Annotated in this window: 102 protein-coding genes and 1 tRNA gene (1 of these 103 running past the window's edge); 58 read left to right on the top strand and 45 right to left on the bottom strand. The window is 65.5% G+C overall.

What is annotated here, in order from left to right; genetic code table 11:
* Positions 1-420 carry the 5' portion of a helix-turn-helix domain-containing protein gene (locus ASC68_RS27340; RefSeq protein WP_082528528.1) on the bottom strand. The gene continues 30 nt to the left of window position 1, outside the view, so 420 of the gene's 450 nt are visible here — the first part of the coding sequence; its start codon is at positions 418-420; its stop codon lies beyond the left edge, outside the window.
* A gap of 332 nt (positions 421-752) precedes the next feature.
* On the opposite strand from ASC68_RS27340, the gene ASC68_RS27335 reads away from it, so the two are divergent.
* From ASC68_RS27335 to ASC68_RS27300, 8 genes are all read left to right on the top strand, one after another.
* Entirely contained in the window at positions 753-3407 is a 2655-nt protein-coding gene (locus ASC68_RS27335; RefSeq protein ID WP_082528527.1) for a GH116 family glycosyl-hydrolase, read from the top strand.
* A 27-nt stretch (positions 3408-3434) separates the two neighbouring features.
* Complete coding sequence (locus tag ASC68_RS27330) at positions 3435-4709, top strand: sugar ABC transporter substrate-binding protein (RefSeq protein ID WP_055887478.1); 1275 nt, start codon at positions 3435-3437, stop codon at positions 4707-4709.
* A gap of 56 nt (positions 4710-4765) precedes the next feature.
* Positions 4766-5650: a sugar ABC transporter permease gene (locus ASC68_RS27325; protein WP_055887474.1), complete on the top strand. Its 885-nt coding sequence runs from the start codon at positions 4766-4768 to the stop codon at positions 5648-5650.
* A gap of 2 nt (positions 5651-5652) precedes the next feature.
* Entirely contained in the window at positions 5653-6528 is an 876-nt protein-coding gene (locus ASC68_RS27320; protein WP_055887471.1) for a carbohydrate ABC transporter permease, read from the top strand.
* Positions 6529-6540: 12 nt separating this feature from the next.
* Positions 6541-7434 (top strand): AraC family transcriptional regulator, encoded by an 894-nt coding sequence (locus tag ASC68_RS27315; protein WP_055887469.1) that lies wholly within the window; start codon positions 6541-6543, stop codon positions 7432-7434.
* Between the two features lies 1 nt (position 7435).
* A complete protein-coding gene (gene ugpC / locus ASC68_RS27310) occupies positions 7436-8518 on the top strand; it encodes a sn-glycerol-3-phosphate ABC transporter ATP-binding protein UgpC (RefSeq protein WP_055887467.1) in 1083 nt (360 codons plus the stop codon).
* 32 nt (positions 8519-8550) lie between these two features.
* Positions 8551-9822 carry an L-fuconate dehydratase gene (locus tag ASC68_RS27305; RefSeq protein WP_055887463.1) on the top strand — a complete coding sequence of 424 codons (1272 nt, stop codon included), beginning with the start codon at positions 8551-8553 and terminating at the stop codon, positions 9820-9822.
* Between the two features lie 621 nt (positions 9823-10443).
* Positions 10444-11439, top strand: coding sequence for a carbon-nitrogen hydrolase family protein (locus ASC68_RS27300; protein WP_055887460.1), 996 nt, complete (start codon positions 10444-10446; stop codon positions 11437-11439).
* 54 nt (positions 11440-11493) lie between these two features.
* Here the strand turns inward: ASC68_RS27300 and ASC68_RS27295 are convergent, their stop codons facing one another.
* Entirely contained in the window at positions 11494-12909 is a 1416-nt protein-coding gene (locus ASC68_RS27295) for a saccharopine dehydrogenase C-terminal domain-containing protein (protein WP_055887457.1), read from the bottom strand.
* Between the two features lie 149 nt (positions 12910-13058).
* Between ASC68_RS27295 and ASC68_RS27290 the strand changes: the two genes are divergently transcribed.
* Positions 13059-13367: a hypothetical protein gene (locus ASC68_RS27290; protein WP_056002424.1), complete on the top strand. Its 309-nt coding sequence runs from the start codon at positions 13059-13061 to the stop codon at positions 13365-13367.
* A 42-nt stretch (positions 13368-13409) separates the two neighbouring features.
* Here ASC68_RS27290 and ASC68_RS27285 read toward each other — a convergent pair whose 3' ends face one another.
* A complete protein-coding gene (locus ASC68_RS27285; protein WP_055887451.1) occupies positions 13410-13655 on the bottom strand; it encodes a hypothetical protein in 246 nt (81 codons plus the stop codon).
* A 468-nt stretch (positions 13656-14123) separates the two neighbouring features.
* On the opposite strand from ASC68_RS27285, the gene ASC68_RS27280 reads away from it, so the two are divergent.
* From ASC68_RS27280 to ASC68_RS27270, 3 genes are read left to right on the top strand one after another with little or no spacing between them, the layout of a single operon-like run.
* Positions 14124-14579: a PepSY domain-containing protein gene (locus ASC68_RS27280; protein WP_055887448.1), complete on the top strand. Its 456-nt coding sequence runs from the start codon at positions 14124-14126 to the stop codon at positions 14577-14579.
* On the top strand, positions 14579-15244 hold the full coding sequence (locus ASC68_RS27275) for a response regulator transcription factor (RefSeq protein ID WP_055887444.1): 666 nt from the start codon (positions 14579-14581) through the stop codon (positions 15242-15244). Before ASC68_RS27280 ends, ASC68_RS27275 begins: the two co-directional genes overlap by 1 nt.
* Positions 15241-16599 (top strand): HAMP domain-containing sensor histidine kinase, encoded by a 1359-nt coding sequence (locus tag ASC68_RS27270; protein ID WP_055887440.1) that lies wholly within the window; start codon positions 15241-15243, stop codon positions 16597-16599. Before ASC68_RS27275 ends, ASC68_RS27270 begins: the two co-directional genes overlap by 4 nt.
* Before the next feature lie 49 nt (positions 16600-16648).
* Here ASC68_RS27270 and ASC68_RS27265 read toward each other — a convergent pair whose 3' ends face one another.
* From ASC68_RS27265 to ASC68_RS27245, 5 genes are all read right to left on the bottom strand, one after another.
* Positions 16649-17068: a DUF1236 domain-containing protein gene (locus ASC68_RS27265; RefSeq protein WP_055887437.1), complete on the bottom strand. Its 420-nt coding sequence runs from the start codon at positions 17066-17068 to the stop codon at positions 16649-16651.
* Positions 17069-17196: 128 nt separating this feature from the next.
* The gene (locus ASC68_RS27260) at positions 17197-17475 is read right to left on the bottom strand and encodes a DUF4242 domain-containing protein (RefSeq protein ID WP_055887434.1); all 279 of its coding nucleotides are present in this window, start codon (positions 17473-17475) and stop codon (positions 17197-17199) included.
* Between the two features lie 12 nt (positions 17476-17487).
* Positions 17488-18042 (bottom strand): hypothetical protein, encoded by a 555-nt coding sequence (locus tag ASC68_RS27255; RefSeq protein ID WP_055887431.1) that lies wholly within the window; start codon positions 18040-18042, stop codon positions 17488-17490.
* Between the two features lie 91 nt (positions 18043-18133).
* Positions 18134-18430: a nickel-binding protein gene (locus ASC68_RS27250; protein WP_055887428.1), complete on the bottom strand. Its 297-nt coding sequence runs from the start codon at positions 18428-18430 to the stop codon at positions 18134-18136.
* Between the two features lie 106 nt (positions 18431-18536).
* A complete protein-coding gene (locus tag ASC68_RS27245; protein ID WP_055887425.1) occupies positions 18537-20300 on the bottom strand; it encodes a winged helix-turn-helix domain-containing protein in 1764 nt (587 codons plus the stop codon).
* Positions 20301-20505: 205 nt separating this feature from the next.
* Between ASC68_RS27245 and ASC68_RS27240 the strand changes: the two genes are divergently transcribed.
* The gene (locus ASC68_RS27240) at positions 20506-21894 is read left to right on the top strand and encodes a hypothetical protein (protein ID WP_197421425.1); all 1389 of its coding nucleotides are present in this window, start codon (positions 20506-20508) and stop codon (positions 21892-21894) included.
* On the opposite strand, the gene ASC68_RS27235 is transcribed toward ASC68_RS27240, so the two are convergent.
* Together ASC68_RS27235 and ASC68_RS29065 are read right to left on the bottom strand one after the other, a co-directional pair.
* The gene (locus ASC68_RS27235; protein ID WP_055887421.1) at positions 21891-22601 is read right to left on the bottom strand and encodes a response regulator transcription factor; all 711 of its coding nucleotides are present in this window, start codon (positions 22599-22601) and stop codon (positions 21891-21893) included. The two genes, ASC68_RS27240 and ASC68_RS27235, sit on opposite strands and share 4 nt — an antisense overlap.
* Positions 22594-23592, bottom strand: a complete 999-nt coding sequence (locus tag ASC68_RS29065; protein WP_197421424.1) for a hypothetical protein — start codon at positions 23590-23592, stop codon at positions 22594-22596. Before ASC68_RS29065 ends, ASC68_RS27235 begins: the two co-directional genes overlap by 8 nt.
* 426 nt (positions 23593-24018) lie before the next feature.
* On the opposite strand from ASC68_RS29065, the gene ASC68_RS27225 reads away from it, so the two are divergent.
* From ASC68_RS27225 to ASC68_RS27210, 4 genes are all read left to right on the top strand, one after another.
* Positions 24019-24894, top strand: coding sequence for a VCBS domain-containing protein (locus ASC68_RS27225; protein ID WP_197421423.1), 876 nt, complete (start codon positions 24019-24021; stop codon positions 24892-24894).
* Positions 24895-25465: 571 nt separating this feature from the next.
* Positions 25466-27586, top strand: a 2121-nt coding sequence (locus tag ASC68_RS27220; protein ID WP_210170545.1) for a VCBS domain-containing protein, incomplete at its 5' end; no start/stop codon positions are given.
* A 106-nt stretch (positions 27587-27692) separates the two neighbouring features.
* On the top strand, positions 27693-29393 hold the full coding sequence (locus ASC68_RS27215) for a type I secretion system permease/ATPase (protein ID WP_055887408.1): 1701 nt from the start codon (positions 27693-27695) through the stop codon (positions 29391-29393).
* The gene (locus ASC68_RS27210; protein WP_055887405.1) at positions 29390-30724 is read left to right on the top strand and encodes an HlyD family type I secretion periplasmic adaptor subunit; all 1335 of its coding nucleotides are present in this window, start codon (positions 29390-29392) and stop codon (positions 30722-30724) included. Before ASC68_RS27215 ends, ASC68_RS27210 begins: the two co-directional genes overlap by 4 nt.
* 39 nt (positions 30725-30763) lie before the next feature.
* On the opposite strand, the gene dgoD is transcribed toward ASC68_RS27210, so the two are convergent.
* The 3 genes from dgoD to ASC68_RS27195 all read right to left on the bottom strand — a co-directional run bounded on the left by dgoD (position 30764) and on the right by ASC68_RS27195 (position 34068).
* On the bottom strand, positions 30764-31939 hold the full coding sequence (gene dgoD, locus ASC68_RS27205; protein WP_055887403.1) for a galactonate dehydratase: 1176 nt from the start codon (positions 31937-31939) through the stop codon (positions 30764-30766).
* 223 nt (positions 31940-32162) lie between these two features.
* Positions 32163-33311: a mandelate racemase/muconate lactonizing enzyme family protein gene (locus ASC68_RS27200; protein WP_055887400.1), complete on the bottom strand. Its 1149-nt coding sequence runs from the start codon at positions 33309-33311 to the stop codon at positions 32163-32165.
* 55 nt (positions 33312-33366) lie between these two features.
* Positions 33367-34068 (bottom strand): GntR family transcriptional regulator, encoded by a 702-nt coding sequence (locus ASC68_RS27195; protein ID WP_055887397.1) that lies wholly within the window; start codon positions 34066-34068, stop codon positions 33367-33369.
* 201 nt (positions 34069-34269) lie between these two features.
* On the opposite strand from ASC68_RS27195, the gene ASC68_RS27190 reads away from it, so the two are divergent.
* From ASC68_RS27190 to ASC68_RS27180, 3 genes are all read left to right on the top strand, one after another.
* Positions 34270-35751 (top strand): sugar ABC transporter substrate-binding protein, encoded by a 1482-nt coding sequence (locus ASC68_RS27190; RefSeq protein WP_055887395.1) that lies wholly within the window; start codon positions 34270-34272, stop codon positions 35749-35751.
* Positions 35752-35862: 111 nt separating this feature from the next.
* A complete protein-coding gene (locus tag ASC68_RS27185; RefSeq protein WP_055887392.1) occupies positions 35863-36549 on the top strand; it encodes a Type 1 glutamine amidotransferase-like domain-containing protein in 687 nt (228 codons plus the stop codon).
* Between the two features lie 409 nt (positions 36550-36958).
* Positions 36959-37633, top strand: coding sequence for a L,D-transpeptidase (locus tag ASC68_RS27180; protein WP_055887994.1), 675 nt, complete (start codon positions 36959-36961; stop codon positions 37631-37633).
* A gap of 105 nt (positions 37634-37738) precedes the next feature.
* Here ASC68_RS27180 and ASC68_RS27175 read toward each other — a convergent pair whose 3' ends face one another.
* From ASC68_RS27175 to ASC68_RS27140, 8 genes are all read right to left on the bottom strand, one after another.
* Complete coding sequence (locus tag ASC68_RS27175) at positions 37739-39841, bottom strand: beta-galactosidase (protein WP_055887389.1); 2103 nt, start codon at positions 39839-39841, stop codon at positions 37739-37741.
* A 78-nt stretch (positions 39842-39919) separates the two neighbouring features.
* Positions 39920-40795 carry a 2-hydroxy-3-oxopropionate reductase gene (locus ASC68_RS27170; protein ID WP_055887385.1) on the bottom strand — a complete coding sequence of 292 codons (876 nt, stop codon included), beginning with the start codon at positions 40793-40795 and terminating at the stop codon, positions 39920-39922.
* A complete protein-coding gene (otnI, locus tag ASC68_RS27165; protein WP_055887382.1) occupies positions 40795-41577 on the bottom strand; it encodes a 2-oxo-tetronate isomerase in 783 nt (260 codons plus the stop codon). Before otnI ends, ASC68_RS27170 begins: the two co-directional genes overlap by 1 nt.
* Complete coding sequence (locus ASC68_RS27160) at positions 41574-43292, bottom strand: ABC transporter ATP-binding protein (protein WP_055887379.1); 1719 nt, start codon at positions 43290-43292, stop codon at positions 41574-41576. The genes otnI and ASC68_RS27160 overlap by 4 nt, the downstream gene beginning before the upstream one ends.
* Before the next feature lie 10 nt (positions 43293-43302).
* Complete coding sequence (locus ASC68_RS27155) at positions 43303-44430, bottom strand: ABC transporter permease (protein ID WP_248310617.1); 1128 nt, start codon at positions 44428-44430, stop codon at positions 43303-43305.
* Between the two features lie 47 nt (positions 44431-44477).
* Entirely contained in the window at positions 44478-45464 is a 987-nt protein-coding gene (locus ASC68_RS27150) for an ABC transporter permease (RefSeq protein ID WP_055887373.1), read from the bottom strand.
* A gap of 9 nt (positions 45465-45473) precedes the next feature.
* On the bottom strand, positions 45474-47582 hold the full coding sequence (locus tag ASC68_RS27145; RefSeq protein WP_055887370.1) for an alpha-amylase family protein: 2109 nt from the start codon (positions 47580-47582) through the stop codon (positions 45474-45476).
* Between the two features lie 83 nt (positions 47583-47665).
* Positions 47666-49603, bottom strand: coding sequence for an ABC transporter substrate-binding protein (locus tag ASC68_RS27140; RefSeq protein ID WP_055887366.1), 1938 nt, complete (start codon positions 49601-49603; stop codon positions 47666-47668).
* 228 nt (positions 49604-49831) lie between these two features.
* On the opposite strand from ASC68_RS27140, the gene ASC68_RS27135 reads away from it, so the two are divergent.
* The 4 genes from ASC68_RS27135 (at position 49832) to ASC68_RS27120 (ending at position 52518) form a co-directional block, all read left to right on the top strand.
* Positions 49832-50821, top strand: a complete 990-nt coding sequence (locus ASC68_RS27135; RefSeq protein ID WP_244488533.1) for a LacI family DNA-binding transcriptional regulator — start codon at positions 49832-49834, stop codon at positions 50819-50821.
* 50 nt (positions 50822-50871) lie between these two features.
* Positions 50872-51180, top strand: coding sequence for a hypothetical protein (locus ASC68_RS27130; protein WP_156384746.1), 309 nt, complete (start codon positions 50872-50874; stop codon positions 51178-51180).
* A 302-nt stretch (positions 51181-51482) separates the two neighbouring features.
* Positions 51483-52088, top strand: coding sequence for a nucleotidyl transferase AbiEii/AbiGii toxin family protein (locus tag ASC68_RS27125; RefSeq protein ID WP_055887986.1), 606 nt, complete (start codon positions 51483-51485; stop codon positions 52086-52088).
* Positions 52066-52518 carry a hypothetical protein gene (locus ASC68_RS27120; protein ID WP_055887359.1) on the top strand — a complete coding sequence of 151 codons (453 nt, stop codon included), beginning with the start codon at positions 52066-52068 and terminating at the stop codon, positions 52516-52518. Before ASC68_RS27125 ends, ASC68_RS27120 begins: the two co-directional genes overlap by 23 nt.
* On the opposite strand, the gene ASC68_RS27115 is transcribed toward ASC68_RS27120, so the two are convergent.
* From ASC68_RS27115 to ASC68_RS27075, 9 genes are all read right to left on the bottom strand, one after another.
* Complete coding sequence (locus tag ASC68_RS27115) at positions 52467-53699, bottom strand: amidohydrolase family protein (protein ID WP_055887355.1); 1233 nt, start codon at positions 53697-53699, stop codon at positions 52467-52469. The two genes, ASC68_RS27120 and ASC68_RS27115, sit on opposite strands and share 52 nt — an antisense overlap.
* A 13-nt stretch (positions 53700-53712) precedes the next feature.
* Complete coding sequence (locus tag ASC68_RS27110) at positions 53713-54678, bottom strand: oligopeptide/dipeptide ABC transporter ATP-binding protein (protein WP_055887351.1); 966 nt, start codon at positions 54676-54678, stop codon at positions 53713-53715.
* A complete protein-coding gene (locus tag ASC68_RS27105) occupies positions 54671-55636 on the bottom strand; it encodes an ABC transporter ATP-binding protein (protein ID WP_248310616.1) in 966 nt (321 codons plus the stop codon). Before ASC68_RS27105 ends, ASC68_RS27110 begins: the two co-directional genes overlap by 8 nt.
* 39 nt (positions 55637-55675) lie before the next feature.
* A complete protein-coding gene (locus tag ASC68_RS27100) occupies positions 55676-56623 on the bottom strand; it encodes a succinylglutamate desuccinylase/aspartoacylase family protein (protein WP_055887347.1) in 948 nt (315 codons plus the stop codon).
* Positions 56624-56641: 18 nt separating this feature from the next.
* Positions 56642-57484 (bottom strand): ABC transporter permease, encoded by an 843-nt coding sequence (locus ASC68_RS27095; RefSeq protein ID WP_055887343.1) that lies wholly within the window; start codon positions 57482-57484, stop codon positions 56642-56644.
* Positions 57485-57488: 4 nt separating this feature from the next.
* A complete protein-coding gene (locus tag ASC68_RS27090; protein ID WP_055887340.1) occupies positions 57489-58469 on the bottom strand; it encodes an ABC transporter permease in 981 nt (326 codons plus the stop codon).
* Positions 58470-58649: 180 nt separating this feature from the next.
* Entirely contained in the window at positions 58650-59822 is a 1173-nt protein-coding gene (locus ASC68_RS27085; protein ID WP_055887337.1) for a Xaa-Pro peptidase family protein, read from the bottom strand.
* A 277-nt stretch (positions 59823-60099) separates the two neighbouring features.
* Positions 60100-61635 (bottom strand): ABC transporter substrate-binding protein, encoded by a 1536-nt coding sequence (locus ASC68_RS27080; protein ID WP_055887333.1) that lies wholly within the window; start codon positions 61633-61635, stop codon positions 60100-60102.
* 95 nt (positions 61636-61730) lie between these two features.
* Positions 61731-62771, bottom strand: a complete 1041-nt coding sequence (locus tag ASC68_RS27075) for a GntR family transcriptional regulator (protein WP_055887330.1) — start codon at positions 62769-62771, stop codon at positions 61731-61733.
* Between the two features lie 251 nt (positions 62772-63022).
* On the opposite strand from ASC68_RS27075, the gene ASC68_RS27070 reads away from it, so the two are divergent.
* Together ASC68_RS27070 and ASC68_RS27065 are read left to right on the top strand one after the other, a co-directional pair.
* Positions 63023-64195 carry a hypothetical protein gene (locus ASC68_RS27070; protein ID WP_244488532.1) on the top strand — a complete coding sequence of 391 codons (1173 nt, stop codon included), beginning with the start codon at positions 63023-63025 and terminating at the stop codon, positions 64193-64195.
* Positions 64195-64695 carry a hypothetical protein gene (locus ASC68_RS27065; RefSeq protein ID WP_055887327.1) on the top strand — a complete coding sequence of 167 codons (501 nt, stop codon included), beginning with the start codon at positions 64195-64197 and terminating at the stop codon, positions 64693-64695. The genes ASC68_RS27070 and ASC68_RS27065 overlap by 1 nt, the downstream gene beginning before the upstream one ends.
* A gap of 201 nt (positions 64696-64896) precedes the next feature.
* Here ASC68_RS27065 and ASC68_RS27060 read toward each other — a convergent pair whose 3' ends face one another.
* Both ASC68_RS27060 and ASC68_RS27055 read right to left on the bottom strand, forming a co-directional pair.
* Complete coding sequence (locus ASC68_RS27060) at positions 64897-67194, bottom strand: Tex family protein (protein ID WP_055887325.1); 2298 nt, start codon at positions 67192-67194, stop codon at positions 64897-64899.
* A gap of 149 nt (positions 67195-67343) precedes the next feature.
* The gene (locus tag ASC68_RS27055; RefSeq protein ID WP_055887323.1) at positions 67344-69335 is read right to left on the bottom strand and encodes a family 43 glycosylhydrolase; all 1992 of its coding nucleotides are present in this window, start codon (positions 69333-69335) and stop codon (positions 67344-67346) included.
* A 312-nt stretch (positions 69336-69647) separates the two neighbouring features.
* Here ASC68_RS27055 and ASC68_RS27050 point away from each other — a divergent pair, with 312 nt between their 5' ends.
* The 6 genes from ASC68_RS27050 to ASC68_RS27025 all read left to right on the top strand — a co-directional run bounded on the left by ASC68_RS27050 (position 69648) and on the right by ASC68_RS27025 (position 76501).
* Entirely contained in the window at positions 69648-70172 is a 525-nt protein-coding gene (locus ASC68_RS27050) for a hypothetical protein (protein WP_156387472.1), read from the top strand.
* A gap of 393 nt (positions 70173-70565) precedes the next feature.
* Positions 70566-72488: an ABC transporter substrate-binding protein gene (locus ASC68_RS27045; RefSeq protein ID WP_055887317.1), complete on the top strand. Its 1923-nt coding sequence runs from the start codon at positions 70566-70568 to the stop codon at positions 72486-72488.
* A 203-nt stretch (positions 72489-72691) separates the two neighbouring features.
* Positions 72692-73696, top strand: coding sequence for an ABC transporter permease (locus ASC68_RS27040; protein ID WP_055887314.1), 1005 nt, complete (start codon positions 72692-72694; stop codon positions 73694-73696).
* A 6-nt stretch (positions 73697-73702) separates the two neighbouring features.
* Positions 73703-74560: an ABC transporter permease gene (locus tag ASC68_RS27035; RefSeq protein WP_055887312.1), complete on the top strand. Its 858-nt coding sequence runs from the start codon at positions 73703-73705 to the stop codon at positions 74558-74560.
* 4 nt (positions 74561-74564) lie between these two features.
* Positions 74565-75593, top strand: a complete 1029-nt coding sequence (locus tag ASC68_RS27030) for an ABC transporter ATP-binding protein (RefSeq protein WP_055887310.1) — start codon at positions 74565-74567, stop codon at positions 75591-75593.
* The gene (locus ASC68_RS27025; RefSeq protein ID WP_055887307.1) at positions 75590-76501 is read left to right on the top strand and encodes an ABC transporter ATP-binding protein; all 912 of its coding nucleotides are present in this window, start codon (positions 75590-75592) and stop codon (positions 76499-76501) included. Before ASC68_RS27030 ends, ASC68_RS27025 begins: the two co-directional genes overlap by 4 nt.
* Positions 76502-76522: 21 nt before the next feature.
* On the opposite strand, the gene ASC68_RS27020 is transcribed toward ASC68_RS27025, so the two are convergent.
* Positions 76523-77224: a GntR family transcriptional regulator gene (locus ASC68_RS27020; RefSeq protein WP_055887303.1), complete on the bottom strand. Its 702-nt coding sequence runs from the start codon at positions 77222-77224 to the stop codon at positions 76523-76525.
* A gap of 103 nt (positions 77225-77327) precedes the next feature.
* Positions 77328-78338, bottom strand: a complete 1011-nt coding sequence (locus tag ASC68_RS27015; RefSeq protein WP_156387471.1) for a LacI family DNA-binding transcriptional regulator — start codon at positions 78336-78338, stop codon at positions 77328-77330.
* Between the two features lie 121 nt (positions 78339-78459).
* Here ASC68_RS27015 and ASC68_RS27010 point away from each other — a divergent pair, with 121 nt between their 5' ends.
* The 5 genes from ASC68_RS27010 (at position 78460) to ASC68_RS26990 (ending at position 83753) form a co-directional block, all read left to right on the top strand.
* Positions 78460-79428, top strand: coding sequence for a glycoside hydrolase family 68 protein (locus tag ASC68_RS27010; RefSeq protein ID WP_055887295.1), 969 nt, complete (start codon positions 78460-78462; stop codon positions 79426-79428).
* Entirely contained in the window at positions 79425-80594 is a 1170-nt protein-coding gene (locus tag ASC68_RS27005; protein ID WP_055887292.1) for a serine hydrolase domain-containing protein, read from the top strand. Before ASC68_RS27010 ends, ASC68_RS27005 begins: the two co-directional genes overlap by 4 nt.
* Before the next feature lie 95 nt (positions 80595-80689).
* The gene (locus tag ASC68_RS27000) at positions 80690-81988 is read left to right on the top strand and encodes an extracellular solute-binding protein (protein ID WP_197421422.1); all 1299 of its coding nucleotides are present in this window, start codon (positions 80690-80692) and stop codon (positions 81986-81988) included.
* A gap of 2 nt (positions 81989-81990) precedes the next feature.
* Positions 81991-82932, top strand: coding sequence for a sugar ABC transporter permease (locus ASC68_RS26995; protein WP_248310612.1), 942 nt, complete (start codon positions 81991-81993; stop codon positions 82930-82932).
* Entirely contained in the window at positions 82929-83753 is an 825-nt protein-coding gene (locus ASC68_RS26990) for a carbohydrate ABC transporter permease (RefSeq protein WP_055887286.1), read from the top strand. Before ASC68_RS26995 ends, ASC68_RS26990 begins: the two co-directional genes overlap by 4 nt.
* Positions 83754-83782: 29 nt before the next feature.
* Here the strand turns inward: ASC68_RS26990 and ASC68_RS26985 are convergent, their stop codons facing one another.
* Positions 83783-84817, bottom strand: a complete 1035-nt coding sequence (locus tag ASC68_RS26985) for a LacI family DNA-binding transcriptional regulator (RefSeq protein WP_055887283.1) — start codon at positions 84815-84817, stop codon at positions 83783-83785.
* Positions 84818-84974: 157 nt separating this feature from the next.
* Between ASC68_RS26985 and ASC68_RS26980 the strand changes: the two genes are divergently transcribed.
* The 5 genes from ASC68_RS26980 (at position 84975) to ASC68_RS26960 (ending at position 89920) form a co-directional block, all read left to right on the top strand.
* Positions 84975-86015: a Gfo/Idh/MocA family oxidoreductase gene (locus ASC68_RS26980; RefSeq protein ID WP_055887279.1), complete on the top strand. Its 1041-nt coding sequence runs from the start codon at positions 84975-84977 to the stop codon at positions 86013-86015.
* Entirely contained in the window at positions 86012-86953 is a 942-nt protein-coding gene (locus tag ASC68_RS26975; protein ID WP_055887275.1) for a sugar phosphate isomerase/epimerase, read from the top strand. The genes ASC68_RS26980 and ASC68_RS26975 overlap by 4 nt, the downstream gene beginning before the upstream one ends.
* 64 nt (positions 86954-87017) lie before the next feature.
* On the top strand, positions 87018-88019 hold the full coding sequence (locus ASC68_RS26970) for a substrate-binding domain-containing protein (protein ID WP_055887272.1): 1002 nt from the start codon (positions 87018-87020) through the stop codon (positions 88017-88019).
* 66 nt (positions 88020-88085) lie between these two features.
* Positions 88086-88868, top strand: a complete 783-nt coding sequence (locus tag ASC68_RS26965; RefSeq protein ID WP_082528523.1) for an ATP-binding cassette domain-containing protein — start codon at positions 88086-88088, stop codon at positions 88866-88868.
* On the top strand, positions 88865-89920 hold the full coding sequence (locus tag ASC68_RS26960) for an ABC transporter permease (RefSeq protein ID WP_055887265.1): 1056 nt from the start codon (positions 88865-88867) through the stop codon (positions 89918-89920). Before ASC68_RS26965 ends, ASC68_RS26960 begins: the two co-directional genes overlap by 4 nt.
* A gap of 62 nt (positions 89921-89982) precedes the next feature.
* Here the strand turns inward: ASC68_RS26960 and ASC68_RS26955 are convergent, their stop codons facing one another.
* The 5 genes from ASC68_RS26955 to ASC68_RS26935 all read right to left on the bottom strand — a co-directional run bounded on the left by ASC68_RS26955 (position 89983) and on the right by ASC68_RS26935 (position 95028).
* The gene (locus ASC68_RS26955; protein WP_055887262.1) at positions 89983-90927 is read right to left on the bottom strand and encodes a nucleoside hydrolase; all 945 of its coding nucleotides are present in this window, start codon (positions 90925-90927) and stop codon (positions 89983-89985) included.
* Between the two features lie 116 nt (positions 90928-91043).
* On the bottom strand, positions 91044-91958 hold the full coding sequence (locus tag ASC68_RS26950) for a LysR family transcriptional regulator (RefSeq protein WP_055887259.1): 915 nt from the start codon (positions 91956-91958) through the stop codon (positions 91044-91046).
* Between the two features lie 89 nt (positions 91959-92047).
* Positions 92048-93136: a sn-glycerol-3-phosphate ABC transporter ATP-binding protein UgpC gene (gene ugpC, locus ASC68_RS26945; RefSeq protein WP_055887257.1), complete on the bottom strand. Its 1089-nt coding sequence runs from the start codon at positions 93134-93136 to the stop codon at positions 92048-92050.
* A 21-nt stretch (positions 93137-93157) separates the two neighbouring features.
* Positions 93158-93802: a ThuA domain-containing protein gene (locus tag ASC68_RS26940; protein ID WP_055887254.1), complete on the bottom strand. Its 645-nt coding sequence runs from the start codon at positions 93800-93802 to the stop codon at positions 93158-93160.
* Between the two features lie 17 nt (positions 93803-93819).
* Complete coding sequence (locus tag ASC68_RS26935; RefSeq protein WP_055887251.1) at positions 93820-95028, bottom strand: ROK family transcriptional regulator; 1209 nt, start codon at positions 95026-95028, stop codon at positions 93820-93822.
* Between the two features lie 295 nt (positions 95029-95323).
* Between ASC68_RS26935 and ASC68_RS26930 the strand changes: the two genes are divergently transcribed.
* The 4 genes from ASC68_RS26930 to ASC68_RS26915 all read left to right on the top strand — a co-directional run bounded on the left by ASC68_RS26930 (position 95324) and on the right by ASC68_RS26915 (position 99075).
* Positions 95324-96583, top strand: coding sequence for an extracellular solute-binding protein (locus tag ASC68_RS26930; RefSeq protein WP_055887248.1), 1260 nt, complete (start codon positions 95324-95326; stop codon positions 96581-96583).
* 69 nt (positions 96584-96652) lie between these two features.
* Positions 96653-97585, top strand: coding sequence for a sugar ABC transporter permease (locus ASC68_RS26925; protein WP_055887245.1), 933 nt, complete (start codon positions 96653-96655; stop codon positions 97583-97585).
* On the top strand, positions 97585-98427 hold the full coding sequence (locus ASC68_RS26920) for a carbohydrate ABC transporter permease (RefSeq protein WP_055887242.1): 843 nt from the start codon (positions 97585-97587) through the stop codon (positions 98425-98427). Before ASC68_RS26925 ends, ASC68_RS26920 begins: the two co-directional genes overlap by 1 nt.
* A gap of 132 nt (positions 98428-98559) precedes the next feature.
* A complete protein-coding gene (locus ASC68_RS26915) occupies positions 98560-99075 on the top strand; it encodes a GNAT family N-acetyltransferase (protein WP_082528522.1) in 516 nt (171 codons plus the stop codon).
* 31 nt (positions 99076-99106) lie between these two features.
* Here ASC68_RS26915 and ASC68_RS26910 read toward each other — a convergent pair whose 3' ends face one another.
* On the bottom strand, positions 99107-100009 hold the full coding sequence (locus tag ASC68_RS26910; protein ID WP_055887237.1) for a GntR family transcriptional regulator: 903 nt from the start codon (positions 100007-100009) through the stop codon (positions 99107-99109).
* 106 nt (positions 100010-100115) lie between these two features.
* Here ASC68_RS26910 and ASC68_RS26905 point away from each other — a divergent pair, with 106 nt between their 5' ends.
* The 10 genes from ASC68_RS26905 to ASC68_RS26860 all read left to right on the top strand — a co-directional run bounded on the left by ASC68_RS26905 (position 100116) and on the right by ASC68_RS26860 (position 112747).
* On the top strand, positions 100116-101156 hold the full coding sequence (locus ASC68_RS26905; protein WP_248310611.1) for an ABC transporter permease: 1041 nt from the start codon (positions 100116-100118) through the stop codon (positions 101154-101156).
* Complete coding sequence (locus ASC68_RS26900) at positions 101153-101920, top strand: ATP-binding cassette domain-containing protein (protein WP_055887234.1); 768 nt, start codon at positions 101153-101155, stop codon at positions 101918-101920. The genes ASC68_RS26905 and ASC68_RS26900 overlap by 4 nt, the downstream gene beginning before the upstream one ends.
* Positions 101921-101981: 61 nt before the next feature.
* Positions 101982-102899, top strand: a complete 918-nt coding sequence (locus ASC68_RS26895) for a sugar ABC transporter substrate-binding protein (RefSeq protein WP_055887230.1) — start codon at positions 101982-101984, stop codon at positions 102897-102899.
* Between the two features lie 86 nt (positions 102900-102985).
* The gene (locus ASC68_RS26890; RefSeq protein WP_055887228.1) at positions 102986-103999 is read left to right on the top strand and encodes a zinc-binding alcohol dehydrogenase family protein; all 1014 of its coding nucleotides are present in this window, start codon (positions 102986-102988) and stop codon (positions 103997-103999) included.
* 225 nt (positions 104000-104224) lie between these two features.
* Positions 104225-105520: an extracellular solute-binding protein gene (locus tag ASC68_RS26885; protein WP_055887225.1), complete on the top strand. Its 1296-nt coding sequence runs from the start codon at positions 104225-104227 to the stop codon at positions 105518-105520.
* A 1-nt stretch (position 105521) separates the two neighbouring features.
* Positions 105522-106484, top strand: coding sequence for a sugar ABC transporter permease (locus ASC68_RS26880; protein WP_055887223.1), 963 nt, complete (start codon positions 105522-105524; stop codon positions 106482-106484).
* Positions 106481-107302: a carbohydrate ABC transporter permease gene (locus ASC68_RS26875; RefSeq protein ID WP_055887219.1), complete on the top strand. Its 822-nt coding sequence runs from the start codon at positions 106481-106483 to the stop codon at positions 107300-107302. Before ASC68_RS26880 ends, ASC68_RS26875 begins: the two co-directional genes overlap by 4 nt.
* Before the next feature lie 2 nt (positions 107303-107304).
* Positions 107305-109338 (top strand): alpha-amylase family protein, encoded by a 2034-nt coding sequence (locus tag ASC68_RS26870; protein WP_055887216.1) that lies wholly within the window; start codon positions 107305-107307, stop codon positions 109336-109338.
* Positions 109335-110393, top strand: coding sequence for a LacI family DNA-binding transcriptional regulator (locus ASC68_RS26865; protein ID WP_055887212.1), 1059 nt, complete (start codon positions 109335-109337; stop codon positions 110391-110393). Before ASC68_RS26870 ends, ASC68_RS26865 begins: the two co-directional genes overlap by 4 nt.
* 32 nt (positions 110394-110425) lie before the next feature.
* The gene (locus ASC68_RS26860) at positions 110426-112747 is read left to right on the top strand and encodes a glycoside hydrolase N-terminal domain-containing protein (RefSeq protein WP_055887207.1); all 2322 of its coding nucleotides are present in this window, start codon (positions 110426-110428) and stop codon (positions 112745-112747) included.
* 67 nt (positions 112748-112814) lie between these two features.
* Here the strand turns inward: ASC68_RS26860 and ASC68_RS26855 are convergent, their stop codons facing one another.
* The 4 genes from ASC68_RS26855 to ASC68_RS26840 form a co-directional block, all read right to left on the bottom strand.
* Entirely contained in the window at positions 112815-113018 is a 204-nt protein-coding gene (locus tag ASC68_RS26855; RefSeq protein ID WP_055887204.1) for a hypothetical protein, read from the bottom strand.
* Between the two features lie 19 nt (positions 113019-113037).
* Entirely contained in the window at positions 113038-113436 is a 399-nt protein-coding gene (locus ASC68_RS26850; protein WP_055887199.1) for a helix-turn-helix transcriptional regulator, read from the bottom strand.
* Positions 113437-113473: 37 nt separating this feature from the next.
* Entirely contained in the window at positions 113474-113725 is a 252-nt protein-coding gene (locus ASC68_RS26845) for a type II toxin-antitoxin system RelE/ParE family toxin (RefSeq protein ID WP_055887195.1), read from the bottom strand.
* Positions 113726-113924: 199 nt separating this feature from the next.
* Positions 113925-114000, bottom strand: a tRNA-Phe gene (locus ASC68_RS26840).
* 113 nt (positions 114001-114113) lie between these two features.
* On the opposite strand from ASC68_RS26840, the gene ASC68_RS28865 reads away from it, so the two are divergent.
* Together ASC68_RS28865 and ASC68_RS26835 are read left to right on the top strand one after the other, a co-directional pair.
* Positions 114114-114272, top strand: coding sequence for a hypothetical protein (locus ASC68_RS28865; RefSeq protein WP_156384740.1), 159 nt, complete (start codon positions 114114-114116; stop codon positions 114270-114272).
* A 40-nt stretch (positions 114273-114312) separates the two neighbouring features.
* Entirely contained in the window at positions 114313-115074 is a 762-nt protein-coding gene (locus tag ASC68_RS26835) for an SDR family oxidoreductase (RefSeq protein WP_055887192.1), read from the top strand.
* The last annotated feature ends 269 nt before the right edge of the window (positions 115075-115343 follow it).

Here is a 115343-nt window from a genome sequence, read left to right as displayed (position 1 = left end):
GCGCGCCTTGGCCTGCTCCAGCGCCGCACCGTTATCCATCGCCCAGCCCGACATCACCTTGAGCGGCTCGATCAGCGAGCGGCCGAGCTCGGTGAGTTCGTAGTCGACGCGCGGCGGGATGGTGGCGAAGGGCGTGCGGCTGACCAGCCCGTTGCGCACCAGGCCGCGCAAGGTCAGCGTAAGCATGCGATGTGACACGCCACCCACTGCCCGCATGATCTCGTTGAAGCGGGTCGGGCCGCGTGACAGCACACCCACCACCATGATGGTCCACTTGTCACCGATCAGGTCGAGGACCTGGCCGGTGGCCTTGCAATGGGCTGCTCCATCCACCGTCTCGAGAGGTTTTGCTGCTGTGACGGACTTCTCCGGGGCAGCTGGAAAATTCTTCTGCGCTTGCGCTGTCTGACGAGCGGTCATTCCGCAATGTGCCTTCGGTTGGGATCGATCGACTATTTCGCGCCAATACGCTCACCGCTGTGCGTGGCGCACAAAACGGGGCGACCTGACCATGCCGATCGCCCGCCGCTTTCATCTCTCCGAGCTGCCCAGGCCTACGAATTGCTGGCCACTCGCCCCGACGGCAAGATCGTCATCACCCGCTGAGCACGCGGTTCCGGCGCTGCGCGTCAGTCCATGTGCACAAATGTCCTCGCGACAGGATTGAACGCGCGCCGCGTGAGATCGCGCTATTAGGCAGGAAATGACGGGGGAACCACCCTCCGTGTCCTGCCTCTTGGAGCGATGTGCACATGGATCGTGCAGCCTATTTCCGTTACGCTGGCGAAAACGCCCGCAACGTCGTGTTTCCGCTCGGCGGTATCGGCGCCGGTTCCATCGGCATCGGCGGCGATGGGCGCCTGCGCGACTGGGAGATCTACAACCGCCCCAGCAAGGGCAGCGTCAACGGCTTCTCGCACTTCGCCGTCAAGGCCGAGCGCGACGGCAAGGTGCTCGATACCCGGGTGCTGCACGGCCCGTTTCAGGGCTCGCTCACCGGCGATTACCTCGGCAAGCACTTCAACTCGTTTGGCTTCGGCGTCCGCCGTGAGCACATGGCGGGGTTCCCGAGCTTCGAGGCGGCGACGCTCTCTGGTCCCTATCCGGTGGCGACCCTCGATTTCGCCGACAAGCGCTTCCCGGGCACGGTGAAGCTCGAGGCCTTCAGCCCCTACCTGCCGATGGAGAGCCGGCTCTCCTCGCTGCCCGTGGCGATGTTCGAGTTCACCTTGGCCAACACCACCGCGGAGCCGATCGACTACACGCTGTTTGGCTGCCTCGGTTTCGAGTTCAAGGACCAGGCTGGTGTCACCGCCAGCGCGCCGGATGGCCGCACCGCACTGACCGGGCGCTCGGCTTCCGACCGCAAGTCGATCCATTACAGCGAGCTCAGCATCTCCACCGATGCCGCCGAGACCAGCTATCAGCGCCACTTCTTCCGCGGCAGCTGGTTCGATGCGCTCGAAGTCTACTGGCAGGACATCAACCGGCCCGGCCGGTTGAAGGATCGCTTCTACGACGATGCCGCGACGCATCGCATGTCGGGCAGCCGTGCGGTGGCCGAGCACTCGACGCTCGCCTCGCACGTCACCATCCCCGCCGGCGAGAGCCGCACACTGCGCGTCGCCATCGCCTGGTACGTGCCGAACGCCAGCAAGTACTGGGTGTCGCAGAACGCCTTGATCGGTGAACCCAAGGATATCCCCAGCGTCTGGCGAAACTACTATGCCACGCAGTGGCCGAGCGCCGACGCCGTCGCCGCCGAGGCCTTCGCCGGCTGGGATCGGCTGGCGAGCCAGACCAAGCGCCTGCAGGCCGAGTTGCTCGCTTCGACGCTGCCCGATCCGGTGCTCGACGCGGTGTCGGCCAACCTCTCGATCGTCAAGACCGCCACCGTACTGCGGCTCGAGGATGGCACCTTCTACGGCTGGGAGGGTTGTCACCCCGATGCCGGCTCCTGCGAGGGCAGTTGTACCCACGTCTGGAACTACCAGCAGGTGCTGCCCTTCCTGTTTCCCGACCTCGAACGCTCGATGCGCGAGGCCGATTTCTTCAACAACCAGGTACCATCGGGCGGCATGGCGTTCCGGCTGGCATTGCCGCTCGGCATCGGCACCTCGAACGACCGGCCCTGCGTCGATGGCCAGTTCGGCAATGTGCTGAAGGCCTATCGCGACTGGAAGCTTACCGGCGACCTCGCCTGGCTGCGCTCGATCTGGCCCGAGGTGAAGGCAGCCATCGGCTACGCCTGGCACCCCGACAATTACGACAAATGGGACCCGGAGAAATCCGGTGTGCTCACCGGCCGCCAGCACCACACGCTCGATATGGAGCTGTTCGGGCCGAGCTCATGGCTCAACGGTTTCTACCTCGGCGCACTGCTCGCCGGCTCGAAGATGGCCGAAGCGGTCGGCGAGGCCGACACGGCAGCCGAGTTCGCCGAGATCTACGCCCGCGGCCGGAGGTGGACGCACGACAACCTGTTCAACGGCAGCTACTTCATCCAGGACGTTGACCTCGAGGACAAGCAGCAGCTGGCGCGCTTCGAATCCAAGCTCGGTCAATCCAATTACGTGCGCGGCTCGATCTACGACCTCTACTGGTCCGACGAGCACGGCCAGGTGAAGTACCAGGTCGGCGAAGGCTGCGAGATCGACCAGGTGCTGGCCCAGTGGCATGCCGGGCTCTACGGGCTGGGCGACGTGTTCGAGCCCGAGCAGTTTGCCTCGGCGGTGCGTGCCGTCTACCAGCACAACTTCAAGCGCCGGCTCGGCGACGAGGCCAACCCGTGCCGCGTCTTCGGGCTCGAGAACGAGGCCGGCACGCTGATGTGCGCCTGGCCAGAGGGCGCGGTGCGCCCGGCGATCCCAGTGCCCTACAGCCAGGAATCGATGCACGGCTTCGAATATGCCTTCGGCTGCCAGCTGATGATGATCGGCGAGCTGGACAAGGCCATCGAAGTGTTCGCCGCGGTGCGCGACCGCTATCGCGGCCACAACCGCAACCCCTTCAACGAGATCGAGTGCGGCTCGAACTATGCGCGCTCGATGGCGAGCTATGCCGCCGTCCTGGTGCTTTCGGGCTTCGGCTTCGACCTCAGCGAGGGCCGCATCGCCTTCGCGCCCAAGCTGATGAGCGAGGGCCGCTTCCGCTCGCTGTGGTCGACCGGCACGGCCTGGGGGAGCGTCGCCATCGATGATGGCGAGGCGCGCCTCACCGTCATCGGCGGCACGCTCGAAGTCGCCGAAATCTCCATCTGCGGCCACGTCTTCAAGGCCGAAGCCACCGATCATTTCGGCGGCAAACCCGAGCGGCGAGACGGCCGCTCGATCTTCAACCCCGGCATGGGCTTGATGCTCCGCCATGCGGGGATCGCCGTCAGCAACCAACCGGACATCGCCCAATAAAAGCTTAGCGCCAACAGGGAGGACCCTATGCGCACCCGATTGACCCTCAGCGTCATGGCGCTTGCCATGGCCGCATCGCCCGCGCTCGCCCAGCCGGCGGCCGATATCACCGCCAAGCTGACGATCTTCCAGCCGGTCAACCAGCAGATGATCGACTCGACCGACAAGGCGATCGCCCGCTTCAAGACGAAGTACCCCAACGTCACCATCGAACCGCAGTTTGTGCCGCAGCCATCCTGGGGCGAGTACAACACCTCGTTCATCAACCAGGTGGCGACCGGCGCGGCGCCCGACATCATGTTCTCGGCCATCGAGGGGTTTGCCGAGACCGCCAATCGCGGCCTGCTGCGCGACCTGGGGCCGCTCATCGATGCCGATCCGACCGCCAAGGCGGTGCTCGACGAGCTCGACCCCAACCTCCTCGACGGGATGCGCACCCGCTCCACCGGGCAGTTGAACTTCTTTCCCACCGAGTGGAACAACATCGTCGTCTATTACAACAAGGACATGTTCGATAAAGCCGGCGTCGCTTACCCGGCGGATGACTGGACCTGGGCCGATTTCCGCGAGACGGCAAAGCAGCTGACCATCGCCGATGCCAATGGCAACGTCACCCAGTACGGCTATTTCGTGCCGGGCTTCAATTTCGGCCTGACGCCCTGGTTCCTCACCAACGAGGCGAGCGTGCTCGATGCGGATTGGAAGCAGTCGGCCGTCGCGACCGACAATTTCCGCGAGACGTTGCAGTTCCTCCATGACCTGATCAATGTCGACAAATCCGCCCCGGCCTTCGAGTCCGGCGTCGGCGACAGCAAGTTCGTCGCCGGCCAGGTGGCGATGTTCTCGGCCGGCCACTGGCCGATCCCCGAGATCCGCGCCAGCGGTTTAACCAATGTCGGGGTGCAGATCATGCCGGTGAACAAGGTGAAAACCACCGTGTTCGGCATTGGCGGTCTCGCCGTCACCAGCGCTTCGCAGAACCCCGAGCTCGCCTGGGAATTCGTCAAGGAAATGACCGGCAAGGAGTTCCAGACCGAGCTCGCCGATTCCGAGCGTTCGATCCCGTCCTGGCGCAGCCTTGCCACCACCGACAAGTACCTGTCGTTCCCCGACAACGCCGCGATCTTCTACGGCTCGGCCGCCACCGCCAAGCCGGTCGCCTCGCCGCCGAACTTTGCCCAGGTCGAGGAGATGACCATGCGTTACGTCGGCGCCTACCTCAACGGCAACGAGGACCTCGATACCACCATCAGCGGCCTCGACAGTGAACTGTCGCGGGCCATGAAGCGCGCCTACAACTGACGCTTGACCCGGGGCGCCCGCTCGGGCGCCCCCTCTCGCCACCGGCGGAGGACACCATGGCAACCCTCAGGCAACGCGAAACGCTGGCAGCCTATGGCTTCCTCGCACCGGCCTACCTCATCTACCTGCTGTTCCTGGCCATCCCGATGGTCGCGTCGCTCCTGCTCTCGGTGCTGGAAGTCGACCGGCTGACCCTCGCCACCCAGTTCGTCGGCTGGGCCAACTTCGACTGGGTGCTGACCGACCCGCGCTTCTGGAAAACCTTCGGCAACACCTTCTACTTCATAGCGCTGGCGGTGGTGGGCAATGTCGGGCTCGGCCTCGGCCTCGCCGTACTGCTCGACCGCAACATCCCCGGCCCGCTGCTCTATCTGTTCCGCCTCGCCTATTTCCTGCCGGTGCTGGTGTCGCTGGCCTTCGTCTCCTTCATCTGGCGCTTCATGTTCTCGTTCGATCTGGGCGCCATCAACTATTACATCCGCATGCTTGGGCTGCCGCCGGTCGGCTGGCTCACCGACAAGAACGTCGCCATGCTCTCGATCGTCATCATCGACGTGTGGAAGAATGTCGGCTTCTTCGTCATCATCCTGCTCGCCGCGCTGCAAGGCGTGCCGCGCAACCTGATGGAAGCCGCGCGCATCGATGGCGCCTCGCCCTTCACCGCGCTCAGGCGCATCAAGCTCCCCTACATCGCCCCGGTTATCCTGTTCTGCGTCACCTACGCCACCATTGGCGGGCTCCAGGTCTTTGACTCGATCAAGATTATCACCGATGGCGGGCCGGGCGATTCCACCCGCTCGGTGGTGATGTACATGTTCTCCGAGGCCTTCAGCGCCGGCGAACTGGGCACCGGTGCCGCCTCCGCCCTGACGCTGCTCGTCGTCATCGCCATCGTCACCGCCATCCAGCTGACGCTCGGCCGTCGCTTCGCCGGGAGATAGCCATGAGCATTGCCCAAGCCTCCGTCACCGCCCGCGTCCATTCGGCCACCAAGGTTATCGACTGGCGCAACCTGCCGGTGATGATCGTCCTCGGGATCGGCGCCATCCTCATGCTGCTGCCATTCCTGTGGATGTTCGCCACCAGCATGCGGCCGGCCAGCGAAGCCTACCAGCTGCCGCCGAGCTTCCTGCCGACGCGGCTCAACTTCGATGCCTATGCCGCGGTGCTGGATTCGCCGCTGCCGTTCCTGCGCATGTATCTCAACAGTTTCATCGTCGCGGCGGCCACCACCATCGGCGTGGTAGTGAGCAGCGCCATGGCGGCCTTCGCCTTCTCCCGCCTGCGCTTTCCCGGCAGCTCGCTGCTGTTCGGCCTGCTGCTGGTCGGGCTGATGGTGCCGCATGCGCTGGTGGTGATCCCGCTGTTCTACGGCATGGCCGCCGCCGGGCTGCTCGATAGCCTGTGGTCGCTGATCCTGCCGGGGCTCGCCTCGCCGCTCGCCATCTTCATGATGCGCCAGTTCATGGAGGGCCAGCCGCGCGAATACGAGGAGGCCGCCTTTATCGACGGCGCCAGCTACTGGACCATTTTCTGGCGCATTTCGCTGCCGCAGATGGGCCCGCCGATCGCCGCGCTGTCGATCATCGTCTTCACCTCGAGCTGGAACAACTTCCTGCTGCCGCTGATCTTCGTGCGGAAGTTCGAGGTGATGACGCTGCCGGTCGGCCTGCTCGGCCTGTCGGATTCCTTCGGCGCGCTGTCGCTGTCGGTTATCATGGCGGCAGTGACCATGTGCGTGCTGCCACTGCTCGTGGTGTTTCTCGTCGCCCAGCGCTTCATCGTCGAGAGCATCGCCAGCACCGGCATCAAGCGCTAAGCGGAGACCATCATGCTCGGATCGCAAATCCTCGATCTCAACACCTCGATCAGCGGCGCCGATATCGGCGTACCCGAGATCAAGACCTTCGGCTTTGCCACGTTCCAGAAGGCGATGGCCACCACCGACAGCTGGACGTCGCATGGCGGGCCGGAGCTGGTGTTCGTCATTGAGGGCGAGGCCTGCTGGGAGCTCGAAGACGAGGCGCTGGTGCCGGTCTCGGGCGGCCAGTTCGCATTGTTCCCCGCCGGCAAGAAGCACCGCATCGTCAACGGCCTCTATCCGCCCAGCCACTCGTTCTGGATCGTCATGGCCAATGCCACGAACGTCGCCGATCCGGCGCTGTTGACCCGCGACGGTTTCCGCGACTTTCAGAACTATCTCGGGCGGCGTGGCCTGACGCACGACATCGAGGCGCGCTGCATGGATGCCATCGGCGAGCTGCACCGGCTGATGAGCGACCCGCGCATCTATACCGGCTCGAGCCTGCTCATTGCCGAGATGCGGGCAGCACTGCACACCGTGCTGATCGAGGCCTGGAAGGCGCAGGATAAAAAGCTCGCCGACCGCGACAACAGTGCGCTGATCGATGATTTCCTCGAGGTGCTGCACTCCGATCCCGACACCGAACTCAATATCGGCGAGGTGGCGACCCGGCTCGGCTATTCGCGCAGCTACCTGCACAACCGCTTCCGCAAGGAAGTCGGCATGTCGCCCAGCGACTATGCGCAGCGTTTACGGATCAAGCGCTGCTGCACCCGCCTTGCCACCACCAGCGAGCCGGTGACCGACATCGCCGTCGAGTTCGGCTTCGGCAGCTCGCAATACTTCTCGCGCGTGTTCAAGAAATACCTCGGCACCACCCCATCCGAATACCGCCAGCAAATGGCGATCAGGGAGCACTGACATGGCGACGCTCGCCCTTCGCGACATCCGCAAATCCTTCGGCAAGCATGAGGTGATCCACGGCGTCAGCCTCGACGTGAAGGATGGCGAGTTCGTCGTCTTCGTCGGTCCCTCCGGCTGCGGCAAATCCACCATGCTGCGGATGATCGCCGGGCTCGAGACCATCACCGAGGGCCAGCTGCTGATCGATGGCACGGTGATGAACGAGGAAACCCCGACCCGTCGCGGCATTGCCATGGTGTTCCAGAGCTACGCGCTCTATCCCAACATGACCGTCTACCAGAACATGGCATTCGGCCTTGAGCAGGCGAGGCTCCCCAAAGCGGAGATCCGCGAGCTGGTGCTGGAAGCGGCAGAGACGCTGAAGATCGAGCCGCTGCTGCAGCGCCGCCCCGGCCAGCTCTCCGGCGGCCAAAGCCAGCGCGTCGCCATCGGCCGCTCGATCGTGCGCAACCCGCGCATCTTCCTGTTCGACGAGCCGCTCAGCAATCTCGATGCGGAGCTGCGCGTCCACATGCGGGTGGAGATCGCCAACCTCCACAAGCGCATGGGCCGCACCACCATCTACGTGACGCACGACCAGGTCGAGGCGATGACGCTCGCCGATACCATCGTGGTGTTCAACGAAGGCCGCATCGAGCAGGTCGGCACACCGCTCGATCTCTACAACAAGCCGGCCAACCGCTTCGTTGCCGGCTTCCTCGGCTCGCCCCGGATGAATTTCCTCCAGGGCAGGGTGGCCGAGGCGGTGTCCGGTCCCTGTGTCGAGGTTCCCGGCGGCGTGCTGCCTTTGCCGCAACCGGCTCGGCAGGGCGAAACCATCGAGATCGGCATCCGGCCCGAGCACCTCGAAGTGGTAGCCCCCGAGGGCGCTGCGGCGCGGGCTCGGGTGCAGTTCACCGAGCAACTTGGCGGCGAGACCTTCCTTTATTGCGATGTCGGCGAAGCGGCCGAACCGGCCCGCATCGTCATCAAGCGGCAGGGCCAGCAGCGCTTCGGCGACAACGAGGTGATCGGGCTGGCGATCGGTGCGTCCGACGTCTATTGCTTCGACAGCAAAACCGGCGCTGCCCTCGCCGCCTGAGAGACCTAAGACCAAAGAACCTCACCAGATCCATGACCCGCATTACCGGCCTTCGCACCCACGACCTCCGCTTCCCGACCTCCGCCTCGCTCGATGGCTCCGATGCGATGAACCCGGACCCCGATTACTCCGCCGCCTATGTGGTGCTGGAGACCGATGGGGCACTCGAGGGGCACGGCCTGACCTTCACCATCGGCCGCGGCAACGAAGTGGTGGTGGCAGCGATCGAAGCGCTGCGCGATCGCGTCACCGGGCTTGAACTCGATTGGATCGCCGAGAACCCCGGCCGCTTCTGGCGCCATGTCACCGGCGACAGCCAGCTGCGCTGGATCGGTCCGGACAAGGGCGCCATGCACCTCGCCACCGGTGCCGTGGTCAACGCGGTGTGGGACCTTCTCGCCAAACAGGCGGGTAAACCCGTCTGGCGCTTCGTCGCCGACATGACGCCCGAGCAGCTCGTCTCGATCATCGACTTCCGCTATCTGACCGACGCCATCACTCCCGAAGAGGCGCTTGCCATTTTCAGGAAGGCAGAAGCCGGAAAGACCGAGCGCATCGCCGAGCTCGAGCAGAATGGCTACCCTTGCTACACCACGTCCGCCGGCTGGCTTGGCTATTCCAACGAGAAGCTGACCCGGCTCGCCACCGAGGCGGTGGAAGCCGGCTTCTCGCACATCAAGATGAAAGTCGGCCGCGACCTCGCCGACGATATCCGCCGGCTCGAGATTGTCCGTTCGATCATGGGCCCCGATCGCTACCTGATGATCGACGCCAACCAGGTGTGGGAGGTGGGCCAGGCGATCGATTGGGTGAAGGAGCTCTCCCGCTTCAAGCCCTATTTCATCGAAGAGCCGACCAGCCCCGACGATATCGAGGGGCACCGGAAGATCCGCGAGGCGATTGCCCCGGTTAAGGTGGCGACCGGCGAGATGTGCCAGAACCGTATCCTGTTCAAGCAGTTCATCACCCGCGGCGCCATCGATATCGTGCAGATCGATGCCTGCCGCATCGGTGGCCTCAACGAGGTGCTGTCGGTGCTGCTGATGGCCGCCAAATACAACCTGCCGGTGTGGCCGCATGCCGGCGGCGTCGGCCTCTGCGAATATGTGCAGCACCTGTCGATGATCGACTATCTCGCCGTATCCGGCACCAAGACCGGCCGGGTGATCGAATATGTCGACCACCTGCACGAGCACTTCCTCGATCCCTGCGTCATCGAAAAAGCCGCCTACATGCCGCCAAAGCGGGCCGGCTTCTCCATCGAGATGAAGCCCGCCTCGATCGCGGCCCATCGTTTCGGCTAGTTTTTTTCGCCAAAGCCTGGAACCCACATCGGGCTAAGGCGTTTTGTATGTGCGATCCGTGAACACTCGAAAGAGTCGATCAGATTGCAAAGCGGCAGGGAAGCAGATGAAAATCGCTCCCCTGCTGTTTTTGTGCGCGCTCCAGGATTGCCGGTCTTGTCTCGCGGCTCACGCCGCGGCAAACCCGGGTGGCTCCCAACAACCCCCTCTCTTCCCGAAAACTAAGGACTTAGCTGCGCTAAGCCCAAGTTTTCGCTTTCTCCCCCGCCAAGGGGGAGAGTCCCGACTGATACTGAGGCGCAAGTGGAAGGCACGGATCATCTCCCCTTGGCGGGAGGAGAAAGCAAAATCTTAGGTTTAGCCGTTTGGCTAAGCCTTAGATTTTGCAAGAGAGGGGGTTTTGGAGGGCACGACGGCTCGGCCGCCCCATCATTGACGAATCGACCCTCACCCCGCCATCTTCAACCTGTGCGTGGCCCATCGCCGAACCTCCCAGGACCTTCCCCAGCATGGTCTCGAACGGAGGCAAAGGGACTTCAGTCTCGGGTCGCTGTCATTGGTCTCATTCCGTTTCGGATGCCGTTGCTGGGGAACTCGTCCGGGACGCGAAAGGCCTGACAAATGACGCAAAACCAGAACTTCAAGCGCCGCGTGCGCAGTCGCGCCAAAAAGACCGGCGAATCCTACACCGCCGCTCTGCGGCACGTTCGTGCCAGCTCCCCGCCAGACGCCATGGCCCGCTCGGTTCGCCTGGCCGTGGCGCAGACGACGCTCTGCGATGATCCGCGCGACGCCGTGGCCCTGCGCGCCAGCGGCGAAGCGCTGCGGCGCCTGATGCAGCAGGCGGCCGAGGCCGGTGCGCGGATCGTTCACTTCGGCGAGGGCGCGATCTGCTCGCCCAATAAGCGCATCATGTCGTCCACCAGCCCCGACGAAGTCGGACCCGCCGATTGGGATCGCTTCCAGTGGGGCGTGTTCAACGAGGAACTCGAGCGGACCCGGGGATACGCCCGCGAGCTCGGCATCTGGGTGGTGTTTGGTGCAGTGCATCGGCTGTCGCCGCCGCACCGGCCGCATAACAGCCTCTACGTCGTTTCCGATCGTGGCGAGCTGATCACCCGCTACGACGAGCGTCTGCTCTCCAACACGAAAATCTCCTTCATGTATGCCCCGGGGTCGATCCCGATGACGTTCGAGGTTGATGGCATCAGTTTCGGCTGCGCCCTCGGCATGGAGACGCATTTCCCCGAGATCTTCACCGAGTACGAGCGGCTTGACGTCGATTGTGTGCTGTTCTCGAGCACCGGGGACGGACTGCCTCATGGCGGCGGCGCGTTCGCGGCCGAGGCGCAAGGGCACGCGGCCAGCAACAGCTACTGGGTCAGCTTCGCGGTTCTCGCCAAGCACAGCCCGAGCGCTCCAGCCGGGATTGTCGGCCCCAATGGTCGATGGGTGGCTCAGTGCCCGGCGGACGAAACACCGGCGGTCGCGCTGGCCGACATCACCACTGATCCGGCCGACCCGTCGCGTCCATGGCGGCGGACGGCCCGGGCGGGGATCTACGAACCGCATTTCGTCGCCGGCGATCCGCGCAGCGACGGCCGCAACAGCTTCTAGCAGAGAGAAACCGGCAGCCCCTCTCTCCGCGGGGAGAGGGGTGAGCGGAAGCTCTCAGTGCACCCGGATGTTCTTGAACTGCCAGGGGTCGTCGCGGTCGAGGTCTTCACTGAACAGCTGGCCGCGACCCTCCAGCGGCGTCCAGTCGGTATAGACCCCCACCACATCGCCGAGATAGGGCCTGGCGATCTGCATCACCTCGTCATAGCCGAGATCGTCCGGCTCCAGGATGCCTGAGTTTGGGTGCTGCGCCGCCCACACGGCGCCGGCCAGCACGCCCGCCGCCACCTGCAGGCTCGTGGCATTGTTGTGCGGCACCAGCGCCCGTGCCTGGGCGATGCTGAGCCGCGAGCCGAACCAGTAGGCGCCTTTGCAGTTGCCCATCAGCAGCACGCCCAGCTCGTCCATGCCGCAGGTGATCTCATCGCGGATGATGCGCCGCGTGCGCTGCGCCGACCAGTTGCTGCCGGCGAGCTCATGCAGTGACAGCACGGCATCGTCGCACGGGTAATAGGCGTAGTGGACGGTCGGTCGATAGGCGACTTCGCCGTCTTCCCAGATCGTCAGGTGGTCGCTGATCGAGATCGACTCGCCGTGCGTGATCAGGAAGCCGTGATAGGCGCCCTCGAGCGGCGTCCAGCTGCGCACCCGCGTCGCGGCGCCCGGCTGGTTGAGATAGATCGAGGAATCGCAGCCATTGCCATGGCGCGAAGCGTCGGTCGGCCAATGCTGCTCGTGCGTGCCCCAGCCCAGTTCGGCCGGCTGCAGCGCTTCGCCGATGAACCCCGCCACCGACCAGGTGTTGACGAACTCGCCGCGCTGCTTGCGTCGGCCGGTGACCTGCGTGTCGCGCTCGGCGATATGGATGGTCTTGATATCGAGCCGGCGCGCCAGTGCCGCCCAGTCGATCGCTTCCGTCGGCGACAGTTGCAGACCGTTCTCGGCGGCGATGCGTAACAGGCCCTGCTTGACGAAAATCGAGGCAAGGCCCGGGTTGGCGCCCATGGTCAGCACGGCGGTCGGACCGGTCGGATATTTCTGCCGCAGCGCCAGCGCCGCTTCGCGTAGCGCATAGTTCGAGCGTTGCGCCGGCGGGCGTGACGGATCGACATAGCCACCCGGCCAGGGCTCGAGGCACATATCGAGGTAGAGCGAGCCGTTCTGCTGGCAGAGTTCGATCAGCGCCGTGCTGGAGATCCCGACCGACAGGTTGAGCAGCAGCGTGCCCTTTGTAAGCAGCGGGCCGAGCAGCACCCGGTAATTCTCCGGCGTCACCGCCTCGACCACCAGCTTGGCATTCGACTCGCGGGCGATTTCCGCGCCATTCGCGTCAGCCGCGAAGATCGTGATCGGTTCGTCTGGCAGGTCAAGATGACGGATGAGCAGGGGCAGGACGGCTTGTCCAATACTACCGAACCCGAGCATGACGATCTGGCCCGGAAGTCGCGCGTGCTTTGTATAGGCCGTCATGGTGATCGACTCTTTTCACGGTGCCGCGTCACAGCCGCATCAGCTAAACACCGCCGGTAAGAGGATTGTTCCCACGCTGCGCAGTTCTACGGAACCATGCCGGCAGCGCGAGGTTGAGGGAATGGAGATGGACGCAAAGGAGAAGAACAATGAGAACCCTACCCATCCTTGCCGCCATCATGGCCTTGAGCATCGGACCAGCGGTGGCCCAGGACAACAACGCGAACCCTGGCGCTCCTGGCCAGGATCGTGTTTGCCTGGTCACCACAGGCACGCCCAACAGCTTCAACGATGTCGATGTGACCGGCACCAAGTGGCTGCCGCGCAAGGCCGCCGAGGCGCAGGCCAAGAAGGATCCCAGCAGGGAGCGGGTGTTCGACTACACCAGCGATCCGCTGGTGACTGGCGGTCGATACGCGTCGGCGGAAGAGCTGTGCAACACGCACTTTGACAAGTGACGATCAGTCCCGGGCCCGGTGCCCGGGACTTCTCCCCTCAAATCAGGCGGGTTGAAAGCGGACGGAGATATCGATCCGCGAGCGCCGCACCACTGTGCAGCTGAGTGTTTCCCCGGGCTGCAGCTCGAGGTCGAACGAGGAAGGCACGTTGGCTGCCCTGTTGACACGCAGCGTCGCGCCGGCGCGCGAGCCGTTATGCACCTCGCAGGCAAGGCGCGTTCCAAGTTTGTCGAGGATGATCTGGGCGCGGCGAACCTGTCGTTTCGCCGAAAACCAAGCTTCAGTCATTGGCAAGTCAGTCCCTCATAGTCGGGTCGGCTGATCGGGATGGCGGCACCGCATGGGTTGCGGCGGAGATGGACTTGCGGTGCCGCCACGCTTGGAGCGCCGTTCGGCGCTCGCGCCCGACCCTGGGGGCAGGGAGGGCAATCCAAGGCTAGCATTCGACGTCTGATGTGCCGCTGAGGCGCCGTCTCAGCGAAATTGCAGGTTCCAGCACGCCTCAAAGTACTGGCGTAGTATTGGCAACGGGAGCAGCCCGTTCTGGAGGGTTGCGGCTCGCTGGGGCGGGGTGGCGGCATCGTGGGCTAGCGGATGGGGGCGCGCGATGCCGCCGGGTTGGAAGGTGCCTTTCGGCACCGCCCCGGCGGTGTGTGCAACTGCCAGGACACCTCTCACCTAGCAGGCACATGCTGATGCGCGCCTGAGTTCGAATTTCAGGGAAATTACAGCTGAGCTTCGTTACAATTGCACATTATGCGCACCTTCACTCCCATCCTCGCCCTGCTGCTGGCCGCCGCTCTGGCTGCCCCGGTCCTTGCCGACCCCGGTAACGGCGATGGCAATGGTGGTGGCGGCAATGGCGGCGGCAACGCCGGCGGCCAGGGGAGCGAGAATTCCGGTAACCCCAATGCCGGCAGCGGCAACAACAGCGGCAATTCCAGTGGCAACGCCAGTGCGAATGCCGGCAACCAGCTCACCAGGGTTCCCAAGGACGAGAACGTCGCGCGCGAGGCGGTGAAGAAGCGCGAGGTGCTGTCGCTGGCGACCGTCACGGCGCTCGTCGGCGAGAGCACCAAGGGCCGGGTGCTCGATGTGGAACTGGTGCGGCTTGCGGGCGTATATCTCTACGAGGTCACCGTGCTCGAGCCCGATGGCCGCCTGCACAAGCTCTACTACAATGCGCGCTCCGGAGCGCTGGTGGACCACTGATGCGCATTCTCATCGCCGAAGATGACCAACGCATCGCCCAGCCGCTGAGCATGGCGCTCACCAGTGCCGGCTTCGTGGTCGAAATCGAGACCGACGGCGAGGTCGCCTGGTATCGCGGCGATACCGAGGAATTCGAGACCGTGATCCTCGACCTGGGCCTGCCGACGCTCGACGGTCTCACCATCCTCAAGCGCTGGCGCAGTGCCGATCGGAACTCTCCTGTCCTGGTGCTGACCGCGCGCGGTCGCTGGGAGGAGAAAGTCGAAGCCATCGAGGCTGGCGCTGACGACTACGTGGTCAAGCCCTGCCGCGTCGAGGAAGTGCTGGCTCGGGTTCGCGCCATCATCCGCCGCTCCAACGGGCTGGCCTCCTCGCGCATCAACTTCGGCGACTACGTGTTCGACGCGAGGCAGATGCAGGTGAGCAAGGATGGCGTGCCGATCGAGCTGACGCCACTCGAGTTCCGGCTGCTGTCGCAACTGCTGCACAGCCGTGGCCGCGTGCTGTCGCAGATCGAGCTGACCGATCACCTCTACAGCCAGGACAGCGACCGCGATCCCAACTCGATCGAGCAGTTGGTCGGCCGGCTGCGGCGGCGCCTGGGACCAGGAATCATCGAGACGCGACGTGGATACGGCTACGTGCTGCCCGGTGACGAGGGGTGAAGCTGCACTCGCTGCGGCTCCGGCTGCTGGCAGGCGCCGGCCTGTGGATCCTCGTGGCGCTGCTGCTCGCCGGCGTCGCTATCGTCTCGATCTTCGCGGCCACGGTCGAGCGCGACCAGCGTGAGGATCTGCTCGCCAGCCTCGACCGCGTGCTGAGCGGCATCGACTCGGAGGTCTCCCTCGCTGACCTGAGCCCCCGCCTCAGCGATCCCCGTTACACCGCCCCGGCGGGAGGTCTTTACTGGCAGGTCGTCGACCTCGATAGCGGCGAGCTGGGCCAGTCGCGGTCACTCTGGGACACCGAGGTCCGGGCGCCGGAGCCGGCAACTGCCGGGGAGCCGACCTTTGCCCACGTACCGGGGCCGCAGGGCCAGATGCTGAGCATCGCGACACAGGATGTGCTGATCGACGCCGCCACGGGGCCACGGCGTCTGCGGGTCAGCGTCGCCGAGGACCTGAGTCTCAGGGGGCACGATCTCCGGCGCTTCGCCACCGACATTGCGACGGCGCTCCTCGCGGTCGGGGCGGCGCTGGTGTTCGCCGCCTGGCTGCAGGTCTATCTCGGGCTGCGCCCGCTGCAGGCCCTGCAGCTCGCCGTCGAGGACGTGGTGCAGGGACGGACCAGGCGGCTGGACGGACCCTATCCGGAGGAGGTCGGCCCGGTGGTGCACGAGGTGAATGCGCTGCTGACCAGCCACGAGCGTGCCATCCAGTTCGCCCGTACCCGCGCCGACGATCTGGCGCATGGGCTGAAGACCCCGCTGGCCGTGCTGACGGCGACCGCCGGGCGCCTCCGAGCCGAGGGCGACACCGGCAATGCCGAGGTGCTGGAGCTGCTCAGCGAGGAGATGGCGGAGCGGATCGACTACCAGTTGCGGCTGGCGCAACTGCGGATGCGCAGCGCCGAGCACGTGCTCACTGCCTCGCTCGACCAGGTGCTGCTGCGCAGCGTCACGGTGATGCGCAAGGCTGGTCGGGGGCCCGAGCTGTTCTGGAAGCTCGATGCCCACCCGGCCAGCGTCGACATGGACCCCCATGATCTGATGGAACTGGTGGGGGTGCTGCTCGAGAACGCCGCCAAATGGGCGCGCACCGAAGTCGAGGTGGTCTGCCGGCCGGGCGGCGAGCTGGCCGAGTTCATCATCCGCGACGATGGCCCGGGGCTGTCGGACGAAGATATCGGCAAGCTCGGCAAACGCGGTGGGCGTCTCGATGAGGAGCGATCGGGCACCGGCTTCGGCATCTCGATCGCGCGCGAAATCCTTGAACTCAACGGCGGTACCCTGAGTATCGGCCGTTCCAAAGCCGGCGGGCTCGAGGCCACGGTGCGCATCCCGCCCGCGCCGGCAACCTAGCCCCGGAGGTCCGGCGCGGGACTTGGCCCGCGCCGTGCCGGTTTCTCGGTCAGTTCGCCGCGACGACGATGCCCGGCGAGTAGACGACCGTTCGCCCTTCCAGCTCAACGAAGTAGAGGCGGTCGTTGGTGTAGAAGTAGGCGTGGTCGGGGTCGCCATCGATCACGTGCAGCTCGATGGTGTCTGGCACCACATAGCCGACGTCGATATCGCCTTCGATGATGATCGGTTCGGTCGGGTTGAGGCGCGCATACTCGATGGAGGTATCGGCGACCGCACTCGCGCCGATCACCGCGCCGGTAAAGCCGCCGATGACTGCGCCGATCGGGCCGAAGATCAGGCCGCCGGCAATGGCGCCGCTGACGCCGCCTGCCGTACCGCCGACCGCGGCGCCGGCATCGCTCTGCGCGAGCACCGTACCGCTACCAAGGGTGAACACTGCCAGGGTGGCCAGGATCAGTTTCTTCATTTTTGCAATCCTTCTTCTTGTCTCCGCCGCCAAAGGGGGAAGTCCCCGTGGCTCGATCGGTTCCAAGAGAAGTTCACCGGCGTAACCCGGGCGAAGCGCCATGCGAGGCACTCCGCCCGGTCGCTGCGTCAGGCCGCTTCAGCGGTGCCCGGATCGACCACCACCCGGATCTGGGTGATCTTGTTGGCCGGAAAACCGCTGAGTTCGGCGTGGCGCCGGATGTCTTCCGGATCTTCGGCCAGATAGACGCAATAGGTCATGTCGTCGGCGAAGTAGGAATGCACCCACTGTACCCGCGGCGCGAGTTTGGCCAGGGCCTCGTTCGAGACTTTGGCCGCCTCGCGGTGCTCCTCGGCCGAGAGCTTGCCGACACCGGGGATCATGCGTTCAATCACATAGCGTTTCATTCTCAGTTCTCCTCAGTTGGTGGCTGCGACGGTCGCGTCGCAGGAGACATTGGGGTTCATGTCGGCGAAGGTGCCGGTGGGGTTGGCGCGCCAGGCCCAGACATGCAGCTCGTAGAAGGGCGGCAGGCCATAGCGGTTGGGCGCGTTGGTGAAGCTGAACAGGTGCCCGTCGAGATTGGCCGGGCCCTTGGTGGTGATGTATTCGACCGCCACCAGCTGCATGCTGCCATCGGCCTGCGGCTCGTACATCACCGCTTCGGGCTTACCGATATCGACGACGTCGTCCTCGATCAGTGCGCCGTTGACGTAGTGGATGCCCATGGCGCCACCCTCGACACCCGAGACACAGGGGATCGGGGCATAGCCTTCGGCGGTTGCGACGCTCACATCGGCGAAGCGGGCGTTGATCTCGCGCACCTTGTTGGCGAGCGGGTTGTCGGGCGAAACGCCGGCGGCATGGTCGTGCGCCAGGGACGGCTGGGCGATGACTGCCGCCGCAAGCATGCACGTTGCGAGCAAGGCTCGCCTGCTGGCGTCGTGCGCCAGACGGGGGAGAGTGAAGTTCATTTGTCTTGGGTCCTGAACAGATTGTGGTGATGCCCCCCTGCCTCGGCGACGCATGGCGCCCCGCCGGTAGGGTCTTTTGAAACGTCCAGCCTCAGGATTGTTGCCGCCCCGGATCGGGGCGAACCACCAGGGTCTCGGCCACCGGGTAGAACTCTTCTCCCGGTATGCCGGCACGCCTCGCATGTTCGCGGATGGCTTCGCCATCGGTCGCCTCGTACACGCAGAATGTGCCGAGGCGGCCATCCGGCTCGTGCACCGCGTAGCTGCGGATCCAGCTGACGCGACCCTGCATCTCATCGTTGGCGATGCGGTCGCAGACCTGGCTGACCTGCTCGATATCGGGCATGGCAACCCAGGCGCTGGGGCGACGGACGACATAGAGTTGCATTTCAATCCTCATGCGCTGCAGCCGCCCGGGCGGGAGGCTGCGGAACGGGGATTGCAATAGGCGGACCGGGGCTGACTGTCCTTACCGCGACCTGATCAGACGCTGATCATTTGCCGATGCTCGCTTCGCGGCGCAGCGATAGGGCGGCTTCGACCAGGCGCGGCGAGCCGATGCGGCGGGCCGTCATCTCGGCCGCGCCGAGCTCGGCTTCGGCTCCCGGCCGGTCGCCTGCAACGAGGTAGCCCTCCGCCAGCTCGAGCCGCACGCGGGCGGCGTGATAATCGACCTTGGCGCTGGTCCAGAGCTGGCGGGCGAGGATGCGCAGTTGCGTCGCCCTGAGGTCGCCCGTCGGCAGCAGGGCTGCCCGCGTCTCGGCGAGCATGGCGCGGATGGCGGGTTGCGGCCAGCGCTCCTCGCTGTCCGTGAGCTCCGCCAGGTAACCCTCGGCGCGCGCCGCGTCGCCGGACTTGGCGGCGATGCGCGCCGCATTGACCAGCAGCACGCCACGGCGCTGCAGGTGGAACCAGCCGCGCCCCTGCATCGTCCGGTCGAGCGCCGTCAGCGCCGCCGCGGCGTCGCCCTGCTCGAACAGCCGCACCGCGTGGCCCGGCTCGGCATCCCAGCCCAGCGCATAGGCCATGGCATAGTCCGTGTCGGCGGTGGCGAAATCGCCCAGCATGGCGGCAACGTCGCCGCGCACGCGATATCCATCGCCCAGCGACCAGGATTCCTCCTCGATCAGTTTGGGCAAGGCCCGGCTGATCGAGTCGAACGCTTCGATCAGCGTGCCGCGGGCGCCCAGGATCTCCGCACGGTGCAGGTTGCACGAGCCGGGGCGCTCGGCAAAGCTGGCATCGCACCAGCTATCAAAGCCATCGCTCCATTGCAGTGCGCGCTCCCAATCGGCAAAGGTCCGGCACGTCCACAGGATGTTGCAATAGACCAGGCTCCCAGTGATCGGGTCGACATGGCTGGAGAGCGCGATGGCGGCGGCATGGTTCTGCAACCTGCTGCCTTCCTCGACCTGGCCCAGCGACATCTGGAAAAAGCCCTTATAGACCAGCGTCAGCGCCTCGAGGCCCGGGTCGCCCGCGCTGGCCCCGAGCTCGGCTGCCCTGCAGGCGAGCTGCAAGGCGTCTTCCGGCCGGCCGCCGGAGGCCGCAAGGCGCGATTGCATCCACAATAGGTGCGCCCGCACGCCGGCATTGTCCGAGTCAGCGAGGATGGTGTCGGCCCGTTTGAGCCAGCCTTGCGCTGCGGCGCTCGAGCCGCGTTCGAGTTCCACCCGGGCAACCGTCGTTGCAGTCCGCGCTGCCCTGTCGTTGCGTCCGGCCGCCAGGTGCGCCTCGATCGCCCGCTGCAATGCCGGCAATGCAGCGACGGCATGGCCGCGGCACTCGTCGGCGAGCGCCCAGAGCTCGAGATCTTCGGCATCGAGCGGGTCGGTCGTTGCGGCCTCGGCAAACAGGCGGGTGGCCGTGTCCCAATCGTATCTGCTCACGGCTGCGCGGGCCGCCGCCAACCGTCCTCCCGCCGCGGCGGATGACTTCGGCGCCGCCACCGCAAACTCTGGCGCGTCGAGCGCAAAACGATAGCCATGGCGGGCAAAATTGCGCAGCGCCTCGCCGACCCCACCTTCCGCTAAAACGCGCCGCGCCAGGCTCGCGGCGCGCTGCAGTGATGACTCGGTTACGGTGACATTGGGCCACAGCGCGTCCAGAAGCTCGTCCTTGGGCACCACGCGCCCGGCATTCCGAACCAGATAGGCGAGCAGATCGAAAACCCGCGGCTGGATGTGCTGCGCCTGGCCGCGCAACATCAGCGCGCGGGCTTCCTCGTCGAGGACGAAGGGACCAAAGGTCAGCTGCATAGGCGTCTACCCCGGCGTGGCACAGCGGCCGCCCTCGCCGCGTAGACCAGGCCGCCGCTTCTTCCACCTCGCGACTGAACGTATGATGAATTTTCGACTGAACGTATGATGAATTTTCAGGTGCCGGTGGCAGGCACCCAGACGACTTTTGTGGCGGGGCGTATTTCGTGTAACGTTTGCCCGTGCAGCCCAACCGAGCTTCGACTTGATGCACTACCCTCGCGTCGCCCGGCGCATCAGAACCGTGGTGGCCCGAGTCTGGCGCCGGGTCTCGCTGTCGCAGCGCTTTTTCCTCGTGGCTCTGACCGTCGTGCTTGCGGCGATGCTGGCGCTGGGCAACTGGACCAACGCCTATATCAGCCAGAGCATCACCCGAGGGGTGGCCGAGACGGCCGCGGCGAGTTTCGAGGCGTTGATGGCTCAAAGTCTCGACGGCGCGCTGTCAGCAGCCGACAGCCAGTCCGCGTTCCAAGCCGTGTTCAAGGTGGCCAACAGTGCCGACAGCACGCGGCTGCTGCAGATCCGTGTGCGGGACGCAGACGGTCGGGTGGCCTTCGAATCCCTCGGTGGGCTGGAGGACGAGGCATCGGCAGTCGGTCTGTCCGAGGCCGCGGGCGGCATGGTGACTGCGCATGTGGTCGATCTGCCACTGCGCTCGGTCGGGGATCTGCCCAGGTCGACCTTGCCGATCCTCAAGATCTACACGCCGCTGCGGCGTGACGGTGATCGGCTGGCCGCCATCGCCGAGCTGTATTTCAGCGCCAGGACGGTTCGTGAACTGCAGGCGCAGGCGCGCTCCGACGTGTGGATCATCGTCGCGGTCATCGGCATGGTGTCGGTTGGCGCCCTGGCGCTGCTGGTGGATGTGACGGGTCGCATCATCACCGGACAGCGCCAGCGGCTGGCTGCCAACCTCATCGCCACGCGGGCGCTGCTCAAGGAAAACGTCGCGCTGCAGCTCGCCTCGGAGAAACTGCGTGTCGACTCCGGCCTCGCCAATGAGCATGTGCTGGCCCAGGTGGGGTCCGACATTCATGACGGTCCGGTGCAACTGCTGACCCTGCTGATCCTGAAGCTGACCGGGACGCGGGGTAGCGCAGCGAGCGATCAGGCTGCCGCAGAGGCCAAGCTGGCGAGCGAGGCCCTCGAAGATCTGCGCGGCATTTCCGCCGGGCTCGTGCTGCCCGAGCTGGCGAAGCTCAGCATCTCCGAGACCATCGCCTTGGCGATAAGCCGTCACGAGAACCTGACCGGCACGCTGGTCCGGCACGAGCTGAACCTCGCCAACGACGTCGAGGTGCCGATCACCGTCAGGATCTGCGCCTATCGGGTGGTGCAGGAGGCCTTGAACAATGCCTACCGGCACGGCGGCGGCGAGGACCAGAGGGTTCGGGCCAGCGTCGACGCCGGCTGGCTTCGCCTCGAGGTCACCAACAGCACGACCATTCGCCGACCCGGCACCTCGTCGGCCAACCAGGTGGGCCTTCGGGCGATGCGCTTTCGCGTCGAGTCGCAGGGCGGCAGCCTGTCGGTCGACATCGATGCCGACCAGGCCAGGGTTGGCGCCCACATTCCAGTTGGCAGAGTGGTCTAGTCGTTCTCGTCCGGGGCTAAGCCGTCGATGTTGTATGGCGAGCCCAGGCGCTTTGCTGCCAGCACAACCTCGAGGCGGCTTTTCACCTTCAGCTTGGTCATCAGGTTGGTCATGTAGTGCTTGACGGTTTTCTCCGTCAGGCCCAGCGCCCGCGCGATTTCCTTGTTGGTCTTGGCCTCGAACAGCCCTTGCAGCAACTGTTGCTCCCTGGCGCTCAGCTTCGCGGCCGGACGCTCGCGTTCGCGCCGCGCGCGGTTACGGAAGCCGCCGATCAGCATCGGAGAGAAATCGGGCGAAACGAACAGGCCGCCACTCTTTACCGTTTCGATAGCCGCAAACAGGTCCTCGGACGGGCGACCCTTCAAAACGAAAGCGTGTGCCCCGGCATCGAGGGCGCGCAGCGCCATGTCGACATCGGCATAGGCGGTGAAAATAACCACTCTGGTGGCGGGACAGCGTTCGGCGATCGAACGGATGGCGGAGAACACGTCGCCCGGCATGCTCAGGTCGAGCGTCATGATGTCGGGACGGCCCGATGCGGCCAACTCCACGGCCCCATCGGCCGAGGAGGCCGTGCCCGCGATGGTGTAGCGAGGATCGTCGGCGAACAGCGAAGCGATGCCGGCCAGCAGGGTCGGATGATCGTCCACGAAGGCGATGCTGGTTGGCTGGCTGTCCGGCGCTGAGCGATCGGCAGCGTCACTCACTGGGTGTGTTGCCATTTCCGCCACCATTGCCGTTGCCATTGCCATTACCACCGGCATTGCTGTTGCCGTTGCCCCCGGCGTTACCATTACCACCGGCATTGTCGTTCCCCCCGGAACTGCCGTTTCCATTGCCGCCGGCATTGCCATTGGAACTGCCGTTGCCGTTGCCGCCGGCGTTGCTGTTGCCATTGCCGCCGGAATTACCGTTGCCGTTGCCACCGGAACTGCCGTTGCCGTTGCCACCGGAACTGCCGTTACCGTTCCCGCCGGCATTGCCGTTGCCATTGCCGCCGGCATTGCCGTTGCCATTGCCACCGGCATTACCGTTGCCGTTGCCGCCGGCGCTGCTGTTGACGTTCTCGTTTCCGCCGCTGTTCCGGCCGTTGCCGGTTTCCAGCAGCGCCGCCCCTGCCGTGGCCTCGGCCAGCGTGACGCCGGCGGGTACAGTCTGCTCTTGTCCCGTCAGCAGGTTGACCACGGTCGCCTTGCCCAGGTCCACGATCACCTCGCCGGTGTCGCCGGCAACGATCAGACGGCTATGTCCCATCCCCACAACCACCGTCATCTTCGGCGTCTTCAGCATGAGGCGCTGATTTGACGGGATGCGGGCGTCGACGCTTACCGTTCCGGCATATTGGGTGATGAGGGTAAGGTTGTATGCGGCCTGGTCGACCTGCAGCGCGGTGTTGGGCCCAAGCTTGAGCGTGATCTCGTCCCGCACCAGCTCGGCCTCGGCCCCCTGCAGCGTTCGAACCGGAATCCCGTCGAGCACCTGCGAGCGTGCCGGCAGCTCGGCCCATTGATCGCCATTCATCGACAGCACTGTGCCGCTGACCGCTACGGCAACCCACTTTGCCCCGGCAGCGACGGCAGGCCAGCTCAGCAACAGGGCGAGCGCGGCGATCACACAGGAAAGATGAGCAAGGCGTCGGCGTCCGGATGGGCCGGATGAATATGGCTGCCGATGGTCCTTAGTCAGCAGTTCGGTCACCTTGTGGTCTCATAGTCGCGACGATGAGCAGACAATGCTCTGCGCGGAGGGTCGATATATTGTCTTTGTTGGTCTGCCGCAAAATAGCGCCGCAGACCAACAGAACACCAGCATTAACCTTAGCGCGGAATCGAGGGACGACAGATGGCGACCTTGGTCCCCAGTGGTCCGCCCGGGTATCGGGTCGTGCCCCTCGTCCTGCATCCAAGGCGCAACAGCGGATTTGGCGGCAAGCAGGGTGTGCCTGCCTCGCCCGTATCCCGAGCATTCAATGGCGACCTCGGTCCATATTCCAGGTATTAAGAAGGTACATCTACAGTCGTTCGAAGTAGTAATTGCTAATTATGTCTTAATTCCCGTTGCGGCCGGGGCCTGGGGCAGACTTAGAGCATGCCGCGCTCCGACGCGGCCAATGGGGGATATCGAATGGCCGCGATCACCAAGGGCATTGTCACGTCGTTTGGAAACACGCCTCAGGCGGTAGACGACGTCTTTAACGCAAGCGCGCTTGGTATCGGCTCGAGTGGATCATACGCTCCCATCCTCATCGACGTTATGGCCAACGACAAGGCGGGCGGCGCCAAGACGCTCTACTCGCTTGATAATGCGGACAGCCTAGGCGGTATTCGCCCGACAGACCTTCTGACGCAGGATCTTGCGCGCACTGAAGCTGCCAGCACCGACACCAGCCTCAACGGCGCCCGCATCTGGATTACCGCCGATGGCCAAGTGGGCTACGACGCGAGCACGCTGAGTTCGGCCGCGCTGGCGCAGATTCAGGGGCTCGGGGCGGGGCAGTATTTCACCGATACCTTCACCTATGCCATCCGCATGGCCAACGGCACGTTGAGCTGGGCAACTGCCCAGATCAAGATCGCCGGCACCAACGATGCCGCGACGATCTCGGGCACCTCCACCGGCAGCACGGTTGAAGATACCGATGGGCAGTTGCACGCCGAGGGGACGCTGTCCGTCACCGACCTCGACGCCGGCCAGAACGTCTTCCAGGCCCCGCCGCCGGCAAGCCTCAACGGCACCTACGGCACCTTCACCTTCGATGCGCTGACCGGGCAGTGGACCTACGACCTCGACCACGACAAGGCCAACCACCTGTACGGCGGCGAGGAGGTGCACGACACTCTGGTGGTCACATCCTTCGACGGAACGGCAAGTCGGACGATCGATGTTACTGTTACCGGCACCAACGACGCGGCGGATCTGTCGGCTGACGTTGAGGAGCTGACGGAAGGCGACACGGCGGCGGCGATCAGCACCTCGGGGCAGCTGACGATAGTTCGTTGACGGCGAGGTCTACACCGACACGTTCCCGGTGGAGAGCGCCGACGGCACGCCGACCTCGGTGACGATCAAGATCACCGGCACCAACGACGCGGCGGATCTGTCGGCTGACGTTGAGGAGCTGACGGAAGGCGACACGGCGGCGGCGATCAGCACCTCGGGGCAGCTGACGATCAGCGACGTCGACAGCGCCGAAACCTTCGTTGCGCAGACCGACGCGGCCGGGACCTACGGCACCTTCTCGATCGGTGCGGACGGCGCCTGGACCTACACGGCGGACACCGCCCACAACGAGTTCGTTGACGGCGAGGTCTACACCGACACGTTCCCGGTGGAGAGCGCCGACGGCACGCCGACCTCGGTGACGATCAAGATCACCGGCACCAACGACGCGGCGGATCTGTCGGCTGACGTTGAGGAGCTGACGGAAGGCGACACGGCGGCGGCGATCAGCACCTCGGGGCAGCTGACGATCAGCGACGTCGACAGCGCCGAAACCTTCGTTGCGCAGACCGACGCGGCCGGGACCTACGGCACCTTCTCGATCGGTGCGGACGGCGCCTGGACCTACACNTTCGTTGACGGCGAGGTCTACACCGACACGTTCCCGGTGGAGAGCGCCGACGGCACGCCGACCTCGGTGACGATCAAGATCACCGGCACCAACGACGCCCCCACCCTTGACCTCGATGCCAGCGCCGCAGGTACCGGTTATGCCGCGACCTCGGCCGCCGGTGCGGCGACGGCGATTGTCGATAGCGATGTAACCATTGCCGATGTCGACAACACTGAGCTGACCTCGGCCACGATAACCGTCACCAACCACAAGACCGGTGACCTGTTGTCGATCGCGGGGAGTCTGCCTGCCGGGATCTCGGCATCGAGCTACAACTCGAGCACCGGTGTCCTCACCCTAACCGGGATTGGCACACTGGCTCAGTACCAGGCCGTACTGCAGCAGCTCCGCTTCAGCAATGGCGAGAGCCACCCTGACATCACCGACCGCGACATCACGGTTACCGTCAGCGATGGCATCGCCTCGAGCAATATCGCCCATTCGGTCATTTCCGTAACGGCGCCGAACGAGGCTCCCGACGCGAAGCCTGACAGTTTCACAACGACGGAGAATGGCATCAGTGGCGGCACCTCTTCCGTGCCGCTCGCCGTCGGCAACGTGCTGACCAATGCTCCGGCGGACAGCGATCCTGAGGGGGATGGGCTAAGCGTCACTAGCGTGACCGGCGTAGCCGTGAACGAGACCGACCTCCAGCTCTCCACCCCGGTCATCACCTCCGAAGCGGCAGGCGCCGGTGAGGCGGCGCGGTTCATGATCACCACGACGACCGGTGTCGCGCATCTCGCAGTGATGACCACCGGAGCGGTCAACCTCTGGACCACTGCGGGCGATGCCTTCCAGGGGCTCGGCACGGGCGAATCTGCCACTCTGAGCTTTACCTACGGCGTTTCGGACGGGCACGGCGGCACCGACACCGCGACCGCCCAGATCACCATCAATGGCTCCAACGACACTCCAACGGCCTCGAATGTCGTCAAGGCGGTTGCCGATACATCCGCGACCAATGCCGGCACCGTCGTCGCCAGCGGTAATCTCGTCACGGCGTCCGCAGCGGCGGATCCCGATGGCGATACGCCTTTGACCATCTCCAACATCCAGGGACCGAGCGATGGCTCTGCCATCACCGTGACCGCCGGCGGCGTCGTGGCGCACGGTACCTACGGCGATCTCACAGTGTCGAGCAACGGCACCTACTCCTATACCGCCAAGCCTGCCCTCGACGCCCTGCAGACCGGCAACAACCCGACGGAAGCTTTCAGCTTCGTCGTCTCCGACGGTCACGGCGGCACCACCACTCAGACGCTGACCTTCAACATTTCCGGAGCAAACGACACGCCGACGGGCCTCAACTTCGTCATGTCGACGCTCGCTGCGAGTGCCGACAACGGCAACAATGGGCTCAACGACGGTACCGTCATCGGCACGTTCCAGCCGACCGGCGACCCCGATAGCTCAACGTTCACCTTCGGCTTCATCGATCCCGTTCCAGCCGGCTTCACCATCAACGCCACGACCGGCGTGCTCTCAACCAATGGCACGGTACAGGTGAACGACACGACGCCCTACTCGGTCACGGTGACGGCGTCCGACGGCACCAACACCTTCACCACACCACTGAAGATCTGGGTCGTCGGCGCGGGCAATGACGTGGTGACCGCCGCCGGAACCGACATCGACATCATGTTCGGCTCCAACGGCGACGACGTCCTCAATGGTACCGCCGGCAGCGACGCTCTGATCGGCGGCGCGAACAATGACAGCCTGACAGGCGGTCTTGGTGCCGACCAACTGCACGGTGGCGCCCATAACGATAGCTTCATTTACACCGCCACCAGCGAGAGCGGCGTGGGGGCCGGCAACCGCGACACGATCTTCGACTTCGCCAGCGGCGACACGATCGACCTGTCGGCAATCGATGCCAACACCAACACGGCCGGCAATGGCACCTTCCTTTTCGTTGCGGCCGCGACAGCCACGATCACGGCCAACAGCGTGACCTGGCACCAGGCTGGCGGCAACACGTACATCCACGGTGACAATAGTGGTGACGGCGTCGCCGATTTCGAGATCGAGCTCCTCGGAACGAGGACGATGGTCAGCGGCGATTTCGGTTTGTGAGTTGCGCGGGCGGGGGCCATGGATTGGCTCCTGCCCGCCATATGTAGCGTGAGCATAGGCCGAACGGGCATGCGGCGCCCGCCTCGGCGGAACGACAGAGACCTTGATGAAGACCAGTGAAACACGCCGCGTCCTCGACCAACTGAACAGCTATTTCGTAGCCGCCGGGCTGTTCAGCCTGGCCGTCAACATACTCTACCTCGCCTCGCCGCTTTACATGCTGCAGGTCTATGATCGCGTCATGACCAGCGGCAGCGTCGCCACCCTGATCATGCTCACCCTTGCGTTGCTGGTTGCCCTTGGCGCGCTGGCCGGGCTTGACGCGGTGCGGGCCCTGGTCCTGACGCGCGCCTCGGTGCGTCTCGATCGGCTGCTCGCCACCCGGGTCATCGAGGCGTCGGTGCGCCAGCCGGAAAACAAGGGCCGGCCATTGCGGGATCTCGACGCTTTTCGTCAGGCCCTCACCGGATCCGGTATCCACGCAGCATTCGACCTGCCCTGGGCGCCGATCTACGTGCTGATCATCTTCCTGTTGCACCCGGCCCTGGGCTTTTTCGCGCTCGGCGCCTGTGCCGTGCTGATCCTGCTGGCGCTGGCCAACGAGTGGCTGACGCGCGAGCCGCTGCGTGAAGCCAACGAAGCTGCCGCGCGCAACTATGGTTTCACCGAGGCCAGCCTCCGCAATGCCGAAGTCCTCGACTCGATGGGGATGATGAAGGGGCTGCTTGGCCGCTGGTCGGACGATCGCCTGCGGCTGCTTGACCGCCAGTCCGTCGCCAGCGACCGCGCCGCCGCCATGTCGAGCCTCATCCGCTTCGTTCGGCTCGCGATGCAGTCCCTGATGCTGGGGCTCGGAGCCTATCTGGCGCTCGAGCGGATGACCTCCATCGGTACACTGTTTGCGGCGACGTTGCTGCTCGGTCGGGCGCTGCAGCCGGTTGAACAGCTGGTGGGCGCCTGGCGCGGTCTTGTGGCCGCCAAAGCCAGCTATGTCAGGGTGCGCGACATGCTCGATGCGGTGCCGCAACGCGCTGCTGCCATGTCCTTGCCTCGTCCCACCGGCGCGCTGGCGGTCGAGGCGCTGACCTTCGTGCCGCCCAATACGCCGCGGGTCGCCTTGCGCAACGTCAGTTTCCAGCTCGATCCCGGCGACGCGATGGGGCTGATCGGGCCATCGGGGGCCGGCAAATCCACGCTGGTGCGTCACATTGTGGGCGTGCTTCGCCCCACCGGCGGCGCCGTGCGGCTCGATGGCGCCGATGTGCTGACCTGGCCGCGCGAGCAGCTCGGCCAGCATGTCGGCTACCTGCCACAGGATATCGAGCTGTTCTCCGACACCGTTGCGGCCAATATCGGCCGGTTGCGCACCGATGCCGAAGCCGATGCCGAGATCGTCAAGGCGGCGCAGCTCGCTGGCGTGCACGAGATGATCCTCCGCCTGCCCGAAGGCTACAATACGCAGATCGGGGAGGGCGGCGCGGCGCTTTCGGGCGGCTACCGGCAGCGGATCGCCCTGGCGCGCGCCGTGTTCGGCATGCCGAGCCTCGTCGTGCTGGATGAGCCGAGCTCCAACCTAGATTCCGATGGCGATGCGGCGCTGGCCGAGTGCATGGCACGCCTGCGCGAACTGGGCTCCACGGTGATCATCGTTTCGCACCGACCCTCGACACTCGGCGCGGTCAACAAGATCCTCTACCTGCGCGACGGCGTCATCGAGCTCTTCGGCAAGCGTGACGAGGTGATCGCCGTGCTCAATGACCGAGCCAAGACCGCCGTCATGCCGCGTGGCTCGCAGGTGCCGGCATGAGCGCGTCGCTGACCATCGCCGGAAGTGGACGCCCGCCGGCTCCGGCCGTCTCGGAGTCCGCCTCCGGGCCGATCATTGCCGGCGTGCTGATCCTCGCGCTGTTCTTCGGCGTTCTCGGTGGCTGGGCCGCCCTGGCTCCACTCAACGCCGCGGTCGTCGCCGACGGAATTGTCACCGTCGAGGGCAGCCGCAAGCCCGTGCAGCACCTCGAGGGCGGCATTGTCGGATCCATCGGTATTTCCGACGGCGCCTTCGTTCATGCAGGCGCCACGCTGATGACGCTCGACGACACCACCGCGCGCGCCCAGTACGACATCTACTTCCAGCAACTGGCGCTGGCCCGGGCCATGGAGGCGCGGCTCACTGCCGAGCTGAACGGCAGCAGCGAGATCACGTTTCCGGATGAACTGCTCGCCAGCGACGCGCCCTACGTGCTGCAGACGATCGCCAGCCAGCGCGACGAGTTCAGCGCCCGCAACGACTCGCTGCTCGGCGCGCGGGATATCCTGCTGCGGCGTGTCGACCAGTTGCGGGAACAGGCCAAGGGCAGCACGTCGACCCGGCTGTCCTATGAGGAGCAGCTTGCCTCCCTGGCCGCCGAACGCGGGCGCCTCGACAAGCTGCTGAAAGCTGGGCTGGCCACCCGCGGCCGGGTCAGCGATCTCGAGCGCAGCATGGCCGACGTGCAGGGCCGGCTGGGCGCGGTCGCTGCCGAAGACTCCAGCAACGACCAGAAAATCGCGGAAATCGAGCAGCAGATCAATCAGCTGGGGCGCGACCGGCAGAGCGAAGTGGCCGAAGCGCTGGCGACGACGCAATCCAAGATCCTCGAAATCGTCCCCAGGCTGCAGGATGCGCAGTCCCGCCTGGAGCGATCCATCATCCGGGCGCCGGCGGACGGTCGGATCGTCGGTCTCGCTGTCCATGCCGCCGGCGCCGTGGTCCAACCGGGTCAGGTTCTGCTCGAGATCGTGCCGGAGAAGGCAACGCTGGTCGTCGAAGCGCGGATCCGCGTCGAGGATATCAGCGAGCTGCGGGCGGGGATGCCCGCCGAACTGCGCTTCTCGTCGTTCAAGCAGCACGTATCGCCGCTGATCCGCGGCGCCGTGCTGCAGGTCTCTGCCGATCGCATCACCGACGAGCGGACCCTGGCGGTCTTCTACAAGGCGATGATCGAGGTCGACCCCAAGGACCTGGCCGATCACCCCGAGATTGCGCTCCATGCCGGCATGGGCGCCACCGTGCTGGTCACCACCGAGCAGCGAACCGCCCTCGATTATCTCCTGAGCCCACTGGTCGCCAATTTCGACCGGGCGTTCAAGCAGCGCTGAACACCCCTCGGCCTTCCAGGACGTTTCGCCCGGGATGACCTACCAGTTGGCGATCCGGCCATCGGCGAGCACCGACTCCGTCGCCGGGATCACCTCCTGCGCGAAGGGGTAGCGGGCGGCGGCCTTTTCGTCGATCTCGATGCCGAGGCCAGGGGCCTCGGGAATTGGCCAGGCGCCATTCACCAGGTTGAGCGGGTAGCTCGAGCAGATCTCCTCAAACCAGGGGACGATCCCGACCGCCTCTTCCTGGATGACGAAGTTGGTGGTGGCGGCGTCGAACTGCAGCGCTACGGCGCCGGCCACCGGGCCCATCGGGTTGTGCGGGCAGACCCCCATATGCGCCGCCTCGGCGATGGCCGCGATCTTGCGGCCGCCGGTAAAGCCCATGCAGTGGGCGAGGTCGGGCTGGATATAGGCAACGGCGCGAGTCTGGGCCACCTCGAGGAATTCGCGCGGCGTGAACAGCCGCTCGCCGGTGGCCAATGGGCAATCGACCCGGCGAGCGATGTCGGCCATCCCGGCGCTATCGCCGGGCTGGATCACTTCCTCGCAGAACAGCGGTTTGATCGGCTCGATCGCCTTGATGTAGGCGATGGCGGCATCGAGCGAATCCGGGCGGCCGTGGAAATCGGTCATGATCTCGACGCCGTCGCCGACCCGCTCGCGCACCGCCGCAGCCAGCTTTTCGACATGGCGCACGGCGGGCAGGGGAGCATCGTACCCGGTATAGGGGACGAAGCCGAGCTTGATGGCGTTGTAGCCCATCTCGACCGTTTCCTGCACCGCATCGCAGAAGCGCGAGATATCGGTGTTGGGGACGCGCGCCGAGCTGTCGCCGCGCCTCAAATGGGTGTAGACGCGCACGCTGTCGCGCACCCGGCCGCCCAGCAACTGCCACACCGGCACACCCAGCGCCTTGCCCTTGATGTCCCACAGCGCCTGCTCGATGCCGGAGACGGCCGTGAGGCCGATCGAACCGAGCGGCCAGAAGCTGAACCGGGTCATGGTGTTGACCAGGTGCTCGATCCGCATCGGGTCCTGCCCGATCAGAAACGGCAAGAGGTCATCGATGGTGCCCTTCACTGCCCGGGTCTTCCATTCGAGTGTCGCCTCGCCCCAGCCCCACAGGCCCGGCTGGTCGGTCAGCACCTTCACGAAGATCCAGTTGCGGTGCACGGCGTTGACGACGACGGTTTCGATGCCGGTGATTTTCATGGGTGTTTCCTCCGGGGGGATCTGGAACGGCGCTTGTCCCTGGAGCGCCGGAAATTTCTCGGATGACTGGACCACCCGCGGTGTCATCCCAGCGAAAGCTGGGATCCAACTCTCCATAGGCGCAGGCTGTGAGATGGGGCCCAGCTTTCGCTGGGATGACAGCCGGCGGGTGAGGTGAGGATCGAGCCCAGCTGCTAGGCGGGTTCGATCTATGTGCCCCGACCTAAGCCGTCTTGATTTCGTTGGCTTCGAGGTAGTCGCGGTTCATCTCGATGCCGAGGCCGGGGACGCGCGGCAGTTTCAGCGCGCCGTTCGAATTGTCGAGCCTTGTGTGCATCAGCTCGTTGTAGCCGGAGAGGTCCCAGCGCGAGGTCTCGAGCCGGTAGAAATTAGGCACCGTCATCATCACATGGGCGCCGGCGAGCACATTGATCGGCCCGCCCGCATCATGCGGCGAGATCGGCACGTAATAGCCCTCAGCGAGGATGGCGATCTTCTTCATCTCGGTGATGCCGCCGGTCCAGGTGACATCGGGCATGATGTAGTCGGCAAGTTTCTGCTCGAGGATCGGCACGAAATCCCACTTGGTGTGGGCGCGCTCGCCCACCGAGATGGCGGCATTCACCTTCTCGCGCACCTGCTGCAGGGCGCCATAGCTCTCGGGCGGCACCGGCTCCTCGAACCAGTCGATCTGGCCGGCCTCCTCGAGCGTGCGGCAGAGCCGGATGGCGGTCGGCACATCGAAGCGGCCATGCGCGTCGATCAGGATTTCGACCTGCGGGCCGGCGGTCTGGCGGATCAGCGCCGTTAGGTCGGCTGCCTTCTTTTCGTCGGCGCGCGACAGCATGCCGTCGAGGTAGCCGTCGCGGCGCTCGCGATCGCCCTGGTAGGGGAAGGGGTCGAACTTCAGCGCCGTGTGGCCGGATTTGACGATATCGGTGATCTCGGCCACCACCGCAGCGTCCGAGGTGAACTTACTTTGGTCAGGGTGGGTATAGAGCGAGATCTCGTCGCGCACCGAGCCGCCGAGCAGCTCATAGACCGGCAGCCCCAGCACCTTGCCGCGGATATCCCAGAGCGCGATGTCGATGGCGCTGACGCATTCGCAAGCGGCGCCGCGGCTGCCCATATAGGTGAAGCTGCGGAACAGCTTGTGCCACAGCCGTTCGATCCGGCTCGGGTCTTCGCCCTCGATCTGGCCGCTCACCTGCTTGAGGATGGCAGCGAGCGCCCGGTTGGCGATCTTGGTGGTCGAGGTGATCTCGCCCCAGCCCGAAATGCCCTCGTCGGTCGTCACTTCGACGAACAGGTACTCGCCCCAGTACGAGCTCGTGGCCTTGACCAACCAAGGCCGCACGCCGGTGATTTTCATGATGAAATGGCTCCCTCAAACCAATTGTGCACGCCGCTCGCGCGCGAAAACTGCCTCAGCCGGCGCGCGCTGAGCTCGCGGCCCGCATCTGCTCGAGCACATGCCGGCCCGCCCCATCGACATGCAGCGCGATCAGCGTCGCGGCGTTCGCCGCATCGCCCGCCTTCACCAGCCGGATCAGTTCGCGGTGGTCGCGGATCACCTGGGCGCGGCGGGAGAGTGTGAAGCTGTAGCGATGTCCGATGGCGCGCAGCACTTCGCGGTGTCGCCACCACAGTTCAGCGGCGAGATGGTTGTAGTGACGCTCGTACATCACGGTGTGGAACCGCGTGTCGAGCTCGCTGTGGAGGATCGGATCGGCGAAGTTGTTGGCCTCGATCTGGCGCTGGATGTCCTCGAGTTCGGCGATATCGGCGGGGGTTGCCATGTCGACGAACCAGCGCACCATCGAAGGTTCGATCAGGACGCCGATCTCATAAACGTCGCGGACGAAATCCTGGTCGATCGGGCGCACTCGGGCGCTCTTGTTGTGGACGATCAGCACGAAGCCCTGCGAGCGCAATAGCTGCAGCGCCTCGCGCACCGCATTGGCTGGTGAGTTATGCCGTTCCGACAGCTCCGCCACCACCAGCCGGGAGTTCGCTTCCAGCCGGCCCGAGATGATGTCGTCGCGGATCAACTCGTAAACTGCAGCCCCTTCTTCCGACACTCCGGTTGGGTCGATGCCCACGGGTGGCCGAGCCTTGTATGCGCTCATCTCTCAATCGATTCCGACGTTTGGTTTCAGGGGCAGCTTTGCCGGTTTCTCGTAGGATTTCCAGAGAGAGACGTAAGATTTTGCAAAATTCTGATTGCCTGTGTCGAAATCCGGGCGTTAATTCGCGTAACCGGCGGGTTGCCGGGCAGACATTCTCGACCGACGCGAGGGGCGCCGGCCGCGGGTGGAGGGAGGAAATTCATGTCAGAACACGGAATTGGCCGTGCGCTTCTGCGCGGCATGCTGTCGGCCGCGCTGGCGACCAGTCTCATGGCCTCGACGGCCCTGGGGGCAGGCATCGACATCAGCAAGTGGTCGCCCGAATATGTGCGCTCGATCGCTGGCACTGAGACGTTCGACACGGTCGGCCACTGCAACTCGGTCACCCCGACCGACTACACGGGCAAGCTGACCTTCTGGTACCAGGGCATGTTCGAAGCCGATCCGCAGATCATGCACGACAACTACCGCGATTTCTTCGCGGCGTTCCGCGCCACCTACCCGGGCATCGAGCTGACCGAGCAGGGCATCACCTATAACGAGCTGCTCGACAAGTTCCGCACGGCGCTGCTCGGCAATTCGGCGCCGATGGCGATCCGGCTGCAGATCCTCGGTGGTACCGAGTTCGCCTCCAAGGGCTATCTCGAAGAGCTCAAGCCCGAGGATGTCGGCTACCAGCCCGAGGACTTCTGGCCTGGCGCCATGAAGGCGGTGACCTGGGACGGCAAGATCTACGGCATTCCCACCAATAACGAGACGATGGCGTTCATCTGGAATGCCGACATCTTCAAGCGGGCGGGGCTCGATCCGGAAAATCCGCCGGCCACCTGGGACGACGTGGTCAGCTATTCCAAACAGATCCACGACAAGCTGGGCATCTCGGGCTACGGCCTCGTCGCCAAGCAGAACGCCGGCAACACGCCCTATCGCTACATGCCGCAGCTGTGGGGCTATGGCGGCGGTGTCTTCGACGAGGCCGATCCCAACCCGACCTATGGCGAGGTGCGGCTCGACAGTCCCGAGAGCATCCGCTCGCTGCAGGCCTCCTACGACATGTATGTGCGGGACAAATCGGTTCCGGTTTCGGCGCTGACCAACACCCAGGGCGAGAACCAGGCGCCGTTCATCTCGGGCCAGCTGGCGATGATGATCTCGCACCCCTCCGAATATGCCCGGATGGTCGAACTCGCCGGCAAGGCAACCGGCTCGGACAAGGCAGTCGCCGACAGCGTGCTCGAGAACATGCGCTACGGCCTCATTCCGACCGGCCCGACCGGCAAGCGCGCCGTGGTGTTCGGCGGCTCCAATATCCACATCCTCAAGTCGGAATTCGTTGATGGCGGCAAGGTCGATGAGCCGGCGGCCAAGGCGCTGATCTGCATGTGGACCAGCCCCGAATGGTCATTGAAGCTCGCCTGGGCCGGTTCCAACCCGGGCAACGTCAACGGCTTCAAGACCGAGTGGATGAAACAGCGGCTCGACACCATCAAGTTCCTCGACGTCACCACCTCGATGCTGCCCAACGGCATCCCGTTCCCGGCGCTGCCGGAAGCCCCTGAAATCATGAACATCATCGTCCCCGACATGATGCAGAATGCGCTCACCGGCACGATGACGGTCGAGCAGGCGGCCAAGGACGCGGCGGAGAAGGTGCGGAAGATCCACGGTGGCGGCGGCCTCTAGACCGCCGGCGGCAGGGTCGGGCAACTGCCTGGCCCCGCCGCGCAAGTTTGCCCACGCTACGCGGTAACGCTGTTCGAGGCGTTGCCGCGGGGCGCTGGAGAGGAGCTCCCGATGAAGTTTCTTCTGACCTCCGGGGGCGTAAGCAACCCGAGCATCTCGGCCGCCCTGGTCGAGCTCCTCGGCAAGCCGATCGCCGAGTGCTCGGCCCTCATCATTCCGACCGCCATCTACCCCTTCCCAGGCGGCGCGGGCCATGCCTGGCGGGCAATCTGCGGCATGTCCCCCAGCCCGCTGGCCGCGTTGGGGTGGAAGTCGCTGGGCGTACTGGAATTGACCGCGCTGCCAACCATCCGACCCGAGAACTGGATGCCGATGGTCGAGGATGCCGACGCCCTACTGGTCTGGGGCGGCAACGTGCTCTACCTCACATACTGGCTGCGCCAATCGGGCCTGGCGGCGATGCTGCCGTCGCTCACCGATACGGTCTATGTCGGGGTCAGCGCCGGCAGTATTGCCGTGACCCCCTACAATTGCGACGCCGAGTTCGACCAGCAGTTCGTGCCCGACGGCTCCGACATGGGGCAGGGGGCCGAGCGAGCGCTGGGCCTCGTCAATTTCACCCTCTATCCGCACCTCGATAACCCGGAGATGCCCGACACCACGCTGGCCAACATTGCAAACTGGGCCTCGGGGATTCCGGTCCCGACCTATGCGATGGATGACGACACGGCGATCAGGGTGGTCGACGGCGTGGCCGAGGTGGTGTCCGAAGGGACGTGGCGGCTGCTCATGCCGTAGGATTGGGGAGGGCGGCCGGGTCGCCGTTGCTTCCGATGGTCCGTCATCGGGCGCGCTCAGGACGATGCAGGAATTCCAAGGTAACAAGCGGCGGCGCGATCCGTTTCGCTTGGTCGTCGGTAACTCGTAACCGCACAGAGATTCCACCACTAGCCATTCCCCGCGCCGCATTGCCGACAAAGTTCTGGTTCGCTCTTGCTGGTCGGGAGCCGTGGTTCGGCAAGCAACATGGAGCGCCTGGCGCCGTTGGGTTTCTGACGCCCAGCTGGTGCGCGTGGCGACAAGGGGCACGCGTGACTGCGTTTGCTATTTGAACGGGGTGAGACCAGTCTCATCTGCGGCGCGTTCAGCAGCCGGGTGATCGTTGGTCGGGGTTGGGAGGGTACATACCGTGATCGAAGACGATGGGATTTCTGCGCGCCAGGGTGACCGGGGCGATCGGGCAGGGCGTTACGGTCGTCGCGCGTTTCTGTTCGGGGCCACCGCCAGCCTCGGCGCGCTGGCACTTGCCGCTTGCTCCCCCGCCGGCATGAGCGTCGCGGAAGCGGAGCGGGTCTACGGGCCGCGGCCCAACGAGCGGTTCCCGATCCCGGCGGTCAAGGTCAGCAAGATCAACCCCAAATACTTCCGCCGCACCGTGCGCTACGACAGCAAGGAAGTGGCCGGAACGATCATCGTCGACCCGCGCAACCATTATGTCTACCGCATCGAAGGCGATGGAAATGCTACCCGCTATGGCGTCAGTGTCGGGCGCGCCGGCTTTTTGTGGAGCGGTGACGCCTATATCGGGCGCAAGGCCGAGTGGCCGATCTGGACGCCGCCCAAGGAGATGATCGAGCGCCAGCCGGAAGCCGCCAAATATGCCGGCGGCATGAAGCCGGGGCTCGACAATCCGCTCGGCGCGCGGGCGCTCTACCTCTACCAGAACGGCGTCTACACGCTCTACACGCTCTACAGCACCAGCGTACCGGAAACGATCGGCACCGGCGTTTCGAGCGGCTGTATTGGCCTCCTCACCCAGGACATGCTCGACCTCTATGACAAGACGCCAGTCAATACCAAGGTGATCGTGCTGAAGGCGTGAGCCCGGAGGGTGCCCAGGAGAATACGACACGGGCCGGGCGTAATGCCCGGCCCGTGTCGTTTTGTCATTCGCCGGAGCCGTCGCCCGGCCATAACCGCACCGGCCTCAGCGGCCCAGCTTCAGCACCAGGACATCGCGCGGCGGGATCACCGTGGCGGTGCCGCCGGCGTCGCCCCAGTAGCTGCCGACGGGTTTCAGGTCGGCATGCGCGGCGCCCAGCGTCAGGGTGACCGGTTGTGGCGAGCGGGTCTGGTTGAGCAGCCACAGCGCGCCGCCGTCGGGCCCCAGGTGCAGCCGCGCATGGACCTGCGGGTTGCCGGTGTCGACGTGCCGGTGCTTGCCGGTCCAGCTGAAGACCGAGCGGAAGTAGTTCAGGTTCTCGGGCGTGCCAGACTTGAAGTAGGCCGCCCCCGGATGCGTGCCGACCAGCAGCGTGCGGCCCTTGCCAAAACTGTTCTCGACCACCGCCTTGCGGCCGTCGGCGAAGCTGCCGAGCAGCCGGCCGGTGGTCGGCTCGTACGCCTGGAGGAAGCCACCGCCGGTGATGCCGTCGCCGCCGTCGAACGAGAAGCGGATGCGGTCGGCAATGTCGGGCATGAACTCGACATCGACCTCGCGCGCCCCGAACACCCGGTCGAACCCGTTATGCGGCTGCACTGTGCCGACCTTGCCGCGATCGCCGAAATAGCCCGGCGTCGCCTCCGAGATCAGCGTGCCGCCCGCCTCCACCCACTGTGCCAGCCGCTGGGCGTGCGCCGCAGTCAGCATAATCGGGTAGGGGGCATAGATGGTGTCGACCTCAGCGATGTCGTCGATATGCACCCAGTCGGGCTGGATGCCGATGTCGAGCAGGCCGCGATAGGCTCCCCACATCGCTTCGCGATAGAGCTCCGGCTTGTGGTGGTGGTTGAGCAGGTAATCCCAGGCCTGCGCCTCGGGGATCACCAGCAGCGCCACCTCGCCCTTCACCGGCCGCGCCTCGAACAGCGGCTGCTGCTCCGGCGCGTTGGCCCACTTGGCCATGGCGCTCGCCATGTCGGAACGCGGGGTGCGCGAGCCGTCCATGCCGTACGAGCCGAAAGCGCCGAACAGCGGCCCGTCGAGCAGCGGCCGGTAGCGCAGGTTGAGTACGCCCGTGGCGCCGGCGGCGAACGAGGTCATGGTGAGGGTGCGGACATCCTCGGGGTCCATGACGCGGCCATCCTCCTTGTCGCGGCCGAGCACCTGCGGCTGCAACCAGAGCGGGCCGCCGGGCCGCTCGGCATGCCACCACTTCTTGCCGCGCGCTGCGGCGCGCGTGATGTCAGGGCCGAAGAAGTTCTGCCACGGCTTGAAGCCGCGCCGGCTCGGCACCCAGGTCAGCCCATAGAGTTCGACCTTGCTGGCCGCCAGCCAATCGTCCGAGCCGCCCGCGGCCATGTTGGGAATGGCGCCGCCCACGCCATGCGCGGCGATCAGGCAGTCCTGGTCGACAGCGCGAATGGTGTCGATCTTGTACTGCATCTGGCCATAGTAGTTCTCACGCTTGAACTCGAGCCAGTCGAGACCCTCGGCGAAGGCGGCGACCTCGGCCGGCGGCTCAATGTCGTCCCACTCGGCATAGGAGTAGCGGTACCAGGCCTCGGCCAGCACCTCGAGTGTGCCGTACTTGGCTTGCAGCCAGCGCCGGTAGTCGGCCTTCATCCACTCCGAGTAGTCGACCTCGGGCGAGTAGTTCACCTCGTTCCAGACGTCGTAGCCGAGCAGCCCCGGGTGGCCCTTGTAGCGGTTGGCGAGCGCAGTGAGGAAATTGCCCACCGCCTCCTTCACCTCGGGGCAGTTCAAGGTCAGCGCGCCGGCGCCGTTATGGGCGAAGCCGCCGCTCGAGGACGACACACCCATGTGGTTGGCGAGCGGCCGTCCGTCCATGCGGATCTGTCGGGCATCGTGCCACTTGCGATAGGCCCAGTCGGGCACCGAGTGGGTGAGTTCGGCGATCACCGTCTTGATGCCGTTCTCGGCCGCGAGGTCCATCTGGCGATCGTAGTCCTCCCAATCGTAGACGCCCGGCTTGCGCTCGATCGCGGCCCACATGAACCAGTGCCGGAAGACGTTGAGGCCGTCTTCGCGCGCCACCCGATAGTCGCGCGACCAATCCTCGCGCGGCGGGTTGGATTTACGGAAATACACAGCGCCGAAGGGCACTTGCGGGATCTTGTCGGTGGGCATCTGGGGCTCCTTGGAGACAAAGCGGCTGGAACGGCGGAGTGAGCCGCCGCGGGGTGGGGCAGGGGCGCTACTGACCGATCAGGGCGTGTCGCCCGCCAGGACCTCGAGAGTGCGGATCAGGCCGGAATGGTCGCGGTCGCCGTCGCCAAGCGCGATGGCGGCGTTCATCAGCTGCTGCGTCGCGGCCGTGTTGGGGAGGCTGAGGTCAAGCACCCGCGCGGCATCGAGCGCGAGCGACAGGTCCTTGCGATGCAGCCGGATCCGGAAGCCCGGCTCGAACGTGCGCTTGATCATGCGCTCGCCATGCACCTCGAGGATGCGGGAGGCGGCAAAGCCGCCCATCAGCGCTTCGCGCACCTTTGCGGGATCGGCCCCGGCTTTCCTCGCAAAGCTCAGCGCCTCGGCCACCGCCTCGATGGTCAGCCCGACGATGATCTGGTTGGCGACCTTGGCGGTCTGCCCGTCGCCGGCGCCGCCGACCAGCGTGATATTCTTGCCCATCGCCTCGAACAGCGGCCGGGCCCGCTCGAACACCTCGGGCCTGCCGCCGACCATGATGGTGAGCGCGCGATTGCGCGCCCCGACTTCGCCACCCGACACCGGCGCGTCGAGATAGTCGCTGCCCAGCGCCTCGATCCGCGCGGCGAAATCCTTGGTCGCGACCGGCGAGATCGAGCTCATGTCGATCACCAGCTTGCCGCGGCCCAGCCCGTCGGCGACGCCATCCTTGCCGAACAGCACCAGCTCGACATCGGGAGTATCGGGCAGCATCAGGATCACCACCTCGGCGGCCTCGGCCACTTCCCGAGCCGAGGCCAGCGCCTTGCCACCCTGGTCCACCAGCTGCTGCGAAGTGGGCTTGACCCGGTGCAGCAACAGCTCGTGGCCGGCGGCGATGAGGTGGCCGGCCATCGGCCGCCCCATGACGCCGAGCCCGATGAAACCGATCTTCATTACGCGCTCCTCAAATAGGGCTGCATCCAGCCCAGGCCCGCGCTGGTGCCGGCCCTGGGCTTGTACTCGCAGCCGAAAAATCCGTCGTAGCCGAGCCGCTCGATCGCCGGCAGCACGAAGCCGTAGTTGATCTCACCGGTGCCGGGTTCGTTGCGGCCGGGAGTATCGGCGAGCTGGATATGGGCGATGCGCTCACGCAGCCGCTGGTAGGTCGGCAGCAGGTCTCCCTGCATCACCTGCATGTGGTAGAGGTCGTACTGGATGTAGAGGTTGTCGTGTCCCACCCGCTCCAGGATCCGCTCGGCGTGCGCCGTGGTCGAGAGGAAGAAGCGGGGGATGTCGCGCAGGTTGATCGGCTCGATCAAGAGCTTGATGCCGGCCTCGGCGCAACGCGGTGCGGCATATCTTAGGTTGTCGACCAGCGTCGCTTCCATCGCCTCGAGGTCGGCGCCCGGGGCGACGAGGCCGGCGATGACATTGAGCTTTTCGCAGCCGAGCGTCGTTGCGTAGTCCAGCGCGGTGGCGATGCCGGTGCGGAACTCGTCGCTGCGGCCGGGCAGTGCCGCGATGCCGCGCTCGCCGCCGGCCCAATCGCCCGAGGGTACGTTGAACAGCGCCTGCACCAGGCCATTGGCGGCCAGCGCCTCGGCAACCCGTTGCTTGGGCTCGGCATAGGGACCGAGATACTCGACCGCCGGAAAGCCATCGCGCGCCGCGGCGGCGAAGCGCTCGAGAAAGCCGAGCTCGGGATAGAGGAAGGACAGGTTGGCGGAGAACTTCACGGTGTGGCCTCGGCTGTAAATCGCGTACGGTGCAGCATCCGTTTGTGGCGCGGATCGGGGTGGGGCACGGCCGAGATCAGGGCCCTGGTATAGGCCTCATGGGGGGCGGTGCAGACTTGCTCGGCGCTGCCCATCTCCACCACCTTGCCGCGGTGCATCACCGCCACCCGATCGCAGAAATAGCGGACCACCGAGATGTCGTGGCTGATGAAGATGAAGCTGAGGCTCAGCCGCTTCTGGATGTCGAGCAAGAGGTCGAGGATCTGGCTGCGGATCGAGACGTCGAGCGCCGCGGTCGCCTCGTCGGCAATGATGACGCGCGGCTCGAGCGCCAACGCCCGGGCGATGCCGATGCGCTGGCGCTGGCCGCCCGAAAAGGCGTGCGGATAGCGTTCCATCGACTGCGGGTCGAGCCCGACCAGTTCCATCAGTTCGCCCACCCGCCGTTCCAGCGCGGCGCCCCGCGCCAACCCGGCGACGAACAGCGGGTCGCCGATCACGTCCTTGACGGTGAGGCGCGGGTTGAGCGAGGCGAACGGATCCTGGAACACCAGCCGCACGTCGCGATGGAAGCCGCGCAGGTCGCGCTTGCTGAGCCCGGTGACGTCGACGGCGCGACCCTCGCGGTCGTTGTAGGTAATGGCGCCGGAGGTGGGCTCGACGGTTCTGAGGATCAGGCGGCCGAGCGTCGTCTTGCCCGAGCCGCTCTCGCCGACGATGCCAAGATTTTCGCCTGCGGAGAGGTCGAGGCTGACATTGTCGACGGCTCGGATGGCGTAACTGGCGCCGCCGAACAGGCCGCCACCGCCGCCATAGAATTTGCTCAGCTCGCGCACCGAGAGGACCGGCTTGTTCGAGGGGTCGGACGCCGTGGCCGGGTGGGTCAGCGCGCGCGGGTTCTGCTCGAGCCGTACCGTCGAGGCAAGCAGCTGCCGGGTATAGGGGTGGCGGGCCTCGTGGAAGATCTCGTCGACACTGCCCGCCTCGACAATCCGGCCGTAGCGCATCACCGCCACCTCGTCGGCCACCTCGGCGACCACGCCCATGTCGTGGGTGATCAGCAGCATCGCCATGCCGCGGCTCAACTGTAGCCGCTTGATCAGGTCGAGGATTTCGGCCTGGGTGGTGACATCGAGCGCCGTGGTCGGCTCGTCGGCGATCAGGATGTCCGGATCGCAGGCCAGCGCCATGGCGATCATGGCGCGCTGCCGCATGCCGCCCGAGAACTCGAAGGTGTAGCGGTCGATCATCTTGTCGGGGTCGGGAATTTCGACCTGCCGCAACAGCTCGATGGTCGCGGCCCGGGCCTCGGCCTTGTTCATTGCTTGGTGCAGGCGCAGGGCCTCGACGATCTGACTGCCGATGGTGTGCACCGGCGACAGCGAGCTCATCGGCTCCTGGAAGATCAGCCCGATGCGGCCGCCGCGGATCGAGAGCAGCTCGGCGCTGCGCTCGTTGAGCGGCACGATGTCGGTCTCGTGCCCGGCGCCGCGCAGCAGGATGCGGCCATCGGTGATGGTGCCGTTCTTGTCGATGATGCGCAGCAATGCGCGGGCGGTGACCGATTTACCCGAGCCGCTTTCGCCCACGAGGCAGAGCGTCTTGCCGCGACGGAGCTCGAAGCTCACCTCACGCACCGCGTGCAGCACGTGGGTCCTGAGGTTGAAGTCGATGCTGAGGTTCTCGACCGAGAGGATGACATCGTCGTCTGCCATGGCGCCCTCGTCAGTTTTCGTACGGGTCGGCTGCATCGCGCAGGCCATCGCCGAGGAAGTTGTAGGAAAGCACCGTCAGCACCACCGCGCCGGCTGGCCAGATCAGCAGCCACGGCGCGGTGGCGATGGTGCGCACGTTCTGCGCCTCCTGCAGCAACACCCCCCAGCTCACCACCGGCGCCTTGAGCCCGATGCCGAGAAAGCTCAACGCCGTCTCGGCGACGATCATGGTGGGCAGCGCCAGCGTCACCACTGCGAGGATGTGGCTGGTGAGCGAGGGCAGGATGTGCCGGAAGATCAGCCGCCGTTCGCTCGAGCCGTCGAGCCGCGCCGCGGTGACGAAGTCGTCGCTTCTGAGCGCGAAGAAGCGGCCACGTACCTCGCGGGCCAACCCGGTCCAGCCGAACAGCGAGACGATCAGCGTGATGACGAAATACACCTGCAGCGGCGACCAGGTGAGCGGCACCGCCGCCGCGAGACCGAGCCATAAGGGAATAGTCGGCATCGAGGAGATCACCTCGATGACGCGCTGGATACCGAGGTCGACCCAGCCACCGTAAAACCCCGAGATCGAGCCGAGGACCACGCCGAGGCAGAGGCTGATGGCGACGCCGATCAGGCCGATCGACATCGAGACGCGCGTTCCGTAGATCAGCCGGGTAAGCAGGTCGCGGCCGAGCTTATCGGTGCCCAAGAGGTACATGGTATCGCCGGATTTGAGCGGCCCCATCAGGTGCACGTCCATGGGGATGAGACCCCACAGCTTGTAGCCTGGGCCTTTGACGAAGAAGCCGATCGGCACGACTTTGTCCGGGTCGATAGTGAAGGTCCGCTTCAGCGAAGCCGGGTCGACGGTCTGCTTGTAGCCCTTGACATGCGGCATCCAGCTGAGGCTGCCATCCGTCTCGGTGACGAACAGCGCGATGTCCTGTGGCGGTGCGTAGGTGAACTGCGGCTTGGCCGCTTCGGGCAGGGCCGGGGCGAGGAACTCGGCGAAGGCGGCGATCAGGTACATCACGAGGATAAGTACCCCCGCGACCACCGCCACCTTGTGGCGCACGAATTTCAGCCAGATCAGCGTCCATGGGCCGGCGACCGCGATTTCGGTCTTGCCGCCGCTCCGCCGGATCGGGGTGATGGCTGGGCCGGTTTCCGCCGCGCCATCGCTTTCGAGATGTACGTGGGTCAATTGAAGCGGATCCGTGGGTCGAGAATGGCAAGCAGGATGTCCGAGATCAGCATCCCGATCAGCGTCAGGACGCCGAGCAGCAGGATGATCGAGCCGGCGAGGTACATGTCCTGCACGGTCAGGGCGCGCAGCAGCAGCGGCCCCATCATCGGCAGGTTGAGGACGATCGCCGTGATGGTGACGCCGGAGATGAGCTCGGGCAGCACCCAGCCGATCGCCGACACAAACGGGTTGAGCGCAATCCGCACCGGGTATTTCAGCACCACCTTGTACTCGGGCAGGCCCTTGGCCTTGGCGGTGATGACGTAGGGCTTGTTGAGCTCGTCGGTGAGGTTGGCCCTGAGGATGCGGATCAGCGCCGCGGTGCCGTTGGTGCCGATGACGATGATGGGGATCCACAGGTGCGCCAACAGGTCGACGAACTTGTCCCAGCTCCACGGTGCGTTGACATATTCGCGCGAGAACAGCCCGCCCACCGTCTGCCCCATGTAGCGGTAGGCGAGGTACATCAGCGTCAGCGCCATGATGAAGTTCGGAATGGCGAGGCCGATGAAGCCGAACAAGGTAAAGGCGTAGTCACCCACCGAGTGCCGCCGCATTGCCGAGTAGATGCCGATGGGCAGCGACACGGCCCACACGAACAGCAGCGCCAGCAGCGAGACCGACAGCGTCGGCGCCAGCCGCTCGGCGATCAGCCCCCAGACCGGCCGGTTCCATTCGAACGAGTAGCCGAAGTCGCCGCGTAGCACGATGCCGCTGATCCACTTCCAGTACTGGACGACAAACGGATCGTCGAAGCCGTAGATCTCGCGATAGCGCGCGATCTGCGCCTGGTCGACGTTGACGCCGCTGTCGGACATCGAGGCCAGCATCGAGGTGAGATAGTCCCCCGGCGGCAGCTGGATGATCAGGAAGGCGATGATCGACATCCCGACGAGGGTCGGGATCATGTAGATCAGCCGCTTGAGGATATAGCGCAGCATCGCGGGGGCTCAGCCCCAGGTCACGTGCACGGCTTCGAGCGTCTCGAGCCACGGCACGTCGATCTCGACCCGGCCGTCGGCGACGCGGGCGTGCGCCTCGCGGCCGGACACCAGCAGCTTCGCGCCGGCAAACCGTCGCCCCTCGGGGATGGCGAGGCTCACCACCTGCGGGCCAGCCGGGAAGACGCTGCGGATCGGCCCCTTCATCATCATCGGGTTGTTGAGGTTGTGCAGCACCACCGCGGTGCTGTCGGTGTCTTCGCGAACCGCGAGGTCGAGCACCTCGCGCCCATGGACCTCGACGTCGAGCGGCTTGCCAAGCGCCCAGCGCACGGCATTGCCGATCAGCCGGGCATGGTCGGCCGCCAGCACCTCTTTGAAGATGCCGCCGACATTCCATGGGAAGTAGACCGTACGGCCGCCGCCCTGGTGCCGGCGCGCCACCACGGCGGCGCCGCGCGGCTCCTGGCGCGGATAGACCTCTTCCATCGGCAGGTCCGGGAAGTCGGGGAGATAGAGGAACGGCACCTCGGCATCGGCCACGGTATCGACGGCCAGCAGCTGGGTGCCGCCGATGATGCGGTTGGCGCCGTCGAACCCCTCCGAAATCGGATGGAGGCCATTGATCGCCACATAGGTGTTCTTGACCGGGCCACGTGCCGGCGCGGTGAGGCTGACGCCGAGCAGCGGCCCGAGCCCGATGGCGTGGCGCGGCTGGTTGAGTGCCGTACGGGTCGAGGTCTCGTGCGCCGCGACGATGCTGCCGCCCCGCGCCACATAGGCTTCGAGCGTCCTGATCTGCTCGTCCGACAGGCAGGTCGAGTTGGCCAGCACCAGCACCTTGAAGCGGTCGAGCAGCCCTGATGTCATCGCCTGGTCGGAGACCATTTCGAACGGAATGCGGGCCTCGACCAGCGCGTGGTAGAACCCCAGGTCATCGGCCTCGGCACTGGCCCGGGTCTCCTGGCCGTGATGGCGCAACGTCGTCGCCGGATCGAGGATCGCCACCTCGGCGACCGGCTGCATGGCGGCCAGCACCGGCTCGAGCTCGGCGTGGAGCCCGAAACTGTCGGCCACCGGCTCGACCCAGCGATTGTCGGGGACGACGCCGTTGAACTTGGTGAACCAGGGGAGCAGCCCCTGGGTGGTGCCGTTGTCGATCCAGGCCTGCATCTCGGGCCCGGTGGTCACCGAGTCCTTCCACCGATAGGCCTCTTCGGGTCCGATCGAGGTGATGAGGATGGCCGGGCGATCCGGGAAGGTGGCGCGCATACGCTTGCCGTTGCGACCGGCCATCCAGATCGGCTCGGTGCCGCGCCGGCCCTGGTCGTCGACGCACAGGAACGGGCAATAGCGCTGGATGACCTCGAGGTCGAACTCCATCAGCGACACTGAGCCCATGTTCGGGATGAAGCTGGTGTGCGGCTTGATCTTCTTCATCGCCGCGTCCCACTCGACGACCAGCCGGGTGAGCACGGTGCGGCGCCACGCCGCCCATGCCATCCACACCGGGTCCTCGGGGTTGGCATGGCGCGGCAGCTCGTAGCCCGAGGCAGCGCGGAAATTCGTCTTGCAGCTTTCGCAGTAGCACACACCGTGGCCCTGCCAGCGATTGGCAAAGATGGCGTCGATGTCGTAGTCGCGCGTCAGCTCCTCGAGCACCTTGGGCATGAAGCCGAAATTGTAGTCCGAATAGGCGCAGGTCACCCACACCTCGGGGAAGGCCCAGTGGCGGCGCCGGTTGCCGTCCTGGTCGACGGCGATCCACTCCGGATGCGCGTCGGCGGCATCCTGGTGGATGGCATGCGGGTCGACGCGCGCCATCACATGCATGCCCAGCCGCCGGGCGCCCTCGACCAGCGTCCCGAACGGGTCGCTGTCGCCGATGAACTTGCTGACATAGTGCAGCGGCACCTTGCTCGGGTAGTAGGCGATATAGCCGCCGGCGCTGAGGCACGTGGCGTTCGAGCGGGTGCGCTTGAACACCTCGATCCAGAAGGCCGGGTCGAACTTGACCGGATCGTCCTCGGCCAGCGTCAGCTGCGTCCAGCGCGTCGCCGACTTGTACCAGTCGGGCGTCCTGAGGTTGCGGTGGGTATGCGCCTTGGCGTCGAGCATGACGGGCCTTTCGGAGACGACGGTCGGGGGGCCGGCCCGCTAGGGAGCGGGCCGGCGGGGAGGAACAGTCAAACGCCCGGTAGTCAGGCCTTGAAGAACTGCTCCGGGCGGGCTGGGCCGGGGGTCGGCCATCCGAACGAGTTCGGCATTTCTTTCAGCACATTGACCATGCCGTTCTTGACGACGCCGTAGCCGTCAGCCGGCAGGCTGACACCGAAGGTGAAGAACAGCTCGGCCGCGTTCTGCAGCACCTGGGCCATCAGTTCCTGCTGTTTGGCCGGCTCGGCAGTGGCGACCAGCTGGCGGTAAAGCTCCTGCTGCGCCTTGACCTCGGCCGGCGGCTCGATCGCATCGGGATTGTCCGGCTGGGTGAAGTAGAGCGCCCAGCCCTGGGCGTAGAAGCAGTTGTTGTTGATCGGCACGTAGAAGCGTGGGTCGAGCATCGCGGCGATGCCGGAATTGGCGCCGAACTGGTGCGCCGTCGCGTCGTATTCGCGGCCGCGGCGGACGCGCTGCTCCCACAGCGAGCGGTCCATGGTGCGCATCTGCGCATCGATCCCCACCGCCTGGAACATCGGGATGGCCAGCTCGAACATATCGAGGAAGGTGGTCCGGGTCTGGTCGAGCTCGAAGATGATGGAGACGCGTTGCCCGTCGGCATCGAGCCGGTAGCCCTCGCTGTCCTTGTTCGGCAGCAGCCCATCCAGCATCTGGTTGGCCTTGGCTGCATCGAACTCGGTGAACTGCTTGGCCAACTGCTCGTTGTAGAGCGGATCGTCGGCGCGCATCGAAGCCTGCGCCGGAGCGCCCTGGCCGACGAATACCGCATCGATCAGCGCCTGCCGGTCAACGGCGATCGAGAGGGCCTGGCGGAACTCGAGGGTGTTGAACAGCTCGCGCCGCGTCGGATTGACATGGTTGAGGTTGAGCTGGAACGCCATCACGTTGGCGGCCGTCTCCTTCAGCGTGTAGAAGCCATAGCCCCCGGCGTCCTGGCCGTCGAACAGCACCGGCTTGTTGGTCGGGGTGGCGATGTACTGATCCATCATGTCGATCTCGCCCTGCAGCGTCTTGAGCAACAGGACTTCGGGATCGGCGACCATCTGGTAGACGATGCGGTCGAAGTAGGGCAGCTGCGTGCCGGCCGTATCGACCTTGTGGTAGTAGGGGTTGCGCACCGCGATGGTGGTTTGCGTGTCCTGGCCGAGCGGGCTGCCGCCCTCGCCGGTGAAGGTCCACGCCGTCAGCGCCGGACGCTTGGTGTTCTGGAAGTAGACGTTGGTGTCGAGATAGCCGATCTCCTGCTGGAACAGGGCGATCCAGCTCTCGAGCCCGGCAGCCTTGGCGAGCTTGTCGGCATCCGGGTTGTAGCGGATGTGGAACTGCTCGAGGTAGTGCTTGGGGCAGCGCACCAGCTGGTCCTGGTCGGCCCAGGCCATCTGCTGCAGGAAGAACCCGTTGGGGGCGGTGAACACCACCTTGAAGGTCTGCTCGTCCACCACTTCGATGGTCGCCGGCTTGCCACCCGCCGACCACCAGACGTTGCCGGCCTGGTTGGTTTCGGCGTCGGTGAAGTAAGCGTCGTACCAGAACTGCACATCGGCGGTGGTGAACGGCTGGCCGTCCGACCACTTATGGCCCTTGCGCAGCGTGATGGTGTAGACGGTCGCGTCCTCGTTGACCGCATAGCTCTCGGCCACGTTGGCCTCGATGCCCGACCAATCCGCCGTGAAGCGGATCAGCGGGTCATAGCCCTGGTAGCGCACCAGCATCGAGGCCGAGCCACCGCCGACCAGCGCGTGGTCCCATTGTCCGCCCTGCTGGCCGACCTGCTCCCAAGGCGTGATCACCAGCGGATTGGCCGGCAGGCGATCGGCCACTGGCGGCAGCGTGCCGGCCTCGACCTGCGCCTTGAGAAATGCAGATTCCGGGGTCTCTGCAAACACCTGCGGCGCGATCAGTGCAGCGCCTGCGAAAGCTGTGCTGCCGGCAAGAAAAGCCCTGCGGCTGAAACCGTTCATGTCTAGATCTCCTCCCAAAGCTGCGGCCACTTCCCTGGCAGCCGTTAGCTTGCGAAAGGCTTGCAACTCTGATTTGTTAGGTAAAGTGTTATGTTAGGCCGTTACGACGTTTTTCTAAGTCAGATTGGCTGACATAGTGAAGATAGGCGAGATATTCGGCATTCTTTGTCATGCCGTTAGGCTATGTTAGGTTCGAGTAGAGCCGCTGTGAAAATCGGGGGAAAATCGTTGGAACGCGTCACGCTCGGAAGCCTCGCTGCCCGCCTGGGTCTGTCCAAGTTCGCCGTCTCGCGCGCCCTGTCTGGCAAAAGCGGGGTCAGCGCGGACACCCGCCGGCGGGTGCAGGAACTCGCCGCCGAACTGGGCTACGCCCGCCAGCCGGCGCCGAAGGAACTGCAGACGCTCGGCCTCGTCTTCCACGACACCGACCTGATCAACAGCGAGTTGCATGTGCTGATCCAGAGCGGGGTGCAGGCCGAGGCGCAGCGACGAGGCTACCAGGTGCGGATGCGCTGGACCCATCTTGCCGAGGAGGTCGAGGCGTTCGTGCGCACCTGCAGCGGCGCCATCATGGTGGGGCCGCACGAGCGCGACACCTATGACCGCGTCTATGCGCTCGACATCCCGATCGTGCGCACCGGCTGGCTCGACCCCTTGGAGCAGGCCGACTTCGTGGGCGGCAGCGACCATGAGGCCGGCTCGGCCGTGGCGCGCTATCTGGTGGAACTGGGCCATACTGCCATCGCGTTCGTCCAGGGGACGCCCGGCTATCGCGGCCGCATGGAGCGCTATTACGGCGTTCGCGAGGTGCTGGAGCAGCTGCCGCAGGTCAGTTTCCGGCAGATGACCTTCGAAAAGGAAGTGCGCTTCACCGAACACCTCAGAGCCATCGAAGCCGAAGGCTTCCGCCCTACCGCGTTCTTCTGCGCCCATGACGGGCTGGCGGTGACGGTGATCTCGGAACTGCTGCGCCTCGGCTACCGCATCCCCGAAGATATCTCGGTGATCGGTTTCGGCGATTACTCGGCCGCCACCCAGATCTCGCCGCAGCTGACCACGGTGAAAGGGCACGGCCAGCAGATCGGCGCCGGCTGCGTGCGGCTGCTCGACGACCGCATCAACGAGCGCATGGCGCGCGACATCCCGGTCCGCCTGCTGATCGCCAGCCGCATCGTCAACCGCGCATCATGCGGGCGAGCGAGACGGGTGGCAGCGTAGCGGGTGGGTGGAGAAGCGGCATGGGCAAGGCGCCGCCAGGAGGGGACCGCATGTCCAATGCGCTGCTGCTGCATTTCCGCGTCCCCGATGGCGACGACCCGGAACTGCTCAGGGGACGGCTGGTGACGTTTCAGTCGAGCCTCTACAGCTGGCTCCGCCAGACCGGCTGGGGAACCGTCGACTGGGCCGAGCTGGATAAGCTCGAGCCCACGTTCAGTGTGCGCGATGTCAAATCCGCCAAGCGCAAGCGCGTACGGGATTGGATCGAAAAGGAGGTCGAAGCACACGGGCTGGTGGTGCAGATCGAGGATGGGCAGGCGAGCCTCAGGGGGCCGTCCCTACCTCACCCCCGCGCATGAGCAGCATAGGTCTCCAGCGTGCGCGCAGGGTTCCAGCACATCCAAGGCGCTCGATTTTGCATGTTGCCAGGGGCGCAATCGTCAACTGTCCGCTTCTGTCTCCGCTGGAGGGAAGCTGCATCAGAAGGTCTGGCGATGTGGTTAAGCCAGGCCGCCAGATCTGCTGACGATCGCCACCTCGCCGCCGCGCATGATCAGCGGTATCGGAACGGCGGGAATGTAGATCGTTGCTCCGGCGCCGAATAAGCTATGCGTATGGTGGCACCGGACGGAGCACACGTTTCATGCCTGTGGGAGGTTCCTTGAGCAAGCGGTTCACCAGAGACGAGTTGATCGCGGCGTTTGACCGGGTTGGCCGCGCTGCGGCCGCTAACCGGCATCACCTGGAGTTGGCCGTCTACGGGGGCTCTGCGCTCATGCTGGCGAGTAACTTCCGCTATGCCTCGGAAGACGTCGACATAGCCGAACTCCACTATCCGTGGCCGGATTGGCTGCGACAGGTGATAGACGATATCGCCAGGGAAAACGGCTGGTCTGCCGACTGGCTGAACGATGCGGTCACGTTTCACCTGAGCGAGCATTCGACCAGAGAGCGGGATCACGTTCTGGTCGGCACCTTCCCCCGCAGCTCCGAGGATGGCAGCCTGAAGGTCTATGTACCTTCGGCCGAGTACATGCTGGCGCTGAAGCTCAAGGCGATGCGGGTGATGGACCCCGCGAAGGGGCCGCAGGAGGCCAGCGACATCATCAACCTGGTAAAGGTGTTGGATCTGGACAGCCCGGAAGCCGCGATCGAGGTTCTGGGCCGCTACTTTCCGAAGACGGCAGCAGACCCGACCAAGCAGATATTCATCCTCAGGCAGATCTGGAACATGGAGAGCGCGGATGCGCCCGCGTACCCTGGCTGAGGTGGGGAGCCGGATCCTGGCCGGTGAGCCGCTGGACAAGGCGCTGGCAGAGTTCCTCGATGAGTTCTACGACGCCATCAGTGTGGACGAGGCCGAAGCCATGCTGGCTGCTGCCCCGCCACCAACTGGTGTCGCATACGCGGATGCCCTGTTGGGCGCCGTGGGCGACTATCTGAGCATGCAATACCTTCGCCGACGCTTACCCGATTGGACCACGGAGCCGGTCAGGTTTCTGCAGCATCCCACCTTCACGTCAGCCTTGGACAGCGCCTCTGCAAAGGCTTGGCTGATGCACAACAGCCCCGCCGAATTCAAACATCACAATATTTTCACCGAAGCTGTCCCACTGCGGCGAAAGCGATCGGAACACCCCCGCTTTCACAACCGATCCTTGAACACCTCACCGCCGCGCATGATCAGCGGCACGTGAGCGCCATCGCCCTGCAGCCGGGTGATGTCGGCCAGCGGGTCGCCATCGACGACGATCAGGTCGGCATGCGCTCCCGCAGCGATCGTGCCGATCTCGCCGGTCATGCGGCAGAGGTCGGCCCCGACCGTGGTGGCCGAGCGGATGATTTCGGCTGGGGTCAGCACCTTGGCGAGGAGTTCGAACTCCATGCAGTGGTACTTGCGCAGGCCGCCCAGCAGGTCCGAGCCGAAGGCCATGGGCAGGCCGGCGTCGCGCATGATGGCGAGCGAGTTGAGGCCGCCCGAGCGCACCACCTCGATCTTTTCGAACTCGACGGGGCCGAGGCCCAGCGCCTTGCCCTCGAGCCACAGCGCGTCATAGGCGACGAGAGTGGGAACGGCGATGCAGCCCTTTTCGGCGGCGAGCTTTGCTGTTTCGGCGCTGATCAGGTTGCAGTGCTCGAGCGAGTGGACGCCGAGCTCGACGCAGCGGCGAATGGCGGCATCGGTATAGACATGGGCCGAAACGTAGAGCCCGGCATTCTCGGCCTCTTCGACCATGGCCAGGATTTCCTCGCGCGAATACTGGATCGAGTGGATCGGGTCGTTCGGCGAGGAGACGCCGCCATTGGCCATCACCTTGATGAAGTTGGCGCCCTCCTTGATCATGGTGCGGCAGGCGGTGCGCACGGCGTCGACGCCATCGGCGATATAGCCCATCGAGCCCAGCCGGTCCGACATCATGCCGGGGCGGTCGTCGGTGCGCTTGCGCAGATCGGCGTGGCCGCCTGTGGTGGTGAGGCCCTTGCCGCAGATGACGATGCGCGGCCCGTCGATCAGCCCTTCCTCGATGCCACGGACCAGGCCGTGATCGGCGCCGCCGAGATCGCGGATGGTGGTGAAGCCGCGCTGCAGCATCTCTTCCATGACGCGGGCCGAGCGGAGGCCGGCAAGCGAGGAGGGGGCAATCATGTTGCCCCAGAGGTCGAGGGTTTCGGCGACCACATGCACGTGGCAATCGATCAGCCCGGGCATCAGGGTCCGGCCGCCAAGGTCGATGACGCGCGCGTCAGCCGGGGCGGCGATGCCGGCGCCGACTTCGGCGATGCGGCCATCGCGCACCAGCACGGCCAGCCCATCGCGCAGCACGCCCGCTGCAGCATCGAGCACGCGGCCATTGGTGAAAAGCGTCGTCTGGGGCATCGGGGGGAACTCTCTATCTATGGTGGCAGGCGGCAAGGCGCCCGTCGGGTCGTGTGGTCAAAGCCGGCTCGCTGGTGCGGCAAATCTCGGTGGCCAGCGGGCAGCGGGTGTGGAATGGGCAGCCGCTCGGCTTGTTGATGGCGCTCGGCACATCGTCGCTCGAGGCGCTGAAGCTGTGGCGATGGCGCGGGTCGAGCGTCGGGGCCGCGCGGGTCAGCATCTCGGTGTAGGGGTGCGTAGGCGAGGCGAACAGCAGTGCCTTGGGAGCGATCTCAACGATCTTGCCGAGGTACATCACCGCCACCCGGTGCGAGATGTGCTCGACCACCCCGAGGTCATGCGAGATGAACAGGTAAGCAATGCCGAGGTCGCGCTGCAGGTCGGCCAAGAGGTTGAGGATCTGCGCCTGCACTGACACGTCGAGCGCCGAGACCGGCTCGTCGCAGACGATGATATCGGGCTTCAGCGCCAGGGCCCGGGCGATGCCGATGCGCTGGCGCTGGCCGCCGGAGAACTGGTGCGGGAAATTGTCGGCCTGGTCGGGCCGCAACCCGACGCGCGCCATCAGCTGCGCCACCTCGGCATCGCGTTCGGCCCTGGTGCCGACCCCGTGGATATCGAGCGCCACCCGAATGGCGTCGCGCACCCGACGGCGCGGGTTGAGCGAGGAGAACGGATCCTGGAAGACGATCTGCACTCGCCGCCGGTAATCCTTGAGGTCGCGGCGGCGGAAGCTGCCGATCTCGGTGCCATCGAACCGCACTCGGCCACCGGTTGGCTTCACCAGCCCGAGTAGCGCCAGGCCGGTGGTCGACTTGCCGCAGCCGGATTCGCCGACAAGGCTCAGCGTTTCGCCGCGCGCGATCGAAAAGCTCACCCCATCCACGGCCTTGACGGTGGCGGACTGGCGCTGGAACACCCCGGATCGCACCGGAAAATGCACCTGGAGATCGTCGACGGCAAGAAGGGCTTCAGCCATCGACATGCTCCCAGCAGGCGGCGAAATGACCGGGCCGCTTTTCCTCGAGCGGCGGTCGCTCCTCGAGGCAGCGCGCCGAGGCGCGTGGACAGCGCGGCGCAAAGGCGCAGCCCTTGGGCAGGTCCCAGGGCGGCGGCACGGTGCCGGCGATGTCGACCAGCCGATCGGTGGCCGGCCGCCCGGCGACGGGACGCGGGATCGCCCCCATCAGCCCCAGCGTATAGGGGTGGATCGGGTGCTCGAACAGGTCGTAGACGCTGGCTTCCTCGACGCGGCGGCCGGCATACATCACCACCACCCGGTCGGCGACTTCCGCCACCACCCCGAGATCGTGGGTGATCAGCACCAGGGCGGTGCCGAGCCGCTTCTGCAGGTCGGAAATGAGGCCGAGGATCTGCGCCTGCACGGTGACATCGAGCGCCGTGGTCGGCTCATCGGCAACGAGGATTTTCGGGTCGCAGGCCAGCGCCAGGGCGATCATCGCGCGCTGGCGCTGCCCGCCGGACAGCTCATGCGGGAACTGCCTGCTACGGCGCGCGGGGTCAGGCATCTGCACCAGTTGCAGCGTCTCGATGGCCCGCGCCATTGCTGCCTTGTGGCCGAGCTTTTTATGCCGGCGCACCGACTCGGCGATCTGCTCGCCGATGGTCAGCACCGGGTTCAGCGCCGTCAGCGGCTCCTGGAAGATCATGGCGATCTCGACGCCGCGCAGGTCCTCCACCCGGTGCTGCGACATGGCGAGGAAATCCTCGCCATTGATCTCGATCGAGCCCTTGCTGGCGCTCGCCGCCTCGGGCAAGAGGCGCAGCAGCGACAGCGCAGTCATCGACTTGCCGCAGCCGGATTCCCCGACGATGCACAGCGTCTCGCCGCGCTGGACGGTCAGCGCCATGTCGGCGACGACAGGATAGGAGCCGCGCTCGCCGCGGATCCGGATCTCCAGGTCTTTTACGGCAATCGCCGCGCCGACCGTGCTCGTCGCCAACTGCGCCACCCGTTACTGCTCCGCGCCGTCGAGATTGCCGACCATGAAGCCGTAATCGCCGGCTTCGACCAGGTTGCGGCTCAAATGCTGCATCACCATGATGCCGTTCTCGAATGGGGTGGGGATCTCCTCGATGGTCTCGAAATCATACGGGCTGACGACCCGGCCGAGCAGCTGGCCACCCCTGATGATCTCGCCATTGGCGGGGCTGAGCGGCTCGAGCCAGCCGCCATGCTTGGGCCGGATGCCGACCAGCTCGGTCACCACCACTTGCTTGGGTGGTGCGACGACGTCGCCGGCGATGACGCCGAGATAGCGCAGCTGGTTCAGCATGCCGTCGACGGTGCGCTTCACATAGGGGCCCTGGTCGACGATGCCGCCGCCGAGCTCGATGGTGGTCACCTTCATCTCGGGCCGGCGGTCGATGGTCACCGTCTTGGTGGTGCCGGTATAGACCGTGCCGGTCTTGCCGGTGGTCGGGCGGTAGAGGATCTTCGAGCCGAAGGCCCGCGAAAGCCCTTCGTCGCTCCAGATATAGACATAGTCGACGGTCGGGCGGTCGGTCCCCGAGTGCAGGTCGATATTGGCGTCGAGCTTGTCGAAATAGTCGCGCGCCAAGGCGAAGGCGAGCTGCTGGGTGTAGTTGCCGCGATCGTCGCCGGGGAACTCGCGGTTGAGGTTCAGCTCGTCGAGCGGGGTGAAGCGGTGGTTCACCGCGAAGGCCTTGGGGTTGGCGACCGGCAGCAGCAGGATGCGGCCCTTGAGCGGCATGTCCTTGAGCGTGCGATAGAGCTCGAGAATGGCCTGCGAGCCGGCATTCTCGTTGCCGTGGATCGAGGCGGAGATGCCGACGGTGGTACCATCCTGGTCGCCGACCAGTTCGTGGATGAACAGCACGGCATCGCTGCCATCGGCGTGGGTGGTGAACTTGGGCCTCAGCTTGTTGATCTGCTTGACCATCGTTTGTCGTCCTTAGTCCTACTTGTTGGCGCCCAGGCGCGTGAGCTGGCGCGGATCGAGGATGTCCCTCAGCCCGTCTCCCAGCAGGTTGAAGCCGAGCACCGTCACCATGATGGTGGCCCCGGCAATGATGGAGAGCCACGGCTCGTCGCGGATGAAGCGGGTGCCGTAAGAAAGGGTCCAGCCCCAGGTCGGGGTCGGCGGCGGCAGGCCGAAGCCGAGAAAGCTCAGCGCCGATTCAATGATCACCGCGGTGCCGAGCCCGAGCGAGGCGAGGACGATAATCGGCCCCAGCGTATTGGGGAGGATTTCCATGAACAGGATGCGCGGCCAGTTGGCGCCGAGCGCCTTGGCGGCCTGCACATAGTTCTGCTCGCGCAGCACCAGCGTCGTGGCGCGCACCACCCGGGCATATTCGGTCCAGGTGACGGCGATGATGGCGGCCGAGATATTGACGATCCCCGGCCCCAGCACCGCGACGATGGCGAGGGTCAGCACCACGGCGGGAAAGCCGAGGAACACGTCGGTGATCCGCATCAAGAGCATATCGACCCAGCCGCCGAAATAGCCGGCGGCCAGGCCGACGCTGGTGCCGATCAGCGCCGCGACGGTAACCGAGATGATGCCGATGGAGAGCGAGATGCGCGCCCCGAAGATCAGCCGGCTCCACAGGTCACGCCCCAAGTTGTCGGTGCCCAGCCAATGTGCGGCCGAGGGCAGCGAGAAGCGGTTGCGCATGTCGGGCTGGTCGACGCCGTGCGTCGCCAGCAGTGGGGCGAATACGGCGAGGAACACCAGCGCGAGGATGATCAGGCCACCGATCACCAGCGAGGGGTTACGCAGGGGTTTGGGAATCCGCATGGCGCTAACCCAACCGCACGCGTGGGTCGACCAGCGCGTAGAGCAGGTCGACGACGAGGTTCACCAGCGCGAAGATCAGCGCGAAGGTCAAAACGATCCCCTGGATCAGCGGCAGGTCGCGCTGCGACACGGCCGAAAAGGTCAATTGGCCAAGGCCGGGCCAGGCAAAGATCATCTCGACCAGCACGGCGCCGCCGAGCAGCGCGCCGAAGCGGAGGCCAATGACGCTCAAGACCGGCAGCAGCGCGTTGCGCAGCGCATGGCGCACCACGACGCGCGGCCGACGCAGCCCCTTGGCATAGGCGGTGCGGACGAAATCCTCGCGCAGCACTTCCAGCATCGAGGTGCGCACCAGCCGCGAGATGATCGCCGCCGAATTGGCGGCGAGCGCCAGAGCTGGGAGGAGGATGTGGAGGATCGAATCCCACAGCACCTGTGGCCGGCCGCTCAGCGCCGCGATGATCGCCTCGGGCATCGGCGCGCCGCGACCGATCGCCGGCAGCCAGTTGAGCTGCACGGCAAAGGCCAGCATCAGCAGGAGCCCCAGCCAATAGACCGGCATCGATACGCCGAGCTGCGCCAGCAGCATCGTCGCGGTATCGACGAGCGAGCCCTGGCGCACCGCGGCGAGGACGCCCAGCGTCACGCCGATCAGGGTCGCGAGCAGCAGCGCCACTACGGCGAGCTCGATGGTCGCGCCGATGCGCCCGCCGATGATTTCGCTCACCGGCGCGCTCTGGAAGATCGAGCGGCCGAGGTCGCCATGCAGCAGCTGCCAGAAATAGGCGCCGAGCCTGATATACCAGGGGTCATCGAGCCCCAGCGTACGCCGGAGGTTGGCGATCATTTCGGGCGACGCTTCGGGGCCGAGCAGCACGGCGGCCGGATCGCCCGGCACCAGCAGCAGCAGCCCGAAGGTGACGACGATCATGCCGACCGCCATCGGGATCAGCAGCAGCAGCCGGCGAACGACATAGGCTAGCATCGCGGCCCCCGCGGTGCGGGGACGTGCGCGGAACTCTCCGCAATCCTCCCCCGCGTGGCGGGGGAGGGGGACCGCCGAAGGCGGTGGAGGGGGCGGCAAGACTCGCCCGCTTGGGCTNNCCTCCCCCGCCACGCGGGAGAGGATTACCGAGAGGCCGGTGGATATGCTGAACCCCCCACCTCATGCGATGACGATCTCTTCAATGCGCCGCGGATAATGGGTCATGCTGTCCGGCCCCTCTGTCGTGACCAGCACGGTGTCGGCAATGCGGTAGCCGGCAAAGCCGGGGATGGTGATCGAGGGCTCACTCGAGGCGATCATGCCGGGTTCGAGGATGGTCTGGTCGCCGGCCTCGATCCAGGGGGACTCGTGGAACATGATGCCCATGCCGTGGCCGACCCGGTGCAGGGCATTGTCAGCCATGCCCTCTGCGCGGATATAGCCGAGCGCCAGGTTGTCCGAGGAGGCGCAGGTGTGGCCGGCGATCAGCGCGGCGGTGGCCAGCTTCTGCGCCTCATAGGCTACCGAGTAGTGCCTCTGTTGCTCGGCCGAGGGCTCGCCGATAAAGAAGGTGCGCTCGCTCTCGGCCGCCCGGCCGCCGACCCGGCAGCCGAGCGACAGGATCAGGCTTTCGCCCCGCTTCACCGGATTGCCGGTCGGCATACCGTGCGGAAAGCTCGAGCGGATGCCGGAATAGACGAGGCCCGAGGCGAGGCCCTGCACCAGCATCAGCTCCTCGTGCTCGGAATACATGATGTTCATGGCGTGCCGCGACACGTGCTGCTCGATTTCGATCTCGCTTGGCAGCTCGCCGCCCTGGCGCACGGCCTCGCCGATCAGCGCCACGCCGGCGCGTACCATCTCGTCGGAGATGCGAGCTGCCTCGCGGTGCAGCACGATCTCCTCGGGATATTTCCTCAGCCGCATCTGCTGGACGATGTTGGAGGGCACCACCTTCGCATTGGGGAAGGCCGCCGAGATCTGCGCGATCCGGCCGAACGCAATGCCGTAGCTGTGGGCGACGGTGCCGGTCTGGGCCGGGAGCGCCCGCGCCAGCACGTCGAAGGGTTTGTCGACCCCGGGAAACTCGAAATAGATCACCGGTTCGGCGGCGATGATCTGGTGTGCCGCATGCCCCTGTTCGAGCCGCGGCAGCAGCAGCCAGGCGCTGGTCTGGCTGATGGCAAAGACCACCGGCCGCTCGGTGGTGTAGTGCGAAAACCCCGTGGTGTAGATGACATCGTCATTGGCATCGAGCAGCAGCAGGTCCACGCCGGTCTCGGCCATGCGAGCGCGGATATCGCGATGGACGCGGGCATAGAAATCGGCGCCAAGGCGCTGCGAAAACGTCATGTCATCTCCTCGGGCGCTTTGAGGTCAAAAGCGCAAAATCAAACGTCTGCAGTCATGGATGAGGTGATCATCCTCGGTGTTAGGTTCGGCACTCGATCTTCGCCCCACCCACCGGCTGTCATCCCAGCGAAAGCTGGGACCCAACTCACCGCTGGTACGGGCCGCGAAATGGATCCCAGCTTTTGCTGGGATGACACCGGTGGTGGTGTCGGGCATCCGTGGAACCGAAACCAACGGCGCCTGGGCAGCGGGCGCCGGCCGGGGGAGGGGCAGGGACTTATTCGTCCATGCCGATCAGGCCGCGGAAATTGCCGCGTGGGGTCGCCTGCACTTCGACCGGGAAGGGCTGCTTGTAAAACAGCTGGTAGCCCTGGTCGGAGATGATGAAGTAGGGGAGGTCGGAGGCGAGGATGGTCGCCGCCTTCTGGTAGGCGGTGGCGCGTGCCGCCTGGTCGAGCGACGAGCGGCCCTCCTGCAAGAGCTTATCGACCTCGGGGTTGGAATAGCCGCCCCAGTTGGTCGAGCCGCCGGTCGACAGCTGGCCGAATAGCAGCCGGTCCGGATCGACGATGTTGAGCCAGCCGAGCAGCGCGATCTGGTGCAGGCCCTTCTGCACGTAGTTGGTGGAGAAGGACGGCCAGTCGGTAATCTGCACCTGCGCATCGACGCCGGCCGACTGCATCAGCGCCTGGGTCAGCTCGACCGACTGCACGCGGTTGGGGTCTTCGCTATGGGTAGAGAGCGTCACCGTCAGCTTCTTGCCATCCTTGTCGAGGATGCCGTCGGCGTCAGTATCCTTCCAGCCCAGTTCGTTGAACTTGGCCACCGCGCCTTCGACACTGAAGGTCGGCTGCTTGATATCGGCCGAATAGGCCCAGGAGGAGGGCAGGATGATCGAGGAGGCGATCTCGTCGACGCCCTGGTAGATGTCGTTGACGATCGAATTCTGGTCGATCAGCATCGAGAAGGCTTGCCGCATGCCGGGGTCGGCCAATAGCGGGTCCTTGACGTTGTAGTTGATGTAGGTGACGCCCAGCCCGGCGGTGATGACGTTGCCGAAGCGGGTATCGGCCTTCAACCGTTCGATGTCGTTGGGCGAGAGCGGCGACTGGATGACGTCGAGATCGCCGGCCTCGAAGGCCTGGGCGCGGGCCGAATTGTCGCCGATGATCTTGACGGTGACATCGGTCACTTCAGGGGCGCCGCCCCAATAGCTCGGGTTGGCCTTGAGCACAATGTCGCTGCCCCGGTTCCAGGCAGTGAGCACCATCGGGCCGGCGCCGACCGGATCGGTGGCCGGGTCCTTGCCGGCTTCGACCGCCGCCTTCGACACGATCCCCTTGTCTAGATAGCTCAAGAGCGGCGCATAGGGCGCCGAGAGGGTGAACTTCACCGTCTGCGGGTCGACCGCCTCGATCTTGCTGATCGGGCTGTAGAGCGCCCGGTCGGGGGCGTTGAAATCGGGATTGATGACGCTCTCATAAGTGAACACCACGTCGTCGGCGGTGAGCGGCGAGCCGTCCGAGAAGGTGAGGCCAGAGCGGAGCTTGAAGATGTAGGTCTGCGGGTCGGGCGATTCCCAGTTCTCGGCCAGATCCGGTACCGCTTCGAGCTTGGCCGTGAGGTGCACGAGGCCTGCATAGATCAGGTCGGCGGTGCGATAGGCGGTGGTGTCGCGCGTCAGGCGCGGATCGAGCGTGCCGGCATCGACGTCGGTGCCGATCACGATCGCCTTGTCCTGAGCCAGCGTGACGGTCGCTGGCATCGCCCCCAGCGCCACGATGGCGGTGGTCAGCAGCAGTAGTTTGTTCATTCCCGTTCCCCTGTGAACTTTGTTGCAGTCATTGCCCTGGCGCCTTCAGGAACAGCTGTGTTCCACCCTCGAAGGCGACAGGGGTTGGTTTGGTCTCACCCCTCGGCGACGCCCCTTTCGGCGGCATCGCTGCCGCTTTCAGGTCCCGTTTCGTTGCCGGCAATCTTGCTGCGGCGGAGGTCGGCGAGGTGCGGCACGAGCACGCCCTCGAGCGCACCGGGATCCGGCGCATGCCGGTATTCGAAACAGGGCACCCCCGGCTGCACCAGGTCGGCCACATGGTCGGCGCCCGAGGCAAAGATCACCGCGTCGCATTGCGCGATGACTTCGCCGAGGTCCGGCGACGACAGCCAGGTGACGCGGATATCGGAGACGTGCGGCGCGAACTCGCGCACGCTGGGCCGCATGATGGCGATGTATTCCTCGAAATAGGTCACGGCGGCGATGCGGGTGCGCGGGTCGAGCCCGGCCAGCGCCTGGCGCGTGCGCACCGAGGGGATGAAGCGGAGGCCCAGCACCCGCGCCTCGGGGATCAGCGCCTGCACCTCGGCCTCGCGATGGAGGAACGTGAGGACGATATCGGCCTCGGTGCTGATCCGGCGCAGCTCCTCGGTGACCCTGAGGGAGTCGAGCGTCACCAACTGCACCTGGTCGTTGGTCGCCAGCACCGGTTTCAGCTGCGCCACATAATCCCGCCCCGGCCCCTCGAAGATCGCGACGAAGACGATCTTCAGCCCGGCCTTGGGGCGGCGCAGCAGCGATTGGGCGTTGATCATCGAATTGAGCGTCAGGGTCGAGATGCCGAGCTTTTCGGCCTTGCCGATCAGCACCTCGATATCGGCGCGGAGCGAGGAGACCGGCAGGTTGTCGACGCCGTGCTTTTTCATGTCGGAAACGGCAAAGGCGCCGAGCCCGTGCTTCATCTCGACGAGACCGGCATCGCGCAGCCGCTGATAGACCTGAGCCACGGTCATCGGCGCGATGCCGAGCTCGGCGGCGAGCTGGCGGACCGACTGCAGGCGGGTGCCATGGGCAATGCCGCCGAACGACAGCGCATAGCTCAACAGGCCATAGAGCTGCGTGCCGACCGGCACGGGCAGGGACTTGTCGATGCTGTTGGCGTCGATCGAGAACATGTGTTCTAACCACCTGATACACCTCGACGGTAGCGCTCATCTTTGCGGATGACAATCGGGTGACGAGCAAAATTCGTGCACACGTTGTCGACTGCTCAAATGTCATGCAAAACAGCGTGTTATCGGCAGAGCAGGGCCGGTTCCGGCCGCGGTTCGCACCCCATATGCAACGAAAGTCGATCTGTGCCACTGGCGGCGGGCCGTCTGATGGTGTTCTAGTTTGCTATGTCAATTAGGGGTGAGGAACGGCGATGAGCATGCAACTGGGATTGGAACTGGCGCGGCTGACCGCCGGCCTCGACCGGCTCTATCGCGATGTGCCGCGCACCCAGAGTTTTCTTGATCGCGAGGGGCTGATCCCGGTGGCGATGGCGCAGGTCGAGCCCTATGCGCTCGCCAGTTACGCCGAGGCGCGCGACCGGCTCGAGGCTTTGCAGGCGCGGATTCCCGGCGAGGCCGAGAGCGAGCTGCGCCGCGCTTACCTCACCGAAATGGTGGATTCGCTCTTGGCGCTGCTCGACACTTTTGAGGGCCGGCAGATCTCCTATGCCGAGCGGCTGCGCCGGCAGATGCGGGTCGACACGCAACTGGTGAGCGACGAAATCCTCGATGGCTACCGCCGCACCATCCGGGAGAACCTCGATGAGCTGGGCTACCGCGGCGGCTCGCTGGCCGAGGATGTGGGGCGGTTCGAAGCCGATAGCCTTGTGCCGGCCGATCAGGTGCTCGCCACCATGGGCGAGGTGACGCGCGAGGCGCGCCGCCGCACCAGTGAGATGATGTACCTGATGAACGACGAATGGCTCGAGCCGGTGCGGCTCGATGACGTGCCGTTCACCGCCTATTGCGATTTTCCCGAACGCAAGATGCGGCTCAACCTCGCCATGCCCTTCACCCGCTCGGCCATCAAGCACCTCGCCTGCCACGAGGCCTTTCCCGGGCACCTGGTGCACATGGCGCTGCGCCAGCGCTATGTCGCCGAGGGCAAGATGCCGCTCGACGGCGCGCAGGTGGTGACCAGCTCCGCCAGCAGTGCGCTGTTCGAAGGCATCGCCGATAATGGCTGGTTCTTCCTCGACTGGATCAACACCCCCGAGGACGTCGTCGGCATGACGCTCGAGCGGCTGCGCGCGGCGCTCCGCTGCAACGCCGCCTGGATGCTGCATGCCGAAGGCCGCTCGCACGAGGAGGTGGCGCCGATCATCGCCGAGGCCGGCTATCAGGATCTCGAAACGGCGAAGAACCGCATCGCTTTCCTCCGCCACGGCCTGAGGGCGCCGTTCGTTTACGGCTACTGGTGTGGCGATACATCGACCCATGCGGTGTGGGAGAAGGTGCCCAAGGAGAGGCGCACCGAGTTCTGGGCCTATCTCTACGGCAACATGCACACCCCCTCGACGCTACGCGATTTCTGGACGGTGTGATGGCTTCGCTCGACAGGCACTGGCCGGCTTTTCTGGCTCTGGTCCGCCAATCCGGTCCGGCTGAACCGATGTTCGATTTCGTCGCCGGGCTGATCGGCGAGGCGATCGGCAGCAAGCTCACCACCGCCACGCTGTTCGACGTGCCGGCCGGCCGGCTGCGCCGGCTCTACACCCAGAACGCTGAGGCCTATGCGGTCGGCGGCTTCAAGTCGATCCCCGACAACCAGTGGACCGAAACGCTGATCGGCCGGCAGCAGATCTATACCGCACTCAGCCTCGAAGCGATCGCGGTGGATTTCGCCGACTGGCAGCTGATTGGGTCGCTCGGCTGCGAGTCGATCGCCAACCTGCCGATTGTGGTGGGTGGGCAAACCATCGGGGCGTTCAACCTGCTGCATGAGGCCGGGTATTACACGGCCGGGCGGCTGGCCCGGGTGGACGAGGTGATGCCGTTTGCGACGATGGCGTATCTGGCGGCAGTGTTTGGGGAGCGTCGCTGAAGCGCGTGCCGACCAGCGGTCCGACCCACGGCAATCACCTCAAACTCGGTGTCATCCCAGCGAAAGCTGGGACCCATTTCACCGCTCGCACCAGCGGATAGTTGGGTCCCAGCTTTCGCTGGGATGACAGCCGGTGGGTAGGAGAGGACCTGCTAGAGCCCAAGGCTCCATCACCCGGACCGCAAGTGCGGGCTCTGCGCTCTACTTCTTCCTCTTCATCGCCTCGCTGAGCATGTCCCCCAACGACCCAGTGCTGCGCGGCGCCTGCTGCGGTACGCGCTGGTTGGCGCGCACCGGCGGGTCGCGGGGGCGGTCGCGTGGGGCGGTGGGGTCGATCTCTTTGCGCATGCTGAGGCCAATGCGTTTGCGCGGCACGTCGACTTCGACGACGCGCACCTTGACCACGTCGCCGGCCTTGACCACCTCGTGCGGATCCTTGACGAATTTGTCGGCCAGCTGGGAGACGTGCACCAGCCCGTCCTGATGCACGCCGATATCGACGAATGCCCCGAAGGCGGCGACGTTGGTGACGGTGCCTTCCAGCAACATGCCGGGCTTGAGGTGTTTGATATCGTCGACGCCCTCGGCAAAGGTCGCGGTCTTGAAGGCGGGGCGCGGGTCGCGGCCGGGTTTTTCCAGTTCTGCGAGGATGTCGCGCACCGTCGGCAGGCCGAAGCGGTCATCGACGAAGCGCTGCGGATCGAGGTCCGCGAGCGCCGACTTGTCGCCCATGATGCTGCGCAGATCGCGGCCGCACGCGGCGACGATCTGGCGGGCGACACCATAGGCTTCAGGGTGCACTGAAGACGCATCGAGCGGCTCGGTGCCGCCGGTGATGCGCAGGAATCCGGCGCTCTGCTCGAAGGTGCGTTGGCCCAGCCGCGGCACTTCAAGCAACGCCTTGCGGGAGCGGAACGGACCATTGGCGTCGCGGTGCGAGACGATGGCTTCGGCGACGGACGGGCCAAGGCCGGAGATCCGCGCCAGCAGCGGTGCCGAGGCAGTGTTGAGGTCGACGCCCACCGCATTCACGGCGTCTTCGACCACGGCGTCGAGCGAGCGGCCGAGCCGGTACTGGTCGACATCGTGCTGATACTGGCCAACGCCGATCGCCTTGGGTTCGATTTTGACCAGTTCGGCCAGCGGGTCCTGCAGGCGGCGGGCGATGGAGACGGCGCCGCGCAGCGACACGTCGAGATTGGGGAACTCGGCCGCGGCCAGCTCGGAGGCGGAATAAACCGACGCGCCGGCCTCAGAGACGATCACCTTGGTCGGCTTCGGCGCCGGCAGGCGCTCGATCAGGTCAGCGACCAGCTTTTCGGTCTCGCGGCTCCCGGTGCCATTGCCGATGGCGATGAGCTCAACGCCGTGCTTCTCGATCAGCCGCTTAATGGCGGCCTGCGAGCCCAGCGCGTCGTTGCGGGGCGGGAAGGGGTAGACGGTTTCGGTGTCGAGCAGCTTGCCGGTGGCATCGATGACCGCGACCTTGACGCCGGTGCGGATGCCGGGGTCGAGCCCCATGGTGGCGCGGGCGCCAGCAGGGGCCGCCAGCAGCAGATCCTTGAGGTTGCGGGCGAAGACGCCGATGGCCTCGAGCTCGGCGCGCTCGCGCAGCTCGACCATCAGGTCGATGGAGAGCGAGAGGCGCAGGCGGGTGCGCCAGGCCCAGCCAGCCACTTCGCGGAGCCATTTGTCGCCCGCGCCATTGCCTTGTGCATTGAGCGCGGCAGCAACGAACCGCTCGGCAGGCTTGATCGGATCGGTGACGTCGGCATCCACCTCGATCTCGAGGCTGAGGAACTCCTCATCGCGGCCGCGCATCATGGCGAGGGCGCGGTGGCCGGCAACCTTGTTCCAGCGTTCGGAATGGTCGAAATAGTCGGAGAACTTGGCCCCGGCTTCTTCCTTGCCCTTCAGCACCTTGGCGCTGAGCATGGCCTTGTCGCGCATATAGGTGCGGAGCTGGCCGAGCAGGGCGGCGTTTTCCGACAGGCCCTCGATGACGATGTCGCGGGCGCCCTCGAGCGCTTCCTTGCTGCCGGGCACCTCTTCAGTGATGTACCCCTCGGCGAGCAACAGGGGATCGGCGGTGCGATTGGCGAGGATGGCTTCGGCGAGCGGACCAAGGCCGCGTTCCCTCGCGATTTCGGCCTTGGTCCGGCGCTTGGGCTTGAACGGCAGATAAAGGTCCTCGAGCTCAGCCTTGGTCGCCGCGCCAGTGATGGCGGCGGTCAGCTCGACGGTGAGCTTGCCCTGTTCGTCGATGGATTTGAGGATCGCGGTGCGACGGGCTTCCAGTTCGCGGAGATAAGTCAGCCGCTCGGCCAGCAAGCGCAACTGGGTGTCATCAAGGCCGCCCGTCACTTCCTTGCGGTAGCGCGCGACGAACGGCACCGTGGCGCCGCCATCGAGCAGTTCCACGGCAGCCCGGACCTGGTCGGGGCGGGCGGCGATTTCGGTGGCGATCTGGGCGGCGATGCGGGTGTCGAGTTGGGACATGAGGCTACTTCTTGATTTGGCTGGCGCGACCATAGTCGCCTCGGACCAGAGCTCACACCCGGCGCGGCACGATTTCCTCGGCAATCAGATGTTGCAGCCTGACTGCAGGCTTCAGCGGTAAACCCGATGTTGCAGGAGGACGCAGTCCGTCACATTGCTCGCACAAACCGGAACCGCGTGCCGTCCTTGCCGTCCGGCCTCGGGCCCGGGTTGTCGGCGCGGACTGCGCCGTCCGGGGCGATGCGGAGGAAGCGGTTGGTGGCGAGCGCCATCAGCGTCACCTCGCCCGTGGGCGTTTCCATCCACTGGAACTGCGTCGCCTCACCGGCCATGCCGCCGACGGTGACGACGCCGCCCGCCGTCACCGACAGCACACCACCGGTGTGACGCAGCGCGACACGGCCGAGACCGACCGGCGTGACGGTGAGCGGCTCGGGTGTGCCGCCGATGATGGTGCCCAGCGCCGTGGCGAGGCCGATCTCGGGGACGTTGGCGAGGACGAGCGTACCGGTCTCACCGGCCGGAATCGGCTGCATCAGGCCGCGCGGATGCGGCTCGTCGATGCTGACGCGGTCGAAATCGGCGTGACCGCCTTCGCGTCCGACCTCGTTGTAGGCGAACAGCGCGTAGCGGATGCCCTGGAAGGTCTTGAGCTGGAACACCATGATCACCGGCTCGCCGATGGGCGTGAAGCTTTCGCCATCGGTTGAAAAGCTGAGCTGGGCCAGCTCGGTCAGGAAGTCGCACTCGGCGCGCAGCCAGACCCGCGAACCCGCTGCCGGCACGGTGATTGTTCGGCCGGTCTGGTAGTCGAAGGCGCGGATCTCATCGCCGGCCGCCGTCCGCGCCAGCCCGACCCAGCGCCAGGGCATGCCGAGTAGCGCGAGACCAGCCACGTCGCCGGGAACCAGACCAGAACCGTCAAGCTCGGCCGAAACGATGGAGATCGGCCCGACCGCCCGCTGGGTCAGCGTGTTCCGCGCCTGCCAGAAATCTGCCGCCGGCAGGGTGTGGAGCCTGAGGTGGCCGGGGCGTTCGCCGAGCGACCACTTGTCGTCGACCGGCACGTGGTTCCACTGCCAGAGCGGATTGAGCGCAGCGTCATCGAAATCGTCGCTGCGTTCGGGCCAGGGCAGGGCGACAGGCGAGGGGGCGGCTGACGGCTTTACCCAGGTGCGCGGGGTACGGCCGAGATTGCCGGGCAGCCCGAAATAGGGCCAGCCGTCCTGCCAGGTGATCGGCGACAGGCAGGTCAGCCGGCCGAGCGAGTTGTAATCCATCATCGACCAGCCCCACCATTCGCCATCAGGCGTGTCGACGATACCGCCCTGGTGCAGGTTGAGCCGGCCGTTGCTGGCGGGGTTGGGTGGCACCAGTTCGAACGGCGGCTCGAGAGTGAAGGGGATACCGGCGCCCTTTATCTTATAGCCTTCGACCAGTCCGAAATCCTCGTCGATCGAGATGGCGGGGTTGATCTCCCAGGGGCCATCGAGGCTGTCGGCGCGGGCGCAGGGCATGCGCATCGGTCCGGCGAACCAGGCGCTGGTGATCAGGTATTTGCCGTCGACCTTGTAGAAATGCGCGCCCTCGCCCATCAGGCTGTCGGGCGGCGTCAGGTCGCGTTCGGTGCCGGGGATGACCCGGTGCAGGCTCGGATCCAGCTCGGCGATCCTGAGGTTGCGGTAGCCCCAGACCACATAGGCGCGCCCGTCATCGTCGAAGAACACCGTCAGGTCGTGATAGTTGTACTCGGCTTCGCTGCGCACCCACGGGCCGGCCGGATCGCTGGCGGTGAAGATCTGGGTCTTCTGCCCGTTGACGTTGGAGAAGATGTAAAAGGTGCCGTCGCGGTAGCGGATGCACGGGGCCCAGATGCCCTGACCATAGACCTCCCCTCCCTCGAGCCGGAAGGCGGGCCCCAGGTCGAGCCGGTCGAAGGCGTAACAGACGAGGGTCCAGTTCACCAGATCGGCGGATCGCAGCACCGGCAGGCCCGGCATGCAATGCATCGTCGTGCCCGTCATGTAGTAGACGCTGCCGACCCGGATGATATCGGGGTCGGAGAACTCTTCGTAGAACAGCGGATTGGTGAAGGTCCCGTCGCCGTTATCCGAGGTCCAGGTGGGCTTTGCCGGTGTCATGGAGGTGTTCCGTCAAGAGGGGGCGCAAGAGGGGTGTATGAATCGGCCGCTGCTTCCGGCCCGTCTCTACCTCAATAGGCGATATGGATCACATACAAGGCCGGACTTGCGATGGATTGCGTAGACATTTTGTCCGATTGTACGCAATCCGTGGCAGGGCCCATATTGCCCGTGCTAGCATCGTCCCTGAGCTGGTTGCGAGTGAGGGTCTGCCGGGTGGAAGCGGGCGGTCTGTTCCAGGCCTCGGTGCCGTTGGGGCTCTATACGAGCTTCAGCGTCTGCGCGCCGTGCGGCTTGCGAGCCGTCGATGGCGTGATCGGTCTGCTCGATATGCCCGATACATTCCTCGATCCGGGACGGGTGAAGGCCGGGCTTCTCTGGTTTACCGGCGGCTTCGTCGAGTATCGCTTCTCCTATCGCCCCGGCCCACCGGTCCGGGCCCTCGAGTTCTCCATGGAGCTTGGATCCGATGCGCCCGGAACCTCGCCCGATTGGCCGAGCGCGATCTCGATTTGGGTCAATGACGTCGAGCTCGGCAGTTGGACCCTGCGGGCCAGCCGCTATCGTCAGGACGAGCCGAGAGGCGGCTGGGCGCGCTACGGATCCGATCACGGTGAACTGACCAACTGGCGCGTCACCAGCGCCGGCAGCTTTCTCGATGGACAGAAAATCTCGTCGGTGTCGCTGGCCGACCTGCAACTCGATGCGGCCCAGTCGATTCGGCTGCGCATCGGCGTCGCCGCCGACGCCACCTGTCCCGGCGGGGTCAACATCTTCGGACGCGGCTTCGGGCATCACGACCAGGAGATCATCATGCGACTTGAGACGCAGGACTGAACCGGGGCAAACGGTACGATCTGTCATATGTACCGCATGTTCCGGTATTAATCGATTCTGGGCACGAGACGGGTCAAGCGGCCGCGGGTGGTCGCGATGGCATCCGCCGTGAGGCGGACGATGCGCCGGTCCGACGCCGGATTGATCTATTAGTACGCTGAAACATATACACTATCTGAGACATAAGGATTGGCCGTTGCGGCTGTTCCTGACGTGACGGGGTGGCGCGATACACGAGCCTTGCCTCCCTCGGCATTCATATTAGAATATCCGATGTACATCGAAACACAAGTTGACAAGGAGGGCTTCGCGGATAGGATGGCGCCCGAAAGCGGTGGAGCGCTTTCGGGATGGGAGCGCGAGAGGCGCTGCCGCCGTGGGAGGAAAAACAAAATGGATAGACGCAGCTTTCTGCTGGGCACCGCTGTCGGCGCCCTTACCGTTGCCGCCAATGGTTTGGCTTTTGCGCAGGACGCCGGAGGTACGGCGCCGGATCTGGCGCAGTTCCCGCGCGGCGAGACGGTCATCGTTCACAATCCCGAAGGGATCATCCGCAATCCGAGCTGGTTCAACCTGTGGGCCGTCGGCGCCGGCAACGGCACCAGCAACGGGTTGCACAACCTGACCACCGATACCTTGTGGTTCATCGATCCCGATGCGGGCATCGAAGGGGCCAGCGAGAACGCGGTCTACAACTCACTCGCTGACGATCTCTGGCAATACAATGCCGACTTCACCGAGATGACCGTCAAGCTCAAGCAGGGCATCTTCTGGAGCGACGGTGTCGAGTTCACCGCCGACGACGTGGTGTTCACGGTCGACAAGCAGAAGGCGACGCCGGGTACCCCCTATAATGGCGCCTTCAGTGCGCAGGTCGCCGAAGTCACCGCGCCCGACAAATACAGCGTCCACTTCAAGCTCAATGCGCCGAATTCGCGCTTCCATGCGCTGTTCTCAGTGCGCTGGACCGCCGCCTGGATCATGCCCAAGCACGTCTACGAAAAGGTCGAGGACATCCTCACCTATGACGCCAACCCGCCGGTCAGCATCGGGCCCTATACGCTGCACTCGTTCGATCCGAACGGCACCTGGTACATCTGGCAGAAGCGTGAAGACTGGCAGCGCACCGCGCTAGGCATGATCGCCGAGCCCAAGCCGAAATTCATCATATATCGCAACAACATCACCACCGATAACCGCCTGATCGAGATCCGCAACGGCAACCTCGACATGGTGCACGACCTGACCCCGGAAGGCACCTTCGCCGTGGTCAAGGACGATCCGCAGATCCAGGGCTGGTTCCCGGGCTTCCCCTACGCCCATCCCGATCCGACCCTGCCGATGATCATCTTCAACCACCAGAACGAGAAGTTCCAGGACAAGCGCGTGCGCTGGGCCCTGGCGCTGATGCTCGATGCGCGCGCCATGTCGATGGCGTCGTATCGCGGCGCGGCGACGCTCTCGGCCATCTCGGTGCCGCCGACCGGCACGCATCCGCGCGACTATCATGCGCCGCTGCAGGATTTCCTGATCAACTACGAGGTCGACACCGGCACCCGCAAGATCAAGCCGTACGATCCCAATATCGGCCTGCAGATTGCCGACATGGTGCGTCCGCAGTTCGGCGACGCCGTGCCGACCGATGAAGCGGCGGTGCGCAACGCCTTCGGCTACGGCTGGTGGAAGCAGGATCTGGCGGCGGCCGAAGAACTGCTCGCGGCAGCCGGCTTCACCAAGAACGGCAACCAGTGGATGATGCCGAACGGTGAGCCGTTCGCCTTCGAGGTGATGGTGCCGCAGGAAGGCGTGATCAATCGTCTCGGCGTGATGATTGCGCAGATGTGGTCGCAGGCCGGTGTGCAGGCAACTGCGCAGGTGGACAGCGATACCTGGGGTCGGCAGCGCGTCGGCAACTACGAAACCAACATCGCCTGGGCGGTGGAAACCTGGGGTGGTCACCCCGACCTCAGCTTCTTCCTCGACAGCTACCACTCGGCCTACGTCGCCAAGCCCGGCGAGTCGCAGCCCGACCGTAACTGGATGCGCTGGACCGATCCGCGGCTCGACACCATCATCGAGAACATCCGCAAGATCGACTTCAACGATCCCAAGGGCATCGAGTACGGCCACGAGTTCGTCAAGCTGCACCTCGAAGAGATGCCGAACATCCCGATCATGGCCTACAACGTGTTCTCCATTCAGTCGAACCGCTTCTGGACCGGCTGGCCCAATGCCGAGAACCCGTACGCCAATCCGGTCACCAACTGGTCGAACGGGCGTTACATCTTCACCCAGATCAGCCCTGTGGCTGGCTGACCGCTCTCCCAGGGTGAGAGGGGGCGCGGGCACTTTCCGCGCTCCCTCCCGCCTTCTGGTGGCCTCTCGAGCCCTCGAGGCGCCATCAGAACGCGGGATCGCTGCCGTCGCCGGTGGGCCGGTCGGCAGGCAGCCCGATCTGTGCAATCCCGCGACCGAATGCGCCATGCTGCAGCGCGGCCGCGGGTGTGTGAGGAGTATTTATGCAAGGCTATCTGTGGTTCGCCGCCAAGCGGTTCGTTCAGCTATTGGCGGTGATATTCTTCGGCGTGTCGGCCATGTTCGTGGTGACCTACCTGTCGCCGATCGATCCCGTCGAACAGGTGCTCGGCCGGTTGTCCGCCCGCTCGAACCTGTCGCCTGAGGCGATTGCCGCCACCCGCTTGGCGCTGACCGAGATGTTCGGCACCGACCAGCCGGTGCTCACTCAATATGTCAACTTCTGGAGCCGGTTGCTGCGCGGCGACCTCGGCGCGTCGTTGATGGCGTTTCCGACGCCTGCAATGGAACTGGTGCTCAGGGCGCTCCCCTGGACCCTGGGGCTGCTGCTTACCTCGACCGCCATCACCTTCGTCGTCGGCAACCTCGCCGGCGGGCTCGCCGGCTATTTCCAGAACAGCCGCCTGCTCAAGGCCTTTGGCATCGTCACCATGGGGCTGCAGCCGATCCCCTATTACATCGTCGCCTTCATCATCCTGATCGTCTTCGGCTACCTGTGGCCGGTGCTGCCGATCTCCGGCGGCTTCGCCATGGATGTGCGGCCGGGCTGGACGCTGCCTTTCATCCTGTCGGTGCTGCAGCACTCGCTGCTGCCGGCCCTGTCGCTTGTCCTGGTTGGCCTTGGCGGCTGGTTCATCGGCATGCGGGCGCTGGTCTCCAACATCGTCACCGAGGACTACGTGACCTACGCCGAGCTCGCCGGTGTGCGGCGCGACACCATTGTCGGTGACTACGTGATCCGCAACGCCCTGGTGCCGCAGGTGACGGCGCTCGCCATGGTCATTGGCGGCGTGTTCTCCGGCACCGTCATCACCGAGCAGGTGTTCAACTATCCGGGGATGGGCTCGCTCCTCGTCGATGCGGTCAATGCCGGCGATTACTCGACCGTGCTGGCGGTCTGCACCATCTCGATCGCCGCGGTCGCCCTCGCCATCTTCATCGTGGACCTGCTGCACCCGCTGCTCGATCCGCGCGTTCGGGCGGAGTAAATCCAGATGTTTGCCGTCCTTCGCGACCTCATCCGCTACAATACCGAATTCACCATCGGGCTGATCCTCGTCGGCATCGTGGCGATCTTTGCGGCTCTCAGCTTCTTCTCGCCCGTCGATCCCACCCAGATCTACCTCGCCATTCCCGACCAGCCGCCCTCGACGCAATACTGGTTCGGCACCAATTCGCGCGGCCAGGATCTGTTCTGGCAGCTCTCGGCGGCGTTCAAGAACAGCCTGCTGTTCGGCATTACCGTGGCGGTGCTGAGCCGCATCATCTCGATCGCGGTGGGGCTCGCGGCCGGTTACCTCGGCGGCTGGGTCGACCGGGTGCTGATGTTCATCAATGACATCTTCGTTGCCGTGCCGATCTTCCCGATCCTGGTGCTGTTCTATTTCGTGCTGCGCAACCACATGGACAGCTTCACCATGGCGCTGATCATGGCCTGCTTCGGCTGGCCGTTCGACGCGCGGCTGATCCGCTCGGTGGCATTGGGGCTGAAGCATCGCGAGTTCACCCGCCACGCGGTGTTCGCCGGCATGAGCACCCGCAAGGTGCTGCTCGAGGAGCACCTGCCTTACGTGATGCCGATCGTCTTCTCGACCTTTATGAACAACATGCTGTGGTCGATCGGCATGGAGGTGACCCTGGCGGTGCTGGGCTTCACCAACATCAACAACCCGACCATCGGCACGGTGCTCTACTGGGCCAACTCGCACTCGGCGATGGTGGTGGGCGTCTGGTGGTGGGTGGTGATCCCGGTGATCCTGATCGTCATCACCTTTGTCGGCCTGTTCCTGCTCGCCGTCAGCATGAACGAATATATCGATCCGCGCAGCCGGCTGCGCCGCATGGGAGCCTGACGCCATGGGCGACAACATTCTCGAAGTCGAGGCGCTCAAGGCCTACTACCAGATGAGCTATTTCGGCGTGAACCGCGAGGTCCGCGCCGTCGACGGCATCACCATGAAGGTGAAGCGCCGCGAGGTCTACGGCATCGCCGGTGAGAGCTCATCGGGCAAGACCAGCTTCATCAAGGTGCTGGCCGCCGCCATCCGCCCGCCGCTGCGGGTGGTCTCGGGCAGCGCCACGTACGATTTTGGCGGGCCGCCGACCGACGTCACGGTGGCGACGCCGGCCGAGATCGATGCCACCCGCTGGCGGCACCTCAGCTACATCATGCAGGGCTCGATGAGCACGTTGAACCCGGTGCGTCGCATCGGCCGCATCTTCGAGGATTTCGCGGCCCGGCCGCTGGGGCTCTCGGGCAGCGCCTTCCGCCAGCGCGTGGTCGAGCACCTTGGGCATTTGAAGCTCTCGCCAACCGTGCTCAATGCCTATCCGCATGAACTCTCCGGCGGCATGCGCCAGCGCGTCACCATCGGCCTCGCCACCGTGTGCAAGCCCGACTTCATCATCGCCGACGAGCCGACCACGGCGCTCGATGTGGTGGTGCAGAAGGATGTGCTGTCGCTGATCAAGAACCTGCAGACCGAGATGGGCGCTTCGATCGTCTTCGTCACGCACGACATGAGCGTGCATGCCAATATCGCCGATCGCATCGGCATCATCTATGCCGGCCGTCTGGTCGAGGAAGCGCCGACCCGCACCTTGTTCACCGCGCCCAAGCACCCCTATTCGGCCCACCTCGTCGCCAGCCTGCCGCGCATCGGCGATACGACGCAGCGGCCGGCGCTCGAGGGGCGGCCGCCCAGCCTCGCGGCGCCACCGGCCGGGTGCCGCTTCCACCCCCGCTGTCCGCTCGTCATCGACAAGTGCAAGACCGAGGTGCCGCCGCTGGTGGCGGTCGGCACCGACCACCGCAGCGCCTGCTGGCGCGCCAACGACGTCGAGCCGCTGGTGCCGGGTCACAGCCGCGCAGGAGTAGCCGCATGAGTTCGCTGCTCGAAGTTGCCGACGTATCCAAGCGCTTCCAGATGGGCGGTATCCTGGGCCGGCAGGAGGTTCGCGCCGTCGACCAGGTCAGTTTCGCCATTGCCGCCGATAAGCCCGAGATCTTCACCATCATCGGTGAGAGCGGCTCGGGCAAGACCACGCTGGCGCGTATGATCCTGGGGCTCGAGCGGCCGAGCAGCGGCCGCATCCTGTTCCGCGGCGAGCCGGTGCACCATGAGAACAAAGCCGATCGGCTGAAGTTCATGGCCAATGTGCAGCCGGTGTTCCAGAACCCGTTCGAGGCGTTCAACCCATTGAAGCGAGTCGACCGCTACCTGCAGTCGACGGCGCGGCGCTATCTCGGGGCGCGCGACAAGGCGGCGATCGAGGCCGCCATGGATGGGGCGCTGCAGAAAGTCGGCCTGAGCCTCGCCGAGATCGCCGGCCGCTTCCCGCACGAGTTGTCGGGCGGGCAGTTGCAGCGCGTCGCGATCGCCCGGGCGTTGATCCCCAACCCGCCGCTGCTGATTGCCGACGAGCCGGTGTCGATGGTCGATGCGTCGCTGCGCATGGCGATCGTCAATCTCTTGAAGGCGCTGCGTGACGATTTCGGCGTCTCGGTCATCTACATCACCCACGACCTTGCGACCGCCTATTACATCTCGGATCGGCTGATCATCATGCAGAAGGGCAGGGTGGTGGAGATGGGGCCGGCGAGAACCGTGCTCGATGCCCCGGAACACCCGTACTCGCAGTTGCTCAAGGCTTCGGTGCTCTCTGCCGATGACGCCGGCGCCGGCAAGTTGTCGCCGGCCAACGATCTGCTGCAGCTCAGCAACGACCGGCTCGCCCGCGCCGATGCCAGCCGGCTGGAAGACCGCGAGGACGGGCGGCGGGTGCGGGTTTAGCTGGCACCGCGAGTCTGGTGCCTAGCCCGCCCGGGCCGCAGTCGAGGCGCGCAACTGCTCGAGCACGTGCCGGCCGGCTCCCTCGACATGTTGCTCGATCAGAGCGGCGGCGCCGTCGGCGTCGCCCTGTCTGATCAGCTTGATCAGCTGGCGGTGCTCACGCATCAGCTGCGAGCGGCGGGCCAGCGTGAAGTTGTAATCGCGGGTCACGGCGCGCAGCACCTCGCGGTTCTTCCACCAGATTTCCGTCGCGAGCCGATTGTAGTGGCGCTCGTACATCAGGGTGTGGAACTGCGTGTCGAGATCGCTGTGCAGCACCGGATCGGCGAAGTCGTTGGCTTCCATCGCCTGCTGCAGGCTCTCGAGCCCGGCGATGTCCGTTGGGGTGGCCATGCCGACGAACCACCTGACGAAGCGGGGTTCGAGCGCCACCCCGATCTCATAGATGTCGCGCACGAAATCCTGGTCGATCGCTCGTACCCGCGCGCCGCGATTGGGCACGAAGGTCACGAACCCCTGGCCGCGCAGCAATTGCAGCGCCTCGCGCACCGGGTTGGACGATGATCGGTGACGACTGGCGAGGTCGGCGACCACCAGTCGCTCATTGGCTTTCAGGCGGCCCGAAATGATGTCGTCGCGGATCAGCTCGTAGACCGTTGCGCCTTCCTCGGATGCGCCTGCAGCGTCAATCCCCAGAGGTGGCTTGGCTTGGTAGTCACTCATGGCGGCTTGGTCGCATCGGCAGTTCCCCGAGGCGCCGGCGCGCCCTCGAAGCCGACCATGTTCCGCCGTCAGTGGTATTTCAAGCTGCGAAAAGGCCGAGCGATCAGATCGAAGCGCGAACCACCACCGGCATCGAGATCAGGTGCTCGCCGCTGGTGTCGGACGACAGCAGCAGGCTGACCGAGGCCCGGCCCATCTCTTCATGCGGCAGCGCAATGGTGGTCAGCCCGGGGCGCAGGTAGCCGGCGATCTCGTCATTGTCGAAGGCGACGATCGACATATCGCCCGGCACGGAACGTCCCGCCTCGGCGAGCGCTTGGTACGCTCCGAAGGCGAGCCGGTCGTTGAGGCAGAGCAGGGCGGTTATTTCAGGCTGCTGCGCCAGGATTTTGCGCGTCAGCTCGAAGCCGTGATGCGGCTCCCATTCCCAGCAGCTTTCCTCCACCGCGAAGCGGAGACCGTGCTCGCTCATCGCCGCATGGATGCCGGCGAGACGCCGCGCCACGGTTTCCGAACGGAACAGCCCCTGTTCGGCGACCTTGTTGTGTCCGACCAGCCCGATGCCGTCGCGATGGCCGGCAGCGACCAGCAGTTCCACGGCGCTCCGCCCCCCCGTCAGTTCATCGGGCAGCACCGACAGCGGAAAGCGGCTGCTGGTGCCGTTCAGCATCACCACCCGCGTCGCCGCCGGCAGGGTCGGCACAAAGATCTCGCGGGCCCGCATCGCGGCGAAGATGATGCCGTCCACCTGCCGGTCGAGAGCGGCCTCGATCGCCTGCACTTCGCGATCGGGCTCGCCGCCGGTTTCGAGCAGCAGCAGCACATGGCCGGCCTCCTGCGCCGCGGCGAGTGCACCGCGGATCAGGCCGTTGGCATAGCGCGTGGTGGCGACGTAGTCGGAGATAAATGCAATCGTCCGGGTCTTGTCGGTGCGCAGCGCCTGCGCCGCGAGATTGGGACGGTAGCCCAGTTGCGCTGCCGCTTCATGCACGCGGCGGTGCGCCTCGGCCGAGAGCCTCGTGTCCGGGCGGCCGGTCAGGATCATCGAAGCGGCGGCCGAGGAGAGGCCGGCGAGCCTTGCAACATCGGCGAGGGTTACGCGCTTCTTGGTCAATCCCGCCATCGCTCCAGCTTCGCTCGGACGCTCTTCATAGAGGGGGCAGACGCGATTTGCCAACTTGGCGTCGCTCGCCCTGCCTGCTAAATCCATTTAGCAATTAGCGAGGTTGAAGGCGATGGCTTTTTCACTGCCCGACCATTGGGTCTGGGATTTCTGGTTGGCTGACGACGGCACGAACTATCACTTGTTCTACCTGCACGCACCGCACGCGCTGGGAAACCCCGACCTCAGGCATCGCAACGCCCGGATCGGCCACGCCACCTCCACCGATCTGGTCACCTGGCAGAACCACGGGCAGATTCTCGAGACCGGCCCGGCCGGCAGCTTCGACGATACCGCCACCTGGACCGGCAGCGTGGTGCGCGGCCCCGACGGGTTGTGGCGGCTCTACTATACCGGCTCGCGCTTTCTCTCGCCGGCCAGCAACGCCAATGTCGAGACCGTCGGCATGGCGGTTTCCGAAGATCTCTACAGCTGGCGGAAGCTTCCCGGCCCGATCAGCGTCGCCGACCCCACGCATTACGAGACGCTCGGCACATCGAGCTGGCCTGAGGAAGCCTGGCGCGATCCCTGGGTGTTCGCCGATGCGGCCGGGCAGTGGCACATGCTGATCACCGCGCGCGCCAATCACGGCGCCGACATGGAGCGCGGGGTGATCGGCCACGCCGTCTCCGCGGACCTGCAGAGCTGGCAGGCGCAGCCGCCGCTCAGCGCCATCAATGGCGGTTTCGCTCATCTCGAGGTGCCGCAGATCGTCGAGGTCGAGGGCACGCTGCATCTGCTGTTCTGCTGCGACAGCCCCAGGCTGTCGGGGCGGCTGGCCGGGCAGCAGGGCGGCGTGTGGTCGGTAGCCATTCCAGGCGTGCTCGGGCCCTATCCGATCGAGCGGGCGAGCCTCTTGGTGCCCGAGTCGCTCTATGCCGGACGCATCACCATCGATCGCGCCGGCCGGGCGGTGCTGCTCGCTTTCAACAATGTCCAGTCGGGCGGTGTCTTTGCCGGCTCGATCTCCGATCCGCTGCCGATCAAGCTCGGCCGGCACGCCGACGGCATGCCGAGGCTCGAACTGGAGGCACAGCCATGAGCGCTTCGGTTCAGGGGATGGTGGCGGCGGGGTACGAGCCGATCCGCCGCGTCTTCGAAGCGGCGTTCGACGGGGCGCCGAGCATGGGCGCGGCGCTTGCCATCCTGGTCGATGGCGAAGTGGTGGTGAACCTCTATGGCGGAATCGCCGACGAACGCGACGGACGGCGCTGGGACGAGGACACCGCCTCAGTGGTGTTCTCGTGCACCAAGGGCCTGATGTCGCTGCTGGTGGCGCGCCTCGTCGAAGCGGGACGTCTCGACTATGACGCCCCGGTGGCGCGCTACTGGCCGGAATTTGCTGCTGCCGGCAAGGGCGCCGTGACGGTGGCCGAGGCGCTGAGCCATCGCGCCGGGCTCTCGGCGCCGCGCGAGGATTTCGAGCTCGCCGACATCCTCGATTGGGATGCCGCCACCGCCAGGCTGGCGGCGCAGACGCCGCTTTGGCCGCCGGGTGAGGGCTATGCCTACCACGCGCTGACCCATGGCTGGCTGGCCGGCGAACTGGTGCGGCGGGTGACGGGGCAGTCGCCCGGCGCCTATTTCCGCGAGACGATCGCGCCGCTCGGCGCTGAAGCCTGGATCGGCCTGCCGCACTCGCGCGGCAATGTCGCGCATCTGCAGGTGGCGTCCGAGCTCGCCGCGCTGTGGGAGATGGACGCCAGCAAGGCCGTAGCGGGTGAGGTCAACTGGCCCTATCGCGCCATGACACTGGGACGGGCACTGCCCGCGGCGCTGGTCACCAGCGATGGCGGGTTCAACGATCGGCGCGTGCAGCAGGCCGAGATTCCCGGCGCCGGCGGCATTGCCACGGCCGAAGCACTGGCGGCCATCTGGTCGGCGGCAGTCACCGAAACCCGCGGCGTGCGGCTGGTTTCCGCCGAGGTGCTGCAGCGGGCCACCGCGACGGTGACCGAGGGCGCCCCGGTATTTCCCGCCGAGCCGCCCTATCCGCGCTGGGGCATGGGGTTTCAGCTCGATTCTGAAGCACGACGGTTCCTCACCGCCGAAAGCTTCGGGCATGACGGGGCAGGCGGCCAGGTGGCCTTCGCCGATCCCCGGCACCGCGTTGGATTCGCTTTCATCACCAACTGGATGCGCGGGCCGGGCGACACCCGCGGCACGGCGCTGGTCGACGCGCTGCGCCAGCTGCTCGGAGCCTCTTGACGAGAGCCGTGAACCTCGTGCTAAATCCATTTAGCAAATAGAAGCGCCAGCTGAGCAAAGCGAAAGCCGGACGCATCCTTGGAGGAGGAATGACCATGAAGCTGAAATCCGTAACTGCCACGGGCCTTGCGGCGCTGACCGCCGCCGCGCTGACCGGCACTGCCATGGCGGCGCCGAGCTGCGGCGCTGACCCGGTGGTGATGAACGCCTATTTCGAGACCGGCTTCCCGCTGCCCAGCAAGCTGGCCGAGGAGTTCACCAGGCAGTTCCCGAACGTGACCTTCGACATCAAGGAAGATCAGTTCGCCAACATGATGGAAAACTCGCCGCGCATCCTCTCCGAGGACAATGCGCCCGACCTGATCCGGCTGCCTTCGATGAGCGACCTCGTTGCCAACGAACTGCTGGCCAATCTCGATGGCTACTTCACTGAATTCGGGTGGGACAAATTTCCGCCGAGCCAGCTGATCCAGCTGCGTGTCGAGGAGGGCGGCCGCCCGCGCGGCGCCGGCTCGCTCTGGGCCATGGGGCTCAACTATTCGATGACCGGCGTGTTCTACAACAAGGAGCTCGCTGCCAAGGTCGGCATGACCGAGCCGCCCAAGACGCTGGCCGAACTCGATGCGCTGATGCAGAAGGCCAAGGATGCCGGCCTCGTGCCTATCATGCAGTTTAACAAAGGCACCGGCGGGCTTGCCTTCCCGCTGCAGGACCTGATGGGCTCGTACGGCCCGCCCGAGCCGGTCAACGACTGGATCTTCCAGAAGGACGGCGCCACCATCAATACCGAGGCCAACCTCAAGGCGGCCGAGCACCTGGAGAACTGGGTGAAGTCGGGCTATTTCGCCGCCGACACCAACGCCATCGAGTACTTCCAGATGATGAGCCGCTTCACCGGCGGCGAAGGCCTGTTCATGTTCAACGGCGATTGGGAGTCGGGCAATCTCGACAAGAACTTCGCCGGTAAGTTCGGCTTCTTCCTGATGCCGCCGGCCGAGGCGGGCGGCCGCCAGGCCGCTATGTCGGCGCCGCTCACCTTCGGCATCGGCGCCAAGGCCGCGCACCAGGATTGCGCCGCCTTCTTCCTCAACTGGGTGGCGACCAACGAACAGGCACGCCAGATCAATGTCGAAGTCGGCGGCTCCAACCCCGGCGGTCCGGCGGATCTGCCCATTCCGGCAGTGACCCCTGGCTCGGTGACCGAGGCAACGCTCGCCGCCGGCAACGTGGTCGCCACCGAGAACGGCGCGATGGACTTCATCGCCAATGCCACCGGCGCGATCTTCGCCGCCGGCTGGACCCCCGAACTGCAGAAGCTGGTCGGCGGCGTGCAGACCGGCAAGGGGCTGATCGAAGCCGTGCAGGCCGAATACGAAAAAGAACTGTCGCGCTGACCTTGATCGATAGAACCAACCAGATCGCCGGGGCCGCAGGGGCTGCCCCGGCCAGGTCGCGAAAAAGCGCCGGCATCGGCCGCCGCACCGCCATTGCGGCGCTGCTGTTCGCGGCGCCCGCCTTCATTATGTACGCGGCCTTCGTGCTGGTGCCGCTCGCGATGTCGGTGTTCTATTCGCTGCAGCGCTGGGACGGCATCGGCAAGATGCGGTTCGTCGGGCTCAACAACTACCTGATCGTGCTGACCGACGCCGACCTGCTGCAGGTGATCGGCAATGCTTTCCTCCTCGCCGCCTGGTTCACCCTGATCCCGGTTGTGCTGGGTCTAGCGGTCGCCGCGGCGATCCGCGAGCATCTGGGCGGACCATTCGGCACTGCCACCCGCACCATCCTGTTCCTGCCGCAGGTGATCCCGCTGGTCGCGGCCGGCATCGCCTGGAGCTGGATGTTCGCCAATACCGGGCTGGTCAACCAGGCGCTGCGCGGCATCGGGCTCGAGGCCCTGGCTCGCGGCTGGCTGGGGGATTTCACCTTCGCCCTGCCGGCGGTGGGCATTATCGGCGCCTGGGTGCTGCTGGGCCTCTGCACCATGCTGCTGGTCACCGGCATCACCAAGATCGACCCCAGCCTCTATGAGGCGGCCCGGCTCGATGGCGCCGGCCCCTGGGACGAGTTCATCTACATCACGCTGCCCGGGCTGCGGCAGGAGCTCGGCGTCTGCGTCACCGTCACGGTGATTGCGGCGCTGGCCAGCTTCGACATCGTCTACATCGCCACCGGCGGCGGACCGGGCATCCAGACCACGGTCCCGGGGCTCGAAATCTACCGGCTGGCCTTCGCGCACCGGCAGGTCGGCCTCGCCTCGGCGCTCGCCATTTTCCTGATGGTGCTGGTGCTGGTCTGCGTGCTGCCGATCCAGTGGCTGACGAGGGTCCGGCGATGAAGGGTCTTACGCTCGACGCGGCCTTGGCGCGCCTGCTCATCATCGTGCTGATGCTGCTGACGCTGCTGCCGTTCCTCTCGATGTTCAGCGCGGCGCTAGCGCCATCGGGCAGCTACCCGCCGGGCCTCGCCTGGCCGGAAAATCCGCAATGGGTGAACTTCGCCAAGGCCTTCGAGGTGGCGAAGATGGATCAGCTGCTGCTCTCGAGCCTGTTGATCGTCATCGGCACGGTGCCGCTCAGCGTGCTGTTCGCCACCATGGCGGGGTATGGCCTTGCCAAGTTCGACAAGGGCCGCGGGCGCTGGTTCTACCTGGTGTTCGTGCTCGGGCTGACGCTGCCGTTCGAGGCGGTGATCACCCCGCTCTACTACGAGATCAAGGCGCTCGGGCTGCTCAACACCCGCTTCGCGATCATCCTGCCGCTGATCGGGCTCTACATGCCGTTCGGCGTCTACTGGATGCGTACACATTTCGTGAACACGCCCAAGGAGCTGTCCGAGGCGGCCGAGATCGACGGGGCCAGCGAGTGGAAGCAGTTCTGGCTGGTGCACGTGCCATTGGCGCGGCCGGCAATCATGTCGCTCGCCATCCTGCAGTTCCTGTGGACCTGGAACCAGTTCCTCTTACCCGTTGTGCTGGTGCAGGATCCGCTGCAGCGCACCATGGCGGGGGCGCTCGGCGCCTTCCAGGGGCAGTGGGGCACCGATGTGCCGCTGCTTTGCGCCGGTGCGCTGCTGATCCTTGCGCCGACCATCGCGATCTTCCTGATCTTCCAGCGCCAGTTCGTGGCGGCGCTGTTGCAGGGGGCAGTGAAGGGCTGAGCGGGCGCCCGGGCCGCAACCCGGCCCGCTCAACCGTTGCGCGCGTTGTCGCTGTCGCCTTCAACCAGTTCCATCGGCCAGACCCGATGCACGATGCCCTGCGGATAGATGTCGGCATAGGCCGGCATCGAGGCCAGCAGCGATTCCCCCAAGGCAATCCCCACGTCGCGCAGCGACAGCCTGAAACAGGTAAGCGCCGGCGACAGAAACCGGGACAGCGGCGATTCCCGGAAGGCGATAACCGCCACGTCCTGGCCCGGGTTCAGCCCCGCATCCCTGAGGCCCCGGTAGAAGCCGATCGCCATCAGCTCGTAGACCAGCAGGATGGCCGTCGGTCGCTGCGCCATGCTGATCAGCTGATGCGCCGCCTGGTACCCGCCCTGTTCCGATGACGAGGTGTAGATCACGAGGCTCTGCTCGAAGGCGATGCCGTGCCTGGCCAGGGCGTCCTTGTAAGCCTGCAGGAAAATGACGCCGAGATTGATATCGCTGCTCGGGACGGCAACCGCGATGCTGCGATGGCCCTTGGCGACCAGCCGGTCCACGGCGCGGTTCGCCACGCCTTCGAAATCGAGGTCGATCCAGGGATGGTCGCTGGGGGTGCCCGTCCGGCCGAGCGCGATGAACGGCACGTGCGCCTTGTTCAGAAGCTCGACACGCGGATCCTTTCGATGCGTCGCCGAGATGATCAGCGCATCGACCAGCCGGCGCGCGATCATGCGGCGCAGATACTCGGTGGGGTCTTCGTCGGTGGCGCAGGGGAGCACCACCAGATCCAGCTGGTGCCGGCTCAACACCGCCTGCACGCCGTCGAAGACGCCGAAAAAGAAGTTGTCCGGGTTCCCCGAGGTGTCGGCGCCGGACTCCATCATGAACCCGACGGCATTGGTCGTGCCCTGGCGCAACGTGCGTCCGGCCTGGTTGGGCACATAGCCGAGTTCGGTTGCTGCATCGAGCACCCGGCGGCGGGTTGCCTCATTGACGTCGGGACGTCCGTTCAAGGCACGGGAGACCGTACCGATCGAAATGTTCAGATGTTCGGCAAGGCGGCGTATGCCCTTCATAATACTAGATTTTCCCAGCGCGCCGGAGGCTTCCGAAAACGTTTACGCAATTCTCTTGACACAGAAATGCCGGCGAATATAGCGTCGTAAACGTTTACGAAGCCGCCGCGCACGCCGAGACAAGGCGTCGGCGGATTCCCTGGGGAGGGGCAATCACGTGTCATTTCGCGCCGTTCTGGCCGGGTGCGGAGCTATGTCGAAAGGCTGGCTCAAGGCCATCGCCGAAACGCCGGCGCTCCGAGACCGCATCACCATTGTCGGCCTCAACGACATCAACCCCGACGCGGCGCATCGCCTCGCGGCGGAGTTCGGCCTCGGCAAGGCGGCGGTCGAAAGCGATCTCCAGGCGCTGCTCAACGGTACCCGGCCGGACCTGCTGTTCGACGTGGTGATCCCCGGCGCCCGGCATGACGTGGTCGCCACGGCGCTCGCGCATGGCTGCCACGTGCTGTCGGAAAAGCCGATGGCCGCCAGCCTCGACGACGCCCGCGACCTCGTCGCTCGCGCCGCCAAGGCCGGCCGGATCCACGCGGTGGTGCAGAACCGTCGCTACATTGCCGGGGTGCGACGCATCCGCCGGCTGATCGACAGCGGCGCCCTCGGCGAGCTGACGGCGCTGCACGCGGATTTCTTCATCGGCGCGCATTTCGGCGGCTTCCGCGATGCGATGCAGAACGTGCTGCTGCTCGACATGGCCATCCACACCTTTGACGCCGCCCGCTTCATGGCGGGCAGGGATGCCCGGGCCGTTTATTGCCTCGAAAGCAACCCGCGCGGCTCGTGGTACCAGCACGGCGCCGCCGCCAACGCCATCTTCGAACTCGAGGGGGACGCGACCTTCACCTACCGTGGGTCGTGGGCCGCCGAAGGCGCCAACACCAGCTGGGAAAGCCGGTGGCGGATCATCGGCACCCGCGGCACGCTGCTCTGGGATGGCGCCGACCGGTTCGAGGCGCATGTCGTGGCAGGCGAGGACGGCTTTCACCGGCCACTGGCGGAGCTCGCCGTGCCGGAGCCGGCCGAGGACAGCCAGACCCACGGCCATGCCAGCGTCATTGCCGATTTCCTCCGCGCCATCGAGACCGGCACGCCACCGGAAACTGTCGGCAGCGACAACGTCAACAGCCTCGCCATGGTGTTCGCCGCCATCGAGAGCGCCAAAACCCGCCAGCGTATTCTTATCGAGACCCCTAGATGACCAATCCCACCAAAACCATTCGCATCGGCACCATGGTCAGCGCGACGGCCGGCACCGCCGCGCCGCGCATCGCCGAGATCGCCGACCTCGGCTTCGAGAGCTTCGAGCCGTTCTTCTGGCAGACCACCAACGGACAGGACCTCGCCGAGCTCGGCAAGCGCTGCCTCGATGCCATCGGCAACCGCGACATCACCATCTCCACCCTCGGCATGTTCGGCAATCCGCTGGAGGACCAGGAGATGGACCGCCAGACGCTGGAGGGCTGGAAGGCCTGCATCGACAACGCCCATCACTTCGGCGCCACCACGATTGCCGGCTTTACCGGCCGTATCAGGGGCAAACCGCTGACCGACAGCCTGCCGCAATACAAGAAGGTCTGGTCGGAACTGGCGAAACGCGCTGCCGACAAGGGCGTCAGGATCGCCTTCGAGAACTGCGCCATGGATGGCAACTGGCAGACCGGCGACTGGAACATCGCCCACAATCCCGACGCCTGGGAGCTGATCTTCAACGAGACGCCGAACGACAATATCGGGCTCGAATGGGAGCCCTGCCACCAGCTGGTCTACCTGATCGATCCGCTGCCGCAGATCCGCAAGTGGGCGCACAAGTTCTTCCATGTTCACGGCAAGGACGCGACCGTCCGCTGGGACGTGATCAAAGAGCACGGCATTTTCGGCAAGCAGAAGTTCGTGTTCATGCGCACGCCGGGCTTCGGCGACAGCAACTGGACCGACATCATCTCCGAACTGCGGCTCGCCGGCTGGTCTGGCTCCATCGACATCGAGGGCTGGCACGACCCGGTCTATCGCAACGCGCTCGAAATGACCGGCCAGGTCCGGGCGCTCGAATACCTCAAGCAGGCTCGCGGCGGAGACTTCGTGAATCTGGCGGCGAACTACGAGGGCGGAGACCCCTCGCTTCGACGCGCCAGCTGATGACTGGTGCCGGCGGGGGAGCCGGCACGCAACCCGTGCAAAGCACGAAAGGGAGGACGTGACTATGACTAGCATTGCTCTGAGGGCACTGACGGCTGCTGCCTTTGCAACTGTCACCATCGCCAGCCTGACCAGCGTCGCCATGGCCGAAACGCTGCGCGACAACTGGTGCAGCGACGTCAAGATCCGGTTCTTCGCGGGTGGCGCCGAGGGAGATGCCTTTGCCTCGATCGTCTACAACGGCGCCGTCCAGGCAGCCAAGGATACGGGCGCTCAGGTCGACTATGTGTTCTCGGGCTGGAGCTCTGAAAAGATGATCCAGCAGCTGCGTGAAGCCATCGGCGCTGCTCCGAACGGCATTGCCATGATGGGTCACCCCGGCAATGCCGCGATCATGCCGCTTGCCGAGGAGGCCTCGGCCGCGGGCATCAAGATGATGTACCAGAACGTGCCGGTCGACGAGGTCACCGCCAAGTTCGGCGGCGGCTATGTCGGCGCGCAGCAGAAGCCGCAGGGCAGGGCCCTGGGCGAGGAAGCCATCCGCCGCTTCGGCCTCAAGGCCGGCGATGTTGCCATCGTCATGAGCGACTGGTCGCAGATCGAGCGCGCCGAACGCGAACTGGGAACGCTCGAGGCCTTCGAGGCCGCCGGCCTCAAAGTGGTCAAGCTGCAGTCGCCGCAGGAGCTCGGCACCGACCCGAACACCGGTATTCCGGTGATCACCGCCGCCATTACCGCCAATCCGGACGTCAAGCTGATCGCCTATCCGGGCGGCCAGCCCCTCGGCAATGCCGCGACCTATATGCAGGCGGCCGGCAAGAACGCCGGCGACATCATCAACATCGGCTTCGACACCAGCCCGCAGATCGTCGAGGCATTCAAGGATGGCTGGGTCCAGCTGACCTCCGATCAGCAGCCGTTCCTGCAGGGCTACATGCCGATCCTGTCGCTCTGCCAGCAGGTCGTCTACGGCCTCGGCGCGATCAACGTCGATACCGGCGCCGGCTTCGTTACGCCCGAGAATTACGGAGCGGTTGCGGACTTGGCCAAGGAAGGTCTTCGCTAAGAGTTTCCGGCGGCAGGGGTCCGGCTCCAGCCGGGCCCCGGCCTATCCACTTGCAGCGAGGGCATCGTGCAAAATCGTATTATCGAGCTCAAGGACATCAAGAAGTCCTATGGGCAGGTTTACGCCCTTGGCGGCGTCGACCTTCATGTCGACCAGGGCGAGGTGGTTGGCCTCGTCGGCGACAATGGCGCCGGTAAGTCCACACTCATCAAGATTCTCGCCGGTGCGGTTCGGCCGACAACCGGCGAGATTCTGGTCCGCGGCGAGCCGGTTTCGAACTGGAACGCGGGACGCTCGCGCGAGGCGGGCATCGAGACGGTGTTCCAGGACCGAGCGCTGGCTGTGCAGCAGACCATCATCTGGAACATCTTCATGGGCCGCGAACTGGTGGGCCCGCTTGGCTTTCTGAAAGTCCGCAAGCAGCGCGAAGAGGCCGAACGGCTGATGCGCGAGATCGGCTTCACCTCCAAGGTCTTCGGCCCCAGTTCCATTGTTGGGCAGCTGTCCGGCGGCGAGCGCCAGGGCGTCGCCATCGCCCGGGCGATGTACAACCAAAGCGACCTGATCATCCTCGACGAGCCGACGACGGCGCTCTCACTCACCGAGACGGCCAAGGTTTTCCATTTCGTCCGGCAGGCGCGAGCGGCAGGACGCTCGATCCTGTTCATCGGCCACAACATCCACCACGTGTTCGATATCTCCGATCGCTTTGTCGTGCTCGATCGGGGGCGCGTGGCGCTGCAGGCCACCAAAGCTGAACTCGGCTCGGCCGAAGCCCTGGTCCGTTTCATGGAAGAACTCGCCCATCCCGGCGGCGCCGGCGTTCAGTCCACAGGAGGGACAGTATGACCGATACAGCCAATCGTGACGGTCAGTCGCCGGCCAAAGCCCTCGACGCGGATACCGTCCGCCGCGTTGCCGAAGGCAAGCACGCCGACCGCTCCAGACTTCGCCGCTTCCTTCGCGACCATCGCCCGGCCGTCGGTTCGTTCGTCGTGCTGGTGGTGATGCTGGCCTGCTTCTTCGTGGGCAACCCGGAAGTGTTCTCGCAGTGGAACATGTATCGCGCCGTGCTCATCGGCCTGCCGGTCGTGCTCTTCGTCGTGGTGCCGCTGGTCTACGTGGTGACCGTGGGCGAAATCGACCTCTCCTTTCCGGCGACCATCGGCATGGCCGGGTGGGTCTTCGCGCTGGTGGTGCAGGCGGGGTACGATCCGTTTCTCGGCATCATCGCAGCGGTGATGACCGGCCTCGTCCTCGGGCTCTGCGTCGGCTGGCTCGTGGTCTATGCCAACCTCTCGTCGCTCATTGCCACACTGGGCATGAACTTCATGCTGCGCGGGCTGATCCAGATCAACACCGAGGGCAAGTCGATCGCCCTGGTGGGCCTGCCCAAGACCCTGACCTTCCAGATTTTCGGCGGCCAGTTCTTCGGCATTCCGGTGCAGGTGCTCTGGGCCATGTTGTTCGTGGCGATCTGCTCGTTCATCTACAACCGGCACCGCTTCGGCGTGCATGTGCACATGGTCGGCGACAACCCCGACGCAGCGCAGCAGATGGGCATCAATGTCAAGCTGGTGCGGCTCAAGACCTTCGCCTTCGTCGGCCTTGGCGCAGCGCTCGCGGGTGTTGCCGCCGTGATGATCAACTACACCTGGTGGCCGACCTCCGGTGATGGCTATCTGCTTCCTGCGCTGGCCTCGGTATTCGTCGGCGGCACGGCGCCATGGGGCGGCATCGGCACGATCATCGGCAGCGCCATCGGCAGCTTCACGGTGTCCTTCATTCAGTCGGGCGTCGTGGGAGCGGGTCTCTCCGGCTTCTATGTGCAGTTCTTCTACGGGCTGATCATCATCCTGTCGCTGCTCGGGCACCGCTGGAACCAGGTCCGCTATCGGTAACCTCTCAAGCACCGCTCCTGTTGGAGCGGTGCTTTCACACCGGCAGACCGAAGCCTCTCCGCTCAGGCCAGCCCCTCGCGCAGCACGGCCATGAAACGCTCGCGGCTGGCCTTGCTGATGACCCGCACATTGGCCGGCCGGTCGGTCATGGCGCGGTCGTCGAGGATGGTCTGGCCGCGGGTCAATCTGTCCTCGGTCGAGACGAAGACCGCGGCGTCGAAGCTCTCGACTACCACCTGCTCATCGAGGGCCACCGCAACCGCGATGGGGTCGGGCAGGTCAAAGCCGGCAAGCCGCGAGACCTCCTGGCAGAACCGCCGCAGGGTAGCCTGGCAATCGACCGCGACAATGGCGGTGGGCGTGCCGATCTGCCGGAGGCTGGCCGCCTCCTGGTCGTCGATCACCGCATATTTGCGCGAGATGTCCCAGCCGATCATGGTGATCGGCATGCCCGAGGCGAACACCGCCTCGGCGGCTTCTGGGTCGGCCCAGATATTGTACTCCGAAACCGGGGTGATGTTGCCGTAGTAGTCCGAGGCGCCGCCCATGATGAAGCACCGGCTGATCCGGCCCGCCAGCCACGGCGCCTTGCCGAGCGCGATGGCGATGTTGGTGAGGGGGCCAAGCGTGATCAGTTCGATCCCGTCTTCATGGCTTTCAGCCAGCGCGATCAGCGCGTCGGCGGCGTGGCCCGGGCTCGGCGCCCATGGCGCGTCGGCGAGCTGCGTCGGCACCAGTCCGACATCGCCCATGCCGTCCTCGCCGTGCACGAACTGCGCGGTCTCGAGCGGCCGCTGCAATGGCCGGTCGGCGCCCTGATGCACCGGCAGGTCCATGCCGCAGAGTTCGCGGATGAACAGCGCGTTGATGGTCGCCTGTTCCAGCGGGCAATTGCCCGCTACCACGCCCAGCGCTTTGACATCCGGACCGCGGAACCTGAATGCCAGCATCAGGGCTACGGCGTCGTCGGACGCGGTGTCGGTATCGATGAAGATCGGCTTGCCCATTTCTGCTCCGTTCGAGGTTGACGAATGGCCCCAGGCGGGACGCGCTTCGATCGGAGAGAGAAGGGGACGAACGGCGCCGCGACAAACGACTTTTCGTCTTCGTTACGGCGAAAAACTCAAGCGCATGCCGGCAAGCCCGCGGCACCCGACTGACCCTGCCGGCGAAACCACTTCACCGCCGCCGCGGTCGCCGGATGCCGACGATCCCGCGGCGGCAAGGCGAGGTGGTAGCTGCCTTTGCGCATGATGCGCCCGAACGGGGCAACCAGACGGCCGTCCGCCAGCGCCTCGCCGATGATCTCCAGCGGCGCAATGGTGCTGCCGACCCCGGCCTCGGCTGCCTGCAGGGTAAAGTACATCCGCTCGAACTCGTGCATCCCGGTGTAGGGCGCGTCCGTTCCACCCTCGCGCAGCCAGTCCTGCCAGATCGCCGGGCGGGTACGCGATACGAGCCTCGGCAAGCCCGCCAATGCCGCGCGTGCATCCGGCTGCCGGGTCAGACGCTCGCCGGCGACGACCAGCGCAAAGCTCTCGGGCATGATGTCGACATAGCTGGCGTCGCTGCCCGCACTGTGCTCGCCGACCGACAGCCAGAGCGACACCGATGGGTCGGAGATATCGGGCGGGCGATCCCAGCTGACCAGCTTGATGCTGCCGCCGAGCGCCGCTTCGAGCCCCGCCTGGCGGGGGATGAGCCAGCGCAGCGTCGTCGTGGCGGGCGCCGCGATGACCAGCGGTCGTTCGACATGCTGCCGGCCGAGCCGCGCCGAAGCCTGGCGCAGCCGCTCGAAAGCCGGACCGACATCATCGGCAAACGCCCGCCCGGCGTCGCTGAGGCCGATCCGGCGACCGGCGCGAATGAACAGTTCCACCTTGGCTCGCCGCTCGAGCTGCCGGATGAGCCGGCTGACGGCGCTCTCGGTGACCCCGAGTTCAGCCGCGGCCCGCTTGAAGCTTCCCAGCCTCGCCGCCGCATCAAAGGCCCTGATGGCGGTCAGTTGCCCCATGACGTCGAGAGAGGAGAGCGACATCGATACCTCGTTGCGGACCGCGCCCGATGCTGACGCAGCATGCGCAGTCTAGACCAGCCTGACACCGCCGTCAGGTCGGTCGCGAGGCGCTACAGGCGCAGCCCGTTGGTGTCGAACGCCAGCGCGGCGTCGGGCTCGATGCCGACGCTGATCGGCGTGCCGGTGGCGATCCGGGCGTGACCCTTCTGCTGGATCGTCACCTTGGTCTCCCCGTCCCGCCCGACCGCGTAGACGTAGGAGACGCCGCCGAGCTGCTCCACCACCTGCGCCGTCGCGGTCAGCGCGCCGCCCTCCGGACGGGCCTCGGTAAAGTGCTCGGGCCGGATCCCGACGCTGACCGTCTGGCCGACGCTGACGCCTTTGCCACGGCACCGGACCTGCAGTTCCGGAGCGTCGAACGCGGTCAGGGAAACCGTCACGCCACGATCGTTGATGCCGGTTACCGTGCCCCCGAGAAAGTTCATTCGCGGTGAGCCGATGAAGCCGGCGACGAACAGGTTGTCGGGATCGTCATAGAGCTCGATCGGCGTGCCCTGCTGCTCGATCTTGCCGGCCCGCAGCACCACGATGCGGTCGGCCAGCGTCATCGCCTCGACCTGGTCGTGCGTCACGTAGACCATGGTGGCGCCGAGCTGCTGGTGCAGCTTGGCGATCTCGATGCGCATCTGCACGCGCAATTCGGCGTCGAGGTTGGACAGCGGCTCGTCGAACAGGAAGGCCTTGGGTTGGCGCACGATAGCGCGGCCGATGGCAACGCGCTGGCGCTGGCCGCCCGACAGCTGACGCGGCTTGCGCTGCAGCAGCTCGGTCAGCTCCAGCGTACCGGCGGCACTGGCGACACGCTGGGCGACCTGGTCGGCGGGCATCCCGCCCATCCTGAGGCCAAAGCCGAGGTTCTGTTCCACCGTCATGTGCGGATAGAGCGCGTAGCTCTGGAACACCATGGCCACACCCCGCTCGGAGGGGTCGAAATCGGTGACGTCCTCGCCGCCGATCAGCACCTGGCCGGAGCTCGGTTCCTCGAGGCCGGAAATGGTCCGGAGCAGGGTGGATTTGCCGCATCCGGACGGTCCGACGAAGACGACGAACTCGCCATCCCCAATGTCGAGATCGACGTCGTGGATCACGGTCACCGCGCCGAAACTCTTGTTGATGCCTCTGAGCTGAAGTTCAGCCACGGTTCCCTCCCTGCTTGCCTGCTAACGCGCTGCCCAGAGGGCGCCGCGCTCGAAGATGGTGCGCATCTGCGGCACCTCGAATTCTCCCACCACATGGCCCAGCGACGAATAGAACACCCGGCCCTTGCCAAAGCGGCGCTTCCACACCACCGGCATCACCACTCCGTCGATCTCCTCGAACTGCTCACCCGAGAAGGTGGTGGTGGCAAGCACCTCCACGCTGGGGTCGAAGTGCATGTAGTACTGCTCCGACCGGTAGGGAAAATCGCCGATCCCGGCCATGATCGGGTCATCGCCGCGCGTGACGTTGATCGTGTAGTCGATGATGTTGCCGGGGTGAGCCACCCACTGGCCGCCGGTCATGAACTGATAGTCCGGCTCGTTGCGGAAGCTGTCGCACATCAGCCCGTGAAACCCGGCAAGGCCGGTGCCGCCGCGCACGGCGGCGAGGAGGTTCGTCAGTTCCTCGCGCTCGATCCGCGACATCGTGATGACCGGCACGATCAGGTCGAACTGGCTAAGGCCGTCATCGGCAAACGCCTCGGTGGTGTTCTCGAGGGTGACCGCGAAGCCATGGCTCTCGAGCATGCCGCCGACGAGGCGCGCGCTCTGCTCCGGCGTATGGCCATCCCAGCCTCCCCACACGATCAGGGCTGACTTGCTCATGGAAATGTTTCCTCCAGTTATGCTGCGTTCCACGGGGCGCTGTAGATGTCGCGCAGCATCAGTGCTGCGGCCCCCCGGGCCCAGAGCTGGTCATCCAGGGTGTGGAAGATCAGCTCGGTGGAATTGAAGTGAGTGAGAAAGCTGTTGGCCTGCGCCGTGGCGCGCACCATCGGCGCAATGGCTTCGCCATAGCGCTGCGACTCCACCGCGACGATGATCTTGGCCGGGTTGACCAGGTTGATGATGTGGGAGAGCCCGATGCCGAGCTTTTCGGCCTGCCGCTCGATGAGGCGCTGCCCCCTTGCATCGCCCGCCTGGGCAAGCCCTGCGAGGTGGTCGAGCAGGTCGTACGAGGCGGCGGCGTCCAGCGCCTCGCCCAGCTCCTGTCGCGCCAGCCGGCGCATGGCGACATCGCCCACATAGGCGTTGAGGCAATCACGCTGGCCGCATTCGCACGGCATCCCCTCATTGCCGACCTTGGTGTGGCCGAAGGCCGGTCCCAGCTTGCTGGAGCCGCGCTGCAGGTCGTCCTCGAGCCACAGCCCGAGGCTCGCCGTCTGGTCCAGCACCACGACGCCGAAGCTGCGGACGCTCTGGGCGTAGCCGAACCAGCTCTCGGCCAAGGCGAGGAGGTTTGCCGGCTTTTCGAGTTTCACCGGCAGGCCGGTGCGCTCGCCCAAGAGCGTCCCGATGGGGATTTCGCGCTCGCCGAACACCGAGCTGGCGTAGCTGCGGCCGGAGCGGGGGTCGACGATACCGGGGATGCCGATGCCGATGCCCTTGATACGGCTGCGATCCACCCCCGACTTGCCGATGCACTCCTCCATGGCGTCCTCGATCAGGTCGACGATCACCTCGGCGGGCTGGCGGGCCAGCCGCACCGGCAGTTGCACCGAGGCGACCGTCTCACCGCGGAAATCGATCAGGGTTGCGGTGGTCAGCGCCTGGGAAATACGCACGCCGATGACAAAGGCCGCGTCACGCACCAGCCCGAGCAGCACCCGTGGGCGGCCGCGTAGGGTCTCGTTGGTCGGCGTGGTGTGGATGGCCTCGATCAGCCCCTCCTCGATCAGCGCGCCGGTGATCGCCGACACCGTAGTGCCGCTGAGCAGGGTGCGTTCAGAGATCTCGACCCGCGAAATCTGGCCATGGCACCGGATCGTCTCCAGCACGTGGTACTTGTTGATTTCCCGCATCAGCAGCGGATCAGCGATCTTTACGGCCACGAACTCGCCCCGGGCATCTGGTCAGTCAATTGCTTTGCAACCCGTACAAAAGGCGCTGATGGCACGATCGTCGAATAGCCGGCACTCAGCGGCAGAGTACCGAAAAACAGGCGGTCCTCAAGCGTCTATTCGCAGATTGAGCTGTTTCTGCAGAGCTGAGGTACGTGCCTCTTGCTTCCTTTAATAAGGGATGCTTAGAAAGTAGCAAGTGGTGATTGCGGTAGGGACCGCGTCTGCCGCTGCGGCCGACTGCGCCAGAGAGCGCCCCCCGGCTGCCCAAAGGAGGAGGAAACCCATGAAGCGAATTGCGCTTGCCGCAATGCTCGGCCTGATGGCGCTCGCGCCGGTGCAGGCTCAAACAGTGGTGAAGTATCTGAACATCGCGTCCATCCCGGACGAGGTGAAGCTGATGACTGAGGCGGTGGCAGAGTACGAGGCCGCCAATCCGGGCGTGAAGATCGAGCTGCCGTTCCTCGAGAACGAGGCGTTCAAGGCCAAGCTGACCACGCTGCTGCAGTCTGCCGATGCGCCCGATGTGTTCCACTCATGGGGCGGTGGGGTGTTCTACGAGCAGGCCAAGGCCGGCGTGCTGCGACCGATCGAGGGCGTCCTGTCTCAGGAGGCCAAGGATGCCCAGGGTACGGCAGGCGTTGCGGCCTTCACCGCGCCTGACGGCCATATCTACGGTATCGCCCGCGACGTGGCCGAAGTGGTGCTGTGGTACAACAAGGCACTGTTCACCCAGGCCGGCGTCGACCCCGAGAGCCTCAAGACCTGGGATGGGTTCCTCGCTGCCGTGCAGAAGTTCAAGGATGCCGGCATCACCCCGCTGGCGATGGGTGGCAAGGACAAGTGGCCGGCTCACTTCTGGTGGAGCAAGCTGGTGGTGCGCCTCGCCGGGCAGGACGGCTTCAACGCCGCGGCGCGCGGCGAGGGCGACGGCTTTGCCGGCGAGGACTTCGTCAAGGCCGGGCAGTTCTTCCTGCAGCTGGCTCAACTCGATCCCTGGCAGGAGGGCTTCCAGGCCGCCACCTATGGCGATGCCTCGGGCTATTTCGGCGACGGCAAGGCTGCGATGCACCTGATGGGCGACTGGGACTACGGCGCCATGAAGGACAACTCGGCGACCAAGCAGGGTATCCCGGATGACCAGCTCGGCATTCTGCCGTTCCCGACCATTGATGGAGGCAAGGGCGACCCGACCGATACGCTGGGCGGCCTGTCTGGCTACCTGTTCTCCAAGAACGCCTCCGACGACGCGGTCAAGTTCATCGAGTGGTACAACGCCAAGCCGGTGCAGTCCCGCTTTGCCAATGCCGGCTACTACATCCCGATCGTCAACGGGGCGGCCGACGGCATGACCAACCCGTTCAAGGTGCTGGTGGCGCAGGATATCAACAAGGCCCACTGGCATGCGCTGTTCTTCGACCAGGCCCTCGGGCCGGCGGTCGGTGGCGTGGTGAACGATGTGTCGGCGGATCTCGCCGCCAACGCGATCAGCGCCGAGGACGCCGCCCAGCAGGTCAAGGAAGCCGTGGACGACGCGGCCAATTAAGGCGTTGGCCTAAGGTCGGCGGGGCAACGATTGCCCCGCCGACCGCATCTGCCTCGAAGGGAAGCCAGTATGGCAAGCATTACGACCGGAGTTGCCGCGGGAACAGGCGTCGCCGTCCGCCGGCGCCGCTACATGGATCGCAAGAGCCTGGTTCCGCTGCTGATTTTCCTGCCACCCTCGCTGATCCTGTTCACCGTGTTCGTCGTCTTGCCGATGGTCGATGCGGGAACCTTCTCGTTCTTCCAGTGGAACGGCTACGGGCCTATCACCAATTTCGTCGGCTTTGAAAACTATGCCGACGTGATCAACCATCGCAATTTCGGCACCGCGGTGCGCAACAGCCTGATCGTGGTGGCCGTCTCGCTGCTGATCCAACTGCCGCTCGCCATGTGGTGCGCCATTGCCCTGTCCGAGCGCTCGGTCAGCATCAACATTTTGCGGACGATCTTCTTTTTGCCCTTCATGCTGGCCGAGGTGGCGGCGGGGCTGATCTGGAAGTTCGTCTATGACGGCAATTACGGGCTCTTGCCGATCCTCGGCGACGCGCTCGGCACCAAGATGCCGTTCGTCCTGGCCGACAAGTTCTGGGTGATCCCGGCCATCATGCTGGTCATCACCTGGAAGTACTTCGGCTTTCACATGATGATCTTCATCGCCGGCCTGCAGTCGATCCCCAACGAGGTGGTCGAGGCGGCGCGGCTCGATGGCGTCAAGAAGTGGCAGATCGTGCGCCACATCAAGATCCCGATGATCCGCTCGGCCATCGTGGTGTCGGTGTTCTTCGCCATCACCGGCGCGCTGCAGCTGTTCGACATCATCATCCCGCTCACCAATGGCGGCCCCTCGCATTCGAGCCACACCATCGTGACCTTCCTCTACCAGTTCGGCATCCTGCGCATGAAACTGGGCTTTGGCGGCGCGGTGAGCGTGCTGCTGTTCATCGCCTGCGTAATCGTGGCGCTCGCCTACCGGCGTATTCTCTTCAGGGTGGAGCAGAACTGATGGCCACGGCATCGAGGAAACGTCGTCCGGCCATTTCGGCCTTTCAGTGGATCACGCTGCTGGTGGTCGCCGCCTTCGTGATCGTGCCGTTCTACACCACCGCCCTCGGCGGCTTCAAAGAGATCGGCGAGCTGCGCGTCAATCCGTTCGGGTTGCCGCAGAGCTGGGATCCGGCGCGCTTCGCCGAGATCATCGGCGGGCCGCGCTATGTGCCCTCGTTGCTCAACTCGCTGCTCGTCGCGCTGGGCTCGGTGGTGCTGTCGACACTGCTCGCGTCGATGACCGCCTTCGCCTTCGCCCATATCAAGTTCTTCGGCAGCCGGTTCCTGATGAGCTACCTGATGCTGGGGCTGCTGTTTCCGTCGGCTACCGCCATCCTGCCGCTGTTCATCAAGATGCGCGACCTGGGGCTGCTCGACAGCCACCTGGGCATCATCATCGCGCAGGTGGCGTTCTCCATCTCGTTCTCGGTGCTGCTGTTCTATAACTTCTTCAAGGAACTGCCCAAGGAGCTGATCGACGCGGCGCGCATGGACAACTGCGGCTATATCCGCATCTACTGGTATGTGACGCTACCGCTCTGCCTGCCGATCATCGCTACGGTCGGGGTGTTCAATTTTGTCGGCAGCTGGAACAGCTTCCTTTTGCCGCTGATCGTGCTCAACTCCGACGCCAACTATACCTGGCCGCTGGGGATCATGCAGTTCCAAGGCCAGTACGGTTCTGACTGGCCGCGCATCCTGGCGTTCCTCACCCTCTCGATCCTCCCCGCCATCGCCTTCTTCCTGTTGGCGCAACGCTACGTGATCTCGGGGCTGACCGGCGGCGCCGTCAAAGGCTGAAGGGTTGTCCCCAGGGCGTGGCAGGTGAACGCGGCGAGTTCACTGTCGTGTTGCGCCTTGCCGGCTGCCGAGTAGCTTAAATCACGGGAGAGTCTGGCAGCGGGCCGGGGTGCCCGTGAGACCGGAGACCAGATGACGCGGGTCAGGCCAATCACCGAAGCGGACATTCCAGGCTTTCATGCGGCGCTTGACGCCGTGGCGCGGGAAAGCAGCTTTCTGAGGGGCAACCAGGCGCCACCACCGGACGATGTCGCGAGCTTCGTTCGCGGCAATATCCAGACCCGAAACCCGCAATTCGTCGCGCTCAGCGACCAGGGGAGCATTGTGGGTTGGTGCGACATCGTCCGCGGACGCGGCGAGCACGAGAGTCACCTGGGCGAACTGGGTATGGGAGTCATGGCGCAGTGGCGCGGCGCCGGCCTTGGCAGGCAGTTGCTGGCCGCGACCGTGGCGGCCGCCGATGCGGAGAGATTCCTGCGCATCGAACTCAGCGTCCACTCAGACAACCTGCGGGCAATATCGCTCTATCGCGGCTTTGGGTTTGTCGAGGAGGGGCGGAAGCTGAAAGCGCGCCTGAAGGCTGCCGTGCCTGTTGATGTGGTGCTGATGGCCCGTCTCAGGCCAGTGGAGGATTGGCCTTCGCGCTAGCCGGCGGGGGCGGCCACAGGGGTTCCCGGTGCTACGCCACGCTTCCGGTATCCGAAGTCGAGCGGATCAGCGTTTGCCTGGCCGATGCCAGGTGCCTGCGGCAGGCGCTGGCGACCGCGCTCCGCGATCGGCTCAGCAGGGCATCGATGTAGGCAAGGTGCTCGCGGATCGCCACCTCGTTGCGCTCCCGCTCGTCCTTCTTGTTCCACTGGTAGTGGTAGTGGAAAATCAGCGTGATGATGTCGAAGAAGCCGTCGATGAAGCGGTTCGGCACCGCCGTGTTCACCAGCCGGTGAAAGCGGCTGTCGAGGTCGGAAAAGTCCTGGAAGCGGGTCTCGATCTCGCTCAACAGGTCGATATGCTCCTGCCGCAACCGGCGCAGTTCGTGCCACAGCGGCGAGGTCTCCGGCAGGCTGCTGAACTCCCGGGCTGACCGTAGTTCGAACATCTCGCGGATCTCGAACAGCTCCAGTGCGAAGCTATGGGTGAAGCCCTGCAACACCCAGCCACCGCTCGGCCGCCGCTCAATCAGCCCGAAGCGCTGGAAGCTGTTCAGAAACTCGCGGATCACCGTGGTCGCAACCTTGAACTGACGCGCCAGGTCGAGCTCGTTGATCAGGGCCCCGGCCTTGGCATCGCCGCGCAGCATCCATTCCATGAACTGTTTCTCGACTTGCACCGAGGTCGGAACCGTTTCGGCTTCAGGGAAGGGCAGCGCCTCGCCGGCTGAGGCGCGCGCGAAGCGCGACCGTCCCGTACCGGCCACCACGCCCTGCTCGGCGAGCGTCGCGAGGATCTTGCGCACCGTGGTGCGGCTGACGCCCAGCTCGGCCGCGAGCATCGTTTCAGACGGTATCGGATCACCATCGCGCAGCCGCGAGGTCAACAGCAGGGCGTCGTTGAAGGCCCGTTTGAACAGCGTATCCGTCTTCACATCGCCCTCCCACTGGTCTGTTCTGTAACTGATAAAAAACAATTTGACGATGTCCCGAAATAGAAGTTTTTTGTACATAAGAAACACGGGGGAGGGGCGTGTACTGGTGAAACAAGGACCAGATGCGGAGCCGGCTGAGGTACGTACCCGGCCGCCCGCCGACGGCGCGGCGCTTGGCGTCGCGTTGAAGCTGCTCGGCATCGGTCCGCTGCTGATCCTGATCCTGCTGGTGGTCGGCATCAGTCTTGCGACGCCCAATTTCCTGAAGCCGGTCAATCTCGGCAACATCCTGGCGCAGACCGCGGTGATCGCCATTGTCGCCATCGGGCAGCACCTGGTGATCCTGACCCGCGGCATCGATCTTTCGGTCGGCGCCAACCTGGCGCTGGCGACGGTGATCGGTGGGCTGGTTTTCCGGGTTGCCGATTCCGGTCCGCTGGTGATGGCCGCGATGCTTCTCGCTGGTGGGGCGGTGGGCGCGGTCAACGGCATCGTCTATGTGTTCGGCCGGTTGCCGCATCCCTTCATCATCACGCTCGCGACGCTCAGTATCGCCCGCGGCCTGGCGCTGGAACTCGCCGTCGGGCACACCACGATGCGCGGCATGCCGATCGAGATCGCGTTCATCGGCGGCGGTTCGACATTGGGCATTCCCAACTCGTTCTTCGTGGTGTTCGGCGTCGCCACGCTGGTCCTGCTGATGGCCCGCGCCATGGTGTGGGGGCGTTGGATCTATGCCGTCGGCGGCAAGCCCGAGGCAGCGGTGCAGATGGGCATCCCGGTCAAGTGGATGCTGGTCTCGGTCTACGTCATCTCGGGCCTCTGTGCCGGCGTCGGCGCCATCATCCTGGCGGGCCGCACCGAAGCCGCCTCACCGCTTTACGGGAACCTGCTCGAGCTCGACACCATCGCGGCGGTGATCATCGGTGGCGCCAGTTTCCTCGGCGGGCGCGGCCATATCGGGCATGCCCTGGTCGGCGCGGTGATGATCGGGGTCATCCGCAACGCCCTCAACCTGCTCAATGTCGATGTGTTCTTTCAGATGATTGCCATCGGGGCGATCATCGTACTGGCCGTCGAGGCGGACGTGCTGCGCAACCATCTGGAAGCGCGGGTGCGCGTCATGCAGTCGGGGAGGGCGTCATGAGCGCCGCCGCGTCCGCCTCGCCGGTCCTCGCTGTCAGCAACGCCGAAAAGCGCTTCGGCGCCGTGCACGCCTTAAAGGGCGTGAGCCTCGAGGCGTATCGCGGCGAGGTGCTGGCGCTGCTCGGCGATAATGGCGCCGGCAAATCGACGCTGGTCAAATGCATCAGCGGCGTCCACGGGCTGGATGGCGGCGAGATTCTGCTCGATGGCCAGCGGACCGCCATCCACAACCCGGCGGCCGCCCGCAGCGCCGGCATCGAGACCGTCTATCAGGACCTGGCGCTGTTCGACAACCTGACCCCGGCGCAGAACTTTTACTGCGGGCGAGAGCTGTCTTTCCCCTCCTGGCTGCCACGCGGCATGCGGCTGCTGAGGCGCCGGGCGATGGACCGGGAGGCGGCGGCGGTGATCGACCGGCTGAAGGTCCGGTTGCCCCGCTTCGACGCACCGGTGGCGCTGATGTCGGGTGGGCAGCGCCAGGCGATCGCGGTGGCGCGGGCAACCGTGTTCGCCCGCAAGGTGGTGATGTTGGACGAGCCGACTGCGGCGCTCGGGCTGCGCGAGGCGCGCAAGGTCCTCGACCTCATCGCGCAGCTGCGCGACGAGGGCAACGCGGTGATCCTCATCACCCACAACATGGAACATGTCGTCGAACTGGCTGACCGCGCCGTGGTGCTGCGGCAGGGGCGCAAGGTCGGCGAGCTCAAGCCAAGCAAGGCAAACCAGCACGAACTGGTCTCGCTCATCGTCGGGGCTGAGGCCTAGCAGATCGATTCCGAGGGGGATCGAGGAGCGACCGCCAACGCGGTCGGAATGGGAGGAAACTATGAAGCTCAAACGACTGCTGGGAGGGCTGGCGCTCGCTGCGGCGATTGCCGGGCCTGCCATGGCGCAGGACAACGTGAAGCTCGGGTTCATCACCAAGTTCCCGGTGCCGTTCTTCGCCACCATGGAAGATGCGGCCAAGGCGTATGCAGCGGCCAATCCGGGTGTCGAGATCATCTACGGTCAAGGCACCTCAGCCACCGATATCGAGGGCCAGATCGCCCAGATCGAGTCGATGGTCACCCAGGGTGTGCAGGGGATTGCCCTGACCCCGGTCGATCCGACCGTGGCGCCGGCGCTCGACAAGGCGATTTCCCAGGGCGTGAAGATCGTCCTGATGGACAACAACATCCCCGACTGGAAGGGGCGAACCTCGCTCGCCACCACCGATAACTATGCCGCCGGCGTGATCGCCGGCCAGTACCTCAAGTCGGTGCTCAAGGCCGGCGATACGCTCGGCATTCTCGAAGGCGTGCCTGGCGTTCCGGCGCTGGATGATCGCGTCAATGGCATGCTCGAGGGCCTCAAGGGAGTTGAGGTCAAGGTGGTCGGGCGTGCCGGCACCAACTGCACCGAGGAACTCGGGATCAACGTCGCCCAGGATCTGCTCACCGCCAATCCTGATCTGAAGGCGATCTATGCTGCTTGCGGCCCTCCAGCCGCAGGAGCCGCGCAGGCCATCAAGAACGCCGGCATCGCAAGCGACGCGATCGTCCTGGTGGGCTTCGATTTCTGCTGCGGCGAAGCGGAAGCCCTGACCGCAGGCATCGAAGACGCGACCGTCGCGCAATTCCCGGCGAAGATGGCCGAGCTCGGCGTCGATGCTTTGGTCAAGGCCATCCGCGGCGATGAGGTCCCACTCCTCATCGACTCGGGCGCCGCACTGGTGACCAAGGACACCATGTCCCAGTTCCAGTGACGCGCCGCGAGAGCCGGGTCCCCGGTCTCCCCGGGATCCGGCTCTCGCATCTTTCCACCCACCTTCACTCGAAAGCAGTTCTAAATATGCATGCGCTTGTCTGCCGCCAGCCCGGAATGCTCGAGCTCGAGACCCGGCCAACCCCACACCGCGGCGAAGGCGAGGCGCTGGTGCGCCCGCTCCGGGTGGGGATCTGCGGCACCGACTACCACATCTACGAGGGCAAGCACCCTTTCCTCGAATACCCGCGCGTCATGGGCCATGAGCTCGCGGTTGAGGTGCTGGAAGCGCCGGCCGGATCGGGTTTCGCTCCTGGTGAGATCTGCGTGGTCAACCCCTACATTTCCTGCGGCAGCTGCATCGCCTGCCGCGCCGGCAAACCGAATTGCTGCGTGCGGATCGCCGTGCTCGGCGTGCATCGCGACGGCGGCATGGCCTCATTGCTCAGCCTGCCCGCGTCGAACCTGGTCAAGGCGGCAGGGCTGAGCGTCGATGCCTGCGCAACAGTCGAGTTCCTCGCCATTGGGGCGCATGCGGTCCGCCGTTCGAACGCGCGGGCAGGACAGCGTGCGCTGGTGATCGGCGCGGGTCCCATTGGTCTTGGCGTGGGGCTTTTCTCCAGCCTCTCAGGCGCTGAGGTCACCATGATGGACCTCGATCCGGAGCGACTCGCGGTCGCCGAGGCGATCGTCGGGGCTCAAACGATCGCGGCGGGCGACGGGGCCAGGGAGGCCGCTGCCGCACAGACCGGGGGAGACGGTTTCGACATCGTGTTCGATGCGACCGGCAACGCCCGCTCGATGCAGAACGGCTTCGATTTCGTCGCGCATGGCGGAACCTATGTGCTGGTGAGCGTGGTGAAGAGCCCGATCAGCTTCGAGGACCCCGATTTTCATCGCAAGGAGATGTCGCTGCTGGGTAGTCGCAACGCCACGTCGGAAGATTTTCAACGGGTGATCGCCGCGATCGCGTCCGGTCGCGTCCCCATCGATAAGCTCATCACGCATCGCACGACGCTGACTGATGCGGCGCGCGACATTGCGCTCTGGGCCACGCAGAAGCGTGGACTTATCAAGGCGGTGATCGAGATCGCCGCCTAGCCGCCGGTCGCTTTGCGACTGCGGTCTGCAGAACCTCGCGGGTCATGGCACCCGCGGGGCGATACCCGTTTGGTGCTGCCAACCGGGGTCGCGGCACTGACATGTTAGAAGGATTTTTCAGCTGTGAGCGTCCTCACCGGCTTGTGGCATGCAACTTAGATGATAACGTTTCAACTTACTTGATGGAGGAACGGCCCAAGGCCGGCAATCAAGGAGGAGGAACCAATGAACATGCATAAACTGACGTCCAAAATCCGCCGTCGCGCCGTGCTAGCCGGGGCAAGCCTCGCCATCGTCTTGGCGGCAATGCCGGTGCTGGCACAAGACCTGAGCGGCGAGCTCGTCATCCTGCAGTGGCAGGGCGGCACCGACGCCGAGATGTGGCAGAAGCTCGAAGCCGATTTCACCGCCAAGAACCCGGGCGTCGCCGTCCGCGAACTGGTGGTGACGGGGCAGGGCGACATGCGCGGTCCGATGCGCACGGCGCTGCTCGGCGGCGAAAAGGTCGATATCATCATCAACACCTGGCCGGCCTTCCGCGCCGAGCTGGTCGATGCCGGCATCCTGCGTCCGATCGACGATCTCTGGGCCTCGGCCGGGCTCGACGCCGTGCTCGACCAATCCTGGAAGGATCTCGGCTCTACTGCTGGCGTCACCTATGGGGTGAACTACACCTACGGCGACCGCTCGGCCATCTGGTACAAGAAGGCCCATCTCGAAAAGGCCGGCGTCGAGCCTCCCAAGACCTGGGAAGAGTTCCTCGCTTCGATCGACAAGCTCAAGGCTGCCGGCTTTGCCGCGCCGATCGCCATGCCCGCCAAATATTGGGCGCATGGCGAGTGGTTCGAAACGCTGCTGCTGCGCACCGGTGGCGTCGAGGCGGCTTCGAAACTTGCCGCCCACGAGATCGGCTGGACCGACGATATCGTCAAGACGACGCTCAAGAAGTATGCCGAGCTGCTCAAGGCCGGCTGCTGCGGCACCCCGGAGCAGATGTTCGCCGGTGACTGGGACTACTCGGCCGACCAGATCTTTACTGCCGATGCCTCCAACTACCTGATGATCGGCATGTGGATGAACGCCCGGGCCCGCAACGACTACAAGCTCAACGAAGGCGTCGACTACTCGATCTTCCAGTTCCCCTCGCTCGGCCTCGGCCATGACGACACCTCGAGCGTCGATGCCAAGGAAGTGGCGGTCACCGCCAATGGCGCCAATCCGGCGGCGGCCGACGCCTTCGCCGTCTATATGGTCAGCAAGGACGCTGCCGATATCCTCGCCTCCTACGGCTATGCCTCGCCCAGCAAGAACGCCGACCCGTCCCTGCTCGGTCCGGTGCAGCAGATCGCGACCGCAGCCGTGGCGCAGTCCAAGGTGCAATTCGTGCTCGGCGACCTGCTCCCCGGCGACCTCGTCGACGAGTATCGCGTGCAGCTGCAGAAGTTCCTGCAGGATCCGTCCGATGCGACGATCGACGCGGTGACCGCGGCGATCGAGGCCAAAGCGATGGAACTCTATTGATATGCAGGACTCCGTAGCCCCCCAGACGGCGGGCTCGCGTCCCGGCGTTCCCTCCCGGCTTCGCGGCGAGCAGAGCAATCTGCTTGCCGCGAAGCGGAGGGTCAGGGACTGGCCGGCAGCCTGGCTGCTGATCACCCCGGTGCTGATCCTGTTCGGGATCGCCGTGGTGTTCCCGCTGATCGATACGATCCGGCTCAGCTTCTTCGACATCAAGGGCCTCGCCAAACCGAAATTCATCGGTGTGGGCAACTACGTGAAGCTGTTCACCGATCCGGCGTTCCGCAACACGCTCTTGACCACCCTGACCTTCACCATCTCGACCACCATCATCTCGGTGGGGCTGGGCTGGATGCTGGCCATGGTGAGCGCCTTCGCGCCGCGCCAGACGCTGCCGTTCCGGGTGATGATTTTCGCCGCGTTCGGAATTTCCGAGGCGGTGGCCGGCTACATGTGGATCGGCATCCTGCGCCCCGACGCCGGTGGTCTGCTCAATGCGGTGATCGGCTTGTTCCAACCCGGCTTCGCGCAGCCCTGGCTGGGCGACCCGCGCACCGCGCTCTGGGTGCTGATCATCGCCGCATCCTGGGGCGGCGTCGGCCTGCCACTGATGCTCTGCTTCGCCTCGGTGCAGTCGATCCCCAAGACCCTGTTCGAGGCGGCCTATATCGATGGCGCCAACCACTGGCAGGTGATGCGCAACATCATGATGCCGCTGTCGCTGCCTGGCGTAAGGGTGGCCGTGTTCATCAACCTGCTCGGCGCGCTCCGGGCCTTCGACATCATCTACATCCTCACCGGCGGTGGTCCGGTGCGCAGCACCGAAACGGTGGGCTATTTCATGTACCGGGAGTCGATGACCCAGTTCAAACTCGGCTACGGCGCCGCGGCGACCGTGGTGCTGCTGGTCGCCGTGCTCGTCGTTTCCATTCCCGCCATCATCCAGCGAACGGCAGGTGCAAGATGATCGGACGCGCCCCCCGCTGGCCCACCATCGTGCTTGGTGTCTTCGGCTTCATCTGGATCATCCCGATCATCGGCATCGTGATGACCTCGATCCGTCCCCTGGCCGAGACGTCGCGCGGCTGGTGGCGTATCGACAGCTTCACCCTCACGCTCAGCGCCTGGCAGCGGGTGTGGGAGGCCTATCCGCTCGCTCCGGCCTTCGTCACCACGGCCATCCTCGCGGTGCTCGCCACCGTCGGGACCATGCTGCTGACGCCCGCCGCCGCTTACGCGTTCCACTTTCTCAAGTTCCCGTTCCGCCGCCTGCTGCTGATCATCATCATCAACGCCTTCGTCCTGCCCCAGCAGGTGGTGATCATCCCGCTGTTCCAGCTGTGGCGCGAACTGGGGCTGATCGACAATTTCCTCGCCGTGCTCATCCCTTACATCGGGCTGAGCTTTGCCTGGTCGATCTTCCTCGTGAAGAACTTCCTCGAGGATTTCCCGACCGAGGTGGTCGAGGCTTCGCGCATCGATGGCGCCGGGCCGCTGCAGACCTTCTGGTACATCGTCCTGCCCAACAGCCTGAGCTCGGTGTTCGCCACCGGCATCCTGCAATTCCTGTGGACCTGGAACGCGCTGCTGCTGCCCTTGCTCTATCTCAGGACCAACGTGCCGCTGCCGGTGATCCTCGCCCGCGTCAACGGCACCTATGAACTCAACTGGGACCTGCAATCGGTGGCGGCCATCGTCACCACCGTGGTTCCGTTGGTCGTCTTCCTCATCTTCCAACGTCAATTCGCCGCCGGGGCTGAAACCCGCACCGGCGCCAAGGATTAGTCATGCCCGCCAACAAGCCGTCGACCAACAAGCCGCTCCGCTACCGCCAGATCCACCTCGATTTCCACACCTCCGAGCACATTCCGGGGATCGGCTCGGCCTTCGACCCCGAGGATTTCGTGGCGACGCTGAAGGCGGCGCATGTCAACTCGATCACCATCTTCGCCAAGTGCCACCATGGCTGGTCGTACTACCCCACCAAGGTCGGCGCGCCGCACCCCAACCTCATGCGGCCCGACCTGATGGGCGACATGGTGAAGGCGCTGACCGCCGCCGATATCGAAGCGCCGATCTATATCTCGGTGCAGTGGGATGAGCGCAACGCCCGCATCCACCCCGAATGGCGGGTGCGCAGCGCCACTCCCAACCGCTTCGACCCCGACCAGCTGACCGCCGGCTGGCACACGCTCTGCCTCAACCACCCGGCCTATCGCGCCGAGCTGCTCGAGCAGGCGCGCGAAGTGGCCCGCAACTACGAAACGCCTGGCCTCTTCTTCGACATCGTGCTCACCCCCGATTGCGTCTGTGCCGAGTGCCTCGCCAGCATGGCCGAGCATGGGCTCGATCCCGAGAACCCGGCGGACCGATTGAAGAACGATGAGGCCGTCAACGAGCGGTTTCGCGCCGAGACCAGCGCGGCGCTCAACGCCGAATTCCCCGGGCTGCGCGTCTTCTACAATTGCGGCCACATCCACAAGCAGGGCCCGCAGCGCTTTTCCACCTACACCCATCTCGAGCTCGAAAGCCTGCCCACCGGCGGCTGGGGCTACGACCACTTCCCCTCGAGCGCCCGTTATGCGGCAACGCTCGGCCTCGACATGGTGGCCCATACCGGCAAGTTCCACACCTCGTGGGGCGAGTTCGGCGGCTTCAAGCACCCCGATGCGCTGGAATTCGAGGCGGCGCAGATGGTGGCGCTCGGGGTCAAGTGCCTCGTCGGCGATCAGTTGCACCCGGATGGCTCGATCAACCCGGACACTTACGCCTCGATCGGCCCGGCCTATGCGCGGATCGAAAAGCTCGAGCCCTATCTCGAGGGCGCCCGCCAGGTTTCGGACGTGGCGATCCTCACCGCCGAGTATTTCCACCCGGTCGGGGCGCGCAACAACCTGAGCGACGACGGCGCGGCGCAGATGCTGCAGGAGTTGAAGCTCCCCTTCGACGTGATCGACCCGGCAACGCCGTTCGAGAACTACAAGCTGATCATCCTGCCCGACGAGATCCCGGTTGATGCCGGGCTCGCGGCCGCGCTCAAGGCCTATACCGACAATGGCGGCAAGCTGATCCTGTCCGGCAGGTCGGCGATCAACCCCGATGGCAGTTTTGCTGTCGACGCCGGCATCCGCAGCGCCGGTCAGGTGGCATTCGAGCCGTCCTATGTCCGCGCTGCCTCCGGGCTCGACGCCGGCCTCACCGCCTCACCCTTCGTCATGTATGGGGTCGGGGAGGCGATCACCGCCGAGGGCGCCGAGGTGCTGGCCGAGATTGGTCCCTCCTACTTCAACCGCAGCTACAAGCATTTCAGCTCGCACCAGCACGCTCCCGATGATCCGGCGGCGGCTGCGCTGGGGGCGGCAGTGACCGTGAAGGGCGGCATCGGCTACATCGCCTACCCGATCTTCCAGATGTACCACGCCATGGGTCAGCCGCTGTACAAGTACCTGGTGCGGGGGCTGATCGACCGGCTGCTGCCCAGCCGGGCCATCGTCACCGACCTGCCGTCGTCCGGCCGGGCGACGCTGACGCAGCAGGCGGCGCAGCAGCGCCACGTCCTCCACCTGCTCTATGGGGCGCCGCAGATCCGCGGCAAGGCGGTGCCGGCCGGCGAAGGCCATACCCGCGTCATGGAAATGATCGAGGATATTCCGACGCTTGGGCCGGTGACGGCCTCGGTGCGCTTGCCGCGTACGCCAGCCCGCGTCTATGACGCTCTGACGGGGGAAGACGTGCCGTTCACCAATGGTGGCGATCGCGTGGAAGTGCGGCTCCCGAGCCTTCGCATCCACGCCGCGCTGGTCTTTGAGGGAACGGTTTGAGCGACACCGACGACACTGAGAGCGGCCGGCGGCGCCACGCCACCATCGTCGAGGTCGCCGACCGCGCCGGCGTCGCTATCGGTACCGTGTCACGCTACCTCAACGGCCACCCGGTGCGCCGCGGCAACCGCGAGCAGATCGAACAGGCGATTGGCGAGCTCGGCTATCGCCGAAACGCCATTGCCGCCGCCATGAAGGCCGACCTCACCAACACGGTCGGCTTCATGGTGCCCTCGCTGTCGGAGTTCCACGCGCCGGTGCTCGAGCATCTGAGCCGGTCGATGCGTCGCGCCGGCCGGGCGCTGTTGAGCTATTGCCACGATGCCAACCCGGCATCGATTGGCGATGCGCTCGATTTCTTCGTCACCCATCGGGTCGATTGCCTGATCATGGATGGCCGCAACGACGTCGATGAGCGCATCCTCGAGCTCATCGGCAACGGCACGCCGGTGATCTTTTACGACAATGGCTGGCCGGGCCTGCCGGTGGATCGGGTGCTGGTCGAAAACCGCGCCGCGAGTTTTCGCGCTGTCACCCACCTGCTCGATATCGGTCACACCCGCATTGCTGTGCTGACCGGCAATATCGGCGACTGGACTGGCGGTGAACGTTTCGAGGGCTATCGCCAGGCGCTGCTTGGCCGCGGCATCGAGATCAACCCCGACTATGTGCTCGACTCGCATTGGTACGAGACCGAAGCCTATTCCGGCATGCTGCGCCTGCTCTCGCTCCCCGAACCGCCCACCGCACTCTATTGCTGCAACTACAACATGGCGGTCGGCGCGCTGCGGCTGCTTCGGGAGCACGGCTTGCGGGTTCCCGACGACATCTCGCTGGTCAGCTTCGACGACGTGCCGCTGTTCCAGCTGCATGAAACCGGCATTACCGCGGTGGCCCAGCCGGTGGCCAAGATCGCCGAGACCATCACCTCCATCATGGCCTCGCGCCTGTCGGATCGCGGCCTCAGCCACGCGCCGCACACCATCACGCTCAACTGCGACATTATCCTGCGCGGCTCGACCCGCCGCCTGCCAGACGCCCAGCGCCCCCGCTGATCCAGCCCCTTCGCGCTTCCGAGGACCCGACCATGCCCCGCTATTGCCTTGACCTCGATACCCCCGCGGCCGGGTTCATCGACAGCTTCCTCATCGGCAATGGCTGGCTCGGGGCGACGCTCGGCGGCGGCGTCGGCACCGAACGGTTCGCCCTCAACCTCGATACGGTCTGGTCCGGCGGGCCGCTGCAACCCGAAGCCGACGAGGGCCCGTCCCGACTGATACCCGAACTGCGCGAGGCGATCCGCCGCCGCGACTATCTCCGGGCCGACGAACTCGGCCGGGCGCTGCAGGGCAAGGCCTGGACCCAATCCTACCAGCCGCTCGGTGCCGTCGAACTTACCTATGCCGATGCCGATGCGACCGGCTACGCCCGCCGCCTCGACCTCGCGGAGGCCGTGGCCCACACCAGCTGTGGCGCGGTCGGGCTCCAGAGCTTCGTCTCCAATCCCGATGCTGTGCTGGTGGCGACTGCCACGGGGCAGGGAGTGCTGACGCTCGACAGGGTGGGCATGGCGTTCGTTTCGCCACACCCCGACACGCACATCTCGCTGTCCGAGGAGCATGGCATCAGATGGCTGGTGGCCACCGCCCGGGTGGCTGCGCATGTCGTTCCCAACTACGTGCCGAGTGAGGAGCCGATCCGTTACGACGCGGCTGCGCCTGCGGCCGATGACACCGTCGCCACTGGCATGGGCTATGCCGTCGTCGTCGCAGTTGAGCGCGACAGCGACACCGGCGGCTTGCGCCTCATCGCCTCCGCCGCCTCGGGTTATCGCGGCCACGATCAGCGCCCCAGCGCCGATTTCGCGGCCCTGGTGGTGGAGGCCCGGGCGCGTGTCGCGGCGGCCCTCGAGATCGGTACAAACGAGCTCCGGCAGCGCCACCGCGACGATTATCGGCGCTTCTTCGATCGGGTCGAACTCGACCTCAGCGCCTCTGGTCCCGTGGCGGAACGGGCCGAGCTGCTGTTCCATTTCGGCCGCTACCTGATGATCTCAAGCTCGCGCCCCGGCACCGAAGCGAGCAACCTGCAGGGCATCTGGAACGTCGATGTGCGCCCGGCCTGGTCGAGCAACTACACCATCAACATCAACACCCAGATGAACTACTGGCCGGCCGAGGCGACGGGGCTCGCTGACCTCCACACCCCGATGTTCAAGCTCACTCGCGAGCTTGCCGAAGCCGGCGCCGTCACCGCGCGCCGCTACTACGGCGCGGCCGGGGCGACGGCTCATCACAATGCCGATCTCTGGCGCTTCACCGCGCCGGTGCCCGGCATACCGCAATGGTCGAACTGGCCGGCCGGCCTCTACTGGATGGCGGCGCACCTGCAGCACCATATCGACCACGGCGGTGCGGCCGAGGGATTTGCGGCGGAGACGGCGCTGCCGGTGTTCCGCACCGCGACCGAGTTCGCCCTCGACATGCTGGTCGACGACGGCGCCGGTGGTCTCGTGGCCAGCCCCTCGACCTCGCCCGAGCACAGCTTCGTCGTCGGCGACGCCAAGGTCGCCATTACCGCGGGCACGGCGATGGATCAGGAACTGATCCGCGAGACGCTCGAGAATTTCGTCGGGCTCGCCGACCCCACCGATCCACTTGCAGTGCGGGCGCACGCGGCGCTCGGCCGCCTGCGCCTGCCGGTGATCGGCGCGGCCGGCAACCTGCTCGAGTGGGACGACGACAAGACCCCACACGAGCTGGGGCATCGCCATCTCTCCCACCTCTACGGCCTCTATCCCGGCATCCGCATCACCGAGACCGGCACACCGGAGGCCTTCGAGGCGGTGCGCCGCGCCCTGGCGCTCCGCCTCGACAACGGCACCGGCTATACCGGCTGGAGCCAGGCCTGGGTGCTCTGCCTCGCGGCGCGTCTCAGGGATCGCGATTTGGCCGAGCGCTCGATCAGCGGGCTGCTCGACCATCTGACCTCGCGCGCTCTGCTCGTCCTCCACCCGCATGACGGTTGGCCGGAGGGCAACGTGTTCCAGATCGACGGCAATTTCGGTGCCGTGGCCGGGCTCACCGAACTGGTGGTGCAAAGCCACGAAGGCGCCATCAGCCTGATGAAGACGCTGCCGCCAAGCTGGACGGGTGGCGCCATCACCAACATCCGCTGTCGCGGCGGGCACCAGGCGAGCGTTTCGTGGCAGGAGGGCAGGCTGACGTTGGCAGCCGTACTCGCAGGGCGCGACGGCGAGATCGTCGTCGACCTGCCGGATGGCGAGGTTGCCGTAACCGATCCGTCGGGACCTGTGGCCGTACGACTCGTTACTGGCGCCGCAGCGGGCAGGCGCCGCCTCGCCTGGAGCGGCAAGGTGGCAACACGCTACGCCATCTCACCACGCTGAGCAGCGGGCTCGGCGTCTACAAATCGTGGCGCTCACCAGTGCGCCTCCGGCAGCTTTTCGCTGGCATCTACTTACTCGCTCGCGCGTCGAGCCACTCCTCAATTCGCCAGCATAGCGCGGGGATGCTTACGTCAAACAGAAGTGCCTCGGCGTGACCGTCCGGGTAGAAGCTGGGATGGTCGTTCTCATCTGTGTCCCAGATGCCAAGGTACTCGCCATCATCGCTGACGACGGAGCCATCCTCGAGCAGATTGATCCGATAGCGAAGCACGCCGGCCCCTCCTGGACGTCTAGGCAGCAACCCACTCTTTCGGCACATCGAGGGCAACCGCGAACCGGTCGGCGAGGTCGTCGGTCATTGCGCGAGTGCCAGTCTCCAGCGAGGAAAGATAGCTCTGGGCGATACCTACCGCCTCGGCGATCTCCACTTGGCTCTTTCCTCTCCACTTGCGGATCGCCTTGAGGCGGCTGGCGCCGCGGCCGATCTCGGCGCTCACCTCGACGGGGAGAATGCTATCGTCGCCACGCTCAAGCGCTGCCTTGCGCTCGGCATAGATCGCGGCGTCGGCTGCATCTTCCTCGGCGTCGGACGCGAGGTCGACGAGAGCGTCGTATTCGGCCCGGGTGAGAATAACCATTTCCTCACCGCCGGGCGCGGTGAAGGTCTGGAGGTTGATGGTGGTCGCCATTGGTCGTTGCTCCGTCCTTGTAGGCTCTGGCGGGGTTCTAGCCCCGCCGGTAGGTCGTCGTCTCGCGCTTGCCGATATAGATGGCGAGCACCGTGGTCTGATCCTCATCGAACACCACCCGGTACCGCCCGACCCGGAGCCGGTAGCCCGGCTGACCCGAGAGGGCCTTCACGTCGCCGCGGCCGGTCATGGCGTAGGCATCGAGGCCGGCTTCGACCTGAGCCCGCGCATCGGCGGCGAGAGCTTCGAGGTCCTTGGCGGCGCTGTTGGTGTAGATGATCGTCTTCATGTGATATCTATCTCAACAATATCACAGGCCGTCAACATCAATATCACACAAAATATCACATCAGACGTGCATGGCCCGGGGCTCGCCGCAAGCCAAGGGAAGACCCGGAAAGGCGCGGGTTCTGGTTGCAACATGGGAGTGACGGAGGCGGAAACCCGCTTCTTCGTCGCGCAACATCTCTAGATGCAAGGGAAAGGAGTGGTGCCCGGGACCGGAATCGAACCAGTGACACGCGGATTTTCAATCCGCTGCTCTACCAACTGAGCTACCCGGGCAACCGTGGCGCCCGAGGGCGCTAAGTCGGGCGGTTTATAGGGGGCATTGTCGGGGTGCGCAAGCGGGTTTTGCCATCTTCCTCAATGTGGAAAACCCGCCCTGGAAACCGGGCATGGAAGCCCGGTCCCGGGTATCGTTTCTGCACCATTCCGGTGGCTTGCCGCCGGCCGCACGGCTAGAGCGCTTTCAGGAAAAGTTGCAGACTTTTCCGGTTCGAAAGCGCGACAAAACCAACGACCTGGAGCGTTTCGGCGTTTCACTGAAACGCTGAAGCGCTCTAGTCTGCCGCCGATTCAAAAAGAGGAGCCACCATGCTTGAGGATATCAGGGGCAAGCGCGCCCTCGTCACCGGGTCGTCCACCGGCATCGGGGCCGCAGTCGCCAAGGAACTGGCGCGTCTCGGCGCCGCCGTTGCCGTGCATGGCAACAAGAATGCCGAAGCCGCCGAAGCCGTCGCCGGCGAGATCCGCGCCGCGGGCGGCAAGGCGGTGGTGGTGCTCGGTGACGTGAGCAACTCGGCGTCGGCCGCCCGAATCGTCGCCGATGCGGTGGCCGGGCTCGGTGGGCTCGATATCCTGATCAACAATGCCGGCGCGATTCTCGACCGCGTCACCAACGCCGCCTTCGACGATGCGACCTACGACCGGGTCTACAACCTCAATGTCCGCTCGGTCTTGGCTGTCACCAAGGCCGCCTATGCGCACCTGAAGGCCGCCGGCGGCGGTTCGATCATCAATACCGGCTCGGTGGCCGGTCGCTTCGGCGGCTTTGGTGGCTCAGCCGTCTACGCCTCGGCCAAAGCCGCCGTGCACTCGATCACCCGCAACGCCGCCCGCGAGTTCGCCCCCGACCACATCCGCGTCAACGTCGTCGCCCCGGGCTTCATCATCACCCCGTTCCACGACAAGACCCCGCAATCGGTAATGGACAACGCCGCCGCACAGATCCCGATGCAGCGGCTGGGCACGGCCGAAGATTGCGTCGGCGCCTATGTGTTTTTGGCTTCGGACTCGATGTCCGGCTACATCACCGGCCAGATCATCGACGTGAACGGCGGGCAGCTGATGCCGTGAGGGGCGGGGCCCGGCTGGGCCTCAGTTTTTCATACCCCCACCGGCCGTCATCCCGGCGAACGCCGGGACCCACCGCTCGAACGGTTAGGTTAACGCGAACCCATCCGGTCTTTCACGGCAAGGTCGGGGACGGTTGATGGGAGGAGAGGTATGAGCACTGGATCCCGGCGTTCGTGTTGTGTCCCGTGAGGTTGGCGAGGAGCTCTGCGGGTGCCTTGTAGTCGAGGCATTTGAGGCGGGTTTTGTTGTAGCTGTCGACGAAGGCGTAG

Source organism: Devosia sp. Root105, from assembly GCF_001424865.1.
GTDB lineage: Bacteria > Pseudomonadota > Alphaproteobacteria > Rhizobiales > Devosiaceae > Devosia_A.
The sequence above is the reverse complement of the archived record's forward strand: the minus strand, read 5'-3'. Positions and strand labels throughout refer to the sequence as shown.

What these genes read in the sequence shown, in the direction of transcription:
- ASC68_RS27335 (WP_082528527.1), top strand. Translation starts at nt 753, where the DNA reads ATGGATCGTGCAGCCTATTTCCGTTACGCTGGCGAAAACGCCCGCAAC.
- ASC68_RS27330 (WP_055887478.1), top strand. Translation starts at nt 3,435, where the DNA reads ATGCGCACCCGATTGACCCTCAGCGTCATGGCGCTTGCCATGGCCGCA.
- ASC68_RS27325 (WP_055887474.1), top strand. Translation starts at nt 4,766, where the DNA reads ATGGCAACCCTCAGGCAACGCGAAACGCTGGCAGCCTATGGCTTCCTC.
- ASC68_RS27320 (WP_055887471.1), top strand. Translation starts at nt 5,653, where the DNA reads ATGAGCATTGCCCAAGCCTCCGTCACCGCCCGCGTCCATTCGGCCACC.
- ASC68_RS27315 (WP_055887469.1), top strand. Translation starts at nt 6,541, where the DNA reads ATGCTCGGATCGCAAATCCTCGATCTCAACACCTCGATCAGCGGCGCC.
- ugpC (WP_055887467.1), top strand. Translation starts at nt 7,436, where the DNA reads ATGGCGACGCTCGCCCTTCGCGACATCCGCAAATCCTTCGGCAAGCAT.
- ASC68_RS27305 (WP_055887463.1), top strand. Translation starts at nt 8,551, where the DNA reads ATGACCCGCATTACCGGCCTTCGCACCCACGACCTCCGCTTCCCGACC.
- ASC68_RS27300 (WP_055887460.1), top strand. Translation starts at nt 10,444, where the DNA reads ATGACGCAAAACCAGAACTTCAAGCGCCGCGTGCGCAGTCGCGCCAAA.
- ASC68_RS27295 (WP_055887457.1), bottom strand. Translation starts at nt 12,909, where the DNA reads ATGACGGCCTATACAAAGCACGCGCGACTTCCGGGCCAGATCGTCATG.
- ASC68_RS27290 (WP_056002424.1), top strand. Translation starts at nt 13,059, where the DNA reads ATGAGAACCCTACCCATCCTTGCCGCCATCATGGCCTTGAGCATCGGA.
- ASC68_RS27285 (WP_055887451.1), bottom strand. Translation starts at nt 13,655, where the DNA reads ATGACTGAAGCTTGGTTTTCGGCGAAACGACAGGTTCGCCGCGCCCAG.
- ASC68_RS27280 (WP_055887448.1), top strand. Translation starts at nt 14,124, where the DNA reads ATGCGCACCTTCACTCCCATCCTCGCCCTGCTGCTGGCCGCCGCTCTG.
- ASC68_RS27275 (WP_055887444.1), top strand. Translation starts at nt 14,579, where the DNA reads ATGCGCATTCTCATCGCCGAAGATGACCAACGCATCGCCCAGCCGCTG.
- ASC68_RS27265 (WP_055887437.1), bottom strand. Translation starts at nt 17,068, where the DNA reads ATGAAGAAACTGATCCTGGCCACCCTGGCAGTGTTCACCCTTGGTAGC.
- ASC68_RS27260 (WP_055887434.1), bottom strand. Translation starts at nt 17,475, where the DNA reads ATGAAACGCTATGTGATTGAACGCATGATCCCCGGTGTCGGCAAGCTC.
- ASC68_RS27255 (WP_055887431.1), bottom strand. Translation starts at nt 18,042, where the DNA reads ATGAACTTCACTCTCCCCCGTCTGGCGCACGACGCCAGCAGGCGAGCC.
- ASC68_RS27250 (WP_055887428.1), bottom strand. Translation starts at nt 18,430, where the DNA reads ATGCAACTCTATGTCGTCCGTCGCCCCAGCGCCTGGGTTGCCATGCCC.
- ASC68_RS27245 (WP_055887425.1), bottom strand. Translation starts at nt 20,300, where the DNA reads ATGCAGCTGACCTTTGGTCCCTTCGTCCTCGACGAGGAAGCCCGCGCG.
- ASC68_RS27225 (WP_197421423.1), top strand. Translation starts at nt 24,019, where the DNA reads ATGGCCGCGATCACCAAGGGCATTGTCACGTCGTTTGGAAACACGCCT.
- ASC68_RS27215 (WP_055887408.1), top strand. Translation starts at nt 27,693, where the DNA reads ATGAAGACCAGTGAAACACGCCGCGTCCTCGACCAACTGAACAGCTAT.
- ASC68_RS27210 (WP_055887405.1), top strand. Translation starts at nt 29,390, where the DNA reads ATGAGCGCGTCGCTGACCATCGCCGGAAGTGGACGCCCGCCGGCTCCG.
- dgoD (WP_055887403.1), bottom strand. Translation starts at nt 31,939, where the DNA reads ATGAAAATCACCGGCATCGAAACCGTCGTCGTCAACGCCGTGCACCGC.
- ASC68_RS27200 (WP_055887400.1), bottom strand. Translation starts at nt 33,311, where the DNA reads ATGAAAATCACCGGCGTGCGGCCTTGGTTGGTCAAGGCCACGAGCTCG.
- ASC68_RS27195 (WP_055887397.1), bottom strand. Translation starts at nt 34,068, where the DNA reads ATGAGCGCATACAAGGCTCGGCCACCCGTGGGCATCGACCCAACCGGA.
- ASC68_RS27190 (WP_055887395.1), top strand. Translation starts at nt 34,270, where the DNA reads ATGTCAGAACACGGAATTGGCCGTGCGCTTCTGCGCGGCATGCTGTCG.
- ASC68_RS27185 (WP_055887392.1), top strand. Translation starts at nt 35,863, where the DNA reads ATGAAGTTTCTTCTGACCTCCGGGGGCGTAAGCAACCCGAGCATCTCG.
- ASC68_RS27175 (WP_055887389.1), bottom strand. Translation starts at nt 39,841, where the DNA reads ATGCCCACCGACAAGATCCCGCAAGTGCCCTTCGGCGCTGTGTATTTC.
- ASC68_RS27170 (WP_055887385.1), bottom strand. Translation starts at nt 40,795, where the DNA reads ATGAAGATCGGTTTCATCGGGCTCGGCGTCATGGGGCGGCCGATGGCC.
- ASC68_RS27160 (WP_055887379.1), bottom strand. Translation starts at nt 43,292, where the DNA reads ATGGCAGACGACGATGTCATCCTCTCGGTCGAGAACCTCAGCATCGAC.
- ASC68_RS27150 (WP_055887373.1), bottom strand. Translation starts at nt 45,464, where the DNA reads ATGCTGCGCTATATCCTCAAGCGGCTGATCTACATGATCCCGACCCTC.
- ASC68_RS27145 (WP_055887370.1), bottom strand. Translation starts at nt 47,582, where the DNA reads ATGCTCGACGCCAAGGCGCATACCCACCGCAACCTCAGGACGCCCGAC.
- ASC68_RS27140 (WP_055887366.1), bottom strand. Translation starts at nt 49,603, where the DNA reads ATGAACGGTTTCAGCCGCAGGGCTTTTCTTGCCGGCAGCACAGCTTTC.
- ASC68_RS27130 (WP_156384746.1), top strand. Translation starts at nt 50,872, where the DNA reads ATGTCCAATGCGCTGCTGCTGCATTTCCGCGTCCCCGATGGCGACGAC.
- ASC68_RS27120 (WP_055887359.1), top strand. Translation starts at nt 52,066, where the DNA reads ATGCGCCCGCGTACCCTGGCTGAGGTGGGGAGCCGGATCCTGGCCGGT.
- ASC68_RS27115 (WP_055887355.1), bottom strand. Translation starts at nt 53,699, where the DNA reads ATGCCCCAGACGACGCTTTTCACCAATGGCCGCGTGCTCGATGCTGCA.
- ASC68_RS27110 (WP_055887351.1), bottom strand. Translation starts at nt 54,678, where the DNA reads ATGGCTGAAGCCCTTCTTGCCGTCGACGATCTCCAGGTGCATTTTCCG.
- ASC68_RS27100 (WP_055887347.1), bottom strand. Translation starts at nt 56,623, where the DNA reads ATGGTCAAGCAGATCAACAAGCTGAGGCCCAAGTTCACCACCCACGCC.
- ASC68_RS27095 (WP_055887343.1), bottom strand. Translation starts at nt 57,484, where the DNA reads ATGCGGATTCCCAAACCCCTGCGTAACCCCTCGCTGGTGATCGGTGGC.
- ASC68_RS27090 (WP_055887340.1), bottom strand. Translation starts at nt 58,469, where the DNA reads ATGCTAGCCTATGTCGTTCGCCGGCTGCTGCTGCTGATCCCGATGGCG.
- ASC68_RS27085 (WP_055887337.1), bottom strand. Translation starts at nt 59,822, where the DNA reads ATGACGTTTTCGCAGCGCCTTGGCGCCGATTTCTATGCCCGCGTCCAT.
- ASC68_RS27080 (WP_055887333.1), bottom strand. Translation starts at nt 61,635, where the DNA reads ATGAACAAACTACTGCTGCTGACCACCGCCATCGTGGCGCTGGGGGCG.
- ASC68_RS27075 (WP_055887330.1), bottom strand. Translation starts at nt 62,771, where the DNA reads ATGTTCTCGATCGACGCCAACAGCATCGACAAGTCCCTGCCCGTGCCG.
- ASC68_RS27070 (WP_244488532.1), top strand. Translation starts at nt 63,023, where the DNA reads ATGAGCATGCAACTGGGATTGGAACTGGCGCGGCTGACCGCCGGCCTC.
- ASC68_RS27065 (WP_055887327.1), top strand. Translation starts at nt 64,195, where the DNA reads ATGGCTTCGCTCGACAGGCACTGGCCGGCTTTTCTGGCTCTGGTCCGC.
- ASC68_RS27060 (WP_055887325.1), bottom strand. Translation starts at nt 67,194, where the DNA reads ATGTCCCAACTCGACACCCGCATCGCCGCCCAGATCGCCACCGAAATC.
- ASC68_RS27055 (WP_055887323.1), bottom strand. Translation starts at nt 69,335, where the DNA reads ATGACACCGGCAAAGCCCACCTGGACCTCGGATAACGGCGACGGGACC.
- ASC68_RS27045 (WP_055887317.1), top strand. Translation starts at nt 70,566, where the DNA reads ATGGATAGACGCAGCTTTCTGCTGGGCACCGCTGTCGGCGCCCTTACC.
- ASC68_RS27040 (WP_055887314.1), top strand. Translation starts at nt 72,692, where the DNA reads ATGCAAGGCTATCTGTGGTTCGCCGCCAAGCGGTTCGTTCAGCTATTG.
- ASC68_RS27035 (WP_055887312.1), top strand. Translation starts at nt 73,703, where the DNA reads ATGTTTGCCGTCCTTCGCGACCTCATCCGCTACAATACCGAATTCACC.
- ASC68_RS27030 (WP_055887310.1), top strand. Translation starts at nt 74,565, where the DNA reads ATGGGCGACAACATTCTCGAAGTCGAGGCGCTCAAGGCCTACTACCAG.
- ASC68_RS27025 (WP_055887307.1), top strand. Translation starts at nt 75,590, where the DNA reads ATGAGTTCGCTGCTCGAAGTTGCCGACGTATCCAAGCGCTTCCAGATG.
- ASC68_RS27020 (WP_055887303.1), bottom strand. Translation starts at nt 77,224, where the DNA reads ATGAGTGACTACCAAGCCAAGCCACCTCTGGGGATTGACGCTGCAGGC.
- ASC68_RS27010 (WP_055887295.1), top strand. Translation starts at nt 78,460, where the DNA reads ATGGCTTTTTCACTGCCCGACCATTGGGTCTGGGATTTCTGGTTGGCT.
- ASC68_RS27005 (WP_055887292.1), top strand. Translation starts at nt 79,425, where the DNA reads ATGAGCGCTTCGGTTCAGGGGATGGTGGCGGCGGGGTACGAGCCGATC.
- ASC68_RS27000 (WP_197421422.1), top strand. Translation starts at nt 80,690, where the DNA reads ATGAAGCTGAAATCCGTAACTGCCACGGGCCTTGCGGCGCTGACCGCC.
- ASC68_RS26990 (WP_055887286.1), top strand. Translation starts at nt 82,929, where the DNA reads ATGAAGGGTCTTACGCTCGACGCGGCCTTGGCGCGCCTGCTCATCATC.
- ASC68_RS26985 (WP_055887283.1), bottom strand. Translation starts at nt 84,817, where the DNA reads ATGAAGGGCATACGCCGCCTTGCCGAACATCTGAACATTTCGATCGGT.
- ASC68_RS26975 (WP_055887275.1), top strand. Translation starts at nt 86,012, where the DNA reads ATGACCAATCCCACCAAAACCATTCGCATCGGCACCATGGTCAGCGCG.
- ASC68_RS26970 (WP_055887272.1), top strand. Translation starts at nt 87,018, where the DNA reads ATGACTAGCATTGCTCTGAGGGCACTGACGGCTGCTGCCTTTGCAACT.
- ASC68_RS26960 (WP_055887265.1), top strand. Translation starts at nt 88,865, where the DNA reads ATGACCGATACAGCCAATCGTGACGGTCAGTCGCCGGCCAAAGCCCTC.
- ASC68_RS26955 (WP_055887262.1), bottom strand. Translation starts at nt 90,927, where the DNA reads ATGGGCAAGCCGATCTTCATCGATACCGACACCGCGTCCGACGACGCC.
- ASC68_RS26950 (WP_055887259.1), bottom strand. Translation starts at nt 91,958, where the DNA reads ATGTCGCTCTCCTCTCTCGACGTCATGGGGCAACTGACCGCCATCAGG.
- ASC68_RS26940 (WP_055887254.1), bottom strand. Translation starts at nt 93,802, where the DNA reads ATGAGCAAGTCAGCCCTGATCGTGTGGGGAGGCTGGGATGGCCATACG.
- ASC68_RS26930 (WP_055887248.1), top strand. Translation starts at nt 95,324, where the DNA reads ATGAAGCGAATTGCGCTTGCCGCAATGCTCGGCCTGATGGCGCTCGCG.
- ASC68_RS26925 (WP_055887245.1), top strand. Translation starts at nt 96,653, where the DNA reads ATGGCAAGCATTACGACCGGAGTTGCCGCGGGAACAGGCGTCGCCGTC.
- ASC68_RS26920 (WP_055887242.1), top strand. Translation starts at nt 97,585, where the DNA reads ATGGCCACGGCATCGAGGAAACGTCGTCCGGCCATTTCGGCCTTTCAG.
- ASC68_RS26915 (WP_082528522.1), top strand. Translation starts at nt 98,560, where the DNA reads ATGACGCGGGTCAGGCCAATCACCGAAGCGGACATTCCAGGCTTTCAT.
- ASC68_RS26900 (WP_055887234.1), top strand. Translation starts at nt 101,153, where the DNA reads ATGAGCGCCGCCGCGTCCGCCTCGCCGGTCCTCGCTGTCAGCAACGCC.
- ASC68_RS26895 (WP_055887230.1), top strand. Translation starts at nt 101,982, where the DNA reads ATGAAGCTCAAACGACTGCTGGGAGGGCTGGCGCTCGCTGCGGCGATT.
- ASC68_RS26890 (WP_055887228.1), top strand. Translation starts at nt 102,986, where the DNA reads ATGCATGCGCTTGTCTGCCGCCAGCCCGGAATGCTCGAGCTCGAGACC.
- ASC68_RS26885 (WP_055887225.1), top strand. Translation starts at nt 104,225, where the DNA reads ATGAACATGCATAAACTGACGTCCAAAATCCGCCGTCGCGCCGTGCTA.
- ASC68_RS26880 (WP_055887223.1), top strand. Translation starts at nt 105,522, where the DNA reads ATGCAGGACTCCGTAGCCCCCCAGACGGCGGGCTCGCGTCCCGGCGTT.
- ASC68_RS26875 (WP_055887219.1), top strand. Translation starts at nt 106,481, where the DNA reads ATGATCGGACGCGCCCCCCGCTGGCCCACCATCGTGCTTGGTGTCTTC.
- ASC68_RS26870 (WP_055887216.1), top strand. Translation starts at nt 107,305, where the DNA reads ATGCCCGCCAACAAGCCGTCGACCAACAAGCCGCTCCGCTACCGCCAG.
- ASC68_RS26860 (WP_055887207.1), top strand. Translation starts at nt 110,426, where the DNA reads ATGCCCCGCTATTGCCTTGACCTCGATACCCCCGCGGCCGGGTTCATC.
- ASC68_RS26850 (WP_055887199.1), bottom strand. Translation starts at nt 113,436, where the DNA reads ATGGCGACCACCATCAACCTCCAGACCTTCACCGCGCCCGGCGGTGAG.
- ASC68_RS26845 (WP_055887195.1), bottom strand. Translation starts at nt 113,725, where the DNA reads ATGAAGACGATCATCTACACCAACAGCGCCGCCAAGGACCTCGAAGCT.
- ASC68_RS28865 (WP_156384740.1), top strand. Translation starts at nt 114,114, where the DNA reads ATGGAAGCCCGGTCCCGGGTATCGTTTCTGCACCATTCCGGTGGCTTG.
- ASC68_RS26835 (WP_055887192.1), top strand. Translation starts at nt 114,313, where the DNA reads ATGCTTGAGGATATCAGGGGCAAGCGCGCCCTCGTCACCGGGTCGTCC.